Origin of the sequence: Phaeobacter sp. A36a-5a, assembly GCF_037911135.1 — a bacterium.
Classification (GTDB): Bacteria; Pseudomonadota; Alphaproteobacteria; order Rhodobacterales; family Rhodobacteraceae; genus Phaeobacter; species Phaeobacter bryozoorum.
This window is the reverse complement of sequence record NZ_JBBLYU010000001.1, coordinates 1418264-1533606: the sequence shown is the minus strand read 5'-3', so window position 1 is coordinate 1533606 and position 115343 is coordinate 1418264. Positions and strand designations below refer to the sequence as shown.

The following is a 115343-nucleotide window of genomic DNA, read 5'->3' as shown; positions in this document are numbered from 1 at the left end:
CGGGCGAGACACAGGTTATTTCGCTGCCCTCGCTGATACTTGAAGTTCCGGGGCTCGTCCTTGCCGGGGCGCATATCCTGACAACGGTCGACGATGACGGCAGCCAGTCCATTATTATCAGGTTCCGGATCAGCCTTGGCGGTATTGGCTATGCGTTCCGCCCCGACGTGGGCTTTGGTGCCGGGCTTGAAGATCTGACGCGTGAGGTGAGCGCACAGGTGCTCACCGATCTTGCGCTGCCATTGCTGAACGTCCTTTCGGCGACCGAGGCGGGTCTGGTCGATGCCGAAACCGCAATCGGCTCGCTCAGCCGGCAGCTTGCGGATCGTGTCCATGAGATTCGCTTCCAGATCGAACTGGTGAAGCGCTATACAGACGGGTTGGAACGGCAGCGCAACAGCTGCACTGCCCCAGAACCCGCGCCAAAGCAACTGCGTCAGCTCAGCTCCGGCTGACACTTGCACCGCAAGGGGCGTTAATCCCGCAATGTCGCTGCTAATGATGGCTCCACATCTTCTGAATACCCGGCGTCAATCGTCATGGTGGCTGCTCTGCTTGCGGATCTAGGTGCAATGGATTCCACCGCTGAATATAATGCCTTACCGAACGGGCGGAGACGCAAGGCCGGTTGAGTGAATTGCCTGACAGGGTTGTATTCAGCCGTTCTTATCGGGCGGTTCAACAGCCTGTTTTCATGGCAATGCGGGGGCGGGGCGCCTGCGCTGACCACAGGCCTTCTCCCCAAGGGCGGAACGAATACCTCGCTTGCATGGACGTGTCACGTCAGGAGGCGCGTCAGCTCCGGTAAGTTTTAAGGTTAGATATTTTAATCTTGAAATAAATATCCACTTCGGCCTAGGCTTGCCAAAGCGGCCGGTGCAACGGCCGATGGACGTAGCGCAGCCCGATGGGTGTGCGGGGATCTGGACGGCAGCCATATGCTGACCGCTGTCATCGTGACAATTCCACACATCCCCGCAAAATGCTGGCGCCGCGCGGTCCAATCGGAAAGAGTAAGCAGCGAAGAGTCACCACAGAAGTGACCTTCATTGCTCAGATAGATCAGGGAGATGGACCAATGACGACACTTAAGACCATGGCGCTTGCCGCAGCGGTTTCGACGCTGGCCTTGGCCGCCGGCGCCGAGACAAAGATTGGCATGATCACAACGCTATCCGGCGGTGGTGCAGGACTGGGTGTCGACGTGCGCGACGGCTTCATGCTGGCAATGGAACAGGCCGGCCGCGATGACATCGAGGTGGTCATCGAGGATGATCAGCGCAAGCCAGAAAGCGCCGTACAGATCGCCGACCGCATGATCCAGTCCGAAAAGGTTGACATCATGACCGGGATCATCTGGTCCAACCTCGCAATGGCAGTGGTGCCCGCGGCGACGGCTCAGGGCGTGTTCTACCTGTCGCCCAATGCAGGCCCCTCCGCGTTGGCGGGCAAGCGCTGCCATGAGAATTATTTCAACGTCGCCTGGCAGAATGACAACCTGCACGAGGCAGCAGGTGCCTATGCAAATGACGCGGGCCTGAAAAACAGCTACATCCTCGCCCCGAATTACCCCGCAGGTCAGGACGCGCTGACCGGCTACAAGCGCATGTATAAAGGCGAATTGGCGGGCGAGACCTACACCAAGCTTGGCCAGACCGACTATGCCGCAGAGATCGCCCAGATCCGCGCATCCGGTGCCGACAGCGTCTATTTCTTCCTGCCCGGTGGCATGGGGATTTCATTCCTCAAGCAATACGCCGACAGCGGTGTCGATCTGCCCGTTGTAGGTCCGGCCTTCAGCTTTGATCAGGGGATCCTGCAGGCAGTCGGCGGCGCCGCGCTTGGGATCAAGAACACCTCGCAGTGGAACAAGGATCTCGACAACCCGGCCAACACGGCCTTTGTTGCGGCCTTTCAGCAGAAATACGAGCGTCTGCCGTCGCTCTATGCAAGCCAGGGCTATGACACTGCCAACCTCATCCTGAGCGCGCTGGACAAGGCAAGTGTCGATGACAAAGCCGCCTTCCGCGCCGCGCTGAAGGCGGCAGAGTTCGACTCCGTCCGGGGAGATTTCAAATTCGGCGACAACCATCACCCGATCCAGAACATTTATGTTCGTGAAGTCATTCAGGAAGGCGATGTCTACACCAACAAGATCATCGCAACAGGTCTGAAAAATCACGCCGACGCCTATGCGGCAGACTGCAAGATGTAAAACCATCTGAGTGATGCGGGCCAGTGGATGACACCGGCCCGCATATCACAAACCCAGTTGTTGCGGAGGCGCGCTGCCTCTGCCTTGGTGGAACTGTCACATGTCCCTCATTCTAATATTGGAGCAGATCCTGAACGGATTGCAGTTCGGGGTGATGCTCTTCCTCATGGCGGCTGGCCTGACGCTGGTCTTCGGCGTCATGGGGCTGATCAATCTGGCGCATGGTGCGCTTTATATGGTTGGCGCCTTTGCCGCTGCCATTGTCGCGGGCTGGACCGGTTCCTTTGTGCTTGCGCTGGTGGCCAGTCTTGCTGCCGCCGCAGCCGCCGGCGCGCTGGTCGAACTTCTGGTGATCCGCAAGCTTTATGATCGGGATCATCTGGATCAGGTGCTGGCGACCTTTGCGCTGATCCTCATATTTTCCGAAGGCACACGCTGGGTCTTTGGCTCCTTTCCACTGTTCCTCGATGTGCCAAGCTACCTGTCGGGGCCCGTCACCCTGCCGGGCGGTATTCAATATCCACTCTACCGGCTGACGATCATTCTGATCGGGCTGGTGGTGGCGGCTGGTCTGTTCTGGCTGATCGCGCGCACGCGCATCGGCATTCAGATCCGTGCAGGTGAGAATGATCGCGAGATGATCGCCGCACTTGGTGTAGATATTTCAAAGCTCTACACGCTGGTCTTCGCGCTTGGGGCGGCGCTTGCGGGCCTCGCCGGCGCATTGGTCGGGGCCATCCAGTCGGTCCAGGTCGGCATGGGAGAGCCCGTGCTGATCCTGGCCTTTGTGGTGATTGTCATTGGCGGCATCGGCTCGATCAAGGGGGCGCTGGTCGGCGCGCTTCTCGTCGGGCTGACGGATACACTTGGCGGGGTGTTCCTGCCGCAGTTCTTTGGCCTGTTCATGGAACCTGCAAGCGCGACATCCATCGGAGCATCGCTTGCGTCGATGCTGATCTACATCCTGATGGCCGCAATCCTGTTGGTGCGCCCATCCGGTCTATATGGGGGACAGCATTGATGGCGCACGAAAAACTGTTGAACGCGGCGGTGATCCTGCTGCTGTTGGGAATTCCGCTCTGGGCGCATTTCGCCGGCGACCCCTTTGTGATCACACTCGCCACCAAGGTGGCAATCCTGGCGCTGGCAGGCGTCGGGTTGAACATCGCACTTGGCATCGGCGGGCTGGTCAGCCTGGGCCACGCGGCGTTCTTTGGAATTGGCGGCTATGCGATGGGGATCCTTGCCGCCCATGCGCAGAACTACGAGCCGCTGGCACAGTGGCCGATGCTGATAGAAGGCACCAACCAGATGCCGGTCATTTGGCTGGTCGCGGTTCTTGTCAGTGCCTTTGCTGCATTGGTCATTGGTGCGCTTAGCCTGCGCACATCGGGTGTCTATTTCATTATGATCACCTTGGCCTTTGGTCAGATGCTGTATTACTTCGCCATCAGCTGGACCGCCTATGGTGGCGAGGATGGTCTGTCGATCTGGGTGCGCAATGAATTCCCCGGCCTCAACACATTGGTTCCCTTGCAGTTCTTTCTGGTCTGCTATGTGATCTTATGTGCTGCGCTGTGGTTTGCGTCGCGTCTGGCGCGGGCGCCTTTTGGTCTGGCGCTGGCAGCTGCGCGGCAATGCGAGGCGCGGGTGGAGACGGTCGGGATTACGCCCTACAAACTGCGGCTGACGGCTTTTGTCATCTCTGGCGCGATCACCGGTCTGGCGGGGGCGCTATTTGCGGATCTGAACCGCTTTGTCAGCCCGACCATGCTCAGCTGGCACACCAGCGGCGAGATCATGATCTTTGTCATCATCGGCGGGGTTGGCCGCCTGTTTGGTCCGGTCATCGGCGCGGCGCTGTTCATCCTGCTTGAACACTTCCTCGGCGGGATCAGCGATTATTGGCAGATCTACCTTGGCGGTCTGTTGCTCATCATCGTGCTATATGCCCGCGGCGGCGTGATCGGCGCAATCAGCGGACGGGAGGTCGTCCATGACTGAGGTGCAGAGGTCAGAGCAGGTTCTGAAGGTCAGCAATCTCAGCAAATCCTTCGGCGCATTGCAGGCGAGCAAGAACATATCGCTTGATCTTCGGGCGGGGGAAATTCATGCGCTGATCGGTCCAAATGGAGCAGGGAAATCCACACTTATCAAACAGATATCCGGTGAACTTCGACCGGATAGCGGATCAATCTCCCTGCTAGGCCAGCCGGTTGACGAACTGGATCGCGTGGCGCGGGCGCGGATGGGACTGGGCCGGACCTTTCAGATTTCGGCCCTCGCGATGGAGTTTACGGTGCTGCAAAACGCGGTGCTTGGCGCATTGGGCGCGCGGGGCGGCGTGTTCCGGTTCCTGGGCAATGTCATGAAGGACAAGGCGCTGGTGGCACAGGCAGAGCACGCATTGGACCGTGTCGGACTGAGCAATGAGGCAGCGCGGCGCACGGCAGATCTCTCTCATGGGCAGCGCCGCCAGCTGGAGGTGGCCGTTGCGCTCACCATGGCGCCTAAGCTGTTTTTGATGGATGAACCCATGGCCGGGCTTGGCGCTGGCGGATCACAGGCGCTTACCGGGTTTCTCGACCAGCTGCGACAGGAGGCGCCAATCCTGTTGGTGGAACACGATATGGATGCGGTTTTTGCGCTTGCTGATCGGATCAGCGTCCTGGTCTACGGAGAGGTGATCGCAACCGGCACCACCGATGAGATCCGCAACCACCCCGAAGTCCGCCGCGCATATCTGGGTGAGGAGGAGGCGGTATGACGCTGTTATCGCTTAAGAACGTCACGGCCTCTTATGGTCCGTCTCAGGCCTTGTTTGGGGTCGATCTGGAGATCGGCGAAGGTGAGGTTGTCGCGCTGATGGGGCGCAATGGGATGGGCAAATCAACCACGATCAAGACCATCTGTGGAATGTTGCCCGCAAGCGACGGGACGCTGTCCTTCGCCGGACAGAACCTGCGCAAACTGCCGTCGCACAAAATTGCAAGGCTCGGCGTTGGTCTGGTGCCGGAGGGGCGGCGATGCTTTGCACCGCTGACAGTGGAGGAGAACCTGACCGCCGCGGCGCGTCCGGGCCCATGGGATTTTTCCATGGTTGCGGATCTTTTCCCCCGTTTGGCGGAGCGTCGCGATCAGACGGCTTCCTCCCTGTCGGGCGGAGAGCAGCAGATGCTGGCCATCGGACGCGCGCTGATGATCAACCCAAGACTATTGATACTGGATGAGGCAACCGAAGGTCTGGCCCCGGTGGTCCGTCAGGAGATCTGGGCCGCCATTGCCCGACTGAAACGCGATAGCGGCCTTGCAATCCTGGTAGTGGACAAGACCCTGCGCGAACTGGCGGCCGTGGCGGATCGCGCGGTGATCCTGAACAAGGGGGTGACGGTCTGGACCGGCGGCATGGCCGCGCTGACGCCCGACTTGAAAGACCGCTATCTGGGCGTCTAGGCGCTGCCGCGGCTTGGACTTGTGATCTGGCTTTGCTAGGCAGGGCAAAATCCTCGGCCAAGGAGCCTGACATGCCCGCCATCACCCTCTGCATTCCGGCCTACGCAATGGGCGGCGACGGTGCGCGCTACCTTCAGGACTCCTTTGAGCACCTTTGCAATCAGAGTTTTACTGACTTTGATATCGTCGTCTCCGATCAATCCGATGACACCGCGGTAGAGGATGTTTGTCGATCCTACGAGGATCGTCTGTCGATCACGCATCTGTGGAACCGCGAGGGTCTGCGGCAGGCCTCCGCCAATGTGAACAACGCTATGACCCATGCCACGGGTGAGGTGATCAAAGTGTTGTTTCAGGATGACTTGATTATAGATCCCAATGGATTGTCCCATATTCATGATGCAATGGGGCAGGGCGCTGACTGGTGTCTTTGCGGCTCTGGTGTGACGCGGGATGGCAGCAGCATCCTGCGCCCGATGGTGCCCCGTCTGAGCGCGCGTTTGCATTTTGGCAAGAATACCGTCTCAAGCCCCTCGGTGCTCGCAATGCGCCGCGCTTCGGCGCTGGAGTTTGACGAACAGCTGATCTGGCTGATGGATGTCGACCTGTATAAACGGTTGTGGGACACCTACGGCGACCCGGTCATTGTGCAGGGGACCATCATTGCCAATCGCATGCACGACGGGCAGGTCAGTGCCTCTGTCAGCAAGGCGCTGCGACAGAAGGAACTGCGCTACGTCGCCTGGAAATTTACCCGCAGCACCACGCTGCGCGGCTGGCTTGAGTATCTGCGGCAGCGTCTGAAGGCGCTGTAATCCAAGGCATGGGGTGACGGGCAAATCGGTCTTTGCCCGTCAACTATCTCAATGGCTTAGCGGGGCAGGTGAATGTTGAACTGCTCACGTATCGCCTTGTCCAGAACCGGATCGAACTGTGCCTGCGATGGCTCCGCGAGGATCTGAAGCTTGCGCGCAATGGCCTTGGCCACGAGATCGGGTTTGTCGATCTCCACCCATTCCTTTGGCGATGTGCGATCAGCCAGAGCCGGGTAGATATAGTCGGTCTGCATACGTCCCAATGTCTGGTCCGACCCCAGATAATGCCCAGGCCCGCCGATACAGGTGGCGCGGATTGTCTCCAGGCTGACCGAATCTTCGTCAACCTCGATGCCGCGGACGCAGCGCAGGGCCTGCCCGATCAGATCATCCCCGAGGATCAGCGACTCCAGACAGAATCCGAGCAGTGAGGCGTGCATTCCGGCGGCCTCGTAAACCATGTTCAGTCCTGACAATCCGGCCAGAACGTTGGAGCACATCTGCTCCCAGCCGGCCTGCATGTCCGGCATCTTGGCATCGGCAATACCCGCTGCTGCGCCACCGGGCAGCCCGTAGAAGGCGTGCATCTGTGCACAGCCCGCCGATAGCAGTGCCTGTTCGCCGGAGCCGCCGGACATCGCGCCGGTGCGCAGGTCGGAGACAAAGGGCCAGGTTCCAAAGATCGCGGGCGCGCCGGGCTTTACCGCGTTGACGTAAACCAGCCCGGCGAGGCATTCGGCAACCGCCTGAACAATGGCGCCGGCAATCGGCGCAGGCGCGGTGGCGCCGGCCTGTCCGGCAGACAGCAGCAGAACCGGCATACCTGCAAGGATCACGGCCTCCATCGCCTGACAGCTTTCGGTGGCGAATTTCATTGGCGGCACAACAAAGCAGTTGGAATTGGAGACAAAAGGCCGTTCGCGCCAGGCCGCCTCTCCGCCCGCGATCATGTGCAGCATCTCCATCGCCGGCGCAACAAAGGCGGGATCCGAGAACGACGTCCCCACATGTTTGGTCGTGCCGGAGCAGCAGGCGTAGATGGTGTTCAGATCCATCTCGAGGTTATCGGTGATATCGCGCGCCACCATGGGCCGTTGCAGGAAGTGGATATTGTCCATCCTGTCGCAGATACGGGCGGCATCGTGCAGATCCTGAACGGTGCATTCGCGGTAGTTTCGCCCGTCGATCTCGACCAGATGGACCGCCGCACCCGCAGTGCCATAATGTACTTTGTTGCCAGAGAGATGCAGGTCGTTCTTCGGGTCGCGACCATAGAGGGTCACGCTGCGATTGGCGTTGCGAATTGTATCTTCCACCAGAGCGCGCGGAAACCGGATGCGGCCGTCCTCGCCCTGGATACATCCTGCGGCAGTCAGATAGGCCACACCGGTTGGTGGTGCATCTGCCAGCCCGATCTGTTCCAGCGCGTCCAGGGCCGCCTGATGAATGCGTTCGACGCCGGCATCGCTGAGGGGGCGGTACTGCCCGCCTTCCAGTCCGGGGCGGACCGGGCGCAGGTGATCGGCAAGCGGCGCGGCACGGGCGGCACGACGGGCAGCGCGTCCGCCGCTACGGGCCGCACGAGGGGAGTTCGATTGATCTGTCATTGGGGTCTCTCAGGTTTTGGGGTCGGATCTGATGGGTTCAGATCCGCTGTGGCCGCCCCCGTGCCGCACGTCCGCGAGCCGCCCCGATCGTGCGGCCGATCAGGCTGATGATCCATCGCTCGCCTGACTGTGGTTCCATCTGGATGCCTGTCATGTCGACACTCCGCTTCACTCTGGACATCGTTGCACAGAAGGGGGGCGATTCTGTTCCATTTGCGACCAATGTGAAATTTGCGACAGAAATTTCACGCAGGTCTGGAATTCCCGACCGCTGGCAGCTGCGGGCGGGTTTGGAAAAAATCTAATTAATCAATGAGATTGCGATGCGGTTTTCATCTGCACCAAAGGCGCGATTTCGGGCAATCTCAGGACAGGATCATACTGAACCGAGTGTTAAACATTCTGGAGGATACTGGTCGCAGATGGGTCGTCACGCGCGCTGAACCAGCGCGCAGCCAGAAAAGGGCAGCGCCGATGATACCGGCCATATTGCGCACCACGTTGAAGAACCGCCTGTCAGCGGGTCCGGCACGCCGGTCGGATGGTTCTGGCCATCTGTGGCGAGGGGCAGCCGCTGGTCTGGTGCTGAGCATCGGCATGGCGGGGCCGGTTGGTGCTGGCGATTGGAGCGGGTTCTTTCTGGGTGCCTCTATGGCTCGGGTGACCGGTGCCGCGTCTGACGGCGGTACCACCAGCGCGCCCGGTCTGCATCTGGGGTATGATCACGACTTTGGCCGCGTCATCCTGGGGGGAGAGGTCGAGGTTGATCGCAGCGGCGGGGCAGGCGACAGCCAGGCAGAGGATCAGACACACCGGATTAAGCTGCGGGCCGGATATGACATGGGCGAAACACTGGGCTATGTCACCATCGGATCGGCACGTCGCGAAACAGCGACAGACAGCGACAATGGCGCGGTCTACGGGCTGGGCGTCAGCTACTCTCTCAACCGGGCGCTGCGGTTGAGCGGTGAATACCTGCATCAGGACGCCAATGACGGCGCGGCGCTTCAGGCACCAGCGCGTGATATCCTGTCGATCCGCGCGTCATTTCAATTCTAGCGGCTGACACCCGCCGCACCACGCCCATCGTGTTTCCGCGCCGCGGCGGTTCCTGATCTCGTCAGGTTCGGCGCGGCAAAATCCACCCTTGCCGATCAGGATGACGCCTTTTCGGGCATGAGCGGCAATTGGCCCGTTGGCGGTTGGGCGGGCGCAGTCTTGCCAGTCGGCAGATCCGCGCCTCAATCCTATCGGCAGGAACCTGCCCTGAGCCCTGATTTTGGGCCAATAGGCGCGCAAGATCTCCAAAAAATCCGCAGGGGGCTGGAACAAAGCGGCCGGCAATCTTCTTTAGGTGAGGCAGACGCGAGAGTAGCGCGTCCAAGCAAAGACAGATGTCGAAAGACAGACAAGGAGAAGTCGAGATGACTCGTATCGTATCCATGGCCGCTATCGCCGCCGCACTGAGCACTCCGGCCTTTGCCGGCAATCTGGAAGAGCCCGTCGTGGCACCAGCACCTGCCGCACCGCCCGTCGTGGTTGCCAATGACGGTGGTGACTGGACCGGTGCCTATATCGGTGGCCAAATTGGGCAGCTGGACGCAGACACCAGCAATGGCCTGTCGGGAGATGACGTCTCTTACGGTGTTCATGCCGGTTACAACTATGACTTCGGCCGCTTCGTGCTGGGTGGCGAAATCGACTATGACGCCACCGATGTGGATCTGGGCGGCGGCGCTGCCACTGTGGACTCGGTGATGCGCGGCAAGGTCAAGGCCGGCTATGATTTCGGCCCGGTGCTGGCCTATGTGACCGGCGGTGTGGCGCAGGTTGATACCTCCGTCGGTGATGAAACCGGTGAATTCTACGGCATTGGCGTGGCCTATCGTGTCACCGACCAATGGACCGTCGGCGGCGAAGTTCTGGAGCATGACTTCGACAACCTGGGCAGCACCGGCATCAGCGCCGATGCGACCACCGTGTCGCTGCGCGCCTCTTACCAGTTCTGATGTTATCCCCTCGGGGATGATAGCGGCGCGTCCATTTCGGTGGGCGCGCCGTTTTCATGTGCAGATACCCCGCCCGGATCCCCCCGTACCCGCGGTGTCCTCCTGTGGTCGATTTGCAGGCTTGGCGGAGCTACTGCCTTGTGTTATGCAAATCCCATGAACCGGCTGTGCAACATTATTACCTGCTGCATTACCTGCTGAAAAACTCAGCGGGCTGGTTTCTGTCGTTCCCTTCTTTTGAACAAGTTGCTAAGCCCGCGCTGCGCGCCGCTGATCTGCGGCACCCGTTGGGAGATTGGCCTGAGGCGCCCTTGCGTTCCGGTCAGACGAAGGATTTGTGATGACGACGATCAAGCTGCACAACACACGCACCCGCGGCAAAGAGGTGCTGAACCCGATCAATCCCGACGATGTACGCCTCTATCTCTGCGGGCCGACGGTCTATGATCGCGCCCACCTGGGCAATGCGCGCCCTGTCGTGGTGTTCGATGTGCTCTATCGTCTGTTGCGTCATGTCTATGGCGCAAACCACGTGAGTTACGCGCGCAACTTCACTGATGTGGACGACAAGATCAACGCAACCGCTCTGGCGCGCAAGGAGGCTGGCGCCCCCGGCACGCTTGAGGAATTGGTGCAGCAGCGGACCGAGGAAACCATCAGCTGGTATCTGGCCGATATGGCTGAACTCGGGGCGCTTGAACCGGATCACATGCCGCGGGCAACCGCCTATATCCCGCAGATGATTGACATGATCGAAGCGCTGATTGCCAAGGGCCATGCCTATGCCGACGGGGCAGGCCATGTGTTGTTCTCGGTCAAGAGCTACAAGGACTACGGCGCGCTCTCCGGTCGCTCAGTGGATGACATGATCGCAGGCGCCCGGGTTGAAGTGGCGGATAACAAGCGCGATCCGATGGATTTCGTACTGTGGAAGCCCTCCACCGATGAGTTGCCGGGCTGGGACAGCCCCTGGGGGCGGGGGCGCCCGGGTTGGCATATCGAATGCTCCGCCATGAGCCACGAGCTGTTTGGCGCGAGTTTCGACATTCACGGTGGCGGCAATGATCTGATGTTCCCGCATCACGAGAATGAAATTGCGCAAAGCTGCTGCGCCCATCCCGAGGGCGATTTTGCAAGAATCTGGCTGCACAATGAGATGTTGCAGGTCGAGGGCAAGAAGATGTCCAAATCACTGGGCAACTTCTTCACCGTGCGCGACCTGTTGGATCAGGGCTATCCGGGCGAGGTGATCCGCCTTGTATTCCTGCAAACCCATTATCGAAAACCGATGGATTGGACCGACAAGAAGGCAAAGGAAGCGGAGGCAACGCTGCGCAAATGGCGGGCGCTGACCGCGGGCATCGAGCCCGCACCCACCGCTGCTGCCGCGGTTCTGGAGGCGCTGTCGGACGATCTGAATACAGCGGGTGCGCTTGCGGAGTTGCACAGGCTGGCCTCGGCCGGTGCCGCGGCGGATCTACTTGCATCGGCCAAACTGATGGGCTTGCTGAGTGATGAGATGGGGGCCTGGGCGGCAGGTGAAGACATTGATTTAAGCGCCTATGAAAAAGCGCTTTTCGAGGCGCGAGAGATCGCAATGAAAACCAAGGATTTCGCCGAGGTCGACCGGTTGAAGACCGCCTATCTTACCGCAGGCGTCGAGGTGCGGATGTCCAAGGAGGGGGTCCAGCTGGTGCCGGGGCCGGATTTCGACCCCGAAAAACTCGGCGCGATCTAGCCCCCGATACGGATCCTCGCGGGTGGGCGCCGGGCCCGCCTGCGGCAGATCCGACAGACAGCAGAGGCCCTCATGACGGGGCAACGACCATACTTTGCCAAGCCATGAGGCCAGCCATGACCAAAGACCGTCTTTACCTTTATGACACCACCTTGCGGGACGGGCAGCAGACGCAGGGCGTGCAGTTTTCCACCGCTGAGAAAGTTCGGATCGCAACCGCACTGGATGGGCTTGGGGTGGATTACATCGAAGGCGGCTGGCCGGGGGCCAATCCGACGGACAGCGGCTTCTTTGAAACCGCCCCCAGAACGCGGGCCACCATGACCGCTTTTGGCATGACCAAACGGTCCGGGCGTTCGGCGGCAAATGATGATGTGCTGGCGGCGGTGCTGAACGCCGGCACCGCTGCGGTCTGTCTGGTCGGCAAGAGCCATGATTACCACGTGACCCATGCGCTGGGGATCGATCTTGAGGAAAACCTCGACAATATCCGCGCCTCCGTCGCCCATCTGGTGGCCCAGGGGCGCGAGGCGCTGTTTGATGCCGAACATTTCTTTGACGGATACCGGGACAATCCGGACTATGCGCTTGCGGCCTGTCGCACAGCGCTTGAGGCCGGCGCGCGTTGGGTTGTGCTCTGTGACACCAACGGCGGCACCCTTCCGGCGGATGTGGGCCGCATCGTCAAGGAGGTGATCGCGGCAGGGTTGCCGGGGGAGCGTCTGGGGATCCACACCCATAATGACACCGAAAATGCGGTGGCCTGTTCGCTGGCGGCAGTCGACGCCGGGGCGCGGCAGATTCAGGGCACGCTCAACGGTCTGGGCGAGCGCTGCGGCAATGCCAATCTGACAACGCTGATCCCGACGCTGTTGTTGAAGCAGCCCTATGCCGATCGCTATGACATCGGTGTCAGCCGGGAGGCGCTGAGCACTCTGACGGCGCTCAGCCGGATGCTGGACGAGATCCTGAACCGGGTGCCGACGAAACAGGCCGCCTATGTCGGGGCGTCGGCCTTTGCGCATAAGGCGGGGCTGCATGCCAGCGCGATCCTGAAAGATCCAAGCACCTATGAGCATATCGACCCGGCGCTGGTCGGCAATACGCGCATCATCCCGATGTCCAATCAGGCAGGTCAGTCGAACCTGCGCCGGCGCCTGTCCGAGGCAGGCCTGAGCGTCGAGACCGGCAACCCGGCCCTCGCGCGTATTCTGGAGCGGATCAAAACCCGTGAGGCCGAGGGCTATTCCTATGATACAGCGCAGGCCTCGTTTGAGATCCTTGCGCGCGAGGAACTGGGGCAATTGCCCGGTTTCTTTGAGGTGAAGCGGTACAAGGTGACGGTCGAGCGGCGCAAGAACAAATACAACCGCATGGTGTCGCTCTCGGAGGCGGTTGTTGTTGTGAAAGTGGACGGCCAGAAGCTGTTGTCGGTCAGTGAATCCCTCGATGAGACCGGCAGCGACCGCGGGCCGGTCAACGCGCTGGCAAAAGCGCTGACCAAGGATCTCGGCCAGTATTCCAAGGCGCTGGATGACATGCGGCTGGTCGATTTCAAGGTGCGGATCACCCAGGGCGGCACCGAGGCTGTCACGCGGGTCATTATCGACAGCGAAGACAGCAAGGGGCGGCGCTGGTCGACGGTCGGCGTCAGTGCCAACATAATCGACGCCTCCTTTGAAGCGCTGCTGGATGCGATCCGCTGGAAGCTGCTGCGGGACACTGACACGGCGGGCGGCGCGGCTTGATGCTTGCATTTGACGATGATGTGACCGCCTGCGCCGATCTGGTGCAAAAGGGCGACCCGGATCGCTTTGCCACGGTGATGGCTGCGCCGGTTGAAGCGCGGGCGGCGCTGTTTACGCTCTACGCCTTCAACCTTGAGCTGGCGCGGGCGCCCTGGGCCTCGGCGGAGTCGATGATTGCCGAGATGCGCGTGCAGTGGTGGCGCGATGTCGGGACAGAGATTGCGGCCGGTGGCCCGGTGCGACGGCATTACGTCGCAACGCCACTGGGGGCGGTGCTGCGGCCTGACCTTGCGGTGCATATTGATGCCATGGCAGAGGCGCGGCGCTGGGACATCTACCGCGACCCCTTCGAGGATGAGGCTGCGCTGGCGGATCACATCGACAAGACGACGGGCGCGCTCATGTGGATGGCAGCGGCGACACTGGGCGCGCGGGATGAGACGCTTGTGCGCCGCTTCGCCTATGGCGTGGGCGTCGCCAACTGGCTGCGGGCAATTCCGAAGCTGGTTGCCGAGAAACGCGTCCCGCTGCTGGATGGCACGCCGGAGGGGGTGCGCGCGCTGGCGGAGAGCGGTCTCGCAGCGCTGAAGGACGCTCGCTCCAATCGTGCTGCAATCGCAAAATCGGCCTTGCCCGCACTGCTGCCGGGCTGGCAGGCCAGCGCGATCCTGCAACAGGCGGTGGCGGAGCCTCGGCGGGTGGCCGACGGGACCCTGGGCACCAGTGAGTTCCGCCGCCGTGCCAGCCTGATCTACCGGGTTTCCACCGGGCGCTGGTAAGGCATCAGACGCCGGATGGGACCAGATAAGAAAGACGCCTGCGGCTCCCCGTCAGGCGTCTTTTCATGTCGTGCGGTCTCGGCTCGCCGGAGATCAGTGACCGTGAACAGGACGCGGTTTCAGCACCAACCACAACAGCGCGCCGCCCGCCAGCACCAGGAAGGGTGCCATCGCCATATTGACTGCGGTCCAGCCTTCGACCGGGCTGCCGCCGGAGCAATTCATCAACCCGCCTGAAGCCAGCGAGGCAAAGGTGACACCGCCAAAGACCAGCAGATCGTTGAGCCCCTGCATCCGGCCGCGCTCATAGCTTTCATGAGCACCCGCCAGCATCGTGGTTGCGCCGATGAAGCCAAAGTTCCAACCGATACCCAGCAGGACAAGCGCGACAAAGAAATTTTCCAGATCAACGCCTTGCAGGGCAACAGCGCCAGCCCCGCCCAGGATCACAAGGCCCGCGCCGACGATTTTTTCGACACCGAAACGCGCGATCAGATGCCCGGTAAAGAAAGACGGTACATACATCGCCAGCACATGGGCGGTGACGACATCAGCCGCGCTGCCTTCGCTGAAGCCGCAGCCAACAACGGCCAGCGGTGTCGAGGTCATCACCAGGTTCATCAGCGCGTAGGACACCATGGCGCAGATCACTGCAACCGCGATGGTGGGGTTGCGCAACAGCTCCACCCGGCTGCGCCCCCGGGGCGCATCTTCGCTGGGCACCGGCGGTTTCGGGATCTTCAGGAACAGGAACAGGACTGCGCCCAGCACATTGACGGCGACCACGGCCATATAGGTGCCAAGGAAAGGGATCACAAAGGCCTGGCTTGTCGCCTTCACGATTTGCGGGCCGATGATCGCGGAGAGCAGACCGCCAGCCATCACATAGGAAATTGCCTTGGGCCGGAACGCATCAGAGGCGGTATCGGTGGCGGCAAAACGGTAAAATCCCTGTGCACTCATGTAGATGCCGGTGAGGAAACTGCCGAGGAGAAAGATCGGAAACGAGCCGAGGTAGAGCCCATAAGCCCCGACGACACCACCCAATGTGCCACCAGCGGCGCCAACAAAAAAACCCGCCTTACGTCCGTAGCGCTGCATGATCGCCGAAATCGGCGTTGCCGCCAGCATGGAACCGGCCACAATCAGCGAAATCGGCAGCGTTGCGAAACAGGCATTGCTGGCAAGCGATTGACCTGCGAGACCACCAATGGTGAAGATCATCGGCATCTGCGCACCCAGAAAGGCCTGCGCGAGCACGAGAATGACAACATTGCGCTTGGCGATGCGGTCGTCGGGGAGGGGGAGGCTGTCTGTCATGGCAGATGCGTATCCCCGAAAATCCGACAGGGCAAGATTGATGCTGCATCGGTGCGCTATGCGCGCGAAAAAGACGCAAAGGAGCGGTAAAATGACAGGATCGCAAACTCCGGTCGGTCAGTTTGGGGGTGACGCCCGGTCGGCCGCAATCGGGCGGATCATCACCAGCGATGCCTGTGTGCGTGAGGGCGCCCAATGGCTGGCCGCAAGCGACCCGCGCTTTGCCCGCGCGATCGACCTCTGCGGGCCCCTGCCGCTGCGCCGCAAACCGGAGGGTTTTGCCGAACTGCTCAGCGCGATTGTCAGCCAGCAGGTGAGCGTTGCCTCCGCCAATGCGATCTGGGGCCGGATGGTCGGAGCCGGGTTGGACACTGCGCCTGCTGTTTCCGCCGCCAGCGAGGACGACCTGCGCGCGGTTGGCCTCAGCCGTCAGAAGATCCGCTATGCCCATGCTCTTGCGGCAGCGGGACTTGATTTTGACGCGCTGCGCCAGCTCCCCGATGCCGAGGTGATCAAAATCCTGACACAAGTGTCCGGTATTGGCACATGGACCGCAGAGATCTATGCGATGTTTTCGCTTGGTCGGGCGGATGTCTTTGCCCATGGTGACCTGGCCCTGCAAGAGGGGGCGCGGATCCTGCTCGATCTGCCGCAGCGGCCAAAACCCGCCGAGATGCGCCGCATAGCTGAAGCCTGGTCACCCTGGCGGTCGGTTGCGGCGCGCGTGCTCTGGGCCTATTACCGGGTGGCAAAGGACAGGGAAGGGATCCGATGACACGAGTATTGACAGCTGAACGCAAGGCGCCCCTGTCGGGGCAGACACGATCTGTGGTGGTGTTTCTGCATGGCTATGGCGCCAATGGGGCCGATCTGCTGGGGCTGGCGGACCCGTTGGGGGAACATCTGCCGGATACGCTGTTTGTGGCCCCGGATGCCCCGGAGCGCTGCGCAGGCACGCCCTTTGGTTTCCAGTGGTTCCCGATCCCTTGGATCGACGGCTCCTCCGAAGAGGAATCGATGCGCGGCATGATGGCCTCCATCGAAGATCTGAATGCCTTTCTGGATGCGCTGATGGTGGATGAGGATGTGCTGCCGGAACAGGTGGTGCTGTTTGGATTCTCCCAGGGCACCATGATGAGCCTGCATGTGGCCCCGCGTCGCGAAGATGCGGTGGCTGGAATCGTTGCCTTCTCCGGCCGGCTGCTGTCGCCCGAAACGCTGAAGGACGAAGTTGTCTCGAAGATGCCGGTATTGCTGGTGCATGGCGACGCCGATGACGTGGTGCCGCCGCAATCTCTGCCAGAGGCAGCTGAAGCTCTGGGGGAGGCCGGATTTCAGGACGTCTTTGCCCATATCATGAAGGGCACAGGCCACGGCATCGCGCCCGACGGTCTGAGCGTGGCGCTGGCCTTCATGCGCGACAAGCTGAGCCTCTGATCCGCCAGAGCGGTTTGCCAGACAAAACGCCGTCGAAAGCCGTGCAGCCTAGCGCTTGCGCGGCTTTCGTGGTTTGCGGGGCGGCTTTTGCGGGTCTGACGGGGTTGTTTTTGCGCCTACCGCCTTGCGCCGGGCAATCGCCTGCCGGTTCGGGGCGGGTTTGGGTTTTGGCGGACCGGGGATGCTGGGCACCTCCAGATCTTCCCAAGTGCCGGGGCTGAGCCCGTCAAGAGTCCAGATGCCGATGGCCGCCCGGATCAGACGCAGTGTCGGATGGCCCACTGCCGCTGTCATCCGCCGTACCTGCCGGTTGCGGCCTTCGCGAAGGGTGAGGGCGATCCAGCTGTCGGGTACGGATTTACGCACCCGGATTGGTGGGGTCCGCGCCCAGATTCCCTGCGGTTCGTCGATCAATGCGGCCTTGGCAGGTCGGGTCAGCCCATCTTTCAGCTCAACACCCTCTGCAAGCGCCTGAATGGCGGCCGCATCCGGTGTCCCCTCGACCTGCACCCAATAGGTTTTCGGCATCTTGTGCTGCGGATCCGAGATCCACGCCTGCAAGCGGCCCTGGTCGGTCAGCAGCATCAACCCCTCGCTGTCGCGATCCAGTCGCCCGGCGGGATAGACACCGGGCAGGTCAATCCAGTCGCTCAGCGTGGCGCGCGGGCTGCCCTCGCTGCCGCGGTCGGTGAACTGGGGCAAAACATCGAAGGGTTTGTTGAAACGGATCAATCTGGTCATCAGTCTGCAATAGGCAGCCCCCGGCAGGCTGGCAAGGGCAGCGGCGTTGCCGGCAGTGTTTTCGCATAGGGGATTTCGCGACCGCCGACCCGCCAGCAGCTGTCATGCCGCTGTCACGGAATCATCCTACCGCTTGAGGCGAAGCGAGGTCAGTGCCCCGTTGCGATCATTGATAATGGGGGCTTGCCAGCTGACTGACACGATATATAGTTAAATCAAAGCAGGGGCGGGCTCCCCGCTCTGGTGTCGAAACGCAGGCAGACAGGGCGGTTGAGCCGTTGCAGAACATGCAGATCCATCAGCAAGAGATGACAGCATATGTCGCGCCTCCGGCGTGGACTGCAATCCGTGGTCCTGTTGCGCCGCAGAATGACACCGGGGTGAGGACGCGGCCGCAGACCGGGCTGCGAATACCTGTCTGGCCTTACCCGTGCCATCTGTCGGTATCCCTGCGGAGCACTGGCAGCAAGAAACCTGATTTGAAGACAAGCGCGTGGGCTCCACGCGCTTTTGTTTTTTTCAATACCGGGACGATCCGGCAGGCTGGAAACAGACTGCTGCGCCGCCCTGGGCAACGGCGTTGGTCCGGGCGCAGGCCACCGCTGTTGAAACGAGGAGGTGCAGTATGACCGTCGCCGTTGGTAATCTCAGAACATTGATTCTGAACGCGGATATGCAGCCACTCAGCTGGGCGCCGCTATCCGTCTGCAATTGGCAGGATGCTTTTGTCGCCGTCCATCAGGAGCGGGTCATACAGGTCAAAACCTACGAAGATGTGGCGGTTCATTCGGCCTCTGCCTCCTTTGAAGTTCCCGCCGTGGTCGCCCTCAAGCGGTATCGCAAGCGCAAGAAGGTGGCCTTTACCCGCTATAATGTCTTTCTGCGTGATGAATTCTGCTGTCAATATTGTGGCAAGCGCTTTGCGGCGAAGGATCTGACGTTTGATCACGTGATCCCTCGCAGCAAGGGCGGGGCCTCGTCCTGGACCAATATCGTGGCCTGTTGCAGCGCCGATAATCTGCGCAAGGGCAATCTGAAACCGCAGCAGGTCGGACTGAAACTGCGCCGCAAACCCTTTGCTCCCAGTCCGCATGAGCTGGATGCCATCGCCCGCCGTCTGCCCCGTCCGAAGCCTGAATTGCATCAAACCTGGATGGATTTTCTCTATTGGGATAGCGAACTGGACAGCTGAATCTCATCAGTCGTTCAAAAATAAGCTAAGGCCCCGACCGGACAGGCGGGGCCTTTTTCCTTAGAATAGCTGCGAGAGACAATCCCGATTTCAGCCCTTGGCGCGCTGCACCATGCCGAAGAGATCGCGCGGGTCGTCCGGGTCGGCGAGCATGTCCAGTTCCAAAAAGAAATCCGTGTCCTTGATCCGGTCGCGGATGTAGCGCAGGGCCGAGAAATCCTCGATTGCAAAGCCGACACTGTCAAACAGGGTGATCTGCTTGTCATCTCGGCGACCGGGCTTCTGGCCAAGGATCACCTGCCAGAGTTCCGTCACCTCAAAATCCTCCGGCATCTGCTGGATCTCGCCCTCGACGCGGGTTTGCGGCGGGAATTCCACAAAGACATCAGAGCGGGTCAGGATACCCGGTGCCAATTCGGTTTTGCCGGGGCAATCACCGCCGATGGCGTTGATATGGACGCCGCTGCCGACCATGTTGTCAGTGAGGATGGTGGCGTATTGCTTGTCAGCGGTGCAGGTGGTCAGGATCTGCGCGCCTTCAATCGCTTCTTCGGGGGTTGCGCAGGACACCACGGTGAGGCCGCTGCCAGCAAGGTTGGCGGCACATTTCACGGTCGCCGCCGGGTCGATATCGTAGAGGCGAACCGATTTCAGCCCGCAGATTGCCTGCATGGCGAGCGACTGGAACTCCGACTGCGCGCCATTGCCAATCATCGCCATTGTTGTGGCGCCCTTCGGGGCCAGATGTTTTGCAACCATCGCAGAGGTCGCGGCAGTACGCAGCGCGGTTAGGATGGTCATCTCAGTCAGCAGCACCGGATAGCCTGTGTAGACATCGGCGAGCAGGCCAAAGGCGGTCACCGTCTGCAACCCCTCTGAGGTGTTCTTCGGATGGCCGTTGACGTATTTGAAGCCATAGGCTTCGCCATCAGAGGTCGGCATCAGCTCGATCACGCCGACGTCGGAATGGCTGGCAACCCGCGGCGTCTTGTCAAACAGCTCCCAGCGTTTGAAGTCCTCTTCGATGTAATCGGCGAGGTCCCTCATCACGGTGTCGATACCGATCGAGTGAATGAGGCGCATCATGTTGTCGACGCTTACAAAAGGCACAAGCGCCTTATCCGAAGGTTGGGTCATGACCGGGTCCTTTCACGGGGGCTAAGGTGGATGCCTGCCAGCATGCAGCGCATTGACCCGCCAGCGGTTTCAGTTGTTAGAATGGCGCGCCGCAGGGGCGTGCCGTACTCGGCGGGCGCAGCCTGATGCTGGCTCATTGATAGCTTCGCGTCGGACGATCAAACACGCGCCGACCCAGGGCTGAGGCACAGAGATCGACCATCAGATGGGCCGTGCGCCCGCGTTCGTCCAGAAACGGGTTCAGCTCGACCAGATCGAGCGAGGTCATCAACCCGGAATCATGCAGCATCTCGCAGACCAGATGCCCCTCACGGACAGTTGCGCCGCCGGGGACGGTGGTGCCGACAGCCGGCGCCACGGAGGGGTCGAGGAAATCGACATCCAGCGAGACGTGCAACATGCCGTTGGCCTCGGCCACGCGGTTGAGAAAGGCCGAAAGCGGACCTGCAATGCCGTTCTCGTCAATCTCGCGCATGTCGTGACGATGAATGTTGCTCGCCTCCAGCGCCAGCCGCTCCGGGGTGTCGACCGACCGTAGACCGATCATACAGACGTTTTCCTGCGGCACCGGGTTCTGCACCTTCGGAAAGCCCGCAAAATCCGGGCGGCCGGTGAAATACCCCACCGGCGTGCCATGCAGGTTGCCACTGTCGGAGGTGGCCGGCGTGTGGAAATCTGTATGGGCGTCGAGCCACAGCACGAATTGCGGACGGCCTTCCTTGGCGGCGTGGTTGGCAACACCGACAACGGATCCGAGCGACAGGGAATGGTCTCCGCCCAGGAAAATCGGCAGGCCGTCCTTCATCGCTTCTTCCGCAGCGCGGATCAGGCGGTTGGTCCAGCCAATGGTTTCATTGCGGGCAAAGACAAGACCGTCATTGTGGTCGGCCTCATGGCTGGCCGGACGCAGGTTGCCCTGATCAATCACCTTGTGACCCAGGCTTTCGATGGCACGTCCCAGACCGGCGGTGCGATAGGCATCCGGCCCCATCAGGCACCCTGCACGCCGCTTGCCACTGTCTACGGGAGCGCCGATCAGAATACAGGTCTTGGATGTCACGCGCATATCTCCTCTGCGAAAAGTGAATACTCTTAGAAAGCTCCGATTTGAGGTGGAATCCAGCAGTCATTTCGCTCATATAGTAGGGCAAATCGTCAAGATGGAGATCAGATTGGACAAAACGGATGAACGGCTGATTGCCGCCCTGCGCCATAACGCACGCGCCTCACTCTCCGATCTTGCCTTGCAGCTGAACCTGTCGCGGACCACCGTCCGGGCACGGATCGAGCGGCTGCAGACCAAGGGCGATATCCTTGGCTTTTCCGTAGTGCTGAAAGAGGATGTGCTGCGCGACCCGGTTCGCGGTCTGATGATGATCGGTATCGAGGGGCGCGGCACCAGCCGCATCACCCGCCAGCTTCAGGGGCTGCCCGAGGTGCGGGCGATCCATACCACCAACGGACGCTGGGACCTGATCGTCGAGCTGGGCACCGAAACGCTGGAAACGCTGGATGCCGCGCTGGCAAAGATCCGCACCTTTGAAGGTGTGGTCAGCAGCGAGACCAATCTTCTGCTTGCCACAAAGAAAGACAGCTAAAAAGGATAGATCGCCGCGTGGAGAGCTGCGGCCGGGGCCCTGTGCGTCGGCTCCCGGTGACTGGCTGCACCGGGATCAGATCCGGTTTTTGCGCATGTGGTTGGCTGCGGCAATCCAGATCACCGCCAGCAGCAGCGAGGCAATCGCATTCCAGCTGGCCATCGACAGGCTGAACAGCTCCCACGGGACCTCGTCGCAGCGCACGAGCGGTGCCGACATGATCTTCTGCATCAGATCTTCGGAGCTCAGATTGCCGATCGGGCCGGAGGTGCAGGAGTTCGGACCTTCCCACCAGCCACGCTCAACCCCGGTATGATAGGCACCGATGGCGGCAGTCGCCAGCGCGGCCAGCGCGCCAAGGTAGGGCAGGATCAGCAGCGGTGCCGCCAGCGCCAGAGCACCGATGACGACAGCTGCGCCATGCGGATAGCGCTGCCAGATGCACAGTTTGCAGGGGGCCATCTCGCCGATGTATTGAAATCCAAAGGCACCAAGCAGCAGTGCAGCAGATCCGGCGCTGGCAATCAGGATGAGAATTCGGCTCATGTTTACAATACCTTCACTGCAAGAAACCCGCCGAACAACAACACCACAAAGACCGTAAAGACAAGCCCCAGCCGACGTTCGATGAAATCGCGGATCGGCGCGCCAAACTGCCACAGCAAGCCCGCAACCACAAAAAACCGCAGCGCACGGGCCAGAATGGAGGTCACAACGAAGGTTGCGATTGGCATCCCTGTCCAGCCTGACATGATTGTGATGACCTTATACGGAAAAGGCGTGATCCCGGCGATCAGCACCGCCCAGAACCCAAAATCATTGAAGCGGCTGTTGAATTCGACCATGGCATCTGCCTTGCCCATCGCGGCAAGCACCGGCTGGCCGATGCTGTCGTAGAAAAATGCGCCAATGGCGTAGCCGAGCAATCCGCCAGCCACGGAGGCAACCAGAGCCACCAGCGCAACCAGCCAGGCACGTGATGGGCGCGCGAGGATCATCGGGATCATCAGAACATCCGGCGGGATGGGAAAGACCGAGCTTTCGATGAAGGCAACGCCGGCCAGCCACCACAGCGCCTTTGGGTGGTCGGCCAAGGCCATCGTTCGATGATATAGCGCACGCAGCATCCTGTGAAGCTCTCCCTGGCAATCCGCCCTGAGCGGTGCCACGTCGGGATGAGCAGGTCAACCACGATGGTTGCCCGCTACACAGCCGTCGGCAGGCAGATGTTTTTTTGCCGCCAGCCGCGCGATTTGCCTATGGACCTCGGCCTTTGGCTTGGGTAGGAACGGGACAGAGGCCCAAGTGGCGGAATGGTAGACGCAGGGGATTCAAAATCCCCCGCTGGTGACAGCGTGCCGGTTCGAGTCCGGCCTTGGGTACCAATCGCAAAGCATTGCAATTGCAAGAAAAAACCGCCGGTTGTCAGACCGGCGGTTTTTTCATTTCTTACGTGACTCCCACGGCTGACTCCCACTTCACTCTTGGAATCGTCGCAGTTGAGCTGTACGAGACATCGCTTTCTGGTTCGCTTCTTTGCGGTACTTTGCGACTGTTTCGAGGCTCTGGCCGGTCACAGCTTGGATCTCTGCATCCGAGCAACCAGCTTCCGCAAGTTCAACGCACGCGCGCTTTCGAAGCCCATGAAGGCTATAACGCTTCGCGTCATCGTCGTGTGTTGCGGCGAGCTCTGTGAGCGTGGAGCGCCACGAGCGAAACGACTTCTCGATTTCGTCATAGGAGCGCGGGGCTACATCTGTTTTGGAAAGCACATGCCTTGGGCCTTCGTCGAGGCTTTCAACCACCATTCGGAGACGTACAGGGCAATAGATATCGAATGTCTCATTACCCTTTTCATCCACGACGGTGACCCACTCCCCGTTGAAAGAGCTCCTGAGCATCTTGATCGCTGCAGCAGGCCTTTGACCGGTGCCAAGGATCAGTTCTCCTCCAATCCGTACGTCGTCGGGGGCATTAGAAAGTGCATCGAGAAGCCAGTCGGGCCACGCCAAGAATGAGCGCTGAGCGCCATATTTGTCTACCCCCTGGACGGGGTTGTCTCCGAGCGGCCAGTCGAGCTTATTTTTTGCGTAGTTCCAGAGGATGGATACGGCTTGCAGCATCCAATCGGCAGCTCTTGGCTTTGCGGACATGGAATTGTGTTTCTTACGGATGGCTGACTTGGTGGTCGAAGACATTGGTTTGTCAGCGTTTTTTTCGAGTATCTTTTCAAACTCCCTGTTGTACGACTTTTTCGTCCCAGCAGAGAGCTTCTTCTGGATAGGCGCATCGTTACGCCACTCGCGGATACATTCAGCCCAGGTGTGCTTGGTAGGCTTCGTTTGCTTCTGGTGCCTTCCCGCTTCTGCAGCCCAGTATTCCTCGTCAAGCTTTTGGAGGTCACCATCCCAATTAAGCTTAATGTTACGTTCTTTCCTTTTCCCCGAACTATCGGTCCATGTGACACGGTGATAGGGGACCCAACTCGTACCATTACGCGGCCAAACCCACTTCAACCGCTCGCGCTCGAGCTTCGGTTTTTTGGTTCTTTTCTTATTCGAAATCTTCGTCATCTTCCGGCTTTCTACTTGTACCATTTAGGATTGCTTCGAGATCGGATACCCGCCAGCGGGTTGCTTTTCCGATATGGAGAGGTGGAGGGAGCGCCCCGCAGCCTACAAGCTGGCGAAATTCGGCCGGCGACATGTCAAGCATGGCGGCGGCGGTGTTCTCTTTTACGGCAATGGGTTGGGCGCGAAGAGGCATCCGTAAGCTCCGGTGGTAGGAGTTCAGGACATCGGTTCATAAATTTTTTGACGGAAACGTTCTGAGGCTGAAGCACCTCGGGAAACATAACGAAAGGCGTTCATCTCATTCCTAAGTAATTGGTAAATCTATAAAAAATTCAATGGTCTGGATGCGATACTTATCGATTGGTTCATGGCTGTTTCTCCTCAGGGCCGCTCTTGGAGCGTCTGCTCACTGCGTCTCAAGAGTAAGGATTGGCCAACTTGTTCTCAGGCGAAGAAAATAGTTTGCGAAAATCGGTGTCGGCGTTTGCAAAGAGGCGACGGATACAGAGGCTCCGCGTGCCCCTCACCTTGTCGGCAAGCGGTTGGCTTCTCATCTTCCAGCGCCTTCAGGCGCGCCGCCTCCCATACCTCCATGCCGCCATACTTGGACTTCGGCTTGAAAAAGGGACGCCGGGCTCAGCCCATGCTGACGGCACACGTCCGCCGTCGGCATCCGGACTTCCTGCTCTTTGGTCAGTCCGATGATTTGCTCCTTGGTGCAACGGCTATTTCGCATTCGCCTGCTCCTACACAGGTTGGGCAGAATCTACCTCATGGTGAGGGATTTTTCCGAGGGCACGTCAAAGGCGCTCACGCCCAACTCAAGCGACGGAATTCTGCGTCCGCGAACGGGTGTTGTTCTACGGAATGGGCGTATTCTTTGAAAAACTCGTGCTTTATCGGAGGGTGTTCGGCAGATTCAATTCCTGCATGGGATGGGAGGATCGGTGATGGTTGGACTGCGGCAGGAGACGCAGCCGGAGTTGTTCTATGAGTTCTCACTTGAGGATTATGTCCCGCAGAACCATCTGCTTCGCGCCATCGATCGGTTCGTCGACCCGTCCGGGAGGGAAGCGGACATCCAGCCAAGAGCGCGCCCCTCGATGCTGCGCGACCGACACAGGCGGCGGATTCCGGACCTTCGCTGCGAATGCGTACCAAACAATGCCCGCGCCAGAAAGCCGACATTCGGAAACTTGAAACTCAGATAGTAGTCCGCAGTGCCGCAAGACGGCGTCGCGTGCCCACCGCGAACGCTTCAGGCCACTGGGCGCTTGGAGTTCGTCAAGTAGGTTTCTTCAGAGAAGACCCCCTTATAGACGCTTTCCTCCAAGAAGCTGAGGACCGTTTTGAGGTCGCGCTTGACGGATGGTAGAACAATGCGACCACCGTCTTCGTCCAGCGTAAGCCCTACGGCATTTGCCCGGGCTATGATCTCTGGGGCAGAGTGTTTGACCAAGATTTCCGATTTATGGATTCCCCGTATCAATTTTCGGCAGCGTTCATCCATTTGGCTGTCGAAGACGGCTCGGTTCTCGATATGAAAAGATGAATGCCGTGCAAAGTCGTCAACTTCCTGAGCGGTTGCTTCGGCAAAATGCTCTTGAACTGTCAGGATCGATCGAAGCACATGGAAGCTGACGAACATGACAGTGTCGCTTTGAACAACAGCGCCCAACCGTTCGTCCAGCGAAAACCCTTTCTCTGACAGTTTGCCAAACTGATTGTCGTTAAACGTCAGCGTCAGACCCTTGCGCTGCAAATACTGGGACGACCGAAACTTCTGAATAAGAATATGTCCATCGATTTGCTCGGAGTGCATGAAAAGAGCTTTGACCCCAGCCTCATCATAGTTGGTGATATCCAAATGGTCGTAGGCCCCCGCTCCGTTGACCAACGTCTCATTCAGCTGCGCAAGAAGATCGGCGTCCGTGATACAAAGCAACTCGTTGCCGTCGGGCTTCCAGTCGCCATTAAACTCGATGGGTTGATCCTTGCCGTCAAAGAAGGACCGTTCCTGTTCATCGAAGATCGCTTCAATTTCGCCCTGCACGCCTGCCTCCAAGGGCACCCGCCGCACGATATTCTGCCCGTCCTGTTTACAAAATGCAAAAAGCGTTCTCGGCATTGGTTACTCCGTTTCCAAAATCACATAGTCCCCCAGTTCGATCCCATTGATCGTTTGGTCGCCTTTACGGATCGTCCGCTTGGTGATCAGGATGTTGGTGACATTCTGTGGTGTGCCGACACGGTAGAAGTGCCAGCCGAACGCACCAAGAAGGGGGTTGAAAAAGTAGCTGTGGCTGGTCACCGCGATAAAGGCGAAGATCGCAATCGTGGGTATCCACATGATCCAGTTCAACTTGCCGAAATCAGCCGTAAACAACGGCAAAAGATACAAGAGCATAATCGCCATGTTCTCTCGGTCGGCAGGCTCCACCGTGGTGATACGGTGTCGCTCAGCAGCAGGGGCGCGGGTGGAGCGTGTCGTCTTGAGAACCCATAGGCACACCACGACCAATGTCGTTGAGCCGAGCAACAGCCACAACATAGTTGACCACGCATCGTTGAAGGCAGCCACGAACGCATATGTGTACCCAACCGGCGCGATAGCGGTGGCAGTCAGGGCAAGGCGTGCCAAGCTGTTAAGCAATTCCCAAGACCTTCTGCTTGCCGACTTGGACATGCAGGACCATCGCGTCAGACAGCATGGAGTGATCCTCGCCTAATTGGGCGCCCACCTTGTTTAGTGCCTGTCAGGCATCCAATTAGGCTGTCCAGCTCATCGACCCAGAAACCCATTTCCTCAGAAATATCGTCGTGAGTGACCGCATAATCCGAACGATCGCCGTTTGAATTCCAAGAAACCATCTAAACCGATACTCGCTTCCCTACCCAGTTACCCCTAAAGAATACACGCCTTCCGGGTGAAATCTATAGTGTGCTTTTGACCTTTTACCTATTGTTGAGTGGGAACATACATCACCAACTGGTATTGCTGCGAACTGCACGAACGGCTGCTTTCAGGTGCTGCCGAGATGGCAGCTGAAAGTCTGATCTGGGCCGGTCGCTACCCGTCCAGCAGTCAGGGCGGAGAGTGCGAGTTGGCGGCACTTGGCAAGAATGGCGGTAGTGCACAGGTCAATCGGTCGTCTTTTCGAAGCCTTTTACCCATGCCGCGAAGTCGTGCTTAGCATCTGGATAAAACCACTCGGTTAGCGCGAGGACGATTACCAGCGCGGAAACGACTTGCCCGGCGGGAGTCCAAATATACTTCTCCCATAAGAATCGTACGGACCCGCCGTGAACATCCCACCATTTCGCTTTCGTTTTTAGATTTCCGGCGATTTCTGCTTCAAGCAGACTCGAAATTACGTCGGCTTTCCTTAGTGTGCTTTGATGCAGCGCAAGAAACTTTCGATCCTTGAAGGCGTAAGCCTCGTCTTTGCCTGACAAAAAGTCTTTATCGGTTATCTTGTTGATCTTCATAATACTTTCGAGGCGAGGGTGCCCAGCGTAGCGCTTGCCGTATCTCGCAACAAACATGCGCGCGAGATCGAATTTCTTCTCATCGGGAACCTCTACCGGCGCACCTCCCAAGACTTCGTAGCGGTGTTCAATCGCCTGGAAGCCATAGTTTATGTCCCGCATATTCCAGTGGACCCAAAGCGCATGGGCAACGTGTGCTCGAACATAATCGAAGAACTGATCCAAGAGCTCTTTCTCTATATCGTCATAGATATCCCATGCATCCTTACCTGCAAACTTTGGCAGTTCCGAAATTTGGTGGATTGAGAAAGAACGTGTCTGCCCATTCCCAAAATTGCGGCATGCAATCGATGTTATTCTGGGTGTGCGCCTGTCTTCAGAATCATAGAAGCTCTCGCAAGAGTAATGAATCAGGATCACCTGATCTTTCTTCTGATGGAGCATCGAAAATTGCTGCTGAGCCGCGCGTTGGTTTTCTACAAAAGACAAAAATGCTTCTCCAACCTTCACTTGTGGTACCAATACACAGCTATGTGATGATCCGCCATCCAAAACCCAACGCACCGCATGAGGACAGATGTGGGCTGATTAAGCGACGGGCAATGTAGTAACGGCGGCGGAGGTCGATGCCACCAACAACCAGTTCGCAGTCGGTTCGACTTCGCACTTGCAGCGAATGGCTGTTCTCGCAGGCTGCGCCGCAGCAACCGAAGTAGCTGACGAGTGGCCGCAATGGGCCGTTCACTGCCTCACATACGTTACATAAAACCCTTTCAACATGCGATGCTCCTGAAGGCGATCACCAAGATTGAAACCTTCCCGACGCAGCGGTGCCTGGAAGATGTCCAGTCCGCGATCGAGAACGATTTTCCAGCCGGTGTCTGTCACAATGTCGCGGGCATGAGCGGTGCCAGAGGTATCGAATGCCCAGGTGAATTCCACACCGGAGCCTATACAGGCTTCGGTGATGCTTTCCAATAGGTCACGCTGTCTCTGAATGTCACCGTCATGTGGTCCCGTCACGAGGTGAATGGAGACTTGATCCTCCGGGGCTTTCCGTCGAATGACCATTTCGACCAACTCCATCATGTTCCGGATTTGATAGAAGTAGCGAATATATGGGTCTGTCACGATGATCCGCGTGGCACCGTCGGTGTAGTGGCCGAAAAGCTTGTCGTAGCTGACACCTTTACGGTTTTCGGCGAAAACGTGATGTCCTTCTTCTGGCAGCGGTTTCTCTGGGGCGCTCGTCGGCTCTGACGACGTATCGGCAGTCTCGACAACCTCCTCGTCTGTCTCAGAGCCTTCCAATTCTCCCAGGTCGGGTGCCGGTTTGCGGTGATAGAACTGCGGGAACTCCTGCTCTTCAACAGTCTGAATATGTTGCTTCTTGCCGTCTCTGCCAGAATAGAAGAAGTCCACGTCTGGATAGGTGGTATCAATCCTGAGAAGTTGATCCTTGACCCTTTTTCGGCTTTCCATGGCCAGCTTGAGCAGCTCCTCGACGTCTTCGGCTCTTTCGCCGCCGGCCGGGAAGATGACCTTCAGCATGCCCGACATGGTTTTGTAGATGGCATCCCGATCTCGGGTAGATATCTTTTCACTCACGCTGAAGTGCTGGTCGGGGCGATTTGAGAAGTCTTCCTGGCGCAGATGGCGCAGGATCTCGGCCAGGTAGTCGACGATGAACCCGTAGCCGTTTGTGAACATCTCGCCGCGGATCACATCGATCTCCCAACCCGGCAGATAGGCATGTAGGCGGTCGATGAAGGCGCTATCGTGGAACTGCGGAGGCAGGGCTTCAAACAGGTCGCTGTTTTTCAGCATGTAGGGCACGTTGTGATCGGTGTTGCCGACAAAGGCAAAGCTGGCTTCCGCCCCCATGGGGTTCACCCCCCTGGAGAAGGTCTTATTGGCCATGTAGTTCTTCATGATGTCGACAAGCGCTTTGTTTGCGGTTTTCTCGCGCCCGGCAAATTCATCGAAAGCCACCACATCCCAATAGCCGACAAGCCCGATCCGCCCGTTGGAGTTGTTCACAAACAGCTTCGGGATTGTCACTTCGCCCCCGGATATCAACTGTCCATGCGGCGAGAATTCAGAATAGATATGCGACTTGCCGGTTCCCTTTGGCCCGAGCTCGATGATGTTGTAATTCCGTTCGACAAACGGGATCAGACGCATCAGTTGCAAAAGCTTGCTGCGGCGTCCGAAAGCTTCAGGGTTGAAGCCGATGGATTGCATGAGCAGGTCGATCCACTCATCCTTGCTGAACTGGCCGCGGGCCTCTTTGTAGCCGTCATAATCAACGCGGGCGATTTGGATCGGCTTGATGGATTCCAACACCCACGGGGAGGTCCGGGCATCTTCAGAGAATTCATACTGCACATCGGCGATGCACCAGACACTGGTCACCAAGAGCTTCGGGTGGGCCTTTACCGTGCCGCTGTCCACGGCGACCTTCTTGATGCCAAGGTTGTCAAATACCGCCTCGTAGCTGTCTGTCTTTTCATTCAGCGCGACACTGATCTGATCGATGACTTTGTAGCGGCCTTTTTCCTTGATCGTGGACTGGATCAAGCCGGCTTCGTTGCGATGCACATAGTGCTTGCGCAAGATGTCCTTGACCGTCTCGATGCCGCTTTGGATAGAAGCCTCGTCATCGGTCGCGCAGTATTGGCCAAGCAGGTATTCCAGCACATAGGTTGGGACGATCGCATTGCCTTTGACAGCTTTCACCAGATCCTTGCGGACCACATAACCTGCGAAATGTTCGTTGATCTTGTCGTCGAGAGACCCCATGCCCGCTCCTTAAAAATCGAAATCTGTGGTGATGCCACGGCGCAACTGAAAGCGATGGTTGGCATAGTCTTCGTAATGGCTGGTCTTGCCGATACGTTGTCGCAATTTCAGGAAGACATCCTGGTCATTGAACTGGTCCGCTTCGCGCGACAGCAGGAACTTAATCGGCAGCTCTCGCTCTCGGGCATTCTCCGAGGTGAAATCGAAGGTCAACTGGTGCTCATCCGAGATCAGAGTGCCATCGCTGGCATAAATGCCAGTCAAAAGATCGCGCTGCTGCTGTTTTTCCGAAACGGCCTGTGCCTGATAGAGAGTCACTGCCGTCTGGCCAGATGAGATCAGGCTGCGACCGGGGACGATGATCTGGACATCAACCTTGCCCACATCCGCTTCGCGCCGTTTACCAACCTTCAGAACAGGGACGACAACCTCCTGCAGCGATGCGCCGCCATGGACAAATCGGCTTCCAGCGCCTTTTGCCCGCATCCGGTTGATGGAGTTGGGGATCAGCACGTCGAGGTCACCAGACAGACCGAGCTCTGCTGACGAGAACTTCTTCATGCCAGCGGTTTCATTCAACCCGCTACCAATGACGAAGCGTCGGTTCTTGAACAGGATCTCCGAACCTGTGGGGTCGGCAACAGAGAAGTCGGTCTCGTCCAACAGGCGGTGCTGATAGAGAAAACCATGATCCGCGGTGATCAAGATGTTCGAAAAATTTGCGGTTGTCAGCTTGCGGACCAGCTTTGTGAGGTCCTCGATGGCATCTTCAGCGGCCTCGGTCACGCGGTCCTCGGTTGCCAGCTTGTCGCCGATGATGTCGATGCGGTTATGATAGAGGTACAGGATATCATGGTCACGGAAGAGCGCCTTGCCCTCATCGGCCTTCATATTCATGAAGTCTTCTGCCTTCATGGCCTTCGCTTTATCGCCAGCGCGCCCCTTCCCAAGGATCTTCTGTCTGTTCGTGGTGCCCTGCGTGGGCTCGCCAAAGGACGACACGGCGCTATCGCCCGACAGGATCAAATCTTGGTTCGGCAGCAGTGCGGCCATGCCGAGCTGCGTGTAACTGGGTAGAGTCGAGATCATCGGCTTCAGTTCCGCATCATATCGGGGCAGCTTGCGGATCTCACGCTGGCATTCTTCGGCCACTTCAAAGCGCAGCGCATCCGAGATGATCACAACGACCTTTTGGTCCCGGCGTCGGTACTCAGCGGCCTGATCGCGGTAGAAATCCGTTTGCTTCGGATAACCGGGCACCGCCCAGTCGGACAGCTTTGCGACCTGATCCTGCCAAGCGTCATTGACCGTCAAAAGAAAGTTTGTGGTATAGCGGTTCTCGACGCTCTCGAACAACGATCCCAACAGCGACGCCTGTCCGCTTTTCTGCATGTGGTAGATGAACTTACGATAGAGCTGGTCGATCTTGAACCAGCTCGACACGTACCGCTTCACCCCCTCGGCAGGGGAGGTCATGGACAGCGTTGCCTCGGCGAGGACCTGCTGGAATTCCGTGGCATATCCGATGGCCTCATAGACATCGCGGTAGATCGGATACCAATGGCTTTGGCGGCGTTCTCTGACGGTCTTCAGCACTTCGGCGGACGACACCGTCTGGCTCGACATCTCCGCAACCAGCTTGCGGATGATCTGACGATCAATCTCTTCAAAATGGTCGATAGCGCGCAGAGGCTTGATCTCGCGGCCTTGCAAGTCCTCGGGAATCTGCAGGATGTCTTGGTATTTGCGGCTCAGGGCCTCGAATGCCTCGGCGCCATGACGATTGTTCTTCCAGCGACGGAAGACCAGCAGCGCCTCGGCATTCAGCTTGCCGTCCTCGTCCAACGCCCGGCAGTAGCAGGACTGGAACAGGGTGATGGCGAAATCCTCGAAATCGGGCTCGTCGGATACATAGCCGTAAGCGTTTTCGACCTGCGTCCAAAAGAACGCTGTCAGGCCGGCGCGGTCCATGAGCCGCAGCGCGTCGTCCCGCCCTGAAGCCAACTCCCCCAACAGCGCCTCGATAACCGTGTCGAGCGCGCCTTCCGCACCGGCGCAGACGGTCAGCATCCGGCGCAGGACGTCGGTCTTGGTGTCGGACGGGGTGAGCAGCCGCTTCAGATGCTCGATGCGCCCCTTGGAGCGATAGAACTCCATATGGTCGCGCACCACATCCTCGAACTGCGTGGGCAGGCCAAGTTCGGCCAGCCAGATCGCCGCTTGATCGGCCTTGAACACCGCCGTAGCAAGCTGCACGTCCAGCAGCCAGTTGTCGGTCATCTCCGGCTCCGGGCCGTCCTTATAGATCAGGAACTTCTGCTTGGGCTCCTGTCGCAGGATCCGGTACTTAAGGCCGAATTCGTTGTTGGCGATCTCGACCTTCTCGACCCCCGGCGGATCCGCCGCCTCAAAGGCCGCGCGCATGTCGCGGGCGGTGTCGTACCAAAAGACGATCCGGTGTTCCTCGAACAGCCGCGCGAGCCCGGCTTGAATGCGATCTGACATCAGCTGAGACCCACGATCTTCTTCAGGGCAGTGCCGAATTTCGGATAGTTGGCCTTCACCCCGTCATCCAGGTCGATCTCGATCTTCTGCTGCGCCAGCGGGAAGATCACCTCGCGCTCCCACTCGTTCAGCTCGTCGATCTGTTTCGCCACGACGCCGGCCTCCTTCAGCGCCTTGGTGCGTTGGCCTTGGGTGGCGGTCGCATCGTCGGACAGCTTCTCCAGCCGGGCGCGCTCTCCCTCCAGCTTGGTGATGAATTCGCGCAGGTAGTCGTTGAGCAGCACGGACACTGTGTCGGCTCGATAGCGGTGCATGTAGATCAGCGCGTTGAACGTCCCCTTGGGGGAGGAGACCATCCAGTAGATCGGGCGCTTCTTGTAGCGCCTCACGTGGTCGGCGTAGAAATCCTTGGTGAAATACTTGCGGATGTCCTTGCCGAGGGCGTCCTCGATATACCTCAGGTTCTCGCGGAAATGCGTCTCGCCGAAACTCACGCGCAGGAACAGGCGGAAGCGTTCGGTGATGTCGTCGGGGAACCAGTCGCCGTCGAGCACGGGGATGACGTTGTCGGCGTCGGGCATGAAGCTCGGCTCGGGGATGCGGGCGAGGTAATCCTCCAGCCGCTCGCCCTGATTGGCGAGGATCAGGCCCGGCGCGTCGAGGCTGTAGCGCCCGAACATGCAGCCCACGGCATAAGAGAGGAACTCGGCCATGGTGTCGGCACGCAGGCGGGTTTCGCGGTCGGCCTCGGAGCCCTTCACGCCATAGCGATAGGCGGGGTTGCAGGTGAGGGTGATCTCCTCGATCGGCACCTCGGGGGTCAGTTCGTCCTGCAGACCATAGGCGTCGATGAAGATGCGGTTGTTCTCTTCCTCCAGCCGCTGCATCTCGACCGTCATGGACTGCCAATGGGCGCGTAGGGTAGTGTAGCTGTCCTCCAGCGTCTTGCCACGATGATCGGGCAAGAGCAGCGGGAGCGTGGTGAAATCCCAGGAGGTTTCGTAGGCGTCCCAGTCGGTTTGTGAGACGGCGACAAGACCTTGCACGCCAATCGAGACTTCCTCGCGGTAAATTTCAGCGACTGCGGGAATGTTGCTGATGTCACTGGGCTGAAATTCTATCGTAGGGTTTATGGCTCGCAATACACTTGTCGCTGGCTTGGAGGCGAGCAATCCAAGGATCGGTATGGTTTCTTTGTCAGACGAAAAATATGAGGATCCCTTGTTGTCGAACAAGAAACCGTTCGGAGAATATCGAACTCCAAAAAACGATGAACTCGTTGCTGTGAATGTCAAACAAGACTTAAAAATGTAGTCGAGATTAAAATTGTGTGCCCAGATTCTTTTCCCATCAGGATGCAACGTGGTTTGCAGTGCTTTTCCGTCATCTTCCCAGTTTACGAGAAAGAAGTTGTTTCCGTACCATCTGCGGAATGGTCCACCTTTATTGTAAGGAAACCACTTTTTGCCTGAAGACCTTGCGCTATCTCTGTTCGTAAAACCATATCCAGACCGATTAAGCGAAACTTCCTGCCATGTCCGCAAGTACACATCATTGTTTCCAGTCGCCATACCAAGACGGGCTCGCCCAATATCACCGAGTAACCGATTTTCTGAAAATGAGTTTCGGAATTTTTCAGACACCCAGTAAGCGATGGGGTTCCCAGGGATCTTACTGAAATCATTAGCCGTGGCTCGATAAAACCACCCACAGTCTTTTGACTTAATCGCTTCTAACGTCTTCGGGCCTTGGTTTGATGCGCCACGGAATTCGGCGAGGCGTATGTACCCGCCGCTAAAATCTGGGCGGTGGGAATTCTCAAGCGTAAATGTGCAGACTGGGACAGTTGCTCCATCAAATCCAGAATACTCAAGCTGAACCAAACTCGTGATTGTTCTGTTTTCCAATAGGAACAAACGCAGCTTCTCATGTGAGGAAATGAACATCCACACGAACGGTGTCATAAAGCCCAGCTGACCTTTTGGGAGAGATAGTTGTGTATTTCTTACTATGAACGCTGAAAACAAATCTGATTTCACATCGGAAAACCTGTCTTTAAGAAAGTCCTGAAGCTGGCTATTCATCCCTTTTCCGCCCATATAGGGGGGGTTGGCGACCACCACGTGATACTTCGGCGACAGCGCCTCGGCCATGCGCAGCACGGCGACAACGCGCTCCTGCACCTCCTTCAGCAGCAGGTCGCCGCCAAAATCCCGCGCCTCGACCACCCTCAGGGTCTCTGCCGGGTCGCGCAGTTTCGGCACGATCAGCGAGCCGAAGTTCTTTGCCTGCTCGAACTGCGCACACGTCTCGCGCAGCTCGCCGGTGAACAGATCCTTGCCCACCACAGCGGCGACGTCCTGCATCTCGGCAGGGGTAAAGCTCACGTTCTGCAACACGCAGATGTCGGGCTTTGCCTCCATCCGCAAAAAACGCCGACGCCCCAGCTTTGCCGCCGCCTTCATCGCCAGCGCAAAGGCCGCGAGCGCCCCCGCGCGGTCGTCGATCTCCACCCCGGTCAGGTTGTGCGTCAGGATCAGCGCGGGGATCTCTGTCGCATCATAACCCTCTTCCTCGTAGATGGCGTAGAGCAGGTCAAAGGCATAGGTCAGCATGTGCCCCGAGCCCGCCGCCGGATCGCAGATGCGGATCTCTTCGGGCTTGGTGATCTTCAGGAAGTCCGTCTCGGGCTCTTCGGGGGCGATGTAATAGTCCATCTTGGCCGCCAGCCCGCTGCGCGGATTGTTCAGCAGCCAGAGCCGCCCCAGCGAGTTCTCCACCAGATAGCGGACGATCCAATGCGGGGTGAACAGCTGCGTGGCGGCGGGGATGTTCTCGGCCGTGATCTTCTGGTTCTTCTTGAGGCCCGCGAAGACCTGATCCTTCTTCTCCGAGATGTAGAACTGATAGAGCCAGCCGATGATCTCGACATCCTGACAAGCGTCTTCGGTCATGACCTTGCGCAGTTCGGCGAGGATGGAGGTCTGGGACAGCAGGTCCTCGGGCATCAGGAGTTCGGTGTAGTCGTCGATCTCCTCGAACAGGAAGGGCATGGGCCCGTGCCACTGATTGCAGGAGTGGACGAGCAGGAGGCGGTATGCCTCGGCCTGCGGATCATGAGACGGCGTGCGCCCGTCGAGGAGGGCAGGGATGGTGGCGGGGGCGTCATCCGGCCGGTTGCCCGCCATCGCCTCTGACAGGATCTCAGGCCGTGTGGCCCCTTCGGCGGGGGAGACGACGCGCACCTGCGTGTAGCCGTTCGCATCCATGAAGCGCAGGGCGGTGAAGCGGTTGAACCAGATATAGGCAACCTGTTCGATGACCTGTTGCTTACCGTCGCTGGCGATGGCGTTCTCCAGCTCTTTGACCGCCTTGGGGTGCTCGCGCCGCGCCGGTGCCGCATCATCGAGGACAAGGTCGAGTTTCGCCGTGACCTGATCAATCAGCAGATTGCGCGCCGCCTGCGCGAACTTCTTCAGAGCGTTGGTATCCATGTCAGACAATCACTTTCTTGCCCGCGTGGATCTGCTCCAGCAGGGTCTTCTTGAATTCTTCGAGGTAGTCGGCAACGTCCGTGTCATCAGACAGGTAGGGTTTCGCAAAGCTCACCTTGATCTGCGTTGCGTTCACGTAGGAGGGGGCCTGCGGGGCAGGGGCGGCGGGTTCCGCCCCCCCGGGCGCGGGCGTGAATGTCGCCTGCGGCGGATGCGCGAGGCGGTCAACTTCGGTGATGACCTCGGCCATCAGATTTGAGCGCGCGTGTATCGCCTTGTTCTGCAGCAGCGGGATCAGGTTGACGCTGTCAAGGCCGGATTTCTGGCTTTCCAGCCGCGCGGTGATGCGTGCCTGTTTGTCTTTCTCCAGCGCCTGGAACTCCGGCATTTTGCTGACCTTCGCCGCAACTTCGTCCACGGCCGCGGCAACGGCTTTGCGTTCCTCCAGAACCTTCAGTTCGACCTTGGTTTTCAGATCGTAGAGGTCGGTTTTCAGGTTCTGAATGGCCGTGCCCTTGAAACAATTGGGATCGGCCAGAGCTGCGCGCAGCGTCTGACTCGCCTCGGCGTCGACATGATCGATATTGGCCGACTGGCTGGCAATCGCCTCACGGGCATCATCATAGATGGCGCGCTGCGCGCCTCCCATGAAGGACTTCACCTTGTCGAACAGGTCTTCTTTGGCATCCAGCAGATCGTCTTCCCGTTTCGGCGCCTCGGTGATGAACCACGCCGCTGGCTTGTCCATCATGCCGCGCAGTTGTAGCTGAAACGGCTCAAGGGCGGCCAGAAATGGGTAGTCGTAAGCAAGCCGGGTCAGCCCGTCCACCTCAGCTTCAAGGTCCTTCACGCTTGCCGCCCATTCCGCCCCAAGGCTACGCGCGTCATTGCCCGCGGCCGGTTTAGAGAAGAGTTCTTGGTAAAGCTCTTTCGCCTTGCGGATTTCGGCAGCAGAGAACTCCTGTTGGGGCGTGAGCAGGATATTGGGCAATGCATGGCTGTTGTTGAGCGCCTTTGCCAGATCAAGCCCCTCGGTGACCGTGCTATCCACCCGCGCCTCAATCTTGCCCTTCGCCACAAGGCTGCCTGCAAGGCAGAGAACGGCAGTGACAGGCCAGCCATAGGGTTTCGCCGTGAACCGCTCTGCGAGGTATTTGACGGAGACCTTCACGCCATTACGTGCTTGCGCGTTGATGAAGCTTAGCACATCCTGCTCCGCTTCCCCGAGACCCGCGCCTTCGGACCCAAACAGGCTGCTTTCAGCCTGAACGGCCTTATTGATATCTGCTTCGGAATAGCTGACCCCACGCAACATCGGGAGGTTCGTGTAGACCTTATCAACGAGCGATTGAAACGCCTTGATGACGCGGTCCTGTGGTTCTTCTCCGCCGATGTCGAGTTCGTCCCCCCGAACAAACAGGCGTGCCTCTCCCATCAGCTTGCGCAGGCGCATTTCAAGATCTTTGGCACGGCGACTGTTCTGCTCACCTTTTTCAGAGACGATGCGATCACGGCCCGGTTGAGGCGAGCCACTCCGCGATTGGCGGATGAATTTGTCTGTCTGTTTGAAAAGGATCAGATCCTTCACAAAGTTTGAATCGGCTTTCATTACGGCAGCGAGCTCTTCGCGCGACATGGTTTTCATGCGCACGGCTTCGGGGCTGCCGGCGTCTTCGCCGAAGGGAGAGATAATGTTGATGGCCAGTTCATACTCCCGACCGAGCGCGTGATCGTCCAGTTTACGGGTGAATGGGTATTCACTGTTCGTCGCCAGATGCCGAATTTTCCGATGGCGCAGAATGGTATCGAACGCGATCGTCTCAAGCTCTTTGGTAAGCTCGGATGGGTCGATGTCGAGGGATTTGATTTCCGCCTCGACGTCCTTCTCCTCATTGGTCAGGAACTCGTACACTTCTCCATTACGCTGAATCAGCGTGTTCCGCTCGAGTAGCGACAAGGCTTCTTCGATGCGGCGACGCTGCTGCGATTGATCTGCGTCGAATTCGGATAGCAACAGGATCGAGATGTTGCGGACCGAAGGTTTGAATTCCTTTACGTATTTGACGAGGAACAGCGCCTTAAGGACCCGGACTGCGAAAGGGTCGTCGAGGTTTTTCTCCGCGATCTGGATGCTCTGTTGGGCGGAGGATTTCAGCGCGGTTCGGATCCCTTCAAACATCAGATCGAAGGTTGCCAGGCCGCCGACCTCTTGGTCTTTCAGCTTCTTGGACACCTCTTGAAACACGCCAAGCATGGAGCGTTCGCCGACGGAGCTGTGCTTGCCCTCAAAGGCATTGTGCTGTGACAGCGAGGTGATCGCCATCTGGAACAGCGTGTATTGATAAGGCGGAAACGGGTAGCTTGCGATGAAGTGATCGCGGTCCCGATAGTTCTTGAGCTTGATCGACCCATCCGCGAAGTCGAACAAGGTCTTGAGGTTGTTCTCTTCGCGGTCATGAAGGTTGCCCAAGGTCACAGCGGCTTCTGGAGTTTTCGACAGCAGACGGCGCTGGATGACCTCGGCAACATCGGCGGAGTTCAACGGCACACGGTTGCCGAAACGCGCCTGGATCTTTGAGAAGTCATTCTCTTGTTTCTGTGTCATGTCGCCGATCACCGACGCCATGTCCTGTTGAGCGGTGACTATGATCCATGCTTGGCCCTTGCACTTCGTGTTCAGGCTTTCCGCAATGGTCTGAAGGTTGGTCATCAATTTGACGTTGTCGGCGATATACTGACCGACCTCATCGACAAAGAAGTTAAGTCGGAACCCCTTGGGCTGTTCGTCTATCCAAGCCTTGATGGTCCCCGCAAAATCCTCGATCGAGACGCGGGTGTCCTTGCGGTACTGACTCAGGATGTCCCTGGCATCGGCTGGATCCCCTCCAGTCACCGCCGCAAAGGCGGTAGCAACGTTTTTCGCTTCCAGCAGGGCTTGCTCACGCCCACGTTCCCAGGGCTTTCCCGATGCTTCCTGAAAGGCCGCTTTGAACGCCTCAAACTGTCTGCGGCTGTGCAGGTCCCGTTCGAACTGAGCGATATGAGGTTGCTTGCCATAGAAGCCACAGGTTTCATCAAAGACCTTCTGAAAGACAGCCAGAAGAGCATCGACGTCCGATTTGGAGATGACGTCGGCCTTTTGGTCTATGTTGAACAGGATGGACTTGGATGGGATTGAGACAGCCTTGTTCAAGGCGCCTGCCAACATCGGCTCACCTTTCAGCTTCTCGGCGAAAATATCATGAGCGCTAAAACCATCGACCTCCCGGTTCTCGAGTAGGAGAGCGAGCATTTTGAGTAGGTGGGACTTACCTGAGCCAAAAAAGCCGGAAATCCAGACCCCATTCGATGTGTCGTAATTGTTATACGCTTCCAGGAAATGTTCGAGCTTGCGCCCGATTTCGCCGGTAATGACGTATTCGTCCAGCTCAATACGAAGGCTGGCCTCGTCATCGGCCTTGATGACGCCGTCAATAGCGCGGTCTACGGGTTTTTCAAAAATATCTCTTAGCAAATGGGCCATTGGGTCAGACCTCGTAGTTCAAAATGTTAAAGGCACGGTAGTACTTGTCGTCATGCAGCTGGCCAAAGAGATCCAGCGAAGCGCCGGTGGCGAGAGCATGGGTGTAGCTTCCGGGAAAGAACAGCACTGTGGGTGCCTCTTTCGCGGTACTTTGCAGGTTGTTCAACACATTGTGGGATCGGATGTAGGGGTAAACCTCGCCGACGCCCGACAGGAAGATGACATCGTGGGGGGCCGCATCGATCGCCTGCGCGATCTTCGGTATGAGGTGAGCTTGCGGGTCGAGAACACCCTGCAGAAGCTCTTTTATCTCAGCCTTCTCACTGTTGGGTTCCGCCTCCAGAACCTGCTCGAGGATGTCACGCTCCCTCAGAATATCCAGGCTAATATCATATAGGTTGAGATCGAGGACATTTGTGCCAGTATGGGCGATGCGGGTAACAAGGTCCCGCCGATCGTCAACCATCGAGAGGCCTTCAGCCGCCGGAAACGGGCAGATGAAGAACGGCACCTCGTTGCCCAACCCCTGTTTGGTCAGAAAGCGCTCACTGGTAACCACACGATAAAGGTGTTCGGCGCGCTCTTTGCGGGTCAATTCAGGCTTCACAATTGCACTCCGTCAAATTTCACTCCGGGAAAGAGAGCGAGCTCCGCCGGGTTTTTATCTTCAATGATGGCTATCAAGCGCTGCGACAGGATCGCGGTTTGTATGCGGTTTTCGCCGGATAAGATCTCCGCTTCACGCAGCATGCGGAATAGAACTTGCCGTAGCTTCTTGCGAGTGGAAGAGCTGAGACCAGCCAGATCGTCATCCCATTCCGCCTTGGCCTCAAATAAAATATCAAAAGATTCCAAAGGCAAGTCAATCTGATAGGATAGATATCGCTCTTGAATAACCTCGAGCGCAAATTCATGGACAAATCGATAGGCTCGGCACGAAGCCAGCCAAAGCAACGCCTGCTGATCGCTCCGATCGGCCTCATCCAGAAGAAACTCGCGCTCCCGCACAGACAAAGTTCGCAGCCGATTGATGATTTCGCGCAGCGTACGTCGATTGGACGCGGCTTTTGGAAGAGCCGTCGCACCTTGCTCCAGGGCGCGTAGCATGGTCTGCTCCCAGGCGTCGTCTTCTTTGTGAAGCCGAGCGACTGACACGCTTTCGTTCAGAAGAAGTCCTCCGACACCAAACGACATCTGGTATTTTTTTTGTTGCGGATTGCTCATGCTGATTTTCGTCCAAGTGCCGTTTGCACCTCTGACCTATTGACGAGAACGATGTGCTGATCTTGCGGGTCGCGGGTGTCAGGGTCGGTGTCGAGACCAAGCCTTTTCAGGTTATAGAACAGGAGACACTTCCTCACGACAACCTGCGCAGTGCCATCTGTCATCCCGTAGTCCAGTTCGACGATCCGTCTCTGATTGTCAGAGAGGGAAGGGTGCGCCGCAATATGTAGGGTGATCTTCTCGACCCAGTCGGTATCCAGATCGGGATCAATCTCAGCCGTCCCGGCAAGCTCACTGTTCAAGATACGGCTGAGAACGAAGTCCTTGAAGACATGGTCTTTGAAGCAGTAGGCCCGTGTATGCCAACGAAAGCCCTCATGAGCGATCCCATGTGGAGCGATGTCCCGTGTGATGGGCTGGGCGGACGACATGGATTGGTATTCGACCGTCAGGATCCGTCGCTGCGCACATGCCATCAAAACGTTGCGCACTGCCCTCGCGGGGAGACCCCGCGAGGGGATTGACGGGGTCAGAATGTCCGGAAGATCGACGACCCACTCCGAATTGGGAACGGCCGCACCACGCGCGATTGCGGCGAGGTCAGCCAGGTACTCCGACGGATCGATGGACAGGTAGTGGGCTTCGAAGTCGTCTCCCAGCACATATGTCCGGGCGCTCTTGTCATAGAAAAGGTGCCCTGGATGATCCGCGATATACTCGTTCAGATCCTTAGAGGCCTGCGCTCGGCTGATCCCCATGACATCCATCAGATCGGCCAGCCCGATAGAACCGTGCCAATATATCCGGTGCTCGATGAACGCTCGCCGGTCGCGTTGCCATTGGGTCAGTTGGTGAGGGCCGCGTCCTGTCATGCACCCATGGGTAGTGCCTATTCGACGAAGGGTCCAGAAAAAAGAACCATCTCATAGAAGACGTTGTAACTGTTGCGAGTACAGGGGATTCTTAATCCGAACATGCGCCTTCAAGCCCAGATGAGGGGCTTCGACGGAACAAACCCGTAGGCCATGACATAGGCTACGCCAATCCGAGCGAGTACAGAACGGTGTTCGTTCTCTGCCCCTCACGCGACGTCGTCCCGGACTGAGAACCGGATTCGCGCGGTATAATATACGGGCCATCCGAATGTTCTCATGGCGAAGGAACAGCGATTTTCTTTGCTGAAGCCAGTGTGTTAGAGTGCCTGTGAAATTCTGGGGCTACATCGGTCTACGTGTTCCTTTCCAATCTCTTGGCCTCAACAGGCGTGTTGCCTTGTTGAACATCGCTGTGTCGGTTGCGAAAAATGACAATGATTGACCTTTACCGTCTTCAGAAGGCCGCGTCTCGAACCGCTCACTACTGCGCGCCGTAGCAAGAAACCCGTTTCACAGCCCTCCGAATACGGCGTGAGGCTTGCTGTCGAACCCGGGTGCCGACAGCTGCACTGCGCCAGGGAAACCCAGCGCAATGCGTTTTCAGGGGGTCGCACGTGTTCGACCCGTGTCGCCGACTAAACCCTCGCTGTCGATACAGACCTCCCGCTGCGCGCCGCAGAAAACTGCACCGACAGGCGTTTGCTTAGCGGCAAGTGCACCTGACACATGAGTCATATGGTTCTTAACGCGACGACAAAAAAAATATTCTGGCAGCCGAAATGAAATTATTCTGCTGGTCTCGAACCGCTCGAGGTCAGGCCCCCCCAAAAAAAAATGAAAAACTGCCGCGCAGCGGCTCTTTCAGGGGATTCTATAATTCCTTAATTCAGGGGCTGAATTCCCATTTTAGAACAATACCTTACGGGGTGTTATGACGCAATTTCCCGGCGTTATGACGCAAAAAGCCGGTGTCATGACGCAGTTTCCCCGCGTTTTGACGCAAAATCCCCGCACCCTGACGCAATTTCCCCGCGCCGTTTCCGGCGTTCCGCAACGCATCCTCTCAGCTGTTTTCCGAGGCTCGCGTTGCACAAGATTGGGGCGCTGGAGAGGGGCATAGGGCGCAACGGCCCGACGGGACCTTGCCGGGGTTTCTGCTTCGTTTCTGCGCAATTGAGCCAATCTAACGTTTATCAGAGAAAAGAGGATCGCAATGCAGACCAATGATATTCGAAGCAGATACCTGGGATGGGCAGAGGTTGCGCTCCGAGATGCAAATCCAGACCTTCCAAATCTGCGCATCTCAGCGCAGTCGCACTACGGTCCGCCGGATCGACTGGCTTTCATTTCCGTTTCCGGAACAAACGACGATCGAGACCGTCGGAAAAGCATTGCGGGCAAAGCGGCCCTGCTCCTACAGCGTCTTGGCTGCGCTGTCCTGATGGAGCCAGGCCGAGATGTCTACGATGTGAAGCCGCAACGACCGTCCTCCGCGCATGAGAGGCTCAGTATGCTACGGAGCCTTGGAGAGGCATTGCGTGAATCTGCGGAAGGTTCATGAAAGCAAGTTTGAGCTCCTCTATCGAACAAAAGTCGGGCGCCTTTTCTGAAAGGCTGGAGTTGCTTGGTTCCAGCGGGGTTTCCCCGCCTGACGCAACTATCGACAGGATCTGAAGATTCTCCAACCGGCGTTTGGGAATCCGTTTCCGTTTCCCTATTTCCGCTTTTGCCGGAAGAGGAGAAACAGGAAATGACAAGAAAAATATATACGACAGAAGAACTTGCGGTGAGATTCAGGTGCACGCCGCGTTGCATCACTGATTGGATCCGCAAAGGTTGCCCAGTGGAGAAGGGGCGGGTGAAGCTGCCGGCCCGGAAGCTGGGACGTCGCTGGTTCGCCACCGAAGAAGATGTCCTTCTCTTCGAGCATCGATCCCGGCCTTCGGGAGGCGGAAGGCCGGATCTCGAGCTCGATGACGAATGACGGCCACTTTATGCAGGAGTAAAAGTCCATGTCATTTCGAGATGAAATCCGTGCGCATTTAGCTGAGACTGGTGAATCCAAGCGTGCTCTGTCCTTGCGTGCCGGGCTCAATGCCAAGGCGATCACAGATATCTTGTCGATCGAGGGACTCAAGCCGCGGCACAGTACGCTGGCTGCACTTTCAGCGGCAATCGGTCGTGACCTGCTGACTGCTGAGACGGGCTCGAAGCAACTGACATGGGGGGAGCTGACCGAGAAGCTAAACAGCTGCGGAGAGAAGACACGGGCGAGCCGGGTCCGCCGGATTATGGCGGAGGCAAATTGGTACGGAAACAAGCGCGTCTGCAGACATGATGTGATCGACTTTTTTGAACAGCACAGTGCAGCAAGTCTCGGCCTCTCACCGAACAGCCGCTCGACATACAAGTGCGACATACTTGCGGCTATCGATCGCCATGGTCGACGGGATCGTCATCGTGGTGTCGCAGATATTGGGGGCATCTGGGCTGATGCCTACGCAGCCGTGAAGGACTCCGATATTCCGACAGACTGCAGGCTGAAAGCAGGTCCATTTTTCGTCTATTTGTTTAATCAGGGCATCATGCCTGACCAAATCACCAGTGAAACACTGGCAGGCTATTACGCTTACCGACTCGAGATGGGGGTCGTAACCGAGGCAAAGTGTCGGAAGCATGTCGGGAACGTAGTCACGCTACTGCGTCATATGCAGACTGCCCCCTCGACGGCTCATTTCGGTTTCGTAGCCGCAGCGTCGCCTTTTTCTGATCGCCGCGACAAGTTCGGCGTGGCCACAGGGGAACTGAAGGATCTCTTAAACGAGTACGACAACTGCCTCGCACCATGGGCGTCCGGGAACGCATCGCGTGACGGTTCGACCTATGAGGCCTTCCTGGCTGAATTGGATCGGGAGGAAGCCAAGCCGGTTTGCGAGAAAAAGGCCCGCTTGCGCAAGAGCGTTGCGTCAAAATCAAAGCATTGTGCCAAAGCTGGCAAGGAAGAGCGGGTCGAGCGCAGAGAGGCGAAGATGCGAGAGTATGGCTTCCTGACGGAGGATGCTCGCTGGTCGTCGACGACCTTAAAAACCCGCCGCGGCTATGTAATTTCATTGGCCAAGGCGCTGGCTGGCTCGCACGACATTATCGTGACCAGCCTACGCGAGCTGGTCGACTATGAATACCTGACTGAGGCGGCCAAAGCTTTGTCCGAAGCAAATGGCGGGCGAAAGGATACTGGCTATCTCGTCTCGGTGCTCAAGACGATGAAGAAGATCGCTATCGGTTACGCGGCCGTTTCAGATCCGGAAGTTGATGACATCAAAAGTTTGATCCGGTTTTATGAAACTGGGCGCCGAGGTATTGCACCACAGAACAAGGCGAAACTGCGGAAATTTACAGAGTCACGGATCCAGTCGACGATAGACTTGTCCGGTAGTGTGATGAAACGGATTAACGCCGAGATCGATCGGCGGCGAAAAGCCGAAAGAAAGAAGACCGGTGTACTTCCGGATCGCGTTGGCGCAATCAACCTCGAATTGGCCCGCGACATCGCTGCCGTGCTGGCCCATGACATCCTGCTCACGCGGGCGCCGCGAAGCTCGAATGTCATCGAAGCGCGGCTCGATTGGATAGCGTTTCAAGATGGCAAAGCCGTTATTTCGATACCCGCGCCCAAAGTGAAGGGGCGGAAAAAGGGCGATGCGGATTACGTCGTTCGTTTGGGCGAACGCGCCAGTCGGTTGATGCGGAACTATATCGACAAGATCCGTCCGCTACTGCTGCAGCCAGGCGACGACGACAACCCGTACCTGTTTCCAGGTCAAAAAGGCCGTCAGTTCACATTGAATTCTCCGTATCGTGGGCTTCTGAAACGCGTCGTACGGCTGCTCCATCAAGAGGTCGGCGTGCGGATCAATCCGCACCTTTACCGGCACCTCGTCGGCTGGATCTGGCTCAAAGAAAGCATGGATAACCTGCCGCGCGTTCAGCGGCTGCTTGGTCACAAGAGCCTGCAGACGACCGTGGAGTACTATGCAGAGCTGGATGACACGCTGGTTATGGATGGCTGGCAGACTTTCCTCGAAACCAAGACGAAGACGGCCGCGTGAGCGGCCGTCCGGCGAAACCTTGTAATCCCGGAAATGACTGATGAACGATCACCTTACTCTCCTGCGCAGGTTGCGCGCGGCATCGCCCCTGGACGAGGTTCCGACGCGTGAAGCATTGTCTTGTCATCTGGCCGCACGTGTCGATGAGGTCGGCGCCCCGGCCTTTACCGAGTTCGCTTACCTGCAAATGGTAGCAGCCAAGACATGGGGCGCAGAAAGAACCGCCCATTTCGCACGCGTCCTGAGGGACGCACGGGTCTCGCCAAAGGCCCAGAATACGTGCCCTTGGCAGACCGCGGAGCGCTTGGCCGGATCACTACCGGTCGAGTGGCGAACTCCGCTGCTTGAGCAGATTGCCATCTCGAGGAAGGGACAGGCTGTTCTCGGCCGGACAATCTGGAGTGCCGATTACACGAAAGCTGTTTTGGCTGCGCTCGGCCGCTGGGCTGCATACTGCGTGTCTCGGCGGCAGACCACTCTTCCAACGGCCACCTCGCTCCACGCCTACGGCCGTCATCTCGTTTGGCCGGACGCAGATGGCGAGCCCACAACAACGGGAACGGCGGCAAATTACCTTCAGAGGATCATGGCTGGTCTTGGGGTGGCGACACGAGGGCGTTTTCGATCCAAAGCCTGTGATTTTGTTGTCGCGGACTGGCGGGAACGGTCAAGGATGGAGGGCACCTCCACAAAAACCGGCAGCCAGCTTGTTGGCGCGAGCTCACTCTACGGCTTCGGTTTTCGGCTGATGGCAGAGGCTAACGAGCGCCCCGTGCGCGGCCTGGAAGCCGCTAAGATCTTCCGAAACGGTCTCATCTTCGCGGTCGGTGCCGCGCTGCCGGAGCGAGCGCGTGCGCTGACCTGGCTCGAATTCGACCGGAGCCTAAGGTTGATCGATGGCACGCACATTCACATCGATCTGCCTGGGGAAGCATTGAAGTATCCGGAGGCACGCAAGGCGCAGGAAGGCTATGATGTCATCTTTGAAAACTTAGGTCTCGCGGAGGCCCTGCACGCCTATCGCACAGATTTCCGCCCTCTCTTCGACGACGGACTTCACCTCTTCCCGTCGGTCCATGGAAAGCTCGGCGCTATCACACCGGCCCATCTTGGTCGGTTGACCGGAGATCTCACAGAGCGCGAGTTCGGCGTGCGCATCCCGATCCACCGGCTGCGTGACAACGTCGCCACGGAAGCCTCGGAAAACCTCATCGGCGGGGCCTACGCCGGAAAAACCCTGCTTCGTCATGTGGACGAGGCGATCACGCGACGGCACTATGACCACTCTGAAGGGCTCAAAGCTGCCTGTGATTTCGATGATTTCATCGAAAAACGCCGCAAGGTATCAGCGGAATTGATCCTGTGACGCAGTACCGCCGATTGCCGTCCAATGCCGTGTTTTCCGTTATTTCCGTGGCGTGTTTAGAAAGGGGCAACATCATCCGCACGGGATGAAACAGCCCCTTTCTAAACATTTTCCGTGGGCTTCTTTAACTTCCGTCAACTACCGTTGCGAGAGACGATCAGGTTCAATTTTGCACCTACCCAGCTGATAAATAACGCATAATAAGCTGTAAGGATTTGGCCACATCCCCTTTGGGCCGCGCTCTTGCTGACGAGAGCGCGGCCCAAAGATGATATGGCGCTTCAATGAAGGAAGGCACTCTGACCGGCGAGGAACACCTCCGCTGCTACCGGAACGCCGGGCAGAGACAGAACACCCGATCATGAAAGGAGACGTCCCGGGTGCTTGAAGCTGCTGTCACGAACGACAGCGCGACAAGGAGCATCACATGTTACCAATGATCAACACCCCTGATTACAGCGGGGAAGAGGACCCTATCGCTGCAATAAAGAGGTTCGTCCATGAGAATGGGCATTCGCTGCTTGGCGCGGTCGCGGCAGCGGGCGGACCGCGCGCCCGTCAAAATTGCCTTCAGCTGTTTTGTGATATTGCGGAGGCGCAAAGGCTGACGCGTCCTGTGCGGGCTGAGTTCAAGCGCTTCCAAGAATTGTTGAGCCTGGCACGGGCAGATGAGCGTGAGCTTGAGCGTTTGAACGATCATGATCTGGCGGCCATCGATCAAATGGCCGGCAAGCTCGAAAGTCTCCTGCAGAGAATTGGCCCCGATCGGGCACCAATCGATATGAGCAAAATGCTGACAAAGCTCGCATGACCTAATCCCCGGCGATCCGTGCCGGGGAGCTTGAAGCGTAGCATGGTGCTGCGCGAAGACCGGAGAAAATGGTCATGCATAGACACTATCTGGAAATGCCCCTCGAGAGGCTTTGCGCGAAAGCCCTCTTTGAGCTCAAAACAGCTGGGGAACGGATAACCTCCGCGGACCTTGCAGCAAGCGCACACGATCGGCTTCGCTTGGCTCGTTGGGCCGCAAGTGTGGGCGGGGACATTGATCTTCGCCACGCCGCCTCGGCGCTGACCCCAATCATTGCGCTGCTGGAGCGTGAAACCGAAAGCGAGACAGTGGGCCATCGCAACATCTTTTGCGGTTCGATTGACCCGGAAGAGGGCGATGTAGGAGAAGTCGTTGCCATGCGCGTCCTTACGGAGAGGGGTGACCGCATTCAGCGATGGTGCGACCGCCTTCGTCGGGTGCAGCACATGTTGCAGGTGATCGAGGCTCGTCTGGCAGCTGAGCGGGTGGTCATGTCTCGGGTATGAAAGCTGGACTGGTGAGGAAGGCGGCAGCATCAAACACGTCCAGCGCCGCTCTGGATGTGTTAGACCGTACGTAACTTTAGTCCAAGATCGCAGTTCTTGGAACGTCGCGGTCTGAAACGTATGATCCGACCGGAAGGCAATGGCGACAGCCTGACGCAGGATCTCTGTCTCGCGTAGGAGAAGTGTTGGGGCAGGTAAGCCGCTCTGAAGATAACCCTCTTGAAGGAGGGTCGGACAGCGCGTGCGCAGTGCAATTTCGACTCCCACACCACCCTGTTTCTCATACGATTTCTGTGGGAGTCATCTCTCCCAATGCGTTAAAAAATAATAGTTTCGTGAGAATTCAAAATCCCCCGCCTTTGCGGGCGTGCCGGTTCGAGTCCGGCCTTGGGTACCATGAAAAGCAGAGAGCGCGATTGCTGCCTCTCTGCTTTTTTGACTCCAGCGCCGTTTTGCATGCATCCGGTGGACTGCTGACAAACGCCAGATAGGCATCTGGGGCGCTAGAGTTTTGGTGAGAATGGCCGCTCTTCGCGGGCAGGCCAAGGGCTGGCGGCTATGGCATCCTTCAGGGCGTGATATATCGCCGGATCTATGGCCGTTCCCTGCATATCATCCATTATCTCAAAGGCCTTTTCCAGCGGCAGTGCTGAGCGATAGGGCCGGTCCGCGGTCAGCGCGTCAAAGATGTCAGCAACCGTCAGCACGCGCATGTCAGTGGTGAGATCGGCGGCTGCAAGCCCATACGGGTAGCCTTTCCCATCGAGCCGTTCATGATGGGCCGCTGCCACCTCCGCCACGTCTTCAAAGACTGAAATCCGCCGCAGAACGTCGTGTCCCAGCACGGGATGCAGCTTCATGCAGGCGAACTCTTCCTCCGTAAGCTTGCCCGGTTTGTCGAGGATCGCATTGGATACCCCCAGCTTTCCCAGATCATGCAGAAGTCCGGCCCGCACCATCCAGCGACGATGCACCAGATCATGGCCCAACTGTTCACAGATCATGTCCGTGTAATGGGCGACCCGTTCGGAATGGCCGTAGGTAAAGGGGCTTTTTGCGTCGATAACCTTTGAAAAAGCGTAGGAAATTTCATCGAGATAGGTTTCATCAACCGTGAGGGTCGCCCGGGCGGAGCGATCCGAGAACACGCTCGCTTCCAGTCGACTGCTGGTCAATGCGTCATAGAAACCGGGGGATCGGATCACCCGGGTAAACACCGGAACGAGATCGGGATCGAACCAGCTTCCGGCACGCTCCTCCAGCTCGGTAGCGGCGGCTTTTGAGCCCATCTGCAGCGTGAACACATCGGTGACCTGAGCCATCAGCGCAATGCGCGAGAACAGCGGAATCTCGTCGCCGCTGATGGCGGCCGGATGGCCGCCGCCGTTCCAATGCTCGTCCAGCCCTGCGATCCCTTCTGCGACCTGTTCGGAGAACCGCATCAGCCGGGCGATCTCCGCGCCGCGATCGCAGCGGGTCTGGATCAGCTCAGTCGCCAGACTGCCGCTGCGGCCAATCACGCCGGTCACTGTTTTCAACCGCTTCAACCGGCTGTCGCCCTGGCCGGTATGGCGCAGGACAAATTCGAGCTTCTGCCGGGTGGTTCCGTCTACGAATTTGAAATTGCGTTTGAAGGTCAGATCATCCGTGCGGTAGAGCGCGCAGATGCGGGCGGCGTTAGAGCTACAGCCAAGATCCTTCAGAAGCAGGGTAAAGTAGAGATCAGCGCGATCCTCCTGCGACAGATCGAGGTAATCGGCGACCTGCATGCCGATCCAGCAGCATCTTACGCAATGACCCTCTGGCTGGCCTTCTGTAAGATCAAGCGCGTGGCTGAGCGCGCCGAGGAGTTCGCCCAGCTGGACGGTCTGGCCGCCAACCTTTGGGTAGGTCACGCCATGCAGGACGCCAGAGGAGACGGTCGCAACCATCATCCCCGGACCCGGTCCGGACAGCGAATAGGGGGTCGGCGTGGCCACCATGACGCGCATCCTTGTTCAAACGCGCGTCAAGCCTACTATCTTGGCCTTAATCTCAGGTTACCGCCCCGTGCGCGGCGCATTCCGAGGGGCGTCGCCCGTTTGGCAGCTCTCTGTCAGACCTCTGACAGCCCCATTTCAGGCCACCCGATTGGCCGAGGCCCGCAGCAGCGTTTGCGTATAGGGGTGCTGTGTCTGCCCGGCGCGCATGGCATCAATGCTGAGCACCTCTACAATCTCGCCATGCTGCATCACCGCCGCCGCATCACACATATGCGCAACGACCGCGAGGTCATGAGACACCATCACAAAGGTCAGCCCATGCGCGGCACGTAAATCGCTGAGAAGGTTCAGGATCTCCGCTTGTACCGAGACATCCAGCGCCGAGGTCGGCTCGTCCAGCAGCAGGATATCCGGCCGTGGGGCCAGCGCGCGGGCGATGGCGACGCGCTGCCGCTGACCACCGGACAGCTGGTGCGGATAGCGAAAGCGGAACGACGGTCCAAGGCCAACATCCTGCAGCAGCTGTTCCACCCGTGCATCGATGTCGCGGAACCCGTGCAGATGCAGTGTCTCCGACAGCACCTGATCCACGGATTGACGCGGGTGCAGCGAGGCATAGGGATCCTGAAACACCATCTGAACGGTCTTGTAGAATGCGCGGTCACGGGTCGGTCCAAGCCGTTTGCCCTCAACCGATATCTCACCATTCCACTGCGGCGCGAGACCAGTGATGGCTTTCAGGATAGTGGATTTTCCTGAGCCGCTTTCGCCGACGAGGCCGAAACTGGCGCCGGTCTCGACCGCCAGAGACGCCGATTTCACGGCATGGACCAATGCGCCACGGTCGCCGAAATAGACGTTTAAGTTATTGATTTCCAGCGCCATTGTCATCTGCGACCCTCCACGCTGGGCGCATCCCGCCAGGCGGGATCACGTTGCAGCACCTCAAGCCGAGGACGCGGAGCATCAAATCGGGGCAGGCTGCCGAGCAGACCTCGTGTATAAGGGTGCTGCGCTTCGTGCAGCTGATCGGCGTCGCAGACCTCGACGATGCGGCCTGCATACATAATCAGCACCCGATCACAGAACTGCGACACCAGATTGAGATCGTGGCTGATAAAGATCAGCCCCATGCCGCGTTCCTTCACCAGCCGATCCATGATCGACAGCACCTGTCCCTGCACCGAGACATCCAGCGCCGAGGTCGGCTCATCCGCGATCAGGATTTCCGGGTTTGGGATCAGCATCATGGCAATCATGATCCGTTGTCCCATGCCACCCGACATCTCATGCGGGTAGGCGGTCATCACGCGCTCCGGGTCGCGGATCGACACGGCCTCCAGCATTTCCAAGGCCTTGGCATAGGCCTCGGTCTTGGTGGATTTGCTGTGCAGGCGGTGGGCTTCGATCAGTTGATCGCCGATGGTCATCACCGGGTTGAGCGAGAATTTGGGATCCTGCATCACCATGGAGATCTGTTCGCCGCGAACCTTGCGCATCTCGCGCTCCGATTTTGCCAGCAGGTTCTCGCCGTGCAGATTGATGTGATCCGCCTCGACGATGCCGGGTGGCCGGATCAGTCGTAGGATGGCGCGACCGGTCATTGACTTGCCGGAGCCGCTTTCCCCAACGATGCCGAGCCGTTCACGGCCGAGCGAGAAGGACACACCGCGCACTGCGTCAAAGATGCCATTGCGGGTGGGAAACCGCACCCAGAGGTTTTCGATATCCAGAAGCGGGCTCATGAGGCGCTGTCCTTTGGGTCCAATACGTCGCGCAGGCCATCTCCGAGCAGGTTGAACGCCAGCGAAACGGCAAAAATGGCAAGACCGGGCATGGTGGCCACCCACCAGTGATCGAGGATGAACCGGCGCCCTTCGGAGATCATCGCGCCCCATTCCGGGCTTGGTGGCTGGGCGCCAAGGCCGAGGAATCCCAGACCGGCGGCGGCCAGAATGATGCCTGCCATATCGAGCGTCACCCGAACGATCAGCGAGGAGATGCAGAGTGGCCAGATATGTTTGATAATGATCCTGAGCGGGCCTGCGCCTTGCAGGCGGATCGCGCTGATATAGTCTGAGGAGCGGATCGTCAGTGTCTCGGCCCGCGCCATCCGTGCATAGGGCGGCCAGGCAGTGAGCGAGATCGCCAGCACCGCGTTTTCAATCCCGGCGCCAAGAGCAGCGACAAAGGCCAGCGCCAGCACCAGCCGTGGAAACGCCAGGAAAATATCGGTGATCCGCATCAGAATGATATCGGCCCAGCCGCCGACGTAGCCGGAGACGGTGCCAACCAGAAGGCCCGCAACCGGTGCAATCAGCGCCACCAGCGCCACGATATAGAGGGTGATGCGGGCGCCATGGATCAACCGGCTGAGGATATCACGACCAAGGGAATCCGTGCCCAGAATATGCCCCTCGCTGCCCAACGGTTGCAGCCGATTGGCGAGATTCTGCACATATGGGTCATGGGGCGCGATCACCGGCGCCAGCAGCGCGATGGAAATCAATAAAATCAGGATGGCCAGCCCGACCATCGCCATATGGTTCTGCTTCAGCGACAGCCAGCCCTGATAGAGTGCCGCCAGCCGGGCCTGACGCCGCGATCTCGGCGTGTCGGTCAGCAGCCAGGCGCGCAGGCCCTGCTGAGGGGCCGGGGTTTGCGATGACAGGCTCATTTCGACCTCGGATCAAAGACTTTGTAGAGAAGATCGGAGAAGATATTGAGGCAGATGAACACGAGCCCCACAACAACTGTACCGCCCAGTACTGCATTCATGTCAGCCGACAAAAGTGCGGTGGTGATATAGCTGCCGATCCCCGGCCAGGAAAAGATGATTTCGGTCAGAACCGATCCCTCAAGCAGATTGGCATAGCTGAGGGCGATCACGGTGATCAGCTGCACGCGGATATTGCGAAATGCGTGCGTCCAGACCACGGCCCATTCACTCATGCCTTTGACGCGGGCGGTGGTGATATATTCCGCCGAGAGCTGTTCGAGCATGAACGAGCGCGTCATGCGGCTGATATAGGCAAGGCTGTAATAGCCGAGCAGCGCGGCGGGCAGCACGATATGAGAAAACGCGTCGCGAAACGCGCCCCAGTCACCTGCAATCAGCGAGTCCACCAGGATCATGCCTGTGACCGACGGGATCATATCCTCGTAGAAAATACCCTGACGTCCGGGGCCTCCGACCCAGCCCAGAATGCCGTAGAACAGCAAGAGCCCCATCAGGCCGAGCCAGAAGATCGGCATGGAATAGCCCACAAGTGCAATCACGCGGGCAATCTGGTCGATCCAGCTGCCCCGGCGTACGGCGGCGATGACCCCCAGCGGCACGCCCAGAATGCAGCCGAAGAGAATGCCAATAGTGGCAAGTTCAAAGGTCGCCGGAAACACGCGCGCGATATCGGAGGAGACATCCCGCGCGGTCAGCAGCGAGGTTCCGAAATCACCGCGCAGCACATCGGTGACATAGTAGAAAAACTGAATAGCCAGCGACCGGTCCAGACCCAGCTCACGATAGGCGGCATTATACTGCTCCTCGGTGGCGCGTTCGCCCACGATGGCCAGCACCGGATCGATGGGCATCACGCGACCGATCAGGAAGGTCACGAACAAGAGGCCCAGCATGGTGACTGCGATGGACGACAGGGTCACCAGTGTGCCGCGCGCCCAGGGGGGGAGGGGCAGCCAGGGCCGCCGCTCCGTTTCTGTTGCGAAATTCGCCATTTTACTTGGTCACGTCCCAGTAGGCGACGGAGGTGATCGCCCCGCCGAGGCTCAGCCCTTCGACATTGTCGGCCATGCCAGCCTGTTCGATCAGCTGGAACATGATGGCAAAGGGGGCTGTGTCGCGGAACTCTGCCTGAATTTCGTGGTACATCTCGGCGCGCTTGTCGGTGTCGCCCTCGACCACGGCGGCGGCAACCTTTTCCGTCAGCCCGCCGGTGTCCCAGCCGTTGCGCCAGGCCAGAAGACCGGTTGCATTGGCTTCGTCCGAATTGTCCGGGTTATAGGCAAAGGTCCCCGCATTGGTATGCGGATCAGGATAGTCCGGGCCCCATGCGCCCAGATAGATATCCAGTTCCCGCGCGCGGTATTTGCCCAGGATCTGTTTGCCAGTGCCAACCTCAAGGTTCAGCGTGATCCCGGCCTGTGCAAAGGTGTTTTGCAGCGACTGTGCAATTTCCAGCCGTTCCTGCGCCTCGCGCACACCGACCGTCAGCTCCAGATTCTCGACACCGGCCTCCGCCAGCAGCGCCTTGGCCTTTTCGACATCGAGCGAGAAGGGGTTTTCGTCCACAGCGCCCAGATAGGTCTTCGGCAGGAAGTTCTGGTGGCCGACATACCAGTTCTTCAGGAAGCTGTTCTCCATCCCGTCATAGTCGATGAGATATTTCAGCGCCTGACGGACCTGCGGCTTCGACAGTTCCGGGTGTTTCTGGTTGAAGGAGACATACATCAGGCGGCCGCGCATTTCGCGCAGCACCTCGACACCCTCAACACCGGCCAGACCGTCCACATCCGAGGGCGTCAGATCGCGGGCCACGTCGATATCACCGCGTTCCAGCATCAGGCGCTGGGTTGCGCTTTCCTGAACGTGGCGCACGATGACGCGCTTCATTTCTGGCTCACCGCCATAATACGAGGGGTTTGCGCTCAGGGTGACACTTTCCTTCGGCTTCCAGCTGGCCAGGCTGTAGGGGCCGGAGCCTGCCGAATTGGTGGTCAGCCAATTGTTGCCCATATCGCCATCGACCTCATTGGCCATGACCAGTTCCTTGTCGACGATGGCGCCGATGGTCGCCGTAAGGCAGTTCAGAACAAAGGAGGTCGCATAGCGTTTGTCGGTGGTGATAGACAGCGTATTGCCGTCAACCTTGATGGTTTCATCGACGTTTTCGGGCGTAAAGCCAAACTGCGTGATGATGAAGGACGGCGTCTTGTTCAGAATGACCGCGCGCTTCAGCGAAAACGCCGCATCCTCGGCCCGGACCGGGTTGCCGGACTGGAAGGTCACGCCTTCGCGCATGGTAAAGGTGATGGTGCGGCCATCCTCGGAGACGGTCCAGCTTTCGGCCAGATCGGGCTGATAGCCTGCGTCCAGATCGGAGGGGTCAAAGTTGACCAGCTTACCATAGATGTTGCGGATCACATCGGCACCCGCAAATTCAAAGCTCTGCGCCGGATCCAGCGTGGTGATATCGTCAATGCGGTTGGCGATAACCAGCATATTGGCGGGCGTCTCAGCCATGGTCGCCATCGGGGTGAGGCCAATCGCCAGCCCCAGCGCGGCGGTGCCAAGAAGGGTATGAATGGTTTTCATCTTTAACTCCCTATTGTGTTTTTGATCTTGGAATATCGCGCTGTTGTCAGCGTCTTGTTGTTGTGTGGGTCTGAACCGGAGCGCGCACCGGTCAGCTGCGCGCCTCCGTTTTCGGGCTGCGCCAGGTGGCATCCAGAACCCGCAGCCAGTTGTCGTGACATAGTTTTTTCATCAACGTCTCATCCACACCGTGGTGACGCAGAGCGGCGCGAAGCGCGGGCAGGCCTGCAACGGTCCTGATCTCCCGCGGCACGGTGGCCCCGTCGAAATCGGAGCCGAAACCAACCCGATCCTCGCCGAGCTGGCTGATCAGGTGGTCGATATGGCGCAGCATCCGGTCAATCGGGGTGTTTTCGTCCATCCGGCCATCTTCGCGCAGAAAGGCGACCGCAAAGTTCAGGCCGACCATCCCGTCACTGTCGCGGATCGCGTGCAGCTGGCGGTCGGTGAGGTTACGGCTGTGCGGCGTCAGCGCATGGGCATTGGAATGGGTGGCCACCAGCGGCGCTGCGCTCAGCCTGGCCACATCCCAGAAACCGGCCTCGTTCAGATGCGACAGGTCGATCATAACACCCAGATCATTGCAGCGCCGGATCAGCCGTTTGCCATCCTCCGTCAGCCCCGGACCGGTATCGGGTGATCCCGGAAACCGGAAGGGCACGCCATGGCCGAACCTTGTCGGGCGGCTCCACACCGGACCGATTGAGCGAAGCCCGGCCTGATAAAGCAGGTCGAGCATGTGGAAATCCGGATCAATTGCCTCCGCGCCCTCCATATGCAGCACCGCCGCCATCATCCCGGTCGAGAGGCAGTCGCGGATATCTTCGGTTGTGCGGCAGACCTTCAGCGCGCCGTCGCTTTCCAGCTGAAACAGCAGGGACGCCTGCGACAGCGCGACAGGGGCGGCATCGGGCCAGCTGATCGCCGCCGACAGCGGCATATCATAGCTGTCTGCCATCATCTCGTCTTCGCTATCCAGACTGTGGCCATCCGGAATATAGATCGCAAAGAAGCCGCCGCCAAAGCCGCCCGTGCGCGCTTTGGCCAGATCAATCTGGCGCCCGCCGTTGCCTTGGAACCCGTCCACGCCGGATGAAATATCGCGATTGTGCAATCGCAGCAAAACATCGTTGTGGCCGTCGAAAATCAGAGGGTCAGTCATATTTCTTCCTAATTCCCTGATATGAGGTCGTATCTTTTGCGCTAACGCAAGGGAATTTACGCCCGTTTCCCGGATAAGACGGACGACGGCCCAAAAACTGCCATCTAACTGGGAGGAATGGCGTGACAGCGGTCATCTTGCCCGCTGGTCGTTCGACCGGGCCGGGAAGATGTTCGATTATCGCGCAATGGCGACTCGGCTGGTCAGGCCTGTTTCAGCCCGTAGGTGGCGAAGGCAGCAAGCGCCTCCTCCATCTGCGCCGTGCTTAGCAGTTTTGGTGTGCCGATGCTGCGGGCCAGTATGTACGTCCGCGCCAGACTCTCCAGCTCCACCATGCGCCACATCGCCCGCGCCAGCGTATCACCGGTCACAAGAGCCCCATGGTTTGCCATCAGGCAGGCGTGGCGGTCGGCCATGGCGTGGACGACATGATCCGACAATTCAGCCGTACCGAACAGCGCGTAATCCGCCAGCGGCACGTCATCTCCGCCAAAGGCCGCGACCATATAGTGGCAGGCCGGGATCGTCATGTGGTTCACGGCGAGAGCGCAGCAATGCGCCGGATGGGCATGGACGACCGCCATCGCCTCCGGCTTCGCCGCAAGCAGCGCCTGATGAAACTGCCACTCCGACGACGGGGCCGGCTGTGCATCCTCGGGATCAGGCCCGCCCGCAAGCGGCATTCGGACGATCATCTCCGGGCTCATCGCCTCATAAGGGATGCCGGACGGGGTGATCAGCATGTCACCCCCGGCGATCCGCAGGGAGATATTGCCGGAGGTGCCCTGATTGATGCCGGTCCGGTTCATCTCCAGGCAGGCATCAATGATGGACTGACGCAGGGCGCGGCTGTCATCCGGGGCGGGTCTGATCATGGCGCGGTCACCCGGCCTTGCGGACAAGATCGGGGAACAGCGCCGCCAGCCCGTCGGCAGAGGCATCGCAGATGCCGCGCTCTGTGATCAGCCCGGTGACCAGCCGATTGGGGGTCACGTCAAAGGCCGGGTTGCCGCAGACCGTGCCGTCCGGTGTCACACGCGCAAGCCCGATATCGCCGCTATCAAGCACGCCCTGAACATGGCTTACCTCGCGGCTGTCGCGGTCCTCGATTGGGATCTCGGCAACGCCATCGGTCACCGTCCAGTCGATGGTCGGCGAGGGCAGGGCGACATAGAAGGGCACCCCGTTGTCATGGGCTGCCAGTGCTTTCAGATAGGTGCCGATCTTGTTGCAGACATCACCCTGACGCGTGGTGCGGTCGGTGCCGGTGATCACCAGGTCGACCTGTCCGTGCTGCATCAGATGACCGCCGGCATTGTCGGTGATGTAGCTGTGGCTAATACCATGGCTGCCCAGTTCCCAGGCGGTCAGCGCGCCCTGATTGCGCGGGCGGGTCTCATCGACCCAGACATGGATCGGAATTCCGGCATCATGGGCCTGATACATCGGGCTGGTGGCGGTGCCCCAGTCAACCGTGGCGATCCAGCCTGCATTGCAATGGGTGAGCAGCCGCACCGGCTCACCTGCGGGTTTCTTCTGTGCGATCCCACGGATCAGGGTCAGCCCGTAAGTGCCGATGCGCCGGTTGATTTCAACATCCTCATCGGCGATTGCATGGGCCAGTTTCAGTGCGGCGTCAGCACGCTCATCCTCGGGCAGGGGACGCAGGACCTCCATGCAGCGGTTTAGCGCCCAGCGCAGGTTGATCGCAGTGGGGCGGGTCGCATTGAGCTGCTCCCAAGCGGCCTCCAGCGCACCGTCCGAAGGATCAAGCTCGGCCGCCAGCGCCATGCCATAGGCGGCGGTGGCTCCGATCAACGGCGCGCCACGCACCCGCATCTCGACGATGGCGGTCGCGAAATCATCCAGTGTTGCAACCGGCTGAATGCGAAACTCATGGGGCAGCCAACGCTGGTCGATAATCATCAGAACCGATTGATCCTCGTCCCACCAGAGCGAGCGATAATGTGTGCCGTTGACCTTCACTGCGGTGTCCTCCGTTGATGGCTGGCCCAGCGCCGCCGCTGATGCCGTCCTAGCGCATTGGCGGTAAAGTGCAATCCTCTTGCGCAGCTAGCCGCCGCGCAACCTCTGCATGAGGTAGATTTCATTCTGGGGCCGGAGCGGTTCATCAAGACTGGCAGCAATGATCCGGCCGTCCACGGCAACGGATACGCCTGCGTCGAGAGCCGGTGCAAGTGCGGGATAGGCAGATTTGAGCGCTGCGATCATCCCGCCGATTGTGGTGGCCTGAACCTCCACAGCGTCCTGCCCATCTGCAAACCGTCGCAGGCCTGACCAGAGGTGTACGGTCAGGCGCGGTGTGCCCGCGCCCTGACCTGTGGTGCTGTACTCAGGTGCCATTGCGGCGCCTCAGCCCGTCTTGGCGCGCTGCTGCTCCAGGGCGGCCAGAATGCGCGGTGGCGACATCGGCAGCGCATGCAAGCGCACCCCCGCCGCCGCTGAGACTGCATTGGCGATGGCCGCGAGAGGCGGACAGATCGAGGTTTCGCCGACACCGCGCACGCCGAAGGGATGACCGGGGTTCGGCACCTCGACAATCACCGTGTCGATCATTGGCAGGTCCGAGGCGACGGGGATCCGATAGTCGAGGAATACTGCATTCTGCAACCGCCCGTCCTCGCCGTAGATATATTCCTCATTCAGCGCCCAGCCGATGCCCTGTGCGGCACCGCCCTGAAACTGACCTTCGACATAGGTGGGATGGATCGCCTTGCCCGCATCCTGAATGACCGTATAGCGCGTCACAGCGGTCTTGCCGGTTTCGGGATCCACCTCCGCATCGACGATATGGGTGGCAAAAGAGACGCCGGCCCCTTCGGGCGTCGCCTCGAAATGGCCGGAGATCGGTCCACCGGTCTTGCCCATGTCGCGGGTAATCTCCGCCAGCGGCATCGGGTCGAAGTTGCCCGCATTGGGACCGGAGGGCACGGCATGGCCGTCCTCCCATTTCACAGCATCCTCGGGGATACCCCATTTGACCGCGGCGCGTTTGCTGAGCTTGGCCACGGCATCCTCTGCCGCCTTGATCGTGGCAAGGCCGCTGGCATAGGTCACCCGGCTGCCGTGGGAGACGTCATTATAACCAAGCGTGGCAGTATCGGCGATGGTGACGCGGATGCTCTCATAGGGAATGCCCAGAACCTCTGCCGCCATCAGCGCCATGGAGGCGCGGGAGCCGCCGATATCGGGCGTGCCAACAGAAATCTGACAGGTGCCATCCTCTGACAGCGACAATGACACCGAGGTTTCGCCACCATGGTTGAACCAGAAGCCGCAGGAGATCCCGCGCCCCTGACCGGGCTTCAGCGGGGCACTGTAGTGGGGATGCGCCTTGGCAGCCTCGAGCGTTTCGACCAGACCAATGCGTTCGAACTTTGGCCCGTAGGAGGCTTTGGTGCCCTCGCGCGCGGCATTTTTCAAGCGCACTTCGATTGGGTCGAGATCCAGTTTACGGCAGAGCTCGTCAATCACGGATTCCACCGCGTAGGCCGCCATCGGCGAGCCGGGCGCGCGATAGGCCGCCTGTTTGGGGCGGTTGCTCATGACGTCATAGCCAATCTGCTGGACGTTCTTCAGATCATAGGGCGCAAAGGCACACATTGCGGTCATATCCGCAGGCGCACCCGGAAAGGCACCGCCCTGTAGGCGGAAGGTGCCCTGTGCTGCGGTAATGATACCATCAGCGGTCATGCCGATCTTGATATCCATGGAGGTCGAGGCGGTGGGGCCGGTGGCGCGGAACACCTCGGGGCGGCTCATCACCAGTTTGACCGGGCGATTGGACTTGCGCGACAGGGCCAGTGCGACAGGTTCGATGAACACCGTGGTCTTGCCGCCAAAGCCACCGCCGATTTCCGAGGCGGTGACGCGCAGCTGCGATGTCTCAATCCCCAACAGCGCCGCGCAGTTCTTCTGCACATACCAGTGGCCCTGCGTACAGCACCACAGTTCACCCTTGCCGTCCTGTCCCAGCTGGGCAAGGCAGGCATGGGGTTCGATATAGCCCTGATGCGTCGCCTCGGTGACGAAATGCTCCTCGACCACCAGATCGGCCTTGGCAAAGCCCGCCTCGACATCGCCATGGCCGCTTTCGTGGTAGCGCACCACGTTTGGGTGCATCCCCTCCGGCACAGAGTAATCGGCAGCGCCCTCGCGGATCACCGGTGCATCCTTGGCCATCGCCTTATCGACATCGGTCACATGGGGCAGTACCTCATACTCGACCTCGATCAGCTTCAGCGCGTCACGAGCGGCGAGGGCCGAGGTGGCCGCCACAGCCGCGATGGCATGGCCATCATAGAGCGCGGTATCGCCCGCCATCACGTTTTCCAGCACATTCCATTGTTCGCCTTCCAGCCCCGGCGCGGGTTTGATGGCGTCCGAGAAATCGGCACGGGTGACGATCGCCTTCACATCGCTCAGCGCCTCGGCCTTGCTGGTGTCGATATGTTTGATCCGGGCATGGGCGTGAGGGCTGCGCAGGATGGCCCCGAAGAGCATTCCCGGTGCCGTGATATCGGCGCCAAAGCGCGCCTTGCCCGTGACCTTGTCCAGACCATCGGGGCGGTTGGGACGGGTGCCCACCTGGGTGAAATCGGTCTTGCGTTGATCCAGAGCCATTATGATGCCTCCCGCATCTCTGCCGCCGCGTCCATGACGGCGCGAATGATCTTGTCATAGCCGGTACAGCGGCACAGATTGCCCGCCAGCCAATAGCGCACTTCGGTCTCGCTGGGGTCGGGGTTCTTCTCCAGCAGCGCCTTGGCCGCGACCAGAATGCCCGGCGTGCAGATACCGCATTGCAGCGCGGCGTGGTCGATGAACTTCTGTTGCAGCGGATGCAGTGTTTCGCCAGCAGCGATGCCTTCGACGGTGGCGATTTCCTGGCCTGCGGCTTCGACGCCGAGCACCAGACAGGAACAGACCAGCCGCCCGTTGAGAGTGATCGAACAGGCGCCACAGTCGCCGGTGCCGCAGCCTTCCTTGGCACCGGTAAGGTTCAAACGGTCGCGCAGCACATCAAGCAGCGTTTCGCGCGGATCGCAGAGGTAATCGACGGCATCGCCGTTGACGGTGGCCGAGACGTGGATCTTCGTGCTCATGCTTTGTCTCCCTTGGCGCGGGCATAGGCGGTTTCTGCGGCGCGGCGGGCCATTACGCCCGCCACCTGCGTGCGAAAGGCAATGGTGCCGCGTTTGTCGGTGATCGGTGAGCAGGCATCAGAGGCAGCGGTGGCCAGTCGCCCCAAGGCCGCGTCGTCCAGCCTGGAGCCGATCAGGGCATCGGCACAGGCCTGCACCAGCAGTACCGTGGGCGCGACAGCTCCGAGGGCAACGCGGGCATCCGCGACGGTGTCGCCCTCCAGCCGAAGCCAGACACCACAGCCGACCACGGCGATGTCCATCTCGGTTCGCGGGATAAACCGCAGATAGGCGTCGCCCTGACCGGGTACGGCGGGCGGCAGATGCACCGCCGTGATCAACTCGCCGGGCTTCAGCGTGATCTTGCCGGGAGCTGCCGGAATATCCACGACCGCGGCGCGGCGATTGCCGTCAGGTCCGGTGATGCTGACCGATGCACCTGCCGCAACCATAGCCGGCACGCTGTCGGCGGCAGGGGAGGCATTGCAGAGGTTGCCGACAAGCGTGGCCCGGCCCTGCACCTGGGTGGATCCGATCAGGTCCATCGCCTCGACCACGCCCGGCCATGCGGCCGACAGGTCATCATGTTCGGACATTTCGGCTCCGGCCACCGCGGCGCCGATGGTCCAGCTGCCATCGCTTTCCTTGCGGATGTCGCGGACGCCATCAATCGCCTTGATGTCGATCAGCGTATCGGGCGTGACGATATCGGCGCGCATCTGCACCAGCACATCGGTGCCGCCGGCCAGAACACGGGTAACCCCCGATGCTGAAGCCGCCAGCTCCGCCGCTTCGGCAAAGCTGGTTGGTTGGTGATAGTTCATTGGGACTGTCCTTTTGCTGGCCTGCTGCAGGTGGCTGATGGGTGGGTCCGGATGTCCGGGGCATGGAATGCGCTGCGGGCTGTCTCGACGCATATGCCTGGCCGCGGGCCAAGGCGGTGCGCTTTGCGGTATCTTGCGTCCTTGCGCAGTCTTCGGCAAGCCGCCATCGCAGCCGGTTTCGGACATAGGCGTGAAATCTCACGCTCGCAAAGTACAATCGGCAGTGATGTTCACATACCGCACCGGGCAACGACCGAGGGCGCGCTTAGGTGGCAGGGGCCCATAAACGGGGAGGGTATTACGCTTTTGCCCCTTGCGGTGTCGGATCCAGTCTTTTATGGCGGCGGCAATTCCAGAAATATTCTAGAAAATATCGCCATCAAAGGGGTTTGAATGGCGAAGTTGGGTTGCGCATGGGTGTGACAATCTGCCACAGTGCGCCGAATCCAATGGATGTGGATGCGGGGGAATATTCCGGGATTGGTATCAGATACGCTGAAACCTCGTGCCTGCGGGGCCACGGGCAGATCGTAAGCCTTGACTTGGTCTGATGCGCCTGAAACGCTTTAACCGCTGGACCTGCCGGAAATTGTTGCCAGAACGCGCGACAAAACACACCTGGCGTCTACATGTCCCCAAGGGTTCAACGACCCCAGCCGCGCCGTGTGCGGCTCTACGGTTTCGAAGACAAAAACGTGGGAGAACACTACATATGACCAACACCAAGCTGGCCGTTAGCGCCCTTGTGGCTACCGCCTTCATGGCACCTGCCGCGATGGCAGAAGAATTCATCACAATCGGTACCGGCGGTGTGACCGGCGTGTACTACCCGACCGGTGGCGCGATCTGCCGTCTGGTCAACAAGACCCGCAAAGAGCACGGTATCCGCTGCTCCGTGGAATCCACCGGTGGCTCCGTCTACAACATCAACACCATCCGTGATGGTGAGCTGGAATTTGGTGTGGCGCAGTCCGACTGGCAGTACCACGCCTATAACGGCACCTCCAAATTCGAAGAGCAGGGCGCCTTTGAAGGTCTGCGTGCCGTGTTCTCCGTTCACCCGGAGCCCTTTACCGTTGTGGCGCGTGCCGATGCCGGCATCACCAATTTCGACGACCTCCAGGGCAAGCGCGTCAACATCGGCAACCCCGGTTCCGGTCAGCGCGGCACCATGGAAGTGCTGCTGGAAGCCAAAGGCTGGGGCATGGACAGCTTTGCGCTGGCAACCGAGCTGAAGGCCGCCGAACAGTCCGCAGCGCTCTGCGACAACCAGATCGACGCCATGGTCTACACCGTTGGCCACCCCTCCGGCTCGATCCAGGAAGCCACCACCGCCTGCGACTCCGTCCTGGTGACCGTGGATGGCGAAGCGGTTGAAAAGCTGATCGCTGACAACTCCTTCTACCGGACTGCAACCATTCCCGGCGGCATGTACCGTGGCTCCGACGCGGATGTGAGCACATTCGGCGTTGGCGCGACCTTCGTGACCTCTGATCAGGTCTCGGACGAGGCGGTCTACACCGTGGTAAAAGCGGTCTTTGAAAACTTCGAAGACTTCAAAAAACTGCACCCGGCCTTCGCCAACCTGAAGCCTGAGGAAATGGCAACTGCGGGCCTGTCCGCACCGCTGCATCCCGGCGCGGCGAAGTACTACAAAGAACAGGGCTGGGTTGAATAACCAGACCGATGATCGAACGGGGCGCCATGGCGCCCCGTTTTGCACCTGCGGTCTCCACGTCCGCTGACCGGGGTGTCAAGAACAAGTGGAGCAGTACCTGCACCCAAGCGGTACGAGCTTTCGAGGGGAACCATCATGACAAGTGAAACACAGGGCAAAGGTCCGCTGTCGGAGGAAGAGCTTCAGGCTCTTGTTGCCTCATCAGACTCCGGCGCCCGCAACCCGATTGGCAGCGTAGGGCTGTTCCTGGCCATTGTGGCCTGCATCTGGTCGGTCTTTCAGGTGCTGCTGGCCTCTCCGGTTGCCAATCTCGTGCTACCGGGCAGCGTCGTAAACAATGCGCGCCAGATCCATCTGGCTTTTGCCATTTTTCTCGCCTATGCGGCCTATCCCGCGCTGAAGAGCAGCCCGACGGACCGGATCCCGGTTCAGGACTGGATCCTGGCGCTGATGGGCACATTTACCGCACTTTATGGCTATATCTTCTACGAGAAGATCGTGAATGCCGGTGGCAAAGGTGATGACATCGACACGGTCTTTGCTGCGATCGGTCTTGTGCTGCTGTTTGAGGGCGCGCGCCGCGCCCTTGGCCCGGCGATGGCAATCGTGGCCTCTGTGTTCCTGCTGTATGTTTTCTTCGGCTCATCCGAGCTGGTCCCCGATGTGATCCGCTGGAAAGGCGCATCGCTGGACCGCGCGATGGAGCAGATGTGGATCACCTCGGAAGGTGTGTTTGGCATCGCGCTGGGGGTGTCGACGAAATTCGTGTTTCTCTTCGTGCTGTTCGGTGCACTTCTGGATAAGGCGGGTGCGGGCAATTACTTTATCAAGATGGCCTTTGGCGCGCTTGGTCACCTGCGCGGTGGCCCGGCAAAGGCGGCGGTGGTCGGCTCGGCCGCAACCGGTCTGATCTCCGGCTCCTCGATTGCCAATGTCGTGACCACCGGTACCTTCACCATTCCGCTGATGAAGCGGGTTGGCTTCACCTCGGAGCAGGCCGGTTCGGTAGAGGTTGCCTCCTCTGTCAATGGCCAGATCATGCCGCCGGTTATGGGCGCGGCTGCGTTTCTCATGGTGGAATATGTCGGCATTTCTTATGTCGAGGTGATCACCCATGCGTTCCTGCCGGCGACCATCTCCTATATCGCGCTGATCTACATCGTGCATCTGGAAGCCGTAAAGCGGAAGATGCCGACCCTGGGCAACCGCGAAGTAAACCTGATGCGCACGGCGCTGGGTATGCTGAGCTTCTTCCTGGTGTTTGCGGGGCTGTGCTATGGCACCCAATTCCCGGTTGATGCGATCGAAGCCGTCGCACCAAGTGCAGCCGGCCTGATCATCACCTGTCTGGTTGCATTGGTCTATGTCGCGCTGGTCTATATGGCAGCGCAGGTTCCCGACCTTGAACCCGATGACCCCAACGCCAAGGACATCGAACTGCCCGAGGTTGGCGAGATCTACAAGGCCGGTCTGCATTACCTGCTGCCGATCATCGTGCTGGTTTACTTCCTGATGATCGAACAGAAATCGCCGGGCCTGTCGGCTTTCTGGGCGACCGCTTTGCTATTCGTGATCCTGCTCACCCAGAAACCGCTTAAGGCGCTGTTCCGCGGGCAGAGCAACCTGCTGCACAACTTCATGGATGGGCTCAACGACCTGTGGCACGGCATGGTGGATGGTGCGCGCAACATGATCGGCATCGCGCTGGCAACAGCAACAGCCGGCGTGATCGTGGGCACGGTGACCCTCACCGGTGTTGGTCAGGTCATGGCCGATCTGGTTGAGTTCCTGTCGGGCGGCAACCTGATCCTGATGCTGGTGATGGTAGGGCTGTTGTCCCTGATCCTCGGCATGGGTCTGCCCACGACGGCGAACTACATCGTTGTCAGCTCGCTGATGGCGGGCGTTGTGGTCGAACTGGGGGCGCAATCCGGTCTGATCGTGCCGCTGATCGCGGTGCATCTATTTGTGTTCTACTTCGGCATCATGGCGGATGTGACACCGCCTGTGGGCCTTGCGAGCTTTGCCGCGGCGGCTGTCTCCGGGGGCGATGCGATCCGTACCGGCTTCATCGCGTTCTTCTACAGCCTGCGCACCGTGGCGCTGCCGTTTGTGTTCATCTTCAACACCGATCTTCTGCTGATTGATGTCACCTGGGCTGAGGGGATACTGGTTGCGGTGACCGCCACCATTGCGATCCTTGTCTTTACTGCCGGCACCATGGGATATTTCCTGACCCGCAGCCGGATCTATGAAAGCGTGGCGCTGGTGGCAATTGCCTTTGCAATCTTCCGTCCCGGCTTCTTCATGGATTACATCCAGCCGCCGTTCACGCAGGTAGAGCCGGCCGAGCTGGTCACCGCGCTCGACGATGTCCCCGAAGGCACCGAAGTGCGCGTGAAAGTGGCGGGTCCCGATTTCGACACTGGCGAGATGACCGAAACCACTTTGGTTCTGACCGTCGGCGCAGAGGGCGGGCAGACAAGCCTCGATCAGTTCGGACTGCTGCCGCTGGAAGAAGACGGCATTGTCAAACTGGAAGAGCCGATGTTCGGTACCCCGGCGCAGCCGATGCTGGACGGGTTTGATTTCTATCTGGATGACCCGGTATCCTTGACCTCGGTGCAGGTGCCGTCGGATCAGCTGCCCAAGGAGCTGATCTTTATCCCGGCGCTGCTGCTGCTGGGGCTTGTTGCCCTGATGCAGACGGGCCGTGCCCGCAAAGAGGAGGCAATGGCATGAGTAAATCTGTTCTCTGCGCGCTGGAACTGAACGGCGACACGACGGACCGCAAGGTGCTGGCAGAGGCGGCCCGACTGGCCGATCTGGATGGCGCGCAGCTGGATGTCGTCAATGTGCTGCCCGATTTTGGCGAAAGCTGGGTCTCGGGGTTCTTCGAAGAGCACCACCATGAACGCGCGGTAAAGGAAACCGCAGATCATCTGGGCAAGCTCTGCGAGGAGGTCCTCGGCGCCGAACGCAACGCCAAGGTGCGGCATCTGGTGGCCACCGGCAAAGCCTATCAGGAAATCCTGAAGGTCGCGGACAAGGCGGGAACCGATCTGATCGTGATCGGCGCGCATAAGCCGGAGCTGTCGGATTATCTGCTGGGACCCAATGCGGCGCGGGTGATCCGCCATTCCACCTGTTCGGTCTATGTGGTGCGCTGATCCGCAGGCATTCTAGCCGCATATCTCCTTATTTTAGGGGCGTCCGATCGGGCGCCCCTTTTTCCGTCGCCCATGCGCCCGGTCTGCCTTTAGTCGGGTGGCGGCGCGTAACCTGTCATCTCCAGATATCCCTTACCGCTGTGGCTGCCGGTGATCCGCACCGGTCCCTCCCAATAGGGAAAGGACATCGCCATCCAAGCCTGCGGGTTCAGCGCGGTGACTTCGATATCGAGGCCGCGTTCGGGCAGGCGCAGGTTCCACTCCGTTGGGACCGCGCGACCGGCAACCTGTGTCAGCCCGCGCGGCGTCGCCTGAAGATGCCCCGGCTCCAGCGGAGAGGGCGCGCCATCGGCTGCGATCCATGTGCCTGAGGTGAACAGGCTGCTGCCCCGCAACTGAAACCCCATCAGCTTTTCGCCACTATCAAAGCGCAGCGAAAACCAGTCCCAGCCGCTCTGATCCTCAGACAGGGGCTGACTTGACCATTCACGGTCCAGCCAGCCTTCTCCGGTCACCTGCACCGGGCCGCCGGGCAGCTGCAATGTGCCGCTCAGCTGATAGTGCGGCTGGGAATAATAGTAGCTGGCCTGTCCATCCGCCGATTTCACCGAATAGCCGCCATCCCCCTGCAAGACCAAGGGACCATTGGCTGTGAGAGAGAGATCATAGCGAAAATCCTGCCCGGTCGCGCGCAGGCTCAGCGCATCCAGACCGGCATCGCGGCCGCGCATGAACCAATCGTCGATATAGGCCTCAAACGGAGCGGTGGTGACACCGGCCTGCCCAATGCCACCCCGCGCCAGCCGCTCGGCGTGAAAATGGGCGTCGGGCGTCGTCAGACCGGCGTGGCCCATCCAGATCTGGGGGTCTTCCCAGGCGGATGCGGTCGGCATCGAACGGGCATCACCCGGTTGCAGGGCAGACCGGAACAGCGTCCACTGAACCCCGTAGTCACGCCCGTCATCTCCGGTCAGATTGGCGGTCAGATACCACCACTCGATGCGGAACTCGGGGTGGGCGCCGTGATCACGCGGGAAAACCAGCTGGGTGCCGCGTGCAGGTACTGCAAACCCGTCCACCTCGGTTCCGAGCCCGGCATACCCCTGCGCCGCAGCCGGACCGGCAAGCCGGATGACCAGCACCAGCACCGCGACAAGGCCGCAGAAAATCGCTTGGAGAGCAGGCTTAACGTTCACTGGCAAAGACCCTCAGCAGATCGGCGGGTTTCAGCTTTGACAGCCGCCGTGCCGGCAGGGCCGCCGCCAGCGCGGCCGCCGCCAGCGCCATCAGGAACAGCCTTAGCCAGTCCAGCGGAAACAGAAACATCGGCAGGCGCCAGCCGAAGGCTTCGACATTGACAACCGCGAGCAATGCCCAGCCCAGCAGCAGGCCGAGAGGCAGGGCAAGCAGGGCCGTCAGCCCGGCCAGGATCACGCTGCGCAGAAGTTCATATCTGGCCAGTTGACGGCGTGTCAGCCCCATCGCCCAGATCGGCGCCAGCTGCGGCAGACGTTGACTCCAGAGCGTCAGCAGGCTGGTCAGCATTGCAAAGCCAGCGACGCCGAAGGTCAGCAGGTTCAGCGCTCCGGTCACGACAAAAGTACGGTCAAAAATCGCCAGCGACTGCCGTTTAAGCGCGCTCTGGTCGATGAAAGCACTGGACGGCAGATCGAAATCCTGTTGCAGCTGACGGCGCAGGCGCGCCACGTCCTCAACCGGCAGACGCAGGCCGAAACGGCGGTTCTCGATCAGCGGGCGATGCTCCAGCAGGGTGGCGAGACCGACAATCGCCTGCGGGTTGGGGTTGCCATAGTCGGAATAGACGCCTGCTATCCGCATGTTCCAATCCGGTGCAATCTGCAGCAGATCTCCGGTTTCCAGGTCGCCACGGCGCGCCAGCTGTTCGTTGATCAGCGCACCGCTGCCGTCGGCCACCTGCTGCCAGACGGTTGCATCGGCCTGCAACAGCGGCCAGTTGTCGCGATAGGTGGAATCATCGACCACACCGTAAACGTCCATCGGGGCGCCGCTGTAGCGCTCATCACTGTGGCGGATTGGCAGGGCGCGGATACCCCTCTCCGCCAGCCAGGGCAGCACCTCATCGGCCATCTCGTCGCGCGGAAGCGTCATATAGAGCTCCGAGGCCAGCCGTTGATCTAGCCAGCCAAGGAAGGTGAGGCGAAAGCTGGAAACCATTGTGCCAACACCGATATTTGTCGCCAGCGCCAGAAGGAGTGCCATCAGCGCCAGCGACAGACCCGGCAGCTGCGCGCGCATGTCCGCCCATAACCAGAGCGTCACCGGGCCACGCGCCATTCGGGTTCCGACCAAGGCCAGCCGCGACAGCGCCAGCGGCAGCAGCAGCGCGGCCCCCAGCATCAGACAGCCGAGAAAGACAAAGCCAGCCAGCAGCCCGTCGAACAGCACCGGGATTGCTGCAGCCGCCAGCACCATCAGCGCACCGGTCGCAGCAGAGAGCCGATGGCCACGCAGCGCCTGCTGACCGCGCGCGGTTGCCGCTGGCGCTGCGAGAATGGGCAATCGTGACAGGCTGTACCAGCTTTGACCACCGGCCAGCATCATGCCCGCCAAGGCCATCGCAAGGCCAGAAAGCACCCAACCCGGACGCAGGTTCAGGCTGCCGTCGACCGAGGCGCCATATAGCCCCGAAAGGGTTGCGCTGACACCGGGAAGGAGAGCCGCCGCGATCAGATAGCCAAGGATCAGGCCAAGCAACGCCGCCACAAGCGTGATAGCCAGTAGTTCAGTAAAAACAAGCCAGACCAAAGTGTTGAGCGGTAACCCTAAACTGCGCAGGCTGCGGAACATGCCGCGTCTCTGCTCAATCCCCAATGCGATGGTGCCCTGTACGATGAACAGGCCCACCGCAAAGGACAGCAGCCCAAAGGCGGTGAGGTTGAGGTGAAAACTGCGGGTGAGCTGCGCCGTATCCGCGCCGGTTGATGCGCTCTGCAAACGCAGGTCAGGCACCAGTTCGCCCAGCGATCTGAGCCCGCTGGGTTGCGCATCCAGCACCATCAGGCGGCTGATCGCATCCGGTCGCGCGAGCAGTCGCGCCGCAGTCGCTATGTCACTGATCAAAACGTCTCGGGGAACCGCTGTGCTGCGCGTTGTCGGAGGCAGATCAAGATCGAGGCCGGTCACATCCGTCTCGGGGTGCAAGAACAGGTGACCAGGTGCCAGCAGCAGATCCGCCGGGGAAAGCGCCACGGATGTGTCGCCGTCGGATTCCGTTGCGGTTCCGGCTTCGCTCAGCCGCTCCATCATCGGATGCGAGAGGATATCAATGCCCACCATTTCAAGGCGCCTTCGGCCGGAGCCTGTTTGTTGGTTTGTGAGGTCACCGATCAGTATCGGCGAGAGCTGCCAACCTTCACGTCGCAGCGCAACATATTGGGAAATATTAATATCTCCCTCTGGATTTACGAGATATCTTTGTCCGGACGGGGAGATGCGCGCTGCGGCTTCGGCATAGCTTGCACGCGCCTCGGCATTGATCGCCTGCACCGCAGACCAGAGCGCGGTGGCCAGCGCGAGACCGGTGATCAGCATGGCCAATTGCAGCGGGTGCTGGCGCCAGTGAGACAGGATCGCGGAGAATGCAGCCGCTCTCATGTCCCGGCCTCACGCAGGCGGCCATTGCTGAGGTGGATTTGCCTGTCTAGCAAGCCCGCAATGGCCTGCGAATGGGTGACGAGCAGCAGCGCCGCGCCAGTTTCCCGCACGAGATCCAGCATCAGCTCCATGACCGAAGCACTTGACGTTTCGTCCAGATTACCGGTCGGCTCATCCGCCAGCAGCAGCTTTGGGCGCAGCGCCAGCGCGCGGGCAATAGCGACCCGCTGCTGCTGTCCGCCAGACAGCTGTTCGGGGTAGCGCCCCTGTAGTTCGGCCAGCCCCAGCCGACGGGTCAATGCCTCGATCCAAGGGGCATCAACCGTGTCGGCCAGCCGGGCATGCAGGCTGATGTTCTGACCAACGGTCAGGGCCGGGATCAGGTTGAACTGCTGAAACACAAGGGACACATGTCGTCGCCGCAGCGCCGCGCGCCCGGTGTCATCCAGCTCGGCGAGGGAAACATCATCCACCACTATGCGGCCGCGGTCGAACTGATCCAGCGCGGCCGCCAGATGCAGCAACGTGCTTTTGCCGGATCCGCTGTCTCCGGTGAGTGCGAGGCTGCACCCGGCGGCCAGATCCAGCGAGACACGGTCCAAAACCGGAACAGCACCGGACGGCCCCGAATAGGACTTGCTGACCTCCTCAATGATTAGCATCGACGTATAACCCCTTGCGGCTGTTATGGTTTGTGCGACTGCACCGCGATACATCCGGCGACCAGACAGGCTGATCTTGCAGGCTGACCTTTCCGGGGATCCCGGCCCAAGACAACAGATAACATTGACGCGCCCTGATGTAGGCCCCATTTGAAGCTTGCCCATGCAATAATGGGGTTGGGCTCAACAAAGGCTATGCCATGTCGCTGTTCTCACTGCCATTCCGCTGGTCATCGCGAGGTCTGGCACCTGCCATTCTGGCCGCTCTGGCAGCGGTCCCACTGACGGAGGTCGCCGTGGCGCAAACGGCATCCGGCAGCCGCGAAGCGCTCTGCCGCAGCCGGGCGGAGGCCTACGCCGGCGCGCCGCGCAGTGATGCCCCTGACGGTCTGCGGCTGGGCAATGATCGCGCCGGGATCACTTTCTCCGGGACAGTTCGGATCGGGATCAGTGTGCAGGAGGGCAAGCTGCGCCGCGCGAGATCACGCAGCGGTTCCGAAGCCGAGGACCGCGATGATTACTTCAACACGCCCGAGGCGCAGCGCAAGCGGCTGGTCAAACAATACTATCGCGATTGCATGTCGCAGCGCTGATTTCGTAGACTGCGCCAAAACCGGAGCCGTGAGCAGAGCCGATCGCGGCTGACCGACAGATCCATCGGCGCAAGGTCAACGAATGAGGGCAGGGACATGACACTCATCCAGCAGCTGCTGCTCGGCAGCCTGTACCTCGGGATCTGCCTTGTCGTGGAGGCTGGGTTGCTGGTGTTCTGCATCCATGTTCTGCGCAGGCGGCTTGGCGTGCTGCAACGTGGGCGGCGCTTTGTGCAGATGAGCGCAGTGCTGGCGGTTGCGATCGGGCTAATCGTCTTTGCCCATACGCTGCAGGTCTGGATCTGGGCCACGGCGCTGATTTTCTCTGGTGCCATAGGTGACTGGAATACTGCTATTTATTTCTCGCTCGCGACCTATACCACCCTCGGCTACGGCGATATCGTCCTTGGCGAGGGGATGCGGATCTTTGCCGCGTTCGGCGCGGTTACCGGGCTCTTTGCCTTTGGCATCAGCACGGCGTTTCTGGTGGCTGCATTGCGAGAGGTGTTTCTGCTGGAAGATACCGCGCCGGTGAGAGTGCGCTGACCCGTAACCTCCGGCGTGGTGCCCTACAGGATTGGCGCCAGCAGGCGCGCGACAGGCGCACCAAAGCGGATGGTCACCGGTTGCGCGTCCAGATCCGTCTCCAGCAGCATTGACGATGCCATGTCCTCATCCAGCATCTGCGCCACCTGTTCTGCCGTTTCCGCATCAAAGCACAGCGCCATACTCTCAAAATTCAGCCGGAAAGAACGGTTGTCGAGGTTCATCGTGCCCACCGCCGCGATGGTATCATCCACGACAAAAACCTTCTGGTGCACAAATCCGGCCTGATACCGATAGATTTTGACACCAACCTCGCGCAGGTCGTCAAAATAGGCGTAGGCAGCCAGCCAGGGTGCGTAGTGATCCGCAGTCTCGGGCAAAAGGATACGCACATCGACCCCGCGCATGGCGGCGTTCTTCAACGCAGCCACAACATCCTGATCCGGCACGAAATAAGGCGAGGCAAGCCAGATCCGGGAACGCGCTGCGGAGATGGCAGAGAAATACAGCATCGAGCCGTTGATCGTACTGTCTCCCGGCCCGGTTTCGACCACCAGCGCGGGTTTGCCTGTGCCCTCAACCGGGGCGCAGTCCCAGGTCAGCAGGTCAAGGATCGGATCCTCGGTCAACCAGAACCAATCCTCCGCATAGCCCAGCTGTAGCTGCTGCACGACCGGACCGGTCAACCGCACCTGCGTATCGCGCCAAGCGCCAAAGGCCGGGTCGCGCCCCATGTATTCATCGCCGATATTCATTCCGCCCGTAAAGCCGACACGCCCATCGACGATGACCGTCTTGCGATGGTTCCTGAAGTTCAGGTGAAACCGATGTTTCGGGCCGGGGCGGGTGCTGGGGTCAACCTGATTGACACCTGCCGCCTCCAACGCCTCGCGGTATCGGTTTGACAGCCCGTGACTGCCTACCGCATCCGTCATGAACCAGACAGCAACGCCGCGCGCGCGTGCGTCAAGCAAGGCGGTCTTGAACCGCTGTCCGATCTTGTCATTGCGCACGATGTAGAAATGGACCAGAACGTAATCCTCTGCCGCATCAATGGACTCGATAATCGCATCGGCGATTTCAGAGCCGTTTTTGAGCAGCTCAAACCCGTTGCCCCGGCAGACCGGATAACCGGCCAACCGTTCGAAGGGGGCCTGGTTCGCGGCCAATTGATCGCGGTCCTGTGTGTGAAGATCTGAGTAGACGCGCAGCGCGTTCAAGACCCGCTCCGCCTCGCGCCGGGTGGCGCGATACCTCGAAAACCGGCGTTGCCCGAAAAACAGATAGAGCGGCAGCGCCACCAGCGGAGCGGACAGCAAAAATACCACCCAGCCGATCGCCCCTTGCGGCGTGCGGGCGGTGCGGGCCGCCTTCAGAGAGGCCAGACCCGCAAGCACCCACATCATCAGCACTGCCGATGTGCTTATCGCAATCCAGGCCATCGCCGCGCTCCCTGTCGCATATCTTCTGGCCAAACCTACATCCGGCGGATGGGTTTGGCTATATCTCCCTGAAAGGGCTGGTTTTTTGAAGCGAGCTATGAGACCGTCAGGCCATGAGCATGCGACCCTATGTGAAACCCGGCGCCTATGCGTTGTATCTGGCCGCCAAGCGGTTCAACGACAAGAACGGCTGGGTGCTGAGCAGCCATATCGCCATGTCGCTGATGCTCGCCTTGTTTCCCTTTATCCTTTTTACCGTGGCGCTCACCGGTGCGGTGGCGGGGTCACTGTCGGGCGGGGTTGATCTGGAAAACCTGGTGGAGCTGGTCTTTGGCTCCTGGCCGGAAAGCGTCTCGGATCCCATCGTGCGGGAGGTCTATTCGGTGCTTGCCACATCTTCCACCGGGGTGGTCACGCTAGGTGGTGTCATCGCTATCTACTTTGCCTCCAACGGGGTGGATGCGGTGCGTCTGGCAATGGTGCAGGCCTATCATGAACGCGATACCAGGCCGTTCTGGAAGACCCGGGGCCTGTGCATTGGTCTGGTGATCCTGGGGGGCGCGGGCATTATGGCGGCGGCGGTGTTTGAGCTGATCCTGCCGCTTTATGCGCGCCATCTGGCCAGTTTCTTCCCGCAAGTCCCGCTGAGAGGCAACTGGGAGGGCGGTCTGAACGGGGTTCTGGTTGCGGTGATCCCGCTCGTTGCTGTGTTTGCCTTCCACATGCTGCTTCCGGCGAAGCGTCACCGGCTCTCCCAGGTGCTACCGGGGGTGCTGCTGACAGTGGTGCTGTGGTGGGCGGCCGGCCTCGCCTTTGCCATCTACATCAGCAGTTTTGCGGCCTATTCGGCCACCTATGCAGGGCTGGCGGGGGCTATGGCGGCGCTGATCTTTCTCTATCTGAACTCAGCCATTCTGATCCTTGGCGCGGAACTCAACGGGGTGCTGCTGCATCCAACCTCCTGACCTGTCGCTGGCGTTTGCAACCGTCCGAGTGCACCTGCCCGTGCCTGAAGTGAAATTGTTTCGAAAATCGCAACAATAAGGCAGTTCTGCCACAATTGAGCCACGATGCTGGCCCAGTGGCCGGTCTATTCTTCGATGAGAACAGCCCGAACGCTCATACGGTACGAGGAACTGATGCGTCTTTTGCAAAGCAAACTTCCGCCCCGCCAATTGGTGCAACGCCTGCTGAAACAGCCTGTCGCGGCGCCTCATCGCATCGAGAAGGACAGCCCGCGCGTGACGCTGCGCGCTGAAGGCACCTCACTGGAAACCATCGCCTTGCAGGCGCTGGCGCTGCGGTCGTTTTCCAGCACCGCTCAGCGCGGCAGCTGATCGCCCAGACCTGAAAGCCGGGGCAGGGCGGCGGTTGCCATGCGCTCGGCCACAGCCCGGTTAGAGATCAATCGTCAGACGCATCCGAAGGCTCACCGCGAAACCCGGTTGCAACCACGAATTTTTCCGAACTGTCCGAACGTGACGATGGCGGTTTGACGTGGAAAACCTTGGTGAATTTCTGCTTCAGCAGCTTTTGCAGATCACCCTCGGCCCCGCCGGCCAATACCTTGGCCACGAAGGTACCGCCTTCTTCCAGAACGTCGAAGGCAAAATAGGCCGCGGTTTCACAAAGCGAGATAATCCGCAAATGGTCGGTCTGCTTGTGACCGGAACTGGCAGCTGCCATATCCGACATCACCACATCTGCCTTGCCACCAAGCCATTCCTTGACCTTGTCGTCGGCCCCTTCGTCCATGAAATCCAGCTGGTGGAACTCGGCACCCGCCAGCGGCTCGACCTCCTGCAGATCAACGCCGATGATGCGGCCTACCGCCTTACCCGGCTTTTCCCCCAGCGCATTGATCCGCTTCACCGCTACCTGCGCCCAGCCGCCCGGGGCGCAGCCCAGATCGACCACCCGCGCGCCATTCACAAGGAAGCGGAATTTATCGTCGACTTCCATGATCTTATAGGCCGCGCGCCCACGGTAGCCTTCGGCCTGGGCGCGTTTCACATAAGGGTCGTTCAACTGCCGCTGCAACCAGCGGGTGGAGCTGAGTTTACGCCCACGGGCAGTCTTGACCTTGACCTTCAGGTCACGCTGTCCGCGCCCGGAGGTGTTCTTGCCAGTGGGTGTTTTTCCCGTGGGTGTCTTTGCCATATTTGCTGTTCCCTGTCGTCCGTGGCCGCATCGGGGCCAACTGTCGGACGCTCATATCCTGTGTGTGGCCGTCAGAACGGCCCGTCTTCCAGAACGCCGTCGGCGCTCATCTGTGCATAAAGCAGGCCTTCGCGCAGGCCCCGGTCCGCAACGGACAACCTGTCCGTCGGCCAGCACCGCAAGAGCGCCTGTAGAATTGCCGCCCCTGACATGATCAGCGCCTGACGGTCTTCGCCAATACGCGGGTCGCTGCGGCGCCCCTGAGGGCCGAGTTCTAAATAAGAGCGGATAACCTTGTCAATCTGATCGCTGGTCATGCGCAGCCCGTCCACCTTGGTCCGGTCATAGCGTTTCAGCCCCAGATGCGAGGCGGCAACGGTGGTGACGGTGCCAGAGGTGCCAACGATCTGAAAGCCCTGTCGGGTCTGCTCGTCCTTATAGGGCGCAAAATCGGCGAGGTTCTCTTCAAAGAACCAGCTCATCAGGGCAAAACGGGCCGCGTCATCCTCGACGTCGTGGAACTGATCGCGCAGCGTCGCGACCCCAAGTGGCACTGAGATCCAGTCAACAACCTTGGCCGCGGGGAAGGGGCTTTCAACGGGATGAAACCCTGCGTGCAGTCGCATAATCGCCGATGGCCGGTCGCGGCGCGGGATCGAGGAGATGTCGATCCAGACCAGTTCGGTGGAGCCGCCGCCAATATCGACCACCAGCAGCTGATCCGTCTTCGTCGACACCAAAGGCGCGCAGGAAATCACTGCCAGACGCGCTTCTTCCTCGGGTTGGATGATCTCCAGCGTCAGACCGGTCTCGCGGCGCACCTGACGAATGAACTCTCGCGCGTTCTTCGCCCGACGACAGGCCTCGGTCGCGACCAGCCGCATCCGTTTCACCCGGTTACGTTTGAGCTTTTGCTGGCAGATACGCAGAGCCTGGATGGTGCGCGCCATCGACGCGCGCGACAAGCGCCCGGTCCGCTCCAAACCGGCGCCAAGCTGCACCGATTTTGAAAAGCTGTCCACCACATGGAAGCCGCTGCCCTTGGGTTGGGCAATCAGCATCCGGCAGCTATTTGTCCCCAGATCGAGCGCCGCATAGAGCGCATCAGGATCTGGGCGGGCCGGTGCAGGGCTCTCTACCACTCGGGGAAATGCGCCCGCACCTTTGGAACGCCTGGGCGCCATGATTCACGCCCTCCGATAATCGTGTTGATCCAAGCATATGTGGGCTGACCGCCACGTGCAAGGTGGCCCGAATGCCCCGATGACGATTTGCCGATTGACGAATTGACGTTTCTTGAACGGTTTTGAGCGCTTTGCCGATCAAATTCATAAAGCTGTTGAATATTATGAGGGCGCTGCCCGGTAGCCAGCCCGGCCCGCCATTGCTATCCAGAAGCGACCCGGAAAAGGTCGCTCAGAACCAATGTCAGGTCGAAATCCGACGAACGCGCCCGGCGATGCCACACTAGAAACGCAACTACACAGACGCAAAGGAAGCTCAGGCAATGCCCGACGTCACCATCGTATATTGGCGCGACATCCCAGCACAGATCATCGTCGGCAAAGGCCGTCGCGGGGCCAAACGTCAATTGGAAGAGCGGTTTGAACAAGCCATCGACCGTGCGGCAATGAAGGTGAACGCGAAGGACGCCGACGCCTATCTCGCGGAATGGCGCAAGGCTGCGCCCTACGCCATGGATGGTGAACCGGCCGATATCGCCGAGGCCGAGGCCAAGCGTCTGGAAGCGGATTATGATCAGGACCGGCTCAAGACACTGATCGCTAACGACGGATGGGCATGAGCCTGACATCTTTTTGGGAGGCCACGATGGCTTTGTTGAACTTCAAGAAACGCGATGCTGGCGTAGCGCAGCCCAGCAGCCCCGAGGTCGAGGCCTTTCTGGAAAACTACTCGATCGAGGTGATGCCCCGTACCGCTGCCAAGGTCGAGAGCTTCCGCGATCTGCTGCCCGCAGGCACCCGCGTCTACATCGCCCATATCGAAGGTACGCCGATCGAGGAAATGGTGGAAACCGCCAAGCGGCTCAATGCCGAAGGCTACCCGGTGATGCCGCATTTTCCCGCGCGGATCATCCAGGACGAGGCCACGCTGGCCGACTGGATCGCCCGCTATCAGGGGGAGGCCGATGTCAAGCAGGCGCTGTTGCTGGCCGGTGGTGTTGCCAAACCTCATGGTGCCTTTGACAGCTCCATGCAGCTCTTGGAAACCGGATTGTTCGACAAGGCCGGGTTCACCAACCTGCATGTCGCGGGCCACCCCGAAGGCAACAAGGATATCGATCCTGACGGCAGCATGAAGAACGTCTCGGATGCGCTTCTGTGGAAACAGAAATTCTCCGAACGCACCGATGCGAAGATGGCGCTGGCAACCCAGTTCGCCTTTGAGGCGAAGCCGATCATCGAATGGGCCGACAGCATCAAGGCCGCAGGCGTAGATCTGCCGATCCATATCGGCATTGCCGGCCCGGCCAAACTGCAGACGCTGATCAAATTCGCCATCGCCTGCGGTGTTGGACCGTCCCTCAAGGTGCTGCAAAAGCGCGCGATGGATGTCTCCAAGCTGCTGCTGCCCTATGAGCCGACAGATGTGATTGCCGAGCTGGCTGCCCACAAGGCCGCCAACCCCGATTTCAACATCACCAATGTGCATTTCTTCCCGCTGGGTGGCATCAAGACCAACGCCACCTGGGCCATCAACAACGGCGGCGCAGCAGCGCAGCCGGTCAATTCCCAAGGATAAAAAATGACCCGTACCGTCGTAGAATCTAAGACAAAAACCGCAATCCTGGGATTTGATGAGCCGTTCTGTGTGATCGGCGAACGGATCAACCCCACAGGCCGCAAGAAACTCGCGGCCGAGTTGGAAGCCGGCGATTTCTCCACCGTTGAACAAGACGCGATTGCGCAGGTGATGGCCGGCGCCAACATCCTCGATATCAACGCGGGCGTTGTCTACAACTCCAACCCGAACCCGAACGAGACCGAGCCGCCGCTGATGACCAAGATCGTCCAGCTGGTGCAAGGTCTTACCGACACGCCGCTCTGCATCGACTCCTCGGTGCCCGGCGCGCTTGAAGCCGGTCTGCAGGCCGCCGAGGGCCGTCCGCTGCTGAACTCGGTCACCGGCGAGGAAGAGCGCCTGGAGCACGTGCTGCCGCTGGTCAAAAAGTACAACGTGCCGGTCGTGGCCATTTCCAACGACGACACCGGCATCTCCGAAGATCCCGACGTCCGCTTTGCCGTCGCCAAGAAGATCGTCGAGCGCGCCGCAGATTTCGGCATTCCTGCCCATGACATCGTGGTTGACCCGCTGGTGATGCCGATTGGCGCGATGGCGACCGCAGGCCAGCAGGTCTTTGCACTGGTTCGCCGTCTGCGTGAAGAACTGGGCGTGAACACCACCTGTGGTGCCTCGAACGTCTCCTTTGGCCTGCCGAACCGTCACGGCATCAACAATGCCTTCCTGCCGATGGCGATGGGCGCGGGGATGACCTCTGCGATCATGAACCCGGTGGCACTGCCGGTAACCCAGAAGAAGATTGCCGAAAAGAGAGCCGAAGTAGAGGCCGCCGGGATCATCCTGCCCGAGGGCATGGAAGACGAGGCCTTTGTTCAGATGTTCGGTCTTGGATCCACCAAGCCACGTCCGGGCAAGGAGATGGAAGCGATCCGCGCCGCCAACCTGTTGACCAACAACGATCCTCACGGTGGTGAATGGATCAAGGCCAACAAAGAGCCCGCAAAAGAGGGCGAGGAAAGCCGTGGTCGCGGTGGTCGCGCCGGCAGCCGTCGCCGTCGCGCCTGACACGCCGCCCATACAAGCTATGAGAGGTCAGACCACTGGTCTGGCCTCTTTTTTTGCCTGGAAATCCAGTTGTTTCGCAAGCTGTATGGCGCGGGGCTGCGGCGTCCCGATTGGCGCTAAAACGAGCGACCCACGGGTAAAACCATTCCTGAATGGACGCAGGCCGCTCTCTCCCGCCCCGGATTTGTCGGGATTAACCAATAATAGTGCGAGGGCGCAACAGCGTCCACTTATGGCCCTTGGACCGGCAAGCCCTTGCCACACAGCCCGCGCAACACAAGCACAGCACACAGGCGCCAGCGGCATCGTTGCATATGCGAAATATGGTGTGAGAGATGGCGCACCTGAGAGGATTCGAACCTCTGGCCTCTGCCTTCGGAGGGCAGCGCTCTATCCAGCTGAGCTACAGGTGCCTATATGCGTCGTATAGCTGCCGCGCGGTGGCTCTGCAATGGCAAAAAACATGGGAACCATAATTCAATTCAGGCGTTTGTGATCTGTATGATTATGCAGAGTATGGACATTGGACAGACTATGGTGCGCGCGGGAAACTCGCTTAATTCAGACGTCAGAGCACAGCAAAAAACCCATGTTGTCGGGCAACATGGGCTTGCAGAGGCTCGGGACACGAGAACAGGCGAGGCAGGCTGTTTAGCCGTTCCAGCTGCGGACAACACCGCAGTCCATATGAACGAAATTCGAGCCGCTGTATTTGCCAACGCCACCGGCACGGCAGGCCATCGCGGCTTTCGCCATCTGCGATACGGAGCGCGAGGAGAGCCGCAGGTCAGCGGCCTGGCCGCGCATGTGAAGCGAGTTCTTCGCAACCCCGCGCGAGCGGCTGCGCAGCATCGCGTTGGTTTTCGGGCTGCGGTAGCCCGACAGCATCATATAGGGTTCATTCACATCAAGAAGATTGTGGGAGGCGGCCATGATGTCGATCGTACGCAGGTCGATTTCCTTGACCTGATCGTTGCGCCAGTCGCGCATGAAGTGGTTCACTTCCTTGATCGCATCCTTGATGTATTTGCCGTCGATCCAATACACCATGTCGATCCGCTCACCGGTGCGGCCTGAGTACATCCGGATCCGCCGGATATCACCTGCGCCGCGCAGGAAGCCCGCTGCATTGGAGAAGGTCGGAGCGGCGACCATGGTTGTTGCCGCGAACGCACCCAATAGAGCACGACGGGAGAAACCCGATTTTTCAGTTTTAGCCATTGTCACTGCGCTGTCCCGTACGCCTGATGTCTCTGCCTGTGCCCGATGTTACGGACAGGGTGTGGTCCTGTTTCCACGCGAGAACTGTATTGCACATACAGAATCGCGCGCCAAGTTTTGAATGTTGCAGCTCGACATGAACTGTGATTTTCGGCAATTTTTTGCGCAAAAGGGAAATAAATGGTTAATTTCCCCTCAATGTGTCGTGGCGATCACGGCCCGAGTGGCGGTAATTGAGACCGATAAGACGCAGGTGCCTGTTGCCTGTTTGCGCTGTTTAAAATGTGAATGGACAGCAGGGGCTGGCGTTCACCAGGATTTCATGTAGGCAACTGCAGACTGTGAAAAGCAATTCATTTGAGGACCGTACCCATATGTCGCCTGTGTTGATGACCCGTGCCATTTCGACCGTTGGCCCGACGCTGAAGGCGGGAGTTTTTGCACTTGCACTGGGCGGGGTTGCCCTTGCCATGCCCTCCGGTGCCAGGGCAGAGGTGACGGCGTTCAAACAGGCGGTTGCCGAAGCGGCCTCAGCGAGCGACCCGGTTGCCGCGTTTTACCGCGAAACGGGCTATGCTGCGATCTGGACCGGCAGCGATGATGCCGCGCGCATCCGGCGCGCAGCTCTGTTTCGCGCCCTGCAGGAGGCCCCGGTTCACGGGCTTCCGGATCGCAGCGCCGAAATAGATGCGCTGATGGAGCTGCTGAGCCAGGTTCGGACCACCCGTGACCTCGGTCGTGCCGAAGTCGCGATGAGCCGCGCGCTGGTGGGCTATGCCAGCGACCTGCAAACAGGTCTACTTGAACCGCGCCGGATCGACGACGGTATCGTCCGCGAGAAACACCAACCGGATTTCGCCGCCTATCTGATCGGGATCCGTGATCAGTCTCCTGTGGCCTATCTGCGCAGCCTGGCGCCGCAAAGCGCCCAGTATCAAGCGCTGCTGCGTGAGAAGATGCGACTGGAAAAGCTGCAGGCGGCCGGCGGCTGGGGCCCACGGGTTGCGGCACAGAAACTGGAACGTGGCGACAATGGCCCCGCGGTGATTGCCCTGCGCAATCGTCTTATTGCGATGGGGTATCTGCCACGCAGCGCAGCGCGCAGCTACGATGGCGCGCTGGAGCAGGCCGTGCAGGCGTTCCAATCCGATCACGGGCTGACCGCCGATGGGGTCGCCGGTGGCGGGACAATCGCGGAAATTAACAAACCGGTTTCGGACCGGCTCAAATCCGTTCTGGTAGCGATGGAGCGCGAACGCTGGCTGACCCCGGATCGCGGCAACCGTCATATTCTGGTCAATCAGACCGATTTCACCGCAAAGATCATCGACAATGGCGAAGTGACCTTTGTGACCCGCTCGGTCATCGGCAAGGACAATGCCGACCGACGCTCGCCGGAATTCTCTGACGAGATGGAGCATATGGTGATCAATCCCAGCTGGTACGTGCCCCGGTCCATCGTGACCAAGGAATATCTGCCCAAACTGCGCAGCAACCCAAACGCGGTGAGCCATATCGAAATCACCGACAGTCGGGGCCGCAAGGTGAATCGCGCAACCGCTGATTTCTCCAAATATACCGCGCGCACCTTCCCCTTTGCCATGCGCCAGCCACCCAGCAGCAAGAACGCGCTGGGGCTGGTGAAGTTCATGTTCCCGAACAAATACAATATCTATCTGCATGACACACCGCAGAAGAGCCTGTTCCAGCGTGAGGTCCGCGCCTTCTCACATGGCTGCATCCGGCTCGCGCAACCATTTGAATTTGCTTACGCTTTGTTGGCTCGCCAGACTGAAAACCCAAAGGATTTCTTTCACCGTATTCTGAACAGCGGCAAGGAGACCAAGGTGGTTCTTGATCAGAAGGTTCCGGTGCATATCATCTATCGGACCGCCTTTGTGTCCTCAAAAGGGCAGCCCGAATACCGTCGCGACATCTACGGTCGTGACGCCAAGGTATGGGCCGCGTTGGAACGGGCAGGGGTGGTGTTGCCGGGCGTACAAGGGTAATCCTCGGGCCCAAAGGCAACAGACCGGAAGGGCCCGACATGTTTACAGTCCGCGAAATAGCCGCCTCTCTTCAGGCAGAGGCCGCAGGAGATCTGGACCTGGTGGTGCAGCGCGCCGCTGAACCGCAGGATGCAGGCCCCGATGATCTGGCCATGGCCATGGCCCCGAAATACGCCGAAACCCTGAACGAAGGCAGCGCCCGCGTCGGATTGGTCTGGGAGGGCGCCGACTGGCAGGCAATGGGGCTGAAGGCCGCCATCTTTGCCCCGCGCCCGCGCCTCGCGATGGGCGGTGTGACCCGGCTGCTGGACCAGGGACAGGGCTTTGGCGATGGAATTCACCCCAGCGCTGTGATCGCCCCCTCCGCAGAACTGGGCGAGAATGTCTCCGTCGGCCCTATGGCGGTGATCGCCGCAGGTGCGCGGATCGGCGCAGGGTCAGTGATTGGCCCGCAGTGCTACATCGGGGCGGATGTCACCATCGGCACCGAGGCGCAGCTGCGCGAAGCTGTCAGCATTGGTGCCCGTGCCATCATCGGTGATCGCTTTCGCGCCCAGCCCGGCGCACGGATTGGCGGCGACGGGTTTTCCTATGTGACACCGGAGGTCTCCGGCGTGGAAACTGCGCGCAAAACCATGGGCGATCAAGGCGATAGCAAGGCGCAGAGCTGGCTGCGGATCCATTCGCTCGGCGCAGTCGAGATTGGCGATGACGTCGAACTCGGCACCAATTGCACCATTGATAATGGCACCATCCGCAACACCGTGATCGGTAGCGGCAGCAAGCTCGATAACCTCGTTCATATTGGCCATAACACCCGCGTTGGTCGGGACTGTCTGCTTTGTGGTCAGACCGGGATTTCAGGCTCCGTCGATATTGGCAACAACGTGGTTCTGGGCGGTCAGACCGGGGTTGCCGACAATATCTTTATCGGTGACGGGGTGATTGCCGGGGGCGGAACCAAGATCCTGTCAAACGTGCCCGCAGGCCGTGTGGTGATGGGCTATCCCGCTGTCAAAATGGAGACACATACCGAGATGTATAAGGGGCAGCGGCGTCTGGGCCGTCTGATGCGCGACATCGAGGCGCTGAAGAAGGCGGTTTTCAAATAACGGCGCACCACTTACATGACGCAAAATACCACTGATCAGGGATCCCTCATGAGCACGCAGGACAAGGTCATCGCCATCATCGCCGAACAGGCTGTGCTGGAACCATCGGATGTGACACTCGACAGCACATTGGAAGACCTCGGTATCGATAGCCTTGGCCTTGTCGAGAGTATCTTTGCCATTGAGGAAGAGTTCGACATCACCATCCCCTTCAACGCAAATGAACCGGACAAGAGCGATTTCGACATCTCCAATGTCGCTGCGATCATCGTCGGCATTGATAAGCTGATCGCCGAAAAATAACGATGTTCAGCGGGGTTGGAGGCACAAGATGAACCGGGTTGTCATCACTGGCATGGGGACAATCAACGCCCTTGGCCATACGGTGGCCGACACGCTGGCCTCAATGGCCGAAGGTCGCTGTGGCATCGGAGAACTCGATTTTCGCGACGTTGACCGCCTGTCGATCCGCATCGGCGGACAGGTGCGCGGGTTTGAGGCCGAGGGCCGGTTCAACCGGCAACAGATGAGCCTTTATGATCGTTTCACCCAATTCACGCTGACCGCCGCAAAAGAGGCGATTGAGCAGTCGGGGCTGGAGTTTCACGGCGAGCTGTCGCAGAAATCCGGCGTGGTGCTTGGGACGGCCGGCGGCGGGGTCTCGACCTGGGACGACAATTATCGCTCGGTTTACGAGGACGGCAAAAACCGGGTCCACCCCTTTGTCGTGCCCAAGCTTATGAACAATGCCGCAGCCAGCCATGTCTCGATGGAACATAATCTGAAGGGGCCGAGCTTTACCGTCTCGACAGCCTGCGCCTCTTCAAATCATGCCATGGCCCAGGCGTTTCAGATGGTCCGCTCCGGGATGGCGCCGGTGATGATCACCGGTGGATCTGAATCGATGCTCTGCTTTGGTGGGGTCAAAGCCTGGGAAGGGCTGCGGGTCATGTCACGGGATGCCTGCCGCCCATTCAGTGCCAACCGCAACGGCATGGTGCAGGGCGAGGGGGCCGGGATCTTCGTTTTTGAAAACTATGATCACGCCCGCGCCCGCGGCGCCGATATCATCTGCGAGGTCATTGGCTTTGCCATGTCCTCGGATGCGGCAGATATCGTCATGCCCAGCAAACAGGGCGCCGCGCGCGCCATTGCCGGCGCGCTGCAGGACGCAAAGGTCAACCCCGAGGACGTCGGCTACGTCAACGCCCATGGCACCGGAACCGCCGCCAACGACAAAACGGAATGCGCGGCCGTGGCGGATGTCTTTGGGCCCCATGCGGATAATCTGATGATGTCCTCGACCAAATCCATGCACGGCCATCTGATCGGCGGCACCGGAGCGGTCGAACTGCTGGCCTGCATCATGGCGCTGCGTGACGGTATCGTTGCGCCAACCATCGGTTATGAGGAACCTGATCCGGAATGCGCGCTGGACGTGGTTCCGAATGAGGCACGGCAGGCCAACGTGACCGTCGCCCTCAGCAATGCCTTTGCCTTTGGCGGGCTGAACGCGGTGCTTGCCCTGCGCAAGATCTGAGCGATCGCCAGCCGCAGAGCCGAAAAAAACCGCCGCATCCTGATCCAGGGTGCGGCGGTGATCGTTTTCTGGACAGCGGCTTTCTGTTTGCCGCACCGAATGTTTATTGCTTCACAACGTCCACGACATTGTAACCGGCGGTAAACCCGCTGAGCGACAGCTCCATATTGATCACCTGATCCGGCGCCGGTGCGGGCCGCAGGCTCAGCGTGGCGATCTTGCCCTTTTTGAACGCGGCGATATCGGTCTCGGTCAGCCCGATCTGGGCGACGCAGCCCATTGGGCTACAGAAGGAATAATTATACCGCTTGCCGGGGGCGCCATCGATGGAAATGGTCAGCGCGGCCGGCAGCAAGGTTTCAAGCGGCACGATCACCGTCGCACCGGCGACAGCCTGGCTGCCTTCCTGATCAATCCGGAACAGCGAAAACTCCGCCATCGGATTGCCGCTGTCGTCGGACATGATCTGCAACAGCGAACAGGGATCGGTTTCTTCCTCGGTTTTGACGCAGGCCAGATCCCAATCGCCATGGGTTTCTTTGGAATAGCGCTGCCCCAGCTTGGGGCCATCCTGTACGGGCTGGCCAAGATCCAGAACCTCGTCGGCTTTTGGTGCCTCCGTGGCTGTGGCATCTGCGGCGGGCTGGCTCTCTTCGGTCTCGGCCGCCCCGGCGGTCTCCTGCGCCATCAGCGGCAGCGGCAGCGCCATCAGCGCGGCCAGGGTCATCGGGGTCAGGGACTTGATCATGATTGCCTCATCTATCCTGTGGTGTCGGATTCGATGTAGCATGGCCGAACCCCGGTGTCAGGCCAATAACCATGTTTGCCCGCTTCACTGGCGGGGAATTGACCGGATCGCGCGTCATGACTGGAAGCGCTTGGAACAAAACAAAAAAGGGAGCATAACTGCCCCCTTTTTCGTATTTTTTCTCCCCGTCGGACTGGCCGACTTAGTTATTGGGAGGACGTTACGAAAGGGTCGGCCATCGGTCAACATGGAAAGAGAAAAAAATGTCGCAGTTGGTGGAATAATTGACGCCTACGCCCATAGCGCGCGCAATATGCACAAAACACCTGCCCGCAAGGCGCAGCTGATCGCCACGGGCCGGCCGCGAGCGCAAAAAAAAGGCCGTGCCCGAAGCACGGCCCAGTCTGACAGGGAGGAAATGTCCGCCGACACAACCGCATGATGGTCGACGGGCAATTATCACTCTCGCATTCAAAGGTTAATTTTGTATTTTCATTTGAGACCGATCGCATTTTTCGCGGGATCACAACAGTCAGGGGCAGATCATGCAGGACAAACTCTTTATCGGCGGCGGTGGCGAAGCCTATGCCGATCCACAGGCGCTGGCGCTGAAATATGCCAATCGTCACGGGTTGATCGCCGGAGCAACCGGCACGGGCAAGACGGTCACGCTACAGATCCTCGCCGAGAGTTTCTCCAATGCCGGCGTGCCGGTAATCCTGTCGGATGTGAAGGGCGATCTGTCCGGCCTGGCGAAATCCGGCAGCGCCGACCATAAGCTACATGATGCCTTTACCAGCCGGGCGACCAAAATCGGCTTTGACGACTACCGCTACCATTCCTGCCCGGTCACCTTCTGGGACCTCTACGGTGAGCAGGGGCATCCGGTCAGGACGACCGTGGCCGAGATGGGGCCATTGCTGCTGGCGCGGCTGTTGGAACTGAGCGAGGCACAGGAGGGCATCCTGAACATCGCCTTCCGTCTCGCGGATGAGGAAGGTCTGGCGCTGCTGGACCTGAAGGATCTACAGGCGCTGCTGGTCTGGGTGGGTGAAAACCGCGCGCAGCTATCGCTGCGCTACGGCAATGTCTCCACAGCCTCAATCGGGGCAATCCAGCGGCGGCTGCTGGTGCTGGAGAACCAGGGCGGGGCGCAGCTCTTTGGTGAGCCGGCCCTGGCGCTGAGCGACCTGATGCGCGGCACCGCTGACGGGCGTGGCATGGTCAATATCCTCGCCGCTGACAAACTGATGGCGGCGCCGGGACTATACGCAACATTCCTGCTCTGGCTGCTGAGCGAGCTGTTCGAGGAGCTGCCAGAGGTTGGCGATCCTGAAAAGCCCCGGCTGGTCTTTTTCTTCGACGAGGCGCATCTGCTGTTTGATGATGCCCCCAAGGCGCTCATCGACAAGGTGGAACAGGTGGCGCGTCTGATCCGTTCCAAAGGGGTCGGGATCTATTTTATCACCCAGAACCCGGCTGACGTGCCGGAAGACATCCTTGGCCAGCTTGGCAACCGCATCCAGCACGCACTGCGAGCGTTCACCGCGCGCGACCAGAAAAACCTGCGCATGGCGGCCGAAACCTACCGTGAGAATCCACGGTTCTCAACCGAGGAGGCGATCCGCGAGGTCGGCGTCGGTGAGGCGGTTACCTCGATGTTGCAGAAAAAAGGTGTCCCCGGCGTTGTTGAGCGCACGCTGATCCGCCCGCCCAGTTCTCAACTCGGCCCGATCACCGCTGAGGACCGCAGGGCAATCTTGCAGAGCTCGGACATGGCCGGGAAATATGACCAGACCACCGACCGGCGGTCCGCCTATGAAATCCTGGCGGAACGCGCCGCGAAAGCCGCCGCCGAGGCTGAGGCCGCAGAAGATTACGCCGAGGCGGCACCCGAACCGATGGCACGCGAATATAACGCCGGGCGGCGCTATTCTGGCAGCCGGGTCAGCCGGTCCTCCGCGCGGCGGGTAAAACCACGCGACAGTTTTGCCTCAGCCATGTCGGAGGCGGTCATCAAGGAATTGAAAGGCACCACCGGTCGACGGCTTGTGCGCGGCATCCTCGGCGGTCTGTTCAAGGGGCGGTGAGCAGGCCTGACCTGCCAGAGCAAAACAAAACGCCGCCCGGGGAGCATATCCACGGGCGGCGTTTCGCGTTTCCATAGGTTCGACTGTCAGACCGGTCGCGGATCTGCGACCTCAGCGCTCGGGGATCAGGCCACGAGGGCTGAAACGCAGCACCAGCAGCAGGATCAGCCCCATGGTCAGCAGACGCATATGCGACGCGCTTTCCAGCAGATGAACCTTCAGCGCATTGGTGTCGGCCATGCCTGCGGTCAGGGTCTCGATCAGCAGGATGCCCATCGGCTCAACCTTGATCCACAGGAACCAGATCAGCAGACCTCCCAGCACCGCGCCAAAGTTATTGCCTGAGCCACCGACAATTACCATCACCCAGATCAGGAAGGTGAAGCGCAAGGGATTATACGTGCCCGGCGTCAGCTGGCTGTCGAGCGTGGTCATCATAGCCCCGGCAATGCCACAGATCGCAGAGCCAAGGATGAAGATTTGCAGATGGCGGCGGGTCACATCCTTGCCCATCGCCTCGGCTGCCACCTCATTGTCGCGAATGGCGCGCATCATCCGGCCCCAGGGGCTCTTCAATGCCATCTGCGCCATCCACAGCAGCACCAGCAGCACGACGGTGAACAGCAGCGAGTAGCCCAGCTTGACATAGAGCGTGGAGGCCAGAACCGGGTCCAGACCATACTCCGCCGCCTTGGCGACAAACTCCGCATCATTCTGCAGATCGACCTCATAGGGCAGGGGCCGGGGCAGGCCGACGACATTTTTCACGCCGCGCGACAGCCAGTCCTCGTTCTTCAGCACCGAGATGATGATCTCGGCAATGCCAAGCGTCGCAATCGCCAGATAATCAGACCGCAGACCGAGGGCCGTCTTGCCGATCAGCCAGGCAACGCCGGCCGCCAGCAGACCGCCCGCAGGCCAGGCCAGAAGCACCGGCAGACCCAGCCCGCCTAGGTTGCCCTCCAGCGCCGGGTTGATCGCCTCGACCCCGGCAACCGCCGGATCGAAGATTGCGCGATACACCACAAAGCCGACGATCAGCACCGCCAGCAGCACCGCAACGCGCAGCTTACCGGCAGGGACCATCCGCATGGTTGCAACGGCCGCGACCAGCGTCATCGCCCCCATGGCCAGGGCCATGATGATCCCGACACCGCCCTGGCTCCACGCGCCCGGTGTTGGCGCGGTAGAGACCAGCACAACGGCCAGACCACCAAGCGCCACAAAGCCCATGATGCCGACATTGAACAAACCGGCAAAGCCCCACTGAAGATTGACGCCAATCGCCATGATCGCAGACACCAACCCCATGTTGAGGATCACCAGAGCCGAGTTCCAGGATCCGGAGAAAAACAGAAAGCTTGTGCTTCCCTCAAGCAGGATCAGAATGCCAACAAACAGAAACAGCAGGGAGGTTTTGACTGTCTCGCTCATACCACTTTTCCTTTGAAAAGGCCCGTGGGCTTGAACAGAAGCACGACCACAAGGATCGCAAAGGACACGGCGAATTTGTAATCCGTGCTCAGAAGCTGGACGAGGCCATCAGGCTCGAACGACTCCGGAACGACGTAGGTCAGCACTTTCTTCCAGGCATAGGTGATGGTCACCTCGGAGAACGCGATGATGAACCCACCAGCGATGGCCCCGACCGGGCTGCCCAGACCACCAACGATAGCGGCGGCAAAGATCGGCAGCAGCAGCTGGAAATAGGTGAAGGGTTTGAAAGATTTGTCCAAACCATAAAGCACGCCGGCAATGGTCGCGAGGGTCGCAACGATCAGCCAAGTATACATCACCACCCGCTCCGGGTTGATGCCCGAGAGCAGCGCCAGATCTTCGTTGTCGGAATAGGCGCGCATGGATTTACCGGTGCGGGTCTTGTTCAGGAACCAGAACAGCAGCGCCACAACCACCACTGCGGTGACCACAGTGATGCCTTGCGTGGTCTTGATCGCCAGCCCCTCACTCAGGCCGGTCATCGCCTTGAAATCCCGCGCGGAAATCAGAAAGCGTTCGCCGTCAGCAAACCGCTGATCGCCCGGCCCGATGACAAATCGCACAAGGCCATTCATCATGAACATGACGCCCAGCGACACCATGACAAAAATCACCGGCTTGGCTTTCTGTGTCCGGTAGAACCGATAAACGGTGCGATCGGTGACCAGCATCAGAAGCATACAGCTCACGATGCCAAGCGGCAGCGCCAGCAGCGCAGTTGGCAGCGGGCCAAAGCTGATGCCCATCGACTGCAACCACCAGGTCACGATGATGGTCACCATTGTGCCAAAGGCCATAGTGTCGCCATGGGCAAAATTCGAAAACCGCAGCACCGAATAAATCAGCGTCACACCCAGCGCACCAAGCGCCAGTTGACTGCCGTAAGCGATTGCCGGAACCCCGACAAAATTTGTAAGCGCCACAAGGGCGTTGAGGAAGTCCATCTCTTAGCCCCCAAGGAAAGATTTGCGCACTTCGGGATCGGCGAGCAGCTCTTGGCCGGTGCCGGTGTAGGCATTGCGGCCCTGTACCAGAACGTAACCTTTGTCCGCGATCTCAAGCGCTTGTTTGGCGTTTTGTTCGACCATCAGGATCGGCAGGCCGGTGCGGGCCACCTCGATGATACGGTCGAACAGCTCGTCCATGACGATGGGCGACACACCTGCTGTCGGCTCGTCCAGCATCAGAACCTTCGGCTTGGTCATCAGCGCGCGGCCAACGGCCACCTGCTGGCGCTGACCCCCGGAGAGTTCGCCCGCCGGCTGGTTGCGTTTTTCACGCAGGATCGGAAACAGCTCATAGACCTGCTCCATGGTATCGCGGAAATCATCGGTGCGGATGAAGGCACCCATTTCCAGGTTTTCCTCAACCGTCATCGAGGTGAAGATATTGCTGGTCTGGGGCACAAACCCCATGCCCTTGATCACCCGGTCTTGGGGGGTCAGCAGGGTGATATCCTCGCCGTCCAGACGCACGGCACCTGCGCGGACATCGAGCATCCCGAACACAGCTTTCATCGCGGTGGATTTCCCGGCACCATTGGGGCCAACGATAACGGCGATCTCGCCCTTATCGACGGCAATGGTGCAGTCGTGCAGGATATCCGGCCCTTTGCCGTAGCCGCCGGTCATCGTGTCACCGATCAGAAAGGGACCACCGTCCACCTTGCGTGTGGGGCCGCTTTTGCTGTGGGCAGGCTGCATCGTTCCAACACCATGCGGATTGGTGATCGAGGCATCACGATTGCCGTGATCGTTCTGGTAGGGATTGTCGCTCATGCTCCAGCCTCCAGTTTATCTTTGTTTTTCAGGCCGGTGCCGAGATAGGCTTCGATCACCTGCTCGTTGGCCTTGATCTGATCCAGCGTGCCTTCAGCCAGTTTCTTGCCCTCGGCCATGCAGATAACCGGGTCGCAGAGGCGCCCGATGAACTCCATGTCGTGCTCGATCACGACGAAGGTATAGCCGCGCTCCTCGTTGAGGCGCTTGATGGCATCGGCAATGGTATAGAGCAGGGTCCGGTTCACACCTGCGCCCACCTCATCGAGGAAGACGATCTTGGCGTCCACCATCATGGTGCGGCCCAGCTCAAGCAGTTTCTTCTGCCCGCCCGAGACCTGACCGGCCTTCAGATCAGCGATATGGCTGATGGTCAGGAATTCCAGAACCTCATCTGCCTTGGCCCGCAGCGCGCGTTCCTCATCCGCAATGCGCTTGCGGCCGAACCAGGTGTTCCACAGCGTCTCACCCGACTGCGCACTTGGCACCATCATCAGGTTCTCGCGGCAGGTCATCGACGCAAATTCATGCGCGATCTGGAACGTCCGCAGCAGCCCCTTGTGGAACAGCTCATGCGGCGGCAGGCCGGTGATGTCCTCACCGTCCATGGTGACCCGGCCGGAGGTCGGTTCAAGCACGCCTGCAATCACGTTGAAAAGAGTGGTTTTTCCGGCGCCGTTTGGCCCGATCAAACCGGTTATGGAGCCCTTAGCGATTTCCAGCGACGCGCCATCAACCGCATGGAACCCGCCGAAGTGCTTGTGCAAGTCCTCGACGACGATCATGTCATTTCATCCCCCACCGTCTTTTTGACGGCTTTTGAATTTGGAACAGCCCGGGCAAAACCCGGGCTGATCAACTTGGTTCGATCCGATTTTACGGGATCAGCGGAATTTCACGGTGGCGTTGGCGCCGTCCTTGACTTCGATCTCGCGGTAGGAGCCTGCGCTCTCACCGGGGCCGATCAGTTCTACGCCAGTCGCACCCTCATAGTCGATGTCGCCGCCATTTGCGAGGATTTCCAGGGCCTTGCCCAGCTCGCCGGGGTTGATCTTCTCACCGGGCGCATTGGCTACTTCAAGGATCTTGGAGCCATAGTCGGCCGGATCCTTGGAGTTTGCGGCCTGCATTGCCAGCATGAACAGCGCGGCAGCGTCATAGCTCTCCGGGGAATAGGCGGAGGTGCCGTCGAAACCGGCGGCTTTGGCCAGCTCAGCATAGATCGCCGCACCTTCGCTATCGGAACCGGCAATCTGGCCAAAGGAGCCATCAAGATCCGGGCCGATGTTCTTGGGCAGGGTGTCACCGATCATGCCACCGGGCAGACCGAAGGTGTCATAGGCACCGGAGTCGAGCGAGGCTTGAATGATGCCCAGGCCGCCCTGATCCAGGTAGCCGGCAACAACCAGAATATCGCCGCCAGCGGACGCCAGTGCGGCGACTTCTGCGGAATAGTCGCCCTTGCCGTCTTCATGCGCGGTCACGATGGTGACTTCGCCGCCGACTTCCTCAAAGGAGGTTTTGATCGCGTCGGCCAGACCTTTGCCGTAGTCGTTGTTGGTATAGGTCAGGGCGATGGAGTTGACGCCGCGCTCTTTCAGCACTTCGGCCATCACCTGGCCTTCGCGGGCATCGGAGGGCGAGGTGCGGAAGAACAGGTCGTTGTCTTCCATGGTCGACAGGCCGGGCGAGGTGGCAGACGGCGAGATCATCACCATGCCGTTCGGGATCGCGACGTTCTGCAGGATCGCGCCGGTCACGCCGGAGCAGTCACCGCCGATGATGCCGTTGACACCGTCAGCAATCAGCTTCTCGCCGTTTGCAGTCGCCAGACCATTGTCGATACAGCCGGTGTCTGCGCGCACCGGAATGACAGTCGCCGCATCAAGCAGCTTGCCGGATTTGGTCACTTCCTCCATCGCCAGCTCAGCGCCGGAACCCATGGCCGGGGCGAGGGATTCGATCGGCCCGGTAAAGCCGAGAAGCACACCCAGCTTCACTTCCTTGGCGTGGCCACCCGCAAACGCAGTGCCAGCAGTCAGGGCAGCGGCGGCTGTCGCCATCATCATTTTTTTCATTTTTGTGAACTCCCATTTGTTGGAACATATTTGTTCAAATCGGACCCTAGGCAAGCGTGGTAAAAAAGGGAAGTCCTCTAGCGCCAACATGTCGCAGGTTTTTTCGCCCCGGTTACGGAGAATGGAATGTTCCCAATGGGGTAGATGACCCAACGGCCGCTCGCCCCTTGGGCATCGGGGATCAGCTCACCGCAGCGCTCGTCGCAAGTCCCCAGATCCGCGTCGCATTTCATGCCGGGCGGCGCAAAAGCTGGCCAAATAGAAAATTCGCGCTAAATTCGGTCGAATAGCATGAATATGAGCCATTGGACCGCTCCCCCCAGGGTCTGATCACGGAATTGCGCAGGAGGCGTCATGCATATGGGGAGGTCTGTTATTAGAGTGCTCCAAGTCAACCCATCGTGTCAGGCGATGCGACCCCGGCGACGGCAATCGTCGGCTTGTCAGCCGGAAAGATCGACCAGCCAGACGCGACAGATCCGGCCGATGCTGGCATCCCTGGCACAGCGCTTTATCGCATTAACCCTGCTGGCCACCGTTGGCACCGCGGTCTCGGCACAGACGCTGAGCAGCGATCAGAGAGTGTTGAAGATAGAGCGGATGGCCCACGGGCTGGATATCCCATGGGCTTTTGATTTCCTGCCTGATGGCTCGGTGCTGATCACTGAAAAAGACGGTGACCTGTTGCACCTGGCGGCCGGCCGTCTGACCCGCGTCAAAGGCACTTCGAAAGTGCTAGATCAGGGGCAGGGCGGGCTGCTGGACGTATTGATTCCGCGCAATTTTGACAGAACCCGGCGGATATATCTCTCTTATTCGAAACGGCTTGGAAGAGGCTCTGCCACAGCGGTGGCCACCGGGCAGCTCGCCCGGCGCAACACCCAGCTTGAGGGGCTGCGGGACATCTTCGTCGCCGCGCCACCCGCCGACAGTGGGCGCCATTTCGGATCGCGGCTGGCAGAAGGGCCTGACGGAACTCTCTATGTCACTCTGGGTGATCGCGGCGACCGGCCATCTGCCCAATCCCTCACCTCACATCAGGGCAGCATTCTGCGTTTGAATCCCGACGGATCCGTCCCGCGCGACAACCCCTTTACCAAACAGAAAGGGGCGCAGCCGGAAATCTGGTCCTACGGGCATCGCAACCCCCAGGGACTGACCTTTGCCGCCGATGGCCAGCTCTGGTCTGTTGAACATGGCGCCCGTGGCGGGGATGAGGTCAATCTGATCGAGAAAGGCGCAAATTACGGCTGGCCGGTCATCGCCTACGGCCGGCATTATTCAGGGCTGAAAATCGGCGAAGGGACCACAAAGCCGGGCCTGAAGCAGCCGGCCCACTATTGGGACCCCTCGATGGCGCCCTCAAACCTGCTGGTGTATTCCGGCAGCATGTGGCCGGACTGGCGCGGTGATATCTTTGTCGGCTCGCTCAAGTTCGGCTATATCGCGCGGCTCTCCGGGCAACCACTGGCGGAGGTTGAGCAGATCAGGGGCGATGAGACAGGACGGATCCGGGACCTGCGCGAGGCCCCGGATGGTAGCATCTGGTTCCTGTCCGAGACCAATGGTGCGCTCTACCGCCTGTCGCGCTGAACCGGCGCGAACCGTGCCCCGGGCCGATCCATTGTTGATCCTGTGTCGATCCGGCATAGGCCTGATCCGGTAGGGGCGCGGGTCACAACGTCGGCGGGGCCGATTTGCTGCCGCGTTCGCGATAAGGCGTCGTGTCGTAATGCGCCCGGTAGCATTTGGAGAAATGCGAAGGTGATGCAAACCCGCAGGCAAGCGCCACATTGATCACACTCATATCGGTCTGCATCAACAGGTTGCGCGCCTTCTGCAACCGCAGTTCCATATAATAGCGTTTGGGAGATCGGTTGAGATAGCGACGGAACAGCCGCTCCAGCTGGCGGGTCGACATGCCGACATTCTGCGCCAGAATGGAGGGGCTGATCGGCTCCTCGATATTGGCTTCCATCATCTGGATCACCATCGACAATTTGGGGTGGCGCACCCCGATCCGGGTCGGGATCGACAGGCGCTGCGTGTCCTGATCGGTCCGAATCGATGAATAGATGAGCTGATCGGCCACCGAATTGGCGATATCCTCGCCGTGATCATTGGCAATCAGCTTCAGCATCAGGTCGATGGAGGAGGTACCGCCGGCTGTCGACATCCGGTTGCCGTCGATGACAAAGACCGATTTGGTCAGCTCGACCTCGTCAAACTCCTCGTTGAAACTGTCGGCATTCTCCCAGTGAATCGTGGCACGTCTGCCATCCAGCAGGCCCGCGCGCGCCAGCGCATATGACGCCGTGCACAGCCCACCAACCTTCAACCCCTTGCGCGCTTCGCGACGCAGCCAGGACAGCAGTTTTTTTGTGGTGGCTTCCTGCACCGAAATACCGGAGCACAACAGAATTGTGTCATCGCGCTGGAGTTCGATCAGGTCATCATCCACCTGAAAGGATGTTCCGGCCGAACAGCTGACCGTGCCGCCGCCTTCGGCCAAGAGCATCCAGGTGTAGACTTCGCGGCCAATCATCCGGTTGGCAATTCGCAGACATTCCAGCGCCGAGGCAAAAGACAGCATCGTAAAACGGTCAAGCAAAACAAAGGCATAACGCCGGGATTGGGGCCCTTTGGTCGGGCTTGGTGTTGGCTTGCTCTGCGTCTGCATGGCCAGCGTCCTCATTCAATATTTCTGTTCTTCGCAAGGGCGGATTTTGCGAAATTCGGGCACCGTGTTCATAGCTTCGCGGTGTCGTCAAGACTTTGCAAATCTAAACTGGTCAGCCGGAGTGTGATTTCGTATAGATGGCGTTCGTTAACTTTGAGACCTCTTATGCGGAGACACAGCTATGAGTGAGTGGCAAAAATCGACCTGGCGCCAAAAACCGCGGGTGCAAATGCCAGAATATACCAACGCCGACGCGCTTTCGGCTGTTGAGGCTCAGCTGTCAAAATATCCGCCGCTGGTATTTGCCGGTGAGGCGCGGCGGCTGAAACAACACCTCGGCGCGGCCGGCCGGGGCGAGGCATTCCTGCTTCAGGGCGGCGACTGCGCCGAAAGCTTCGACCAGTTCAGCGCCGATGCGATCCGCGATACCTTCAAGGTGATGTTGCAGATGGCGATGGTGCTAACCTACGGTGCCAAGGTGCCGGTGATCAAGGTCGGCCGCATGGCGGGCCAGTTCGCCAAACCCCGCAGCGCACCGACAGAGACCGTGAATGGCGTCGAGCTGCCCAGCTACCGCGGTGACATCATCAACGATCTGGCCTTCACCGAGGCCTCCCGCGTGCCAGACCCGCAGCGGATGCTGCAGGCCTATACTCAGGCCGCCGCGACGCTGAACCTGATCCGGGCGTTCTCAACCGGCGGTTATGCCGATGTGAACCAGGTCCACGCCTGGACGCTGGGCTTTACCGAGGGCGAGAAGGCCGAAAGCTATCGTGAAATGGCGAATCGCATCACCGATACGCTCGACTTCATGAAGGCGGCCGGCATCAACAATGATACCGCGCACACCTTGCAGTCGGTTGAATTCTACACCAGCCACGAAGGTTTGCTGCTGGAGTATGAAGAGGCGTTGACCCGTCTGGATTCGACCTCCGGCAAATGGCTGGCTGGCTCCGGCCACATGCTGTGGATCGGCGACCGGACCCGTCAACCGGATGGCGCACACGTGGAATTCTGCAGCGGCGTGCTGAACCCGATTGGTCTGAAATGTGGTCCAACCACAACGGCCGAGGATCTGAAGGTTCTGATGGCCAAGCTGAACCCGGAGAATGAGGAAGGTCGTCTGACCCTGATCGCACGCTTTGGCGCAGGCAAAGCCGGCGAACACCTGCCACGCCTGATCAAGGCGGTTCAGGAAGAGGGCGCCAAGGTGACCTGGGTCTGCGACCCTATGCACGGCAACACCATCAAATCTTCCACCGGCTACAAGACCCGCCCGTTTGAGAGCGTCCTGCGCGAGGTTCGCGACTTCTTTGCGATCCACACCGCAGAGGGCACCATCCCGGGCGGCGTGCATTTCGAGATGACCGGTCAGGACGTCACCGAATGCACCGGCGGCGTGCGCGCCGTCACCGATGAGGATCTCAGCGACCGTTATCACACGGCCTGCGACCCGCGCCTGAACGCCAGTCAGTCGCTCGAACTGGCCTTCCTCGTTGCGGAAGAAGTCTCGCAGCTGCGCGCCCGCACTGCGGAGCGTCAAGCCGGCTGATCACCCACAGATCCACCCTGATCATCAGGATGGCACCTAGCAATGGGCCCTCACCCCATCCGGGTGAGGGTCTTTTTATTCAAAGGGTTGGGAGAAGTTGCTGATGCACCTTAGCCAGAGTTTCGGCAGCGATCCGCAAGACGCCACCAGCCCCGTGGGCGCAGCACCTTGGACATGGCGACAGGGTCGTTTGCGCATCTGACAAAAGGGAAACGCCCCGGACTTTCTGTCGCGGGGCGTCTGCTTTCTAGCTATGTCCAGTAGCGCGAAAGTATCTCGGGAATATGCTGTGCCGTCTCAGGCCTCAGTCTTTGCTGACCACCAGTCGGAGGTGGCTGCCGCGCTTCTTGGCGGGCTGTTTTTCGGCCTTTGGCGCCACGTCCTTCGCGCTCGACATCTGGCGGCTGCGCTCAATCAGCGAACGCGCTTCGGTCATCACGCTCGGCTCTGGCTCAAACCGCGCCTGCGTCTCGGCAAACCCCGGATTGGGTGTGTTGACGTCCTGCGGTTTACGCTGGGGTGCGACCGGATCAGCGGCTCGTGGCTTGGCCTTAAAGGGGGTGTCGCCCTTATGGCTGACCTGACGGATCTTTGTTTCGGTGATGGAGAACCGCTGTGACGTACCGGTCGGGTTGCCTTCGGAGATGAAAACACCCAGCGCACGGCTGATGTCGCCCAGATCGCTGCGCAGCGGCAGCAGCAGCATACGCGCCTCACGTGCGCCGCGCAGACGGTTGTTTTCGGTCTGAAGCGTCAGTTCGATGATGGCGGGCGTGTCGAACATGGTTTCCATTGCCGCGCTCATCTGTTTGCGCGCCTCCGGTGTGAAGAAAGCGGTGATCGGCATGCCGCGCACTTCCATGCCAGCCATTTCATTCACCCGCTGTCCGGCAAGACGGAACCGGGCGATACCGGGCGCGATCCGTTCCAGAATAAAGGTCTGGGGCAGGATGTTCTCCAGCCCGCGCGGGTCAATCTGCGACCGGCTGGGAATGTCATCACCCCGGCGCAGGGCGGTCCAATAGGCCTCCGCCTGACGCATGGGAGACAGCGATCCCGCAGCACGGAACCGGTCCATTGCCACAACCTTAGTTTGACCATCGGTCTGATCGTTATCTTTGCGGCCGCCAAAAAACATCGCTGTCATCCTCGCTGGATCCGGCTGGGTCATGCGCCAAGCTAAAGTTGGTTGCCTAACGATTAATGCCGAATTGGTTATCCTGAAGTTAACATGCCACAATCTTATTCAATTTTGGACTACTTCTTTAATCAATGGTTAACACTTTAGGATAGGACCGCGCGCTTATGGACTTGTCGGCTGCCCGTTTGTAAACCTTTGACCACGCAAAACTGCGCCTTGGGCGCCTCGGAGGGCAGCAGGACATGACCATCCATTCAATGACGAGCTTTGCAGCGGGACAGGGCAGCATCGGCGCCCATAGCTGGTCGTGCGAATTGCGCTCGGTCAACGCCAAGGGGCTGGATCTGCGGCTGCGCATTCCGGACTGGCTGGAGGGGCTTGAGACCAACCTGCGTGGCCAATTGAGCAAGGCGCTGTCGCGCGGCAACGTCTCCATGACCCTGCGCATCAGCCGCAGCGAAGCCGCCGCAAGCGCGCTTGAGATCAACCAGCCGGCGCTGGCATCGCTATTGCAGGCGATTGCCGAGGTGGAGCGTCAGGCCGATGCTGCCGGCATTGTGCTGGCACAGACCACGGCGGCCGATCTTCTGGCGCAGCGCGGCGTGTTGGAGCAGGCCAGCAGTGCCGATGATCCCGCCCCGATCGTGGCGGCACTGAGCGCAGATTTCGCCGCAATCCTGTCCGACTTTGTTAACATGCGCGCCAGCGAGGGCGCCGCGCTGAAGACCGTGCTGATGGACCAACTGGACCAGATCAGCACGCTGCGCGATGAGGCCGCACGCCGCGCCGAGGCGCGCAAGGATGAGGTTGCCGCAAACCTGCGGACCAATCTTGCGCGGGTTCTGGACAACAGCGACGGCGTCGATGAAACCCGTCTGGCGCAGGAACTGGCGCTTCTGGCGGTAAAATCCGACGTCACCGAAGAATTGGATCGGCTCACCGCCCATGTTGCGGCAGCGCGTGACCTTCTGGCCAAGGGCGGGGCGGTCGGGCGCAAACTGGATTTCCTGATGCAGGAATTCAACCGCGAGGCCAACACACTCTGCGCGAAGGCGCAGAACAGCGATCTGACGGCGGTCGGGCTTGAGCTGAAGGCGGTGATCGACCAGATGCGCGAGCAGGTCCAGAACATCGAATAACGACACAGAATAACAACAACGTCATAAGACATAAGGAGAGCACGCCATGGCAGATCGGCGCGGCCTGTTGATCATCCTTTCTTCGCCCTCGGGGGCCGGGAAATCCACATTGGCAAAACGACTGCGGTCCTGGGATCCCAGCATCGAATTCTCCGTCTCCGCCACCACGCGCAACCCGCGCCCGGGCGAGGTGGATGGGCAGGACTATCATTTTATCACCACCGATGCCTTCAAAACTGCGGTGAGCGAAGGCGACATGCTGGAACACGCTCATGTGTTCGGCAATTTCTACGGCTCGCCCAAGGGGCCGGTAAAGGCGGCGATTGATAGCGGGCGCGACGTGCTTTTTGATATCGACTGGCAGGGCGCCCAGCAGATCCGCAACTCGGATCTGGGCCAGCACACGCTGTCGATCTTCCTGCTGCCCCCCTCGATCTTGGAGTTGCGCCGTCGTCTGGAAAGCCGGGCGCAGGACGATGCCGCTACGATCACCCGCCGGATGGAGAAAAGCTGGGACGAGATCAGCCACTGGGGCAGCTATGACCACGTGCTGATCAACGATGACCTCGACGCGACCGAGGCACAGCTGAAGACAATTATCACCGCCACCCGCCTGCGCCGGATCCAGCAGCCCCATCTGATGGACCACGTGCGCGGCCTGCAAAGCGAATTTGAGGAGCTGTCATGACCATCTATGCCCTGGGCGACAAGACCCCGAACATCCACGCCGACACCTGGGTCGCGCCCGACGCCAACCTGATTGGCCTTGTGGTGCTGGAGGAGGGGGCCTCGGTCTGGTTTGGCACCACCATCCGGGCCGATCACGAAGAGATCCGTATCGGTCGCGGCTCCAACGTGCAGGAAAACTGCGTCATGCACATTGACGCAGGCTACCCGCTGACCATTGGTGAAAACTGCACCATCGGCCACAAGGTGATGCTGCATGGCTGCACCATTGGCGACAACTCCCTGATCGGAATGGGTGCGACCATTCTGAACGGTGCCAGGATCGGCAAGAACTGCCTGATCGGTGCGGGCGCCCTGATTACAGAGAATAAAGAAATCCCAGATAACTCTCTGGTCATGGGCGCACCCGGCAAGATTGTCCGGGATGTTGACGAGGCTCTGGTGCAGTCGCTGCGCCAGAGCGCTGAGCACTACCAGGAAAACATGCGTCGTTTTCGCGACGAACTGACAGAGGTCTGACACGTGAGAAATTCCAAAGGGTCGCTGATGCGGCCAGATCCCTTGCCCTTCAGCGCGAGCCATCCGGTTGTGACACCGCTCAGCCCGTCGGTGGTCTATGCCAGCGAAACGCCGGATGCGCTTGATGACCAGTACGAAGGGCGGGTGCACGGCTATACCTACTCCCGCGAAGGCCATCCCAATGCCGATGTGGTCGCCAAGCGGCTGGATGCGATGGAAGGTATGCCCGGCGGTGTCGTGACCGGCTCCGGCATGGCGGCGGTTTCGGCCGTTCTGCTGGGCCTGCTGAAAACCGGCGATCACGTGATTGGCGGCAATCAGCTCTACGGGCGGTCGATGCGCCTGATGGCCGAGGATCTGCCGCGTCTGGGCATTGAAACCACTTTGGCCAATCCCGGTGATGTGGCCGCAGTGGAGGCCGCGATCCGCCCCGAAACCAAGATGATCCTGGTCGAGGCGGTGTCAAACCCGACGCTTGCCGTCGCCGATATCGACGGGCTGGCCCAGCTCTGCAAGGATCGCGATATTCTCTTGGTGGTGGACAATACCTTTACCACGCCGCGGGGCTTTCGTCCCTTTGACCACGGCGCCGATATCGTCATCCATTCAATCACCAAGCTGCTGGCCGGCCATTCCGATGTGATGCTCGGTTATGTCGTGGCCAAGGATCCTGAGATCAACACCCGTCTCAGCGTCTATGTGGTGACCACCGGCATGACGCCCAGCCCGTTCGACTGCTGGCTCGCCGAACGCGGTATGCTCTCGTTCGAGCTGCGGTTTGAACGCGCGCAGGCCACGGCGGTGACGCTGGCGGACCATCTGGCGGGGCTGCCGGGGGTGAAGCGGGTGATCTACCCGACCCGCAAGGATCATCCCGATCACGAGCGCGCAATGGCGCTGTTGGAGGGCAGGGGCTGCAATATGGTCAGCTTCGAGCTTGAGGGCGGGCGCGCTGCCGCCAATGCCTTTACCCGGGCGGCAGATGGGCTGAACTTTGCCCCGACCCTTGGCGATGTGGGCACAACGCTGTCGCATCCGGCCTCTTCCTCGCACCGCGCCCTCAGCGCGGAGGATCGCGCCAAACTGGGGCTGAGCGAAGGGTTCTTCCGCGTCTCGGTCGGGCTTGAGGATCCGGCAACGCTCTGCGCTGTCTTCACCGAAGCGGTCGCGGCTGCCATGTCATAGTTACAATTGATTTGTAACACGGCCGGCACAGCTAAAACGCGAGGGGCACATGACTGACGATCTGATTAACGGTTTCATGGAGGCCATCCCCTTGCCAGCTGTGCTGGTCGATCAAAGCGAAAGGTTCATCGCCGCAAATGCGGCGGCGACCACGCTGCTGGGCGCCAATCTGGTCGGGCGCCATTTCGCCACCATCCTGCGCCAGCCCAATGTGGCCACGGCGATCGAAAGCTGCCTTTACGACCGCAGCGCCAAAACCGCGCGTCACCTGTCCAATGATGGCGCACAGGACACCACGTTTGAGGTGGCCCTGCGCTATGTGCCGGGCATCGGCGCCGTGAATGGCGGCGCGGCGCTGATCAGCCTCACGGATATCACCGAGCGCGAGCAGGCGAGCCAGATGCGGCGTGATTTTGTCGCCAATGTCAGCCATGAACTGCGTACGCCGCTCACTGCGCTTATGGGGTTTATCGAAACGCTGCGCGGTCCTGCACGCGATGATGCTGCGGCACGGGATCGGTTTTTGCAGATCATGCAGGATGAAGCCAATCGGATGAACCGGCTGGTTGGTGATCTTCTGTCGCTGAACCGGGTCGAAAGCGAGGAGCGGGTGCGCCCGCGCGAACAACTGGATCTCGGCGCTCATCTGGCCTCGACCCTGAAATCGCTGGAGCCGGTTGCAGAGGCCGCCGAGGTGCAGCTGACGCTCGACATACCGGAGACGCCAACCGCCGTTACCGGCGATCCAGACCAGTTGCAGCAGGTCTTCACCAATCTGGTTGAGAACGCGATCAAATATGGCGGCGATCACGTCACGCTGCGGTTGCGGACCCGTGATCGTGATCCAGCGGTCCGCGCCGCTGCTGTCAGGGTCGAGGTAATTGACAATGGCAGCGGGATCGACCCCGTGCATCTGCCGCGCCTGACCGAACGGTTCTACAGGGTGGATACCCACCGATCCCGAGAGCAGGGCGGCACCGGTCTGGGGCTTGCGATTGTCAAACATATCGTCAACCGCCATCGCGGCCGCCTGCGGGTTGAAAGCAGCGCCGCCACTGGCACCGTCTTTACCGTCATCCTACCGCGCTGAACCGGCCACCGGGGCACCGATGTGGCCTAAGCCGCGCCAACAGCCGCCAGCGATTAACAAAAGCCGGGGCACCCGGAGCGTTTTGTCACAAAAATCCGCCAGAAATCCGGGTTTGTCATACAGCTGTTACATAGCTGTCACAAAAGGCTCACGCGCCGCCCTTAGGTGAGGGCGCAAGATCATCACGGGATGATCCTGAAAATTGACACCCAAGGAGACACAGATGTCCTTTGTGAAACTCACCGCATCCGCCCTGGCCATTTCGGCTGTTTCTGCCACTGCTGCGGCAGCGCGCGATCAGGTTCAGGTTGCCGGTTCTTCGACCGTTCTGCCCTATGCCTCCATCGTGGCCGAAGCCTTCGGCGAGAACTTCGACTTCCCGACACCGGTTGTCGAATCCGGTGGGTCCTCGGCTGGCCTCAAGCGGTTCTGCGAAGGTGTTGGTGAAAACACCATCGACGTGGCCAACGCATCGCGCCGCATCAAGGACAAGGAAATCAAGGCCTGCGCCGAAAACGGCGTGACCGACATCATCGAAGTTCAGATCGGCTATGACGGCATCGTGTTTGCCAATGACATCAAGGGCAACGCCTTTGAATACACGCCGACCGACTGGTTCCTGGCGCTCTCCGACGAAATCCTGGTTGATGGCAAAATGGTCGCCAACCCGAACAAGACCTGGGCCGACGTCAACAGCGCCTTCCCGGCACAAAACATCCAGGCCTTCATCCCCGGCACCAAGCACGGCACCCGTGAAGTCTTCGAAGACAAGGTGATCCTGGCGGGCTGTGAAGCCACCGGCGCATTCGAACACCTGCTGGCCCACGCCGAAGGCGACAGCGACAAGGCCAAGAAGAAAGCCGCCGAGAAAGCCTGCATCTCTCTGCGCACCGATGGCGTGTCGGTGGACATCGACGGCGACTACACCGAGACCCTGGCGCGGATTGAATCCAACAAGGACGGTATCGGCGTCTTTGGTCTGGCCTTCTACGAGAACAACACCGACAAGCTGCAGGTTGCCACCATGTCCGGCGTGGTTCCCACCACCGAGAGCATTGCCGAAGGGGAATACCCGGTATCGCGTCCGCTGTTCTTCTACGTGAAGAAAGCCCATATCGGCGTGATCCCCGGCCTGAAGGAATATGCTGAATTCTTCGTCGCCGATGAAGTGGCCGGTCCCGATGGCCCGCTGGCGGAATACGGTCTGGTTGCCGACCCCGAGCTGAGCAAGACACAAGCCGTGGTTTCCGAAGAAGAGGTCATGGGCGGCAATTCCTGATCGCTCGGCCAGAATGAGACAACGGGCCGGGGCATCTAGGGTTGCTCCGGCCCATTTCACGACCACCAAATGAAATACCCCTGCATGTCGGCGCGTCCGGCGCCGCAGGAGCGGAGTTTCCGCCCCACTCAAACGGAGTAGCTGATGCCGACAGTCTGGCTCGTTATTGCCCTGATCGCCCTTTCGGGGCTGGGCTTTGTGCTTGGGCGCAAGCGTGCGCTTGCTTCGGCCGGGGGCGACGCCAAGGCGTTGCATTCCCTGCCGGCCTACTATGGTCACAACGTGGCCTTCAGCGCGCTGGTGCCTGCCCTTGCCGTGTTGGCGATCTGGACATTGGCCCAGCCCATGGTGATCGAAAATCGCGTCTCGGCGATGATCCCCGCCGAGATGGTGCCGGAGAACTCCACTCTGGGTCTGGTGATGAGCGACGTGCGCCGTCTTGCCGATGGGCTGGATCAGGCGGTGGCGCAGGGGCTGCTCTCGCCGGATGAGGCGCGCAGCCTCGACAGCGGTGAAACGGATATTCGTGCCCGCCTCGGCGACATCGGCGTCGCCCTCGGGTCTGAAGTCCGCCCGGAGGTTCTGAGCGCGGCCCAGAGCTATCGCAGCCAGTCAAACAAAGGCCAGATCATCATGTCGGTGATCGTCGGTCTTCTGGCGATTGTCGGCTTTGCCTGGGCCTATGGCCGCACGCATAAGGATTTCCGCGCCCGCAATGTGGTGGAACAGGGGATCATGGCACTGCTGGTTCTGGCGGCCAGCCTCGCGATCCTGACCACGGTTGGTATCGTTTTCTCGATGCTGTTTGAGAGCATCAACTTCTTTGGCCTTCACGCCTGGTCAGATTTCTTCTTTGGCACCACATGGGCGCCGAATTTCCGCGGCGACAGCGATCTGTCGATCCTGCCGCTGCTGTGGGGTACGCTTTATATCTCTGCAATCGCCCTTGCTGTCGCGGTGCCTGTGGGCCTGTTTGCCGCCATCTACCTCTCAGAATACGCCGGCAGCACCACGCGCGCATTTGCCAAACCGCTGCTGGAAATCCTCGCAGGTATTCCGACCATCGTTTACGGCCTGTTTGCGCTGCTGACGGTTGGTCCGCTGCTGGTCAAGGTCTTTGGCCAGGGTGAGGATGGTCTGCTGGGCGTCGAATGGATGAGTGGTGCGACCTCGGTGCTGACCGCCGGACTGGTGATGGGCATCATGCTGATCCCCTTTGTTTCCTCGCTCTCTGACGACATTATCAACGCAGTGCCGCAGGCGATGCGTGATGGCTCGCTCGGGCTTGGCGCCACCAAATCGGAAACCATCCGCCAGGTGGTCCTGCCGGCGGCGCTGCCGGGCATCGTCGGCGCGGTGCTGCTGGCGGCCTCACGCGCCATTGGCGAGACGATGATCGTCGTGATGGGGGCAGGGGCGATTGCCAAGTTTTCGCTCAACCCGCTGGAATCAATGACCACGATCACCACCCGTATTGTCAGCCAGCTGACGGGTGATACGGATTTTGCCAGCCCCGAAACGCTGGTTGCCTTTGCCTTGGGGCTCACGCTGTTCGTGCTGACCCTCGGCCTGAATGTCCTGGCGCTCTATATCGTGCGCAAATACCGGGAGCAGTACGACTAATGACCGATATCAGCCAAAACACTCCGGGAAACACTCCTGGGCCAAACGCTGGTGCCGAACGGCGCCATGCAGGCTCGCTGTTGCAGCAATCGGATCGCACCCGCAAGCGCAACGCCGCCGAGCGCCGCTTTCGCAGCTATGGCATGGCCGCAATCGCGGTTGGCCTGCTGATGCTCGCTGTGCTGGTGTTCACCATCGTCAGCCGGGGCACCGGTGCCTTTCAACAGACTTTCATCACGCTTGAGGTGGAGCTGCTGGAAAGCAAGCTCGACAAATCCGGCACCCGTGATCTGGAGGCCATCAAGAAGGTGACCACCTTTGGCTACGCGCCGCTGATCAAGAACGCGATGGAAACCAAGGTGGCCGAGCTTGGCATCCAAACCGGCCTCAAGCCCAAGGAACTGGCGGGCCTCTTGTCCAAGGACGCCGCCGCGCAGCTGCGCAGCTTTGTGCTGGCCAACTCCGACCAGATTGGCGAAACGGTTGTGTTCCGCTTCCTCGCCTCCAGCCGTGTCGACGGCTACCTCAAGGGCCGGGTCAGCCGTGACAGCATCGCCAATGACAAGAGCATTTCCTCCGAACAGCTGGATCTGGTCGATGCCTTGGTTGCGGCGGGGATCGTGGCCAAGACCTTCAACCTGGATTTCATCACCGGTGCGGATGCGTCTGACGCGCGCCCCGAAGCCGCGGGCATGGGGGTTGCGATGATGGGGTCGCTGTTCATGATGCTGGTGGTGCTCGCGCTGGCGCTGCCGATTGGCGTCGCGGCGTCGATCTATCTAGAAGAATTTGCACCGAAGAACTGGCTCACCGACGTGATCGAGGTGAATATCTCCAACCTCGCGGCGGTGCCGTCCATCGTGTTAGGTATCCTCGGCCTTGCGGTGTTCATCAACTACATGCACCTGCCGATGTCGGCACCGCTGGTCGGCGGTCTGGTGCTGACGCTGATGACCCTGCCAACGGTGATCATCTCAACCCGCGCCGCATTGAAGGCTGTTCCGCCGTCGATCCGCGACGCGGCGCTGGGAGTGGGGGCCTCGCGGATGCAGGCGGTGTTCCACCATGTGCTGCCGCTGGCGGCACCGGGGATCCTCACCGGCACCATCATCGGGCTGGCGCAGGCCCTTGGCGAGACCGCACCGCTGCTGCTGATCGGCATGGTGGGCTTCATCGCCTCCAACGCGCCGGAAACCATTGCCGACGGCCTGCTGGCGCCAAATTCCGCCATGCCCGCGCAGATCTACGAATGGGCAAAACGTGCCGATCCGGCATTTTACGAACGCGCCTGGGGCGGTATCATCATCCTGTTGATCTTCCTCGTGACCATGAACACAGTGGCCGTGATCCTGCGCCGCCGCTTTGAACGCCGCTGGTAAGAGGGGCAGCCGAAATGAACCAGATGACTGCATTGGACAAAGACGTGCACACAGAAAAAACCAAGATCGCCGCCAAGAATGTGAATGTCTATTACGGCGAGGCCCACGCGATCAAGGACGTGAACGTCGAGATCGAAGACAACACCGTCACCGCCTTTATCGGTCCGTCGGGCTGCGGCAAATCCACGTTCCTGCGCTGCCTGAACCGGATGAACGACACCATCGACATCTGCCGCGTGACCGGTGATATCTCGATCGACGGAGAGGATATCTACGACAATCGCGTCGACCCTGTGCAGCTGCGCGCCAAGGTTGGCATGGTGTTCCAGAAGCCGAACCCGTTCCCCAAGTCGATCTACGACAATGTTGCCTATGGCCCGCGCATTCACGGCCTGGCCGCCAATAAGGCCGAGCTGGACGAGATCGTCGAGAAATCCCTGCGCCGTGGCGCCATCTGGGATGAGGTGAAGGATCGCCTGGACGCGCCCGGCACCGGTCTGTCCGGTGGCCAGCAGCAGCGCCTGTGCATTGCGCGCGCCGTCGCGACGGAGCCGGAAGTGCTCTTGATGGATGAGCCATGCTCGGCGCTGGACCCGATTGCAACCGCCCAGATCGAAGAGCTGATCGACGAGCTGCGCAACAGCTATTCGGTGGTGATCGTCACCCACTCGATGCAGCAGGCCGCGCGCGTCAGCCAGAAAACCGCCTTCTTCCACCTCGGCAACCTGGTGGAGTTTGGCGCGACCGGCCAGATCTTTACCAATCCCGAAGATCCCCGCACCGAAAGCTATATCACCGGCCGCATCGGCTGATCGTGAGGACCAAAGACATGCCAGAGCAACATATCGCATCCGCCTTCGACCGGGATCTGGAAGCCATTCAGGCGCAGATCATGAAAATGGGGGGCCTTGTCGAGGCCGCCATCATGGACGCCGCTCGTGCACTCGAAACCCGCGACGAGGAGCTCGCCCAGCAGGTGCGCAACGGCGACAAGGCCATCGACGGGCTGGAAGAGCTGATCAACGAAGAAGCCGCCCGCGTCATCGCCATCCGCGCGCCTGCTGCGGTCGATCTGCGGCTGGTGCTGTCGGTGATGAAAATCTCCGGCAATCTCGAACGTATCGGCGATTATGCCAAGAACATTGCCAAACGCACCGCCGTTCTGGCGCAGGGGCCCAGCGTCTCTGAGAGCGCCGCCGCCATGCGCCGTATGGCGCGCGAGGTCGAGCTGATGCTGAAGGACGCGCTGGATTCCTACATCCAGCGCGACGTGGAACTGGCGCAGGACGTGATCGCCCGCGACAAAGACGTCGATCAGATGTACAACGCGCTGTTCCGCGAATTCCTCACCTTCATGATGGAAGACCCGCGCAACATCACCCCCTGTATGCACCTGCATTTTATCGCCAAGAACGTCGAGCGCATGGGCGATCATGTCACCTCGATTGCCGAACAGGTGGTCTATCTGGTGACCGGCGACAAGCCCGAGGATGACCGGCAGAAAGCCGACACGACATCCTCTGTGCCGCAGGAGGTCTGACCATGGCTGCCGACCAACCCACCGTTCTGGTGGTCGAGGACGAATTGGCCCAACGCGAGGTTCTTTCCTATAATCTTGAGGCCGACGGGTTTCGTGTGCTGCGCGCCGAACATGGCGAAGAGGCGCTGCTGGTTGTCGAAGAGGACATGCCCGATATCATCGTGCTCGATTGGATGATGCCCAATCTCAGCGGCATCGAAGTCTGCCGTCGGCTGAAGTCGCGCCCCGAAACCCGGAACATTCCGATCATCATGCTGTCGGCCCGTTCGGAAGAGGTCGACAAGGTGCGCGGGCTGGAAACCGGCGCCGATGATTACGTGGTGAAGCCCTATTCGGTGATCGAACTGATGGCCCGCGTGCGCACGCAGTTGCGGCGGGTGCGCCCCTCGACCGTCGGGGTGCGGCTGGAATTTGACGATATCGTGCTGGACGCCGAGACTCATAAGGTCAGCCGGGCCGAGGCGCCCCTCAAACTTGGCCCGACCGAGTTTCGCCTGCTCTCCACCTTCATGGAGAAACCTGGCCGGGTCTGGAGCCGCGAGCAGCTCTTGGACCGGGTCTGGGGACGCGATATCTATGTCGATACACGCACCGTCGATGTCCATATCGGCCGGCTGCGCAAGGCGCTGACCCAACACGGCGGATCTGACCCGGTGCGGACGGTCCGTGGCGCGGGCTACGCGTTAGGGTAGCAATCTAACTACTTGAAAAATATGCGGCTTACGGGATTTCCCGGGGCCGCGCTTCGCTAATTGATCAGCCGATCTATCGCGGCAACGGGTCTTCCGGCTGCGCCTGACCTGCCAGCCAGTTACGGAACTTGATCAGGGCGGGATCCTTTGACCGGGCCTCTGGCCAGACCAGATAATAGGCGCCCTTGCTCTCGGTTGCTGTCGGGTAGAGCGCCACCAGACGGCCCGTTGCGAGATCCTGCTCCACCAGATAATCCGGCATCAAAGCCACCCCAAGCCCATGCAGTGCAGCCTGGGTAATGGTTGCGAATTGGTCATACATGGTACCGGATAATCCATCCTTCAACGCGATATCATGGGTCTCAAACCATTGCTGCCAGGCCTTTGGACGGGTCTGGATATGCAACAGGGGCAGGGCGGTGATATCTCCCGCGGTCTCGATCTGCCGACCGTTTAGAAGCTCCGGCGCGCAGACTGGCAACATCTGTTCGTGCTTCAGCAGCAGCGCGTCAGTTCCGGGCCAGTCAGCAGTGCCAAAATGTATCGCCGCATCAAAGCCTTCGCTGACAAAATTAAACGGTTCAAGCCGGGTCGACATATTGATGGTCACATCCGGGTGCAGCCGCGCGAATTCCGGCAGGCGCGGCATCAGCCAGCGCATCCCAAAGGCCGGCAGAATGGCCAGGTTGAGCGTGCCGGCCAGCGGCGCGGCCTGAACCCGCAACGTCGATTGCGCGATCTGATTGAGCGCCTGACGTATTTCGGCGGCGTAAGTCTGCGCTTCTGCCGAGAGCATGAGCCGCTTCTGGTCCCGCCGCACCAGATCCACGCCCAATTGTCGTTCCAGCGCCTGCAGTTGGCGGCTGACAGCGCCTTGCGTCAGAGCCAATTCATCCGCCGCGGCAGAGGCGCTGCCCAGACGGTCCAGCGCTTCTAGCGCGCGCAGCGCGGCAATTGAGGGGAGAAAGCGTCTCGGCGTGGCCATGTATGAGCTTTTGTAATGTTTGCTTGTGGTTCTGTCGCTGTCATTCCTCTTACCGCAAGGTTAAGGTCGGCGGCAAGTTTTGGATCAGGAAGGTGATGACAAATGACCGAAAAACCCGCATTGCGCGCCAAAGATGCCCCGGATCTCGGCCAGTTCAACTGGGAAGACCCGCTGCGTCTGGATGATCAGCTGGGCGAAGATGAACGCATGATCGCAGCTTCCGCGCGGTCGTATGCTCAGGAAAAACTTCAGCCTCGGGTTCTAAGTGCCTATGAAAACGAGGAAACCGATCCCGAGATCTTCCGCGAGATGGGCGAGATGGGTCTGCTCGGCACCACCATTCCGGAACAATACGGCGGCCTTGGTGCAGGCTATGTCTCCTACGGTCTGGTTGCACGCGAGGTCGAGCGCGTTGACAGCGGTTACCGCTCGATGATGTCGGTGCAAAGCTCGCTGGTGATGTATCCCATTTACGCATATGGCAGCGAAGAACAGCGCCAGAAATACCTGCCCAAACTCTCCTCCGGTGAGTGGATCGGTTGCTTTGGCCTGACCGAACCCGATGCGGGCTCGGATCCCGCCGGCATGAAAACCCGGGCCGAGAAAACCGATGGCGGGTATCGTTTGACCGGGTCCAAGATGTGGATTTCCAACGCGCCCATCGCCGATGTCTTTGTGGTCTGGGCCAAGTCCGAGGCCCACGGCGGCAAGATCCGCGGATTTGTTCTGGAAAAAGGCATGAAGGGGCTTTCGGCTCCCAAGATCGCCAACAAGGCGTCGCTGCGCGCGTCGATCACCGGCGAAATCGTCATGGATGGCGTCGAGGTCGGCGACGACGCGCTGCTGCCGCATGTCGAGGGGCTGAAAGGTCCGTTCGGTTGTCTGAACCGCGCGCGCTACGGCATCAGCTGGGGGGCGATGGGTGCGGCAGAGGCCTGCTGGCACGCCGCCCGTCAATACGGTCTGGATCGCAAGCAGTTTGGCCGCCCGCTGGCCAACACCCAGTTGTTCCAGCTGAAACTCGCCAATATGCAGACCGAAATCACCCTTGGGCTCCAGGCCTCATTGCGGGTTGGCCGCCTGATGGACGAAGCCAATGCAGCGCCTGAGATGATTTCCATCGTCAAGCGCAACAACTGCGGCAAGGCGCTTGAGATCGCCCGCAACGCCCGCGACATGCACGGCGGCAATGGCATCAGCCTCGAGTTCGGCGTCATCCGACATATGGTGAACCTCGAAACGGTGAATACCTATGAGGGCACACATGACGTCCACGCCCTGATCCTGGGCCGCGCCCAAACCGGTCTGCAGGCGTTTTTCTAAACAGATCGCATAACAAAACGTTTAAAAAGCGCATCGTTGTCTGACAACGGTGCGCTTTTTCGTTAACATCGTAAATCAGAGATGACTGGAGGCACGCGTTAATCAACGCCCAGACACTGATATTTCTGCAAGGCAGGTTTGCAAAAACGCAAATCATGGGCATCGCTTTATCCGCGCAAAGATTCTGACCGCTCTTTGCTGGACGAGCATCCCTCTGTCGCACGCCGAAAGGTTAAAGGGCAAGACGTGATAAATCCGGTCTTTCGTTGCAAAACACACGGCTCCGCGCGCGAGTGGGTTAACGCGTTCATGAAGCGGTGCAGTCCAGAGCGACCAGGCGGCTGCGCGCACCGAGATTTTTGCACAGGGGTGTTGCTATGGGTAATAACCGTCATCGACCTGCGCCGCTGCAAAACACCAATGCCAGATCGGGGCAAACCCGTCTGGCGGCGGGTTAATCCCATTGCTGGCATGCAAACCCGGGCCAGCGTAACCTCAGATGGCCAGGCCAATCCTACAAAGCGTCCATGAAGTTCCGCATGTTGGCAGGCGCAAATCTGCCAGATGGATCAACTTCCATGAACAAGCGGTAAAATCAGAATACCCTTGGTGTACGACGGGTGGTAGGACCGACACATATTACCTGTAATCAGTATTATGTATAATTTATATGATGCAGCGTCACTGTTGCAGGCTTGGCCGCAACATCGAACAGTTGCACAGCATATGTTCCAACGACAGCTGAGGCCCAAATGGATTTGCAAGGCAAAACGATTGTTATCACAGGCGCCGCCACAGGTATCGGGCGGGCTTTGGCGCTGACGATCGCCAAGCACGGCCCACGGCACATCATCTGTGCCGATATTGATGGCGCCAGTGCCCAGCATACCGCCGATGATGTTGGTGGCAGCGCCTTTGCCGTGGACGTCGGATCAGACCAGGCCATGGCGCAGATGATCGAGGCGATCGAGCGCGATATCGGCCCGATTGATGTTTTCTGTTCGAACGCCGGAATTCTCAGGATCGGCGGCCTGGAGACCTCCCTTGCGGATTGGCAGCGCAGCTGGGATGTAAACGTAATGGCGCATGTTTCCGCCGCCCAGCATCTCGTGCCACGTATGCTCGAACGTGGCGGCGGTTATTTCCTGAATGTCGCCTCGGCGGCCGGCTTGCTGAACCAGATCGGCGCCGCCAGCTACGGGGTTACCAAACA

The 115343-nt window shown here is 59.7% G+C and carries 97 protein-coding genes, 2 tRNA genes and 1 pseudogene (2 of these 100 running past the window's edge); 51 read left to right on the top strand and 49 right to left on the bottom strand.

Features of this window, described 5'->3' with window-relative positions:
• From WLQ66_RS07185 to WLQ66_RS07155, 7 genes are all read left to right on the top strand, one after another.
• Positions 1 to 455 carry the 3' portion of a hypothetical protein gene (locus WLQ66_RS07185; RefSeq protein ID WP_340545662.1) on the top strand. The gene continues 223 nt to the left of window position 1, outside the view, so the window shows 455 of its 678 coding nt (coding positions 224-678); its start codon lies beyond the left edge, outside the window; its stop codon occupies positions 453 to 455.
• Between the two features lie 623 nt (positions 456 to 1078).
• Positions 1079 to 2215 carry an ABC transporter substrate-binding protein gene (locus WLQ66_RS07180; RefSeq protein ID WP_340545661.1) on the top strand — a complete coding sequence of 379 codons (1137 nt, stop codon included), beginning with the start codon at positions 1079 to 1081 and terminating at the stop codon, positions 2213 to 2215.
• Positions 2216 to 2315: 100 nt separating this feature from the next.
• A complete protein-coding gene (locus WLQ66_RS07175) occupies positions 2316 to 3236 on the top strand; it encodes a branched-chain amino acid ABC transporter permease (RefSeq protein ID WP_340545660.1) in 921 nt (306 codons plus the stop codon).
• On the top strand, positions 3236 to 4219 hold the full coding sequence (locus WLQ66_RS07170; RefSeq protein WP_340545659.1) for a branched-chain amino acid ABC transporter permease: 984 nt from the start codon (positions 3236 to 3238) through the stop codon (positions 4217 to 4219). The genes WLQ66_RS07175 and WLQ66_RS07170 overlap by 1 nt, the downstream gene beginning before the upstream one ends.
• Positions 4212 to 4982 (top strand): ABC transporter ATP-binding protein, encoded by a 771-nt coding sequence (locus tag WLQ66_RS07165; RefSeq protein ID WP_340545658.1) that lies wholly within the window; start codon positions 4212 to 4214, stop codon positions 4980 to 4982. Before WLQ66_RS07170 ends, WLQ66_RS07165 begins: the two co-directional genes overlap by 8 nt.
• Positions 4979 to 5668 carry an ABC transporter ATP-binding protein gene (locus WLQ66_RS07160; RefSeq protein ID WP_340545657.1) on the top strand — a complete coding sequence of 230 codons (690 nt, stop codon included), beginning with the start codon at positions 4979 to 4981 and terminating at the stop codon, positions 5666 to 5668. Before WLQ66_RS07165 ends, WLQ66_RS07160 begins: the two co-directional genes overlap by 4 nt.
• 71 nt (positions 5669 to 5739) lie before the next feature.
• Positions 5740 to 6483 carry a glycosyltransferase family 2 protein gene (locus tag WLQ66_RS07155; RefSeq protein WP_340545656.1) on the top strand — a complete coding sequence of 248 codons (744 nt, stop codon included), beginning with the start codon at positions 5740 to 5742 and terminating at the stop codon, positions 6481 to 6483.
• Between the two features lie 56 nt (positions 6484 to 6539).
• On the opposite strand, the gene WLQ66_RS07150 is transcribed toward WLQ66_RS07155, so the two are convergent.
• Entirely contained in the window at positions 6540 to 8090 is a 1551-nt protein-coding gene (locus WLQ66_RS07150; RefSeq protein WP_340545655.1) for a trimethylamine methyltransferase family protein, read from the bottom strand.
• A gap of 474 nt (positions 8091 to 8564) precedes the next feature.
• Here WLQ66_RS07150 and WLQ66_RS07145 point away from each other — a divergent pair, with 474 nt between their 5' ends.
• From WLQ66_RS07145 to WLQ66_RS07125, 5 genes are all read left to right on the top strand, one after another.
• The gene (locus WLQ66_RS07145) at positions 8565 to 9149 is read left to right on the top strand and encodes an outer membrane protein (protein ID WP_340545654.1); all 585 of its coding nucleotides are present in this window, start codon (positions 8565 to 8567) and stop codon (positions 9147 to 9149) included.
• Positions 9150 to 9514: 365 nt separating this feature from the next.
• Entirely contained in the window at positions 9515 to 10099 is a 585-nt protein-coding gene (locus WLQ66_RS07140; protein ID WP_340545653.1) for an outer membrane protein, read from the top strand.
• A 340-nt stretch (positions 10100 to 10439) separates the two neighbouring features.
• Positions 10440 to 11837, top strand: coding sequence for a cysteine--tRNA ligase (cysS, locus tag WLQ66_RS07135; RefSeq protein ID WP_340545652.1), 1398 nt, complete (start codon positions 10440 to 10442; stop codon positions 11835 to 11837).
• Positions 11838 to 11953: 116 nt separating this feature from the next.
• Positions 11954 to 13585: a citramalate synthase gene (gene cimA, locus WLQ66_RS07130; RefSeq protein WP_340545651.1), complete on the top strand. Its 1632-nt coding sequence runs from the start codon at positions 11954 to 11956 to the stop codon at positions 13583 to 13585.
• Entirely contained in the window at positions 13585 to 14364 is a 780-nt protein-coding gene (locus WLQ66_RS07125) for a squalene/phytoene synthase family protein (protein ID WP_340545650.1), read from the top strand. The genes cimA and WLQ66_RS07125 overlap by 1 nt, the downstream gene beginning before the upstream one ends.
• A 93-nt stretch (positions 14365 to 14457) precedes the next feature.
• Here the strand turns inward: WLQ66_RS07125 and WLQ66_RS07120 are convergent, their stop codons facing one another.
• Positions 14458 to 15684: an MFS transporter gene (locus WLQ66_RS07120; protein WP_340545649.1), complete on the bottom strand. Its 1227-nt coding sequence runs from the start codon at positions 15682 to 15684 to the stop codon at positions 14458 to 14460.
• A gap of 91 nt (positions 15685 to 15775) precedes the next feature.
• Here WLQ66_RS07120 and WLQ66_RS07115 point away from each other — a divergent pair, with 91 nt between their 5' ends.
• A complete protein-coding gene (locus WLQ66_RS07115) occupies positions 15776 to 16459 on the top strand; it encodes a DNA-3-methyladenine glycosylase family protein (RefSeq protein ID WP_340545648.1) in 684 nt (227 codons plus the stop codon).
• Entirely contained in the window at positions 16456 to 17121 is a 666-nt protein-coding gene (locus WLQ66_RS07110; RefSeq protein ID WP_340545647.1) for an alpha/beta hydrolase, read from the top strand. Before WLQ66_RS07115 ends, WLQ66_RS07110 begins: the two co-directional genes overlap by 4 nt.
• A 48-nt stretch (positions 17122 to 17169) precedes the next feature.
• Here the strand turns inward: WLQ66_RS07110 and WLQ66_RS07105 are convergent, their stop codons facing one another.
• On the bottom strand, positions 17170 to 17862 hold the full coding sequence (locus WLQ66_RS07105; RefSeq protein WP_340545646.1) for a pseudouridine synthase: 693 nt from the start codon (positions 17860 to 17862) through the stop codon (positions 17170 to 17172).
• A 625-nt stretch (positions 17863 to 18487) separates the two neighbouring features.
• Between WLQ66_RS07105 and WLQ66_RS07100 the strand changes: the two genes are divergently transcribed.
• A complete protein-coding gene (locus tag WLQ66_RS07100; protein ID WP_340545645.1) occupies positions 18488 to 19054 on the top strand; it encodes an HNH endonuclease in 567 nt (188 codons plus the stop codon).
• A gap of 90 nt (positions 19055 to 19144) precedes the next feature.
• Here the strand turns inward: WLQ66_RS07100 and ocd are convergent, their stop codons facing one another.
• Positions 19145 to 20191: an ornithine cyclodeaminase gene (gene ocd / locus WLQ66_RS07095; RefSeq protein ID WP_340545644.1), complete on the bottom strand. Its 1047-nt coding sequence runs from the start codon at positions 20189 to 20191 to the stop codon at positions 19145 to 19147.
• Between the two features lie 133 nt (positions 20192 to 20324).
• Positions 20325 to 21251 (bottom strand): arginase, encoded by a 927-nt coding sequence (rocF, locus tag WLQ66_RS07090; protein ID WP_340545643.1) that lies wholly within the window; start codon positions 21249 to 21251, stop codon positions 20325 to 20327.
• A gap of 112 nt (positions 21252 to 21363) precedes the next feature.
• Between rocF and WLQ66_RS07085 the strand changes: the two genes are divergently transcribed.
• A complete protein-coding gene (locus WLQ66_RS07085) occupies positions 21364 to 21789 on the top strand; it encodes an Lrp/AsnC family transcriptional regulator (RefSeq protein WP_340545642.1) in 426 nt (141 codons plus the stop codon).
• 75 nt (positions 21790 to 21864) lie between these two features.
• On the opposite strand, the gene WLQ66_RS07080 is transcribed toward WLQ66_RS07085, so the two are convergent.
• Together WLQ66_RS07080 and WLQ66_RS07075 are read right to left on the bottom strand one after the other, a co-directional pair.
• A complete protein-coding gene (locus tag WLQ66_RS07080; RefSeq protein WP_340545641.1) occupies positions 21865 to 22335 on the bottom strand; it encodes a disulfide bond formation protein B in 471 nt (156 codons plus the stop codon).
• A gap of 2 nt (positions 22336 to 22337) precedes the next feature.
• Positions 22338 to 22916, bottom strand: coding sequence for a YqaA family protein (locus WLQ66_RS07075; RefSeq protein WP_340545640.1), 579 nt, complete (start codon positions 22914 to 22916; stop codon positions 22338 to 22340).
• A gap of 172 nt (positions 22917 to 23088) precedes the next feature.
• On the opposite strand from WLQ66_RS07075, the gene WLQ66_RS07070 reads away from it, so the two are divergent.
• Positions 23089 to 23174 (top strand) — tRNA-Leu (locus WLQ66_RS07070).
• Between the two features lie 93 nt (positions 23175 to 23267).
• On the opposite strand, the gene WLQ66_RS07065 is transcribed toward WLQ66_RS07070, so the two are convergent.
• From WLQ66_RS07065 to WLQ66_RS07010, 12 genes and pseudogenes are all read right to left on the bottom strand, one after another.
• Positions 23268 to 24362, bottom strand: coding sequence for a site-specific integrase (locus tag WLQ66_RS07065; protein ID WP_340545639.1), 1095 nt, complete (start codon positions 24360 to 24362; stop codon positions 23268 to 23270).
• A 549-nt stretch (positions 24363 to 24911) separates the two neighbouring features.
• Positions 24912 to 25098: pseudogene (locus WLQ66_RS07060) on the bottom strand (transposase); the annotation flags it as partial.
• Between the two features lie 522 nt (positions 25099 to 25620).
• A complete protein-coding gene (locus tag WLQ66_RS07055; protein ID WP_340545638.1) occupies positions 25621 to 26490 on the bottom strand; it encodes a hypothetical protein in 870 nt (289 codons plus the stop codon).
• A gap of 3 nt (positions 26491 to 26493) precedes the next feature.
• The gene (locus tag WLQ66_RS07050) at positions 26494 to 27048 is read right to left on the bottom strand and encodes a KwaA family protein (RefSeq protein WP_340545637.1); all 555 of its coding nucleotides are present in this window, start codon (positions 27046 to 27048) and stop codon (positions 26494 to 26496) included.
• A gap of 455 nt (positions 27049 to 27503) precedes the next feature.
• The gene (locus WLQ66_RS07045; RefSeq protein WP_333848112.1) at positions 27504 to 28361 is read right to left on the bottom strand and encodes a hypothetical protein; all 858 of its coding nucleotides are present in this window, start codon (positions 28359 to 28361) and stop codon (positions 27504 to 27506) included.
• A 231-nt stretch (positions 28362 to 28592) separates the two neighbouring features.
• Complete coding sequence (gene brxL, locus WLQ66_RS07040) at positions 28593 to 30653, bottom strand: BREX system Lon protease-like protein BrxL (RefSeq protein WP_340545636.1); 2061 nt, start codon at positions 30651 to 30653, stop codon at positions 28593 to 28595.
• A gap of 9 nt (positions 30654 to 30662) precedes the next feature.
• Positions 30663 to 33158, bottom strand: coding sequence for a BREX-1 system phosphatase PglZ type A (pglZ, locus tag WLQ66_RS07035; RefSeq protein WP_340545635.1), 2496 nt, complete (start codon positions 33156 to 33158; stop codon positions 30663 to 30665).
• The gene (pglX, locus tag WLQ66_RS07030; protein WP_340545634.1) at positions 33158 to 36652 is read right to left on the bottom strand and encodes a BREX-1 system adenine-specific DNA-methyltransferase PglX; all 3495 of its coding nucleotides are present in this window, start codon (positions 36650 to 36652) and stop codon (positions 33158 to 33160) included. The genes pglZ and pglX overlap by 1 nt, the downstream gene beginning before the upstream one ends.
• A gap of 1 nt (position 36653) precedes the next feature.
• A complete protein-coding gene (gene brxC, locus WLQ66_RS07025; protein WP_340545633.1) occupies positions 36654 to 40175 on the bottom strand; it encodes a BREX system P-loop protein BrxC in 3522 nt (1173 codons plus the stop codon).
• Positions 40176 to 40179: 4 nt separating this feature from the next.
• Positions 40180 to 40782 (bottom strand): DUF1788 domain-containing protein, encoded by a 603-nt coding sequence (locus WLQ66_RS07020; RefSeq protein ID WP_340545632.1) that lies wholly within the window; start codon positions 40780 to 40782, stop codon positions 40180 to 40182.
• A complete protein-coding gene (locus WLQ66_RS07015) occupies positions 40779 to 41399 on the bottom strand; it encodes a DUF1819 family protein (RefSeq protein ID WP_340545631.1) in 621 nt (206 codons plus the stop codon). The genes WLQ66_RS07020 and WLQ66_RS07015 overlap by 4 nt, the downstream gene beginning before the upstream one ends.
• Positions 41396 to 42271: a BrxR family transcriptional regulator gene (locus WLQ66_RS07010; RefSeq protein WP_340545630.1), complete on the bottom strand. Its 876-nt coding sequence runs from the start codon at positions 42269 to 42271 to the stop codon at positions 41396 to 41398. The genes WLQ66_RS07015 and WLQ66_RS07010 overlap by 4 nt, the downstream gene beginning before the upstream one ends.
• A 2015-nt stretch (positions 42272 to 44286) precedes the next feature.
• Between WLQ66_RS07010 and WLQ66_RS07005 the strand changes: the two genes are divergently transcribed.
• The 4 genes from WLQ66_RS07005 to WLQ66_RS06990 all read left to right on the top strand — a co-directional run bounded on the left by WLQ66_RS07005 (position 44287) and on the right by WLQ66_RS06990 (position 49066).
• On the top strand, positions 44287 to 46383 hold the full coding sequence (locus WLQ66_RS07005; RefSeq protein ID WP_340545629.1) for a tyrosine-type recombinase/integrase: 2097 nt from the start codon (positions 44287 to 44289) through the stop codon (positions 46381 to 46383).
• 40 nt (positions 46384 to 46423) lie between these two features.
• Entirely contained in the window at positions 46424 to 47749 is a 1326-nt protein-coding gene (locus tag WLQ66_RS07000; RefSeq protein ID WP_340545628.1) for a hypothetical protein, read from the top strand.
• A 427-nt stretch (positions 47750 to 48176) separates the two neighbouring features.
• On the top strand, positions 48177 to 48560 hold the full coding sequence (locus WLQ66_RS06995) for a hypothetical protein (RefSeq protein WP_340545627.1): 384 nt from the start codon (positions 48177 to 48179) through the stop codon (positions 48558 to 48560).
• A 221-nt stretch (positions 48561 to 48781) separates the two neighbouring features.
• The gene (locus WLQ66_RS06990) at positions 48782 to 49066 is read left to right on the top strand and encodes a hypothetical protein (RefSeq protein WP_340545626.1); all 285 of its coding nucleotides are present in this window, start codon (positions 48782 to 48784) and stop codon (positions 49064 to 49066) included.
• A gap of 503 nt (positions 49067 to 49569) precedes the next feature.
• Here the strand turns inward: WLQ66_RS06990 and WLQ66_RS06985 are convergent.
• From WLQ66_RS06985 to WLQ66_RS06925, 13 genes are all read right to left on the bottom strand, one after another.
• Entirely contained in the window at positions 49570 to 51048 is a 1479-nt protein-coding gene (locus tag WLQ66_RS06985) for an HD-GYP domain-containing protein (RefSeq protein ID WP_340545625.1), read from the bottom strand.
• Positions 51049 to 51183: 135 nt separating this feature from the next.
• Entirely contained in the window at positions 51184 to 51939 is a 756-nt protein-coding gene (locus WLQ66_RS06980; protein WP_340545624.1) for an ABC transporter ATP-binding protein, read from the bottom strand.
• Positions 51936 to 52793, bottom strand: a complete 858-nt coding sequence (locus WLQ66_RS06975) for an ABC transporter ATP-binding protein (protein ID WP_340545623.1) — start codon at positions 52791 to 52793, stop codon at positions 51936 to 51938. Before WLQ66_RS06975 ends, WLQ66_RS06980 begins: the two co-directional genes overlap by 4 nt.
• Positions 52790 to 53725, bottom strand: a complete 936-nt coding sequence (nikC, locus tag WLQ66_RS06970) for a nickel transporter permease (protein ID WP_340545622.1) — start codon at positions 53723 to 53725, stop codon at positions 52790 to 52792. Before nikC ends, WLQ66_RS06975 begins: the two co-directional genes overlap by 4 nt.
• Positions 53722 to 54780 (bottom strand): ABC transporter permease, encoded by a 1059-nt coding sequence (locus WLQ66_RS06965; RefSeq protein ID WP_340545621.1) that lies wholly within the window; start codon positions 54778 to 54780, stop codon positions 53722 to 53724. Before WLQ66_RS06965 ends, nikC begins: the two co-directional genes overlap by 4 nt.
• A 1-nt stretch (position 54781) precedes the next feature.
• On the bottom strand, positions 54782 to 56377 hold the full coding sequence (locus tag WLQ66_RS06960) for an ABC transporter substrate-binding protein (protein WP_340545620.1): 1596 nt from the start codon (positions 56375 to 56377) through the stop codon (positions 54782 to 54784).
• A 91-nt stretch (positions 56378 to 56468) separates the two neighbouring features.
• Positions 56469 to 57539, bottom strand: coding sequence for a dipeptidase (locus WLQ66_RS06955; RefSeq protein ID WP_340545619.1), 1071 nt, complete (start codon positions 57537 to 57539; stop codon positions 56469 to 56471).
• 203 nt (positions 57540 to 57742) lie between these two features.
• Complete coding sequence (locus WLQ66_RS06950) at positions 57743 to 58414, bottom strand: class II aldolase/adducin family protein (RefSeq protein WP_340545618.1); 672 nt, start codon at positions 58412 to 58414, stop codon at positions 57743 to 57745.
• Positions 58415 to 58421: 7 nt separating this feature from the next.
• Positions 58422 to 59525 carry an S-methyl-5-thioribose-1-phosphate isomerase gene (gene mtnA / locus WLQ66_RS06945; RefSeq protein WP_340545617.1) on the bottom strand — a complete coding sequence of 368 codons (1104 nt, stop codon included), beginning with the start codon at positions 59523 to 59525 and terminating at the stop codon, positions 58422 to 58424.
• An 87-nt stretch (positions 59526 to 59612) separates the two neighbouring features.
• Positions 59613 to 59903, bottom strand: a complete 291-nt coding sequence (locus WLQ66_RS06940; RefSeq protein ID WP_340545616.1) for a MoaD/ThiS family protein — start codon at positions 59901 to 59903, stop codon at positions 59613 to 59615.
• A 9-nt stretch (positions 59904 to 59912) separates the two neighbouring features.
• On the bottom strand, positions 59913 to 62183 hold the full coding sequence (locus tag WLQ66_RS06935) for a xanthine dehydrogenase family protein molybdopterin-binding subunit (protein ID WP_340545615.1): 2271 nt from the start codon (positions 62181 to 62183) through the stop codon (positions 59913 to 59915).
• Positions 62183 to 62665, bottom strand: a complete 483-nt coding sequence (locus WLQ66_RS06930) for a (2Fe-2S)-binding protein (protein WP_340545614.1) — start codon at positions 62663 to 62665, stop codon at positions 62183 to 62185. The genes WLQ66_RS06935 and WLQ66_RS06930 overlap by 1 nt, the downstream gene beginning before the upstream one ends.
• The gene (locus WLQ66_RS06925; protein ID WP_340545613.1) at positions 62662 to 63528 is read right to left on the bottom strand and encodes an FAD binding domain-containing protein; all 867 of its coding nucleotides are present in this window, start codon (positions 63526 to 63528) and stop codon (positions 62662 to 62664) included. The genes WLQ66_RS06930 and WLQ66_RS06925 overlap by 4 nt, the downstream gene beginning before the upstream one ends.
• A 712-nt stretch (positions 63529 to 64240) precedes the next feature.
• On the opposite strand from WLQ66_RS06925, the gene WLQ66_RS06920 reads away from it, so the two are divergent.
• From WLQ66_RS06920 to WLQ66_RS06910, 3 genes are all read left to right on the top strand, one after another.
• A complete protein-coding gene (locus WLQ66_RS06920; protein ID WP_340545612.1) occupies positions 64241 to 65206 on the top strand; it encodes a TAXI family TRAP transporter solute-binding subunit in 966 nt (321 codons plus the stop codon).
• A 135-nt stretch (positions 65207 to 65341) separates the two neighbouring features.
• Positions 65342 to 67948, top strand: coding sequence for a TRAP transporter permease (locus tag WLQ66_RS06915; RefSeq protein ID WP_340545611.1), 2607 nt, complete (start codon positions 65342 to 65344; stop codon positions 67946 to 67948).
• Positions 67945 to 68376 (top strand): universal stress protein, encoded by a 432-nt coding sequence (locus WLQ66_RS06910; RefSeq protein ID WP_340545610.1) that lies wholly within the window; start codon positions 67945 to 67947, stop codon positions 68374 to 68376. Before WLQ66_RS06915 ends, WLQ66_RS06910 begins: the two co-directional genes overlap by 4 nt.
• Positions 68377 to 68465: 89 nt before the next feature.
• On the opposite strand, the gene WLQ66_RS06905 is transcribed toward WLQ66_RS06910, so the two are convergent.
• From WLQ66_RS06905 to WLQ66_RS06895, 3 genes are read right to left on the bottom strand one after another with little or no spacing between them, the layout of a single operon-like run.
• Positions 68466 to 69572, bottom strand: a complete 1107-nt coding sequence (locus WLQ66_RS06905) for a lipocalin-like domain-containing protein (RefSeq protein WP_340545609.1) — start codon at positions 69570 to 69572, stop codon at positions 68466 to 68468.
• A complete protein-coding gene (locus WLQ66_RS06900) occupies positions 69562 to 72012 on the bottom strand; it encodes an FtsX-like permease family protein (RefSeq protein WP_340545608.1) in 2451 nt (816 codons plus the stop codon). The genes WLQ66_RS06905 and WLQ66_RS06900 overlap by 11 nt, the downstream gene beginning before the upstream one ends.
• Positions 72009 to 72674 (bottom strand): ABC transporter ATP-binding protein, encoded by a 666-nt coding sequence (locus WLQ66_RS06895; protein WP_340545607.1) that lies wholly within the window; start codon positions 72672 to 72674, stop codon positions 72009 to 72011. The genes WLQ66_RS06900 and WLQ66_RS06895 overlap by 4 nt, the downstream gene beginning before the upstream one ends.
• 200 nt (positions 72675 to 72874) lie before the next feature.
• On the opposite strand from WLQ66_RS06895, the gene WLQ66_RS06890 reads away from it, so the two are divergent.
• Together WLQ66_RS06890 and WLQ66_RS06885 are read left to right on the top strand one after the other, a co-directional pair.
• Complete coding sequence (locus WLQ66_RS06890) at positions 72875 to 73267, top strand: hypothetical protein (RefSeq protein ID WP_340545606.1); 393 nt, start codon at positions 72875 to 72877, stop codon at positions 73265 to 73267.
• A 96-nt stretch (positions 73268 to 73363) separates the two neighbouring features.
• The gene (locus WLQ66_RS06885) at positions 73364 to 73813 is read left to right on the top strand and encodes an ion channel (RefSeq protein ID WP_340545605.1); all 450 of its coding nucleotides are present in this window, start codon (positions 73364 to 73366) and stop codon (positions 73811 to 73813) included.
• 23 nt (positions 73814 to 73836) lie between these two features.
• Here the strand turns inward: WLQ66_RS06885 and cls are convergent, their stop codons facing one another.
• Positions 73837 to 75255 (bottom strand): cardiolipin synthase, encoded by a 1419-nt coding sequence (gene cls, locus WLQ66_RS06880; RefSeq protein WP_340545604.1) that lies wholly within the window; start codon positions 75253 to 75255, stop codon positions 73837 to 73839.
• A gap of 113 nt (positions 75256 to 75368) precedes the next feature.
• On the opposite strand from cls, the gene WLQ66_RS06875 reads away from it, so the two are divergent.
• Entirely contained in the window at positions 75369 to 76220 is an 852-nt protein-coding gene (locus tag WLQ66_RS06875; RefSeq protein WP_340545603.1) for a YihY/virulence factor BrkB family protein, read from the top strand.
• Positions 76221 to 76394: 174 nt separating this feature from the next.
• Positions 76395 to 76592: a hypothetical protein gene (locus tag WLQ66_RS06870; RefSeq protein WP_340545602.1), complete on the top strand. Its 198-nt coding sequence runs from the start codon at positions 76395 to 76397 to the stop codon at positions 76590 to 76592.
• 67 nt (positions 76593 to 76659) lie between these two features.
• Here the strand turns inward: WLQ66_RS06870 and WLQ66_RS06865 are convergent, their stop codons facing one another.
• Entirely contained in the window at positions 76660 to 77415 is a 756-nt protein-coding gene (locus tag WLQ66_RS06865; protein ID WP_340545601.1) for an RlmE family RNA methyltransferase, read from the bottom strand.
• 71 nt (positions 77416 to 77486) lie between these two features.
• Positions 77487 to 78599: a Ppx/GppA phosphatase family protein gene (locus WLQ66_RS06860; RefSeq protein ID WP_340545600.1), complete on the bottom strand. Its 1113-nt coding sequence runs from the start codon at positions 78597 to 78599 to the stop codon at positions 77487 to 77489.
• Between the two features lie 323 nt (positions 78600 to 78922).
• On the opposite strand from WLQ66_RS06860, the gene WLQ66_RS06855 reads away from it, so the two are divergent.
• From WLQ66_RS06855 to WLQ66_RS06845, 3 genes are read left to right on the top strand one after another with little or no spacing between them, the layout of a single operon-like run.
• Entirely contained in the window at positions 78923 to 79219 is a 297-nt protein-coding gene (locus WLQ66_RS06855; RefSeq protein WP_340545599.1) for a virulence factor, read from the top strand.
• Positions 79220 to 79245: 26 nt separating this feature from the next.
• Entirely contained in the window at positions 79246 to 80178 is a 933-nt protein-coding gene (locus tag WLQ66_RS06850) for a methylenetetrahydrofolate reductase (RefSeq protein WP_340545598.1), read from the top strand.
• Positions 80179 to 80181: 3 nt separating this feature from the next.
• Positions 80182 to 81243: a methyltetrahydrofolate cobalamin methyltransferase gene (locus WLQ66_RS06845; RefSeq protein WP_340545597.1), complete on the top strand. Its 1062-nt coding sequence runs from the start codon at positions 80182 to 80184 to the stop codon at positions 81241 to 81243.
• Positions 81244 to 81579: 336 nt separating this feature from the next.
• Here the strand turns inward: WLQ66_RS06845 and WLQ66_RS06840 are convergent.
• Positions 81580 to 81656, bottom strand: a tRNA-Arg gene (locus WLQ66_RS06840).
• 238 nt (positions 81657 to 81894) lie between these two features.
• The gene (gene mepK, locus WLQ66_RS06835; protein ID WP_340545596.1) at positions 81895 to 82464 is read right to left on the bottom strand and encodes a peptidoglycan L,D-endopeptidase MepK; all 570 of its coding nucleotides are present in this window, start codon (positions 82462 to 82464) and stop codon (positions 81895 to 81897) included.
• Positions 82465 to 82838: 374 nt separating this feature from the next.
• Here mepK and WLQ66_RS06830 point away from each other — a divergent pair, with 374 nt between their 5' ends.
• The 4 genes from WLQ66_RS06830 to WLQ66_RS06815 are packed head-to-tail and all read left to right on the top strand — an operon-like array spanning position 82839 to position 87125.
• Positions 82839 to 84473 (top strand): L,D-transpeptidase family protein, encoded by a 1635-nt coding sequence (locus WLQ66_RS06830; RefSeq protein ID WP_340545595.1) that lies wholly within the window; start codon positions 82839 to 82841, stop codon positions 84471 to 84473.
• 38 nt (positions 84474 to 84511) lie between these two features.
• On the top strand, positions 84512 to 85585 hold the full coding sequence (lpxD, locus tag WLQ66_RS06825; protein WP_340545594.1) for a UDP-3-O-(3-hydroxymyristoyl)glucosamine N-acyltransferase: 1074 nt from the start codon (positions 84512 to 84514) through the stop codon (positions 85583 to 85585).
• 48 nt (positions 85586 to 85633) lie between these two features.
• Positions 85634 to 85888 carry an acyl carrier protein gene (locus WLQ66_RS06820; protein ID WP_340545593.1) on the top strand — a complete coding sequence of 85 codons (255 nt, stop codon included), beginning with the start codon at positions 85634 to 85636 and terminating at the stop codon, positions 85886 to 85888.
• Between the two features lie 28 nt (positions 85889 to 85916).
• On the top strand, positions 85917 to 87125 hold the full coding sequence (locus tag WLQ66_RS06815; RefSeq protein ID WP_340545592.1) for a beta-ketoacyl-[acyl-carrier-protein] synthase family protein: 1209 nt from the start codon (positions 85917 to 85919) through the stop codon (positions 87123 to 87125).
• A 103-nt stretch (positions 87126 to 87228) separates the two neighbouring features.
• Here the strand turns inward: WLQ66_RS06815 and WLQ66_RS06810 are convergent, their stop codons facing one another.
• Positions 87229 to 87873 carry an invasion associated locus B family protein gene (locus tag WLQ66_RS06810; protein WP_340545591.1) on the bottom strand — a complete coding sequence of 215 codons (645 nt, stop codon included), beginning with the start codon at positions 87871 to 87873 and terminating at the stop codon, positions 87229 to 87231.
• Between the two features lie 545 nt (positions 87874 to 88418).
• On the opposite strand from WLQ66_RS06810, the gene WLQ66_RS06805 reads away from it, so the two are divergent.
• A complete protein-coding gene (locus WLQ66_RS06805) occupies positions 88419 to 89963 on the top strand; it encodes a helicase HerA-like domain-containing protein (RefSeq protein ID WP_340545590.1) in 1545 nt (514 codons plus the stop codon).
• 111 nt (positions 89964 to 90074) lie between these two features.
• Here the strand turns inward: WLQ66_RS06805 and WLQ66_RS06800 are convergent, their stop codons facing one another.
• From WLQ66_RS06800 to WLQ66_RS06780, 5 genes are all read right to left on the bottom strand, one after another.
• Positions 90075 to 91397, bottom strand: a complete 1323-nt coding sequence (locus WLQ66_RS06800; protein WP_340545589.1) for a branched-chain amino acid ABC transporter permease — start codon at positions 91395 to 91397, stop codon at positions 90075 to 90077.
• Entirely contained in the window at positions 91394 to 92404 is a 1011-nt protein-coding gene (locus WLQ66_RS06795; protein WP_340545588.1) for a branched-chain amino acid ABC transporter permease, read from the bottom strand. The genes WLQ66_RS06800 and WLQ66_RS06795 overlap by 4 nt, the downstream gene beginning before the upstream one ends.
• A 3-nt stretch (positions 92405 to 92407) precedes the next feature.
• Positions 92408 to 93238, bottom strand: a complete 831-nt coding sequence (locus WLQ66_RS06790) for an ABC transporter ATP-binding protein (protein WP_340545587.1) — start codon at positions 93236 to 93238, stop codon at positions 92408 to 92410.
• Positions 93235 to 94023, bottom strand: coding sequence for an ABC transporter ATP-binding protein (locus WLQ66_RS06785; protein ID WP_340545586.1), 789 nt, complete (start codon positions 94021 to 94023; stop codon positions 93235 to 93237). The genes WLQ66_RS06790 and WLQ66_RS06785 overlap by 4 nt, the downstream gene beginning before the upstream one ends.
• A 99-nt stretch (positions 94024 to 94122) precedes the next feature.
• Complete coding sequence (locus WLQ66_RS06780) at positions 94123 to 95316, bottom strand: ABC transporter substrate-binding protein (protein ID WP_340545585.1); 1194 nt, start codon at positions 95314 to 95316, stop codon at positions 94123 to 94125.
• A gap of 486 nt (positions 95317 to 95802) precedes the next feature.
• Here WLQ66_RS06780 and WLQ66_RS06775 point away from each other — a divergent pair, with 486 nt between their 5' ends.
• Positions 95803 to 96909, top strand: coding sequence for a PQQ-dependent sugar dehydrogenase (locus tag WLQ66_RS06775; RefSeq protein ID WP_340545584.1), 1107 nt, complete (start codon positions 95803 to 95805; stop codon positions 96907 to 96909).
• A gap of 82 nt (positions 96910 to 96991) precedes the next feature.
• Here the strand turns inward: WLQ66_RS06775 and WLQ66_RS06770 are convergent, their stop codons facing one another.
• Positions 96992 to 97996, bottom strand: coding sequence for a GlxA family transcriptional regulator (locus WLQ66_RS06770; RefSeq protein ID WP_340545583.1), 1005 nt, complete (start codon positions 97994 to 97996; stop codon positions 96992 to 96994).
• 181 nt (positions 97997 to 98177) lie between these two features.
• Here WLQ66_RS06770 and WLQ66_RS06765 point away from each other — a divergent pair, with 181 nt between their 5' ends.
• Positions 98178 to 99548, top strand: coding sequence for a class II 3-deoxy-7-phosphoheptulonate synthase (locus tag WLQ66_RS06765; protein ID WP_340545582.1), 1371 nt, complete (start codon positions 98178 to 98180; stop codon positions 99546 to 99548).
• A gap of 304 nt (positions 99549 to 99852) precedes the next feature.
• On the opposite strand, the gene WLQ66_RS06760 is transcribed toward WLQ66_RS06765, so the two are convergent.
• Complete coding sequence (locus tag WLQ66_RS06760; protein WP_340546320.1) at positions 99853 to 100686, bottom strand: PAS domain-containing protein; 834 nt, start codon at positions 100684 to 100686, stop codon at positions 99853 to 99855.
• A 245-nt stretch (positions 100687 to 100931) separates the two neighbouring features.
• Between WLQ66_RS06760 and WLQ66_RS06755 the strand changes: the two genes are divergently transcribed.
• The 11 genes from WLQ66_RS06755 to phoB all read left to right on the top strand — a co-directional run bounded on the left by WLQ66_RS06755 (position 100932) and on the right by phoB (position 111822).
• Positions 100932 to 101828, top strand: a complete 897-nt coding sequence (locus tag WLQ66_RS06755) for a YicC/YloC family endoribonuclease (RefSeq protein WP_340545581.1) — start codon at positions 100932 to 100934, stop codon at positions 101826 to 101828.
• Positions 101829 to 101874: 46 nt separating this feature from the next.
• Positions 101875 to 102516 carry a guanylate kinase gene (gene gmk / locus WLQ66_RS06750; protein ID WP_340545580.1) on the top strand — a complete coding sequence of 214 codons (642 nt, stop codon included), beginning with the start codon at positions 101875 to 101877 and terminating at the stop codon, positions 102514 to 102516.
• Positions 102513 to 103034, top strand: a complete 522-nt coding sequence (locus WLQ66_RS06745; protein WP_340545579.1) for a gamma carbonic anhydrase family protein — start codon at positions 102513 to 102515, stop codon at positions 103032 to 103034. The genes gmk and WLQ66_RS06745 overlap by 4 nt, the downstream gene beginning before the upstream one ends.
• 27 nt (positions 103035 to 103061) lie before the next feature.
• Positions 103062 to 104219 carry a trans-sulfuration enzyme family protein gene (locus WLQ66_RS06740; protein WP_340545578.1) on the top strand — a complete coding sequence of 386 codons (1158 nt, stop codon included), beginning with the start codon at positions 103062 to 103064 and terminating at the stop codon, positions 104217 to 104219.
• A gap of 49 nt (positions 104220 to 104268) precedes the next feature.
• Positions 104269 to 105309 (top strand): sensor histidine kinase, encoded by a 1041-nt coding sequence (locus tag WLQ66_RS06735; RefSeq protein ID WP_340545577.1) that lies wholly within the window; start codon positions 104269 to 104271, stop codon positions 105307 to 105309.
• 223 nt (positions 105310 to 105532) lie between these two features.
• Positions 105533 to 106588: a substrate-binding domain-containing protein gene (locus tag WLQ66_RS06730; protein ID WP_340545576.1), complete on the top strand. Its 1056-nt coding sequence runs from the start codon at positions 105533 to 105535 to the stop codon at positions 106586 to 106588.
• 144 nt (positions 106589 to 106732) lie between these two features.
• Entirely contained in the window at positions 106733 to 108211 is a 1479-nt protein-coding gene (pstC, locus tag WLQ66_RS06725) for a phosphate ABC transporter permease subunit PstC (protein ID WP_340545575.1), read from the top strand.
• Positions 108211 to 109590, top strand: coding sequence for a phosphate ABC transporter permease PstA (pstA, locus tag WLQ66_RS06720; RefSeq protein ID WP_340545574.1), 1380 nt, complete (start codon positions 108211 to 108213; stop codon positions 109588 to 109590). The genes pstC and pstA overlap by 1 nt, the downstream gene beginning before the upstream one ends.
• 14 nt (positions 109591 to 109604) lie before the next feature.
• Positions 109605 to 110402, top strand: a complete 798-nt coding sequence (gene pstB, locus WLQ66_RS06715) for a phosphate ABC transporter ATP-binding protein PstB (protein WP_061049311.1) — start codon at positions 109605 to 109607, stop codon at positions 110400 to 110402.
• Between the two features lie 17 nt (positions 110403 to 110419).
• On the top strand, positions 110420 to 111130 hold the full coding sequence (gene phoU, locus WLQ66_RS06710) for a phosphate signaling complex protein PhoU (RefSeq protein WP_061049310.1): 711 nt from the start codon (positions 110420 to 110422) through the stop codon (positions 111128 to 111130).
• Between the two features lie 2 nt (positions 111131 to 111132).
• Positions 111133 to 111822: a phosphate regulon transcriptional regulator PhoB gene (phoB, locus tag WLQ66_RS06705; RefSeq protein WP_061049309.1), complete on the top strand. Its 690-nt coding sequence runs from the start codon at positions 111133 to 111135 to the stop codon at positions 111820 to 111822.
• 73 nt (positions 111823 to 111895) lie between these two features.
• On the opposite strand, the gene WLQ66_RS06700 is transcribed toward phoB, so the two are convergent.
• A complete protein-coding gene (locus WLQ66_RS06700; protein WP_061049308.1) occupies positions 111896 to 112807 on the bottom strand; it encodes a LysR substrate-binding domain-containing protein in 912 nt (303 codons plus the stop codon).
• Between the two features lie 102 nt (positions 112808 to 112909).
• Here WLQ66_RS06700 and WLQ66_RS06695 point away from each other — a divergent pair, with 102 nt between their 5' ends.
• A complete protein-coding gene (locus WLQ66_RS06695; RefSeq protein ID WP_340545573.1) occupies positions 112910 to 114130 on the top strand; it encodes an acyl-CoA dehydrogenase in 1221 nt (406 codons plus the stop codon).
• Positions 114131 to 114882: 752 nt separating this feature from the next.
• Positions 114883 to 115343: the 5' portion of an SDR family oxidoreductase gene (locus tag WLQ66_RS06690; protein ID WP_340545572.1), read on the top strand. The gene runs 316 nt beyond the window's last position; 461 of the gene's 777 nt are visible here — the first part of the coding sequence; the start codon lies at positions 114883 to 114885; the stop codon falls past the right edge of the window.

What these genes read in the sequence shown, in the direction of transcription:
- WLQ66_RS07180 (WP_340545661.1), top strand. Translation starts at nt 1,079, where the DNA reads ATGACGACACTTAAGACCATGGCGCTTGCCGCAGCGGTTTCGACGCTG.
- WLQ66_RS07175 (WP_340545660.1), top strand. Translation starts at nt 2,316, where the DNA reads ATGTCCCTCATTCTAATATTGGAGCAGATCCTGAACGGATTGCAGTTC.
- WLQ66_RS07170 (WP_340545659.1), top strand. Translation starts at nt 3,236, where the DNA reads ATGGCGCACGAAAAACTGTTGAACGCGGCGGTGATCCTGCTGCTGTTG.
- WLQ66_RS07165 (WP_340545658.1), top strand. Translation starts at nt 4,212, where the DNA reads ATGACTGAGGTGCAGAGGTCAGAGCAGGTTCTGAAGGTCAGCAATCTC.
- WLQ66_RS07160 (WP_340545657.1), top strand. Translation starts at nt 4,979, where the DNA reads ATGACGCTGTTATCGCTTAAGAACGTCACGGCCTCTTATGGTCCGTCT.
- WLQ66_RS07155 (WP_340545656.1), top strand. Translation starts at nt 5,740, where the DNA reads ATGCCCGCCATCACCCTCTGCATTCCGGCCTACGCAATGGGCGGCGAC.
- WLQ66_RS07150 (WP_340545655.1), bottom strand. Translation starts at nt 8,090, where the DNA reads ATGACAGATCAATCGAACTCCCCTCGTGCGGCCCGTAGCGGCGGACGC.
- WLQ66_RS07145 (WP_340545654.1), top strand. Translation starts at nt 8,565, where the DNA reads ATGATACCGGCCATATTGCGCACCACGTTGAAGAACCGCCTGTCAGCG.
- WLQ66_RS07140 (WP_340545653.1), top strand. Translation starts at nt 9,515, where the DNA reads ATGACTCGTATCGTATCCATGGCCGCTATCGCCGCCGCACTGAGCACT.
- cysS (WP_340545652.1), top strand. Translation starts at nt 10,440, where the DNA reads ATGACGACGATCAAGCTGCACAACACACGCACCCGCGGCAAAGAGGTG.
- cimA (WP_340545651.1), top strand. Translation starts at nt 11,954, where the DNA reads ATGACCAAAGACCGTCTTTACCTTTATGACACCACCTTGCGGGACGGG.
- WLQ66_RS07125 (WP_340545650.1), top strand. Translation starts at nt 13,585, where the DNA reads ATGCTTGCATTTGACGATGATGTGACCGCCTGCGCCGATCTGGTGCAA.
- WLQ66_RS07120 (WP_340545649.1), bottom strand. Translation starts at nt 15,684, where the DNA reads ATGACAGACAGCCTCCCCCTCCCCGACGACCGCATCGCCAAGCGCAAT.
- WLQ66_RS07115 (WP_340545648.1), top strand. Translation starts at nt 15,776, where the DNA reads ATGACAGGATCGCAAACTCCGGTCGGTCAGTTTGGGGGTGACGCCCGG.
- WLQ66_RS07110 (WP_340545647.1), top strand. Translation starts at nt 16,456, where the DNA reads ATGACACGAGTATTGACAGCTGAACGCAAGGCGCCCCTGTCGGGGCAG.
- WLQ66_RS07105 (WP_340545646.1), bottom strand. Translation starts at nt 17,862, where the DNA reads ATGACCAGATTGATCCGTTTCAACAAACCCTTCGATGTTTTGCCCCAG.
- WLQ66_RS07100 (WP_340545645.1), top strand. Translation starts at nt 18,488, where the DNA reads ATGACCGTCGCCGTTGGTAATCTCAGAACATTGATTCTGAACGCGGAT.
- ocd (WP_340545644.1), bottom strand. Translation starts at nt 20,191, where the DNA reads ATGACCCAACCTTCGGATAAGGCGCTTGTGCCTTTTGTAAGCGTCGAC.
- WLQ66_RS07080 (WP_340545641.1), bottom strand. Translation starts at nt 22,335, where the DNA reads ATGAGCCGAATTCTCATCCTGATTGCCAGCGCCGGATCTGCTGCACTG.
- WLQ66_RS07075 (WP_340545640.1), bottom strand. Translation starts at nt 22,916, where the DNA reads ATGCTGCGTGCGCTATATCATCGAACGATGGCCTTGGCCGACCACCCA.
- WLQ66_RS07065 (WP_340545639.1), bottom strand. Translation starts at nt 24,362, where the DNA reads ATGACGAAGATTTCGAATAAGAAAAGAACCAAAAAACCGAAGCTCGAG.
- WLQ66_RS07055 (WP_340545638.1), bottom strand. Translation starts at nt 26,490, where the DNA reads ATGCCGAGAACGCTTTTTGCATTTTGTAAACAGGACGGGCAGAATATC.
- WLQ66_RS07050 (WP_340545637.1), bottom strand. Translation starts at nt 27,048, where the DNA reads ATGTCCAAGTCGGCAAGCAGAAGGTCTTGGGAATTGCTTAACAGCTTG.
- brxL (WP_340545636.1), bottom strand. Translation starts at nt 30,653, where the DNA reads ATGGGGTCTCTCGACGACAAGATCAACGAACATTTCGCAGGTTATGTG.
- pglZ (WP_340545635.1), bottom strand. Translation starts at nt 33,158, where the DNA reads ATGTCAGATCGCATTCAAGCCGGGCTCGCGCGGCTGTTCGAGGAACAC.
- pglX (WP_340545634.1), bottom strand. Translation starts at nt 36,652, where the DNA reads ATGGATACCAACGCTCTGAAGAAGTTCGCGCAGGCGGCGCGCAATCTG.
- brxC (WP_340545633.1), bottom strand. Translation starts at nt 40,175, where the DNA reads ATGGCCCATTTGCTAAGAGATATTTTTGAAAAACCCGTAGACCGCGCT.
- WLQ66_RS07015 (WP_340545631.1), bottom strand. Translation starts at nt 41,399, where the DNA reads ATGAGCAATCCGCAACAAAAAAAATACCAGATGTCGTTTGGTGTCGGA.
- WLQ66_RS07010 (WP_340545630.1), bottom strand. Translation starts at nt 42,271, where the DNA reads ATGACAGGACGCGGCCCTCACCAACTGACCCAATGGCAACGCGACCGG.
- WLQ66_RS07005 (WP_340545629.1), top strand. Translation starts at nt 44,287, where the DNA reads ATGTCATTTCGAGATGAAATCCGTGCGCATTTAGCTGAGACTGGTGAA.
- WLQ66_RS07000 (WP_340545628.1), top strand. Translation starts at nt 46,424, where the DNA reads ATGAACGATCACCTTACTCTCCTGCGCAGGTTGCGCGCGGCATCGCCC.
- WLQ66_RS06995 (WP_340545627.1), top strand. Translation starts at nt 48,177, where the DNA reads ATGTTACCAATGATCAACACCCCTGATTACAGCGGGGAAGAGGACCCT.
- WLQ66_RS06985 (WP_340545625.1), bottom strand. Translation starts at nt 51,048, where the DNA reads ATGGTGGCCACGCCGACCCCCTATTCGCTGTCCGGACCGGGTCCGGGG.
- WLQ66_RS06980 (WP_340545624.1), bottom strand. Translation starts at nt 51,939, where the DNA reads ATGACAATGGCGCTGGAAATCAATAACTTAAACGTCTATTTCGGCGAC.
- WLQ66_RS06975 (WP_340545623.1), bottom strand. Translation starts at nt 52,793, where the DNA reads ATGAGCCCGCTTCTGGATATCGAAAACCTCTGGGTGCGGTTTCCCACC.
- nikC (WP_340545622.1), bottom strand. Translation starts at nt 53,725, where the DNA reads ATGAGCCTGTCATCGCAAACCCCGGCCCCTCAGCAGGGCCTGCGCGCC.
- WLQ66_RS06965 (WP_340545621.1), bottom strand. Translation starts at nt 54,780, where the DNA reads ATGGCGAATTTCGCAACAGAAACGGAGCGGCGGCCCTGGCTGCCCCTC.
- WLQ66_RS06960 (WP_340545620.1), bottom strand. Translation starts at nt 56,377, where the DNA reads ATGAAAACCATTCATACCCTTCTTGGCACCGCCGCGCTGGGGCTGGCG.
- WLQ66_RS06955 (WP_340545619.1), bottom strand. Translation starts at nt 57,539, where the DNA reads ATGACTGACCCTCTGATTTTCGACGGCCACAACGATGTTTTGCTGCGA.
- WLQ66_RS06950 (WP_340545618.1), bottom strand. Translation starts at nt 58,414, where the DNA reads ATGATCAGACCCGCCCCGGATGACAGCCGCGCCCTGCGTCAGTCCATC.
- WLQ66_RS06940 (WP_340545616.1), bottom strand. Translation starts at nt 59,903, where the DNA reads ATGGCACCTGAGTACAGCACCACAGGTCAGGGCGCGGGCACACCGCGC.
- WLQ66_RS06935 (WP_340545615.1), bottom strand. Translation starts at nt 62,183, where the DNA reads ATGGCTCTGGATCAACGCAAGACCGATTTCACCCAGGTGGGCACCCGT.
- WLQ66_RS06930 (WP_340545614.1), bottom strand. Translation starts at nt 62,665, where the DNA reads ATGAGCACGAAGATCCACGTCTCGGCCACCGTCAACGGCGATGCCGTC.
- WLQ66_RS06925 (WP_340545613.1), bottom strand. Translation starts at nt 63,528, where the DNA reads ATGAACTATCACCAACCAACCAGCTTTGCCGAAGCGGCGGAGCTGGCG.
- WLQ66_RS06920 (WP_340545612.1), top strand. Translation starts at nt 64,241, where the DNA reads ATGACCAACACCAAGCTGGCCGTTAGCGCCCTTGTGGCTACCGCCTTC.
- WLQ66_RS06915 (WP_340545611.1), top strand. Translation starts at nt 65,342, where the DNA reads ATGACAAGTGAAACACAGGGCAAAGGTCCGCTGTCGGAGGAAGAGCTT.
- WLQ66_RS06910 (WP_340545610.1), top strand. Translation starts at nt 67,945, where the DNA reads ATGAGTAAATCTGTTCTCTGCGCGCTGGAACTGAACGGCGACACGACG.
- WLQ66_RS06900 (WP_340545608.1), bottom strand. Translation starts at nt 72,012, where the DNA reads ATGAGAGCGGCTGCATTCTCCGCGATCCTGTCTCACTGGCGCCAGCAC.
- WLQ66_RS06895 (WP_340545607.1), bottom strand. Translation starts at nt 72,674, where the DNA reads ATGCTAATCATTGAGGAGGTCAGCAAGTCCTATTCGGGGCCGTCCGGT.
- WLQ66_RS06890 (WP_340545606.1), top strand. Translation starts at nt 72,875, where the DNA reads ATGTCGCTGTTCTCACTGCCATTCCGCTGGTCATCGCGAGGTCTGGCA.
- WLQ66_RS06885 (WP_340545605.1), top strand. Translation starts at nt 73,364, where the DNA reads ATGACACTCATCCAGCAGCTGCTGCTCGGCAGCCTGTACCTCGGGATC.
- cls (WP_340545604.1), bottom strand. Translation starts at nt 75,255, where the DNA reads ATGGCCTGGATTGCGATAAGCACATCGGCAGTGCTGATGATGTGGGTG.
- WLQ66_RS06875 (WP_340545603.1), top strand. Translation starts at nt 75,369, where the DNA reads ATGAGCATGCGACCCTATGTGAAACCCGGCGCCTATGCGTTGTATCTG.
- WLQ66_RS06870 (WP_340545602.1), top strand. Translation starts at nt 76,395, where the DNA reads ATGCGTCTTTTGCAAAGCAAACTTCCGCCCCGCCAATTGGTGCAACGC.
- WLQ66_RS06865 (WP_340545601.1), bottom strand. Translation starts at nt 77,415, where the DNA reads ATGGCAAAGACACCCACGGGAAAAACACCCACTGGCAAGAACACCTCC.
- WLQ66_RS06860 (WP_340545600.1), bottom strand. Translation starts at nt 78,599, where the DNA reads ATGGCGCCCAGGCGTTCCAAAGGTGCGGGCGCATTTCCCCGAGTGGTA.
- WLQ66_RS06855 (WP_340545599.1), top strand. Translation starts at nt 78,923, where the DNA reads ATGCCCGACGTCACCATCGTATATTGGCGCGACATCCCAGCACAGATC.
- WLQ66_RS06850 (WP_340545598.1), top strand. Translation starts at nt 79,246, where the DNA reads ATGGCTTTGTTGAACTTCAAGAAACGCGATGCTGGCGTAGCGCAGCCC.
- WLQ66_RS06845 (WP_340545597.1), top strand. Translation starts at nt 80,182, where the DNA reads ATGACCCGTACCGTCGTAGAATCTAAGACAAAAACCGCAATCCTGGGA.
- mepK (WP_340545596.1), bottom strand. Translation starts at nt 82,464, where the DNA reads ATGGCTAAAACTGAAAAATCGGGTTTCTCCCGTCGTGCTCTATTGGGT.
- WLQ66_RS06830 (WP_340545595.1), top strand. Translation starts at nt 82,839, where the DNA reads ATGTCGCCTGTGTTGATGACCCGTGCCATTTCGACCGTTGGCCCGACG.
- lpxD (WP_340545594.1), top strand. Translation starts at nt 84,512, where the DNA reads ATGTTTACAGTCCGCGAAATAGCCGCCTCTCTTCAGGCAGAGGCCGCA.
- WLQ66_RS06820 (WP_340545593.1), top strand. Translation starts at nt 85,634, where the DNA reads ATGAGCACGCAGGACAAGGTCATCGCCATCATCGCCGAACAGGCTGTG.
- WLQ66_RS06815 (WP_340545592.1), top strand. Translation starts at nt 85,917, where the DNA reads ATGAACCGGGTTGTCATCACTGGCATGGGGACAATCAACGCCCTTGGC.
- WLQ66_RS06810 (WP_340545591.1), bottom strand. Translation starts at nt 87,873, where the DNA reads ATGATCAAGTCCCTGACCCCGATGACCCTGGCCGCGCTGATGGCGCTG.
- WLQ66_RS06805 (WP_340545590.1), top strand. Translation starts at nt 88,419, where the DNA reads ATGCAGGACAAACTCTTTATCGGCGGCGGTGGCGAAGCCTATGCCGAT.
- WLQ66_RS06800 (WP_340545589.1), bottom strand. Translation starts at nt 91,397, where the DNA reads ATGAGCGAGACAGTCAAAACCTCCCTGCTGTTTCTGTTTGTTGGCATT.
- WLQ66_RS06795 (WP_340545588.1), bottom strand. Translation starts at nt 92,404, where the DNA reads ATGGACTTCCTCAACGCCCTTGTGGCGCTTACAAATTTTGTCGGGGTT.
- WLQ66_RS06790 (WP_340545587.1), bottom strand. Translation starts at nt 93,238, where the DNA reads ATGAGCGACAATCCCTACCAGAACGATCACGGCAATCGTGATGCCTCG.
- WLQ66_RS06785 (WP_340545586.1), bottom strand. Translation starts at nt 94,023, where the DNA reads ATGATCGTCGTCGAGGACTTGCACAAGCACTTCGGCGGGTTCCATGCG.
- WLQ66_RS06780 (WP_340545585.1), bottom strand. Translation starts at nt 95,316, where the DNA reads ATGAAAAAAATGATGATGGCGACAGCCGCCGCTGCCCTGACTGCTGGC.
- WLQ66_RS06775 (WP_340545584.1), top strand. Translation starts at nt 95,803, where the DNA reads ATGCTGGCATCCCTGGCACAGCGCTTTATCGCATTAACCCTGCTGGCC.
- WLQ66_RS06770 (WP_340545583.1), bottom strand. Translation starts at nt 97,996, where the DNA reads ATGCAGACGCAGAGCAAGCCAACACCAAGCCCGACCAAAGGGCCCCAA.
- WLQ66_RS06765 (WP_340545582.1), top strand. Translation starts at nt 98,178, where the DNA reads ATGAGTGAGTGGCAAAAATCGACCTGGCGCCAAAAACCGCGGGTGCAA.
- WLQ66_RS06760 (WP_340546320.1), bottom strand. Translation starts at nt 100,686, where the DNA reads ATGTTTTTTGGCGGCCGCAAAGATAACGATCAGACCGATGGTCAAACT.
- WLQ66_RS06755 (WP_340545581.1), top strand. Translation starts at nt 100,932, where the DNA reads ATGACCATCCATTCAATGACGAGCTTTGCAGCGGGACAGGGCAGCATC.
- gmk (WP_340545580.1), top strand. Translation starts at nt 101,875, where the DNA reads ATGGCAGATCGGCGCGGCCTGTTGATCATCCTTTCTTCGCCCTCGGGG.
- WLQ66_RS06745 (WP_340545579.1), top strand. Translation starts at nt 102,513, where the DNA reads ATGACCATCTATGCCCTGGGCGACAAGACCCCGAACATCCACGCCGAC.
- WLQ66_RS06740 (WP_340545578.1), top strand. Translation starts at nt 103,062, where the DNA reads ATGCGGCCAGATCCCTTGCCCTTCAGCGCGAGCCATCCGGTTGTGACA.
- WLQ66_RS06735 (WP_340545577.1), top strand. Translation starts at nt 104,269, where the DNA reads ATGACTGACGATCTGATTAACGGTTTCATGGAGGCCATCCCCTTGCCA.
- WLQ66_RS06730 (WP_340545576.1), top strand. Translation starts at nt 105,533, where the DNA reads ATGTCCTTTGTGAAACTCACCGCATCCGCCCTGGCCATTTCGGCTGTT.
- pstC (WP_340545575.1), top strand. Translation starts at nt 106,733, where the DNA reads ATGCCGACAGTCTGGCTCGTTATTGCCCTGATCGCCCTTTCGGGGCTG.
- pstA (WP_340545574.1), top strand. Translation starts at nt 108,211, where the DNA reads ATGACCGATATCAGCCAAAACACTCCGGGAAACACTCCTGGGCCAAAC.
- pstB (WP_061049311.1), top strand. Translation starts at nt 109,605, where the DNA reads ATGAACCAGATGACTGCATTGGACAAAGACGTGCACACAGAAAAAACC.
- phoU (WP_061049310.1), top strand. Translation starts at nt 110,420, where the DNA reads ATGCCAGAGCAACATATCGCATCCGCCTTCGACCGGGATCTGGAAGCC.
- phoB (WP_061049309.1), top strand. Translation starts at nt 111,133, where the DNA reads ATGGCTGCCGACCAACCCACCGTTCTGGTGGTCGAGGACGAATTGGCC.
- WLQ66_RS06700 (WP_061049308.1), bottom strand. Translation starts at nt 112,807, where the DNA reads ATGGCCACGCCGAGACGCTTTCTCCCCTCAATTGCCGCGCTGCGCGCG.
- WLQ66_RS06695 (WP_340545573.1), top strand. Translation starts at nt 112,910, where the DNA reads ATGACCGAAAAACCCGCATTGCGCGCCAAAGATGCCCCGGATCTCGGC.